Source organism: Rhizobium glycinendophyticum, assembly GCF_006443685.1.
Lineage (GTDB): Bacteria > Pseudomonadota > Alphaproteobacteria > Rhizobiales > Rhizobiaceae > Allorhizobium > Allorhizobium glycinendophyticum.
On record NZ_VFYP01000001.1, the window covers coordinates 1072736 to 1183510 of the forward strand.

The following is a 110775-nucleotide window of genomic DNA, read 5'->3' on the forward strand; positions in this document are numbered from 1 at the left end:
GTCCCATTTTCGTCCCGTTCTGCTGGCCGGCGGCGACAGGGTGCGCGATCGCCGGCGGGTTAGGTTAGCAGGGGCGAAAATATCGACAAGAAATAAAGGAAAGGCTAATTGATTGCCGATCTGTATACCTTTGACGCCGAGATCTTGCATGCCGGCACCCTTCACTTGGCAGATTCGAGGTTTGTCCCTTACGATCACCGCGCCGGGCGTAGGCGGGCCTTCCGGTCGAGAAAGTCCCGCAGAGCATCGAAATGCGGCAGGAACTGCACGCCGTCGATGGCGGGCAGGGCAGCATAGGCGGGGCCACCGGTCACCACCGCTATGTCTTCGGGTAGCGTAGCGCGCAATTGGCGCAGTTCCGCCTCCAGCCTTGCGGGCTTGCCATTCACCCCACTCAGGCAGACGCAGCATACGCCCCTGGCCATTGCCGCTGCCTCCACTTCCTCTGGCGGCAGATTAGGTCCGAGATGCAGACTGTCCCAACCATGCAGGCGCGCGACAAGCGATGCTGCGAGGGCGCCGATCTCGTGTTCCTCCCCGGAGAGGGTGGCGCTCATCATCCGGGGTGCTCCTGCGCGGGGGCGGGGCGCCCCGTCGATCATCGCACCCAGCAGGCGCCTGATCTTGACCGAGGCCAGGTGTTCGGCGGCAATCGAAAGACTGCCTTGCGACCACAAATCGCCGATATCCCGCAGCAGCGGCAGCACAGTCGCATCGAGAAACCCCTCCGGACCCTCGGCATCGGCCCGTGTCAACAGCATGTCGCGGAAATCCTCGCCGTTCATCGCACCGAGGGCCGCGATCAGTGGCGCATTCCGCTGCCGGGCGAGTACCGAGACTTCGAGCCGGCGCAGATCGTCCAGTGGCAGCTCGAAGATGGTCCCGATCCGGTGCCCGGCGTCGCTGCAGACTTTGAGCAGCCTCAGTCGCTCCGCCTGATCGCGGGTATAGAAGCGCCGCCCCGTTTCGCTGCGCTCGGCAGGCTCAATGCCATAGCGCCGTTCCCAGGCATGCAGCACGAGTTTGGTGATGCCGCTGATCGAAAGGACTTCGGCCAGGCTCAATAGAGTCCGATCGTTATCCCTTCCGCTGCCTGTCATCCGCATGCTGTGTCTGGTTCCCCTTCTGCCACAATGAGCGGCGTAAATAAGCGAAAGCGCAAGTAACACTATCGCGATTCCTCGCGGTATTTCAAACGCAAATGGCCCGCCGGGAGGGCGGGCCATCGTGATGAGGAGGATTGGAAAGCTCAGCCTTCGAGATCGTCGAGCAGCTTTCGTGCCGCCGACGTGGTAACCCGACGGCTCTCCACTTCGTCGCGGCGAGCCGAGAGAAGCTCGGTCGCCAGCAGCTGCTCGGCAAGATCCGTCGGCAGCGAGAGGATCACCCGGCCTTCATGGGCGTTCAGTCCGCCGAACTCCGTGCGCTTGGCGGTAATCATGCCGCCGGCCACCGTGTTGTTGGTGTCGGGGTCGATCAGGATGAACGAGCCGGTGCCGCGATTCTGTTCGTAAGGATCGAAGATGGCCGTTTCGTCAAAGGCAAGATGCACCTTGCCAATGCCGTTCATCGGCAGGCTCTCGGCGGAAAGCCACTTGCCCGACTTCAATTCGAGCTGCTGCACCGGCTCCACCTGGACGCGCTGGCGGCGCGATCCAGCCTTCAGCCAGTAGCGCTTGCCCGGCACGATACCATCCGGCTGCAGCGCAACGAGCTGCGCGTCGAAGGCAAGTCCCGTCTGCGGCTGTGCCTCGAGCGAGACGATCATGTCGCCACGCGCCACGTCCACCTGGCGGTCGAGCACCAGCGTGATCGCATCACCCGCGACCGCGGCATTGCGCACCAGGTCAAAGGTGACGATCTGCTTGACGTTGGCAACCTGACCGGAGGGCAGGATGGCGACGCTGTCGCCCGGCTTCACGGCACCGCCGGCAACCGTGCCCTGATAGCCGCGGAAGCTTTCGCCCGGACGCGAGACGCGCTGCACCGGCAGGCGGAAACCGGTCGACTGGCCGGAACGCAGGGTCGCGAGCTCCAGTGTCTCGACCAGCGTCGGCCCGTCATACCAGGGCATGACGGCAGCACCGGAATAGACGACGTTCTCGCCCTTCAGCGCCGACATCGGGATCGCCGTCACCTGGCGCACGCCGAGCGTCAGAGCCAGTTCGCGGAAGTCATGGCTGATCTTTTCGAAGCCGGCGCGGTCATAGCCGGTCAGGTCGATCTTGTTGACCGCCAGCACGAACTGCTTGATACCCATCAGCGAGGCGATGGTGGCATGGCGACGGGTCTGTTCGAGCAGGCCGGCGCGGGCATCAACGAGAAGGACCGCCAGATCGGCATTCGACGCGCCGGTCGCCATATTGCGGGTGTACTGCTCGTGGCCGGGCGTGTCGGCGACGATGAAGGAGCGGCGGTCCGTCGAGAAATAGCGATAGGCGACATCGATGGTGATGCCCTGTTCGCGCTCGGCCTGCAGTCCGTCGAGCAGCAGCGCGAAATCGGGCAGGCCGAGATCGTTCTGGCTGCCGCTGTCGCGGTTCAGCGCTGCGGCCTGGTCTTCCTTCACGGCCTTGGTATCCCAAAGCAGGCGGCCGATCAGCGTCGACTTGCCGTCGTCGACGGAGCCGCAGGTGATCAGACGGAGCGGGCGCGAATCGCGGGTGACCGGAGCGGCTTCAGTGTGGGGCGCCTCGGTGGCGAGGGCGGTATTGGCAACTGCGGTCATCTCAGAAATATCCTTCGCGCTTCTTCTTTTCCATCGATCCGGCCTGGTCGCGGTCAATGGCGCGGCCCTGGCGTTCGGAGACGGTGGCGATTTCGAGTTCGGCGATCACCTCGTCAAGAGTGGTCGCATTGGAGCGGATGCCGCCGGTGAGTGGCCAGCAGCCGAGCGTGCGGAAGCGCAGCATGCCTTCCTGGATCACTTCCCCCGGCAGCGGCTCGAAGCGCGGATCTTCTGCCCACATCAACATGCCGTCGCGTTCGACGTATTTCTGCCTCTTGGCATAGTAGAGCGGCGGCAGTTCGATGTTTTCGGCCTGGATGTAGCGCCAGATGTCGACTTCGGTCCAGTTCGACAGCGGGAAGGCGCGCACGCTCTCGCCGCGGCGGATCATGCCGTTGTAGATGTTCCACAGTTCCGGTCGCTGGTTGCGCGGGTCCCATTTGTGGTCGGGCGTGCGGAAGGAGTAGATGCGTTCCTTCGCGCGGGAGGCCTCTTCGTCGCGGCGCGCACCGCCGAAGGCGGCATCATATTTGCCGGCATCAAGCGCCTGGCGCAGCGCTTCCGTCTTCATCACGTCGGTATGGTAGGCCGAGCCGTGGGTGAACGGGCCGATACCCTCTTCCTTGCCGCGCGGATTGGTGTGCACGATGAGGTCCAGGTCGAACTTCTCGGCTGTGGCATCGCGAAACGCGATCATCTCCGGGAACTTCCAGCCGGTATCGATATGCAGAAGCGGGAAGGGCACGCGGCCGGGGAAAAAGGCCTTGCGCGCGAGATGCAGCAGGACGGACGAATCCTTGCCGATCGAATAGAGCATCACCGGCTTTTCAAACTCGGCCGCCACTTCGCGGAAGATGTAGATCGCTTCGTTCTCGAGCGCCTTCAGATGCGGATCGAGCGGCGCCTTGGTGATCGGATCCTTGGAATGGGGATCGAATTCGGATGTGTGTACGTGCATGGTCTCTGTCTGCCTTGATGGCCATCGACGATGGCATTTCGTGGCACCCCCCTCTGCCTGCCGGCATCTCCCCCACAAGGGGGAGACTGGAACCCGCTTTCCTCGCGCCCAATCCAGGCAGGGGTGGCGGGTGGCTGGCGCCCCGCTCTCCCCTTGGGAGGGAGATGTCACAAAGTGACAGAGGGGGGTGAATTTTCGCTCCAATTCAAGCCGGCGTCGGCACCAGAGACGTCGCCGCCTCCGGCACATGCAACCCGCATTCGCGCTTCTCGTCGTTTTCCCACCACCAGCGACCGGCGCGCTCCGGCTCGCCCGGCTTGATGGCGCGCGTACAGGGCTCGCAACCGATCGAGGGATAGCCCCGCTTGTGCAGCGGATTGGTCGGCACGCTCTCGGCCTCGACATAGGCGTTTACATCATCGATGGACCAGTCGGCCAGTGGGTTCACCTTGATCAGGTCGCGCTCGGCATCATACTCGGCAAAGGGGGTGCTCGCCCGATTGCCCGACTGCGAGCGGCGCAAGCCCGTGACCCAGAAGCGCGCGCCGGACAGCGCTTCCGCCAGCGGCACCAGCTTGCGCACATGACAGCAAGCATGGCGGGCTTCGACGCTTTCGTAGAAACCGTTCAGGCCATACTTTGCCGCATAGGCATCGATGTCGTCGGGCTTGGGATAGAATCGCTTGATGGAAATCCCGAAGCGCTCTTCGGTCTCGGCGATCAGATCGACGGTTTCCTTGAAAAGCCGCCCGGTCTCGAGCGTGGACACCTCGACCGGCAGGCCGTTCCACCCGATCGCCGCGGTGATCACCTGGTCTTCGATCCCGAGCGAGGTGGTGAACACGGCCCGGCCTTCGAGGCCCGCGACCAGTCTGAGACGCGCGCTCAGATCGAGTTCGGCGAGCTGGGCATCCAGAGAAGCTGCAAATGCGGCGGCATTGGAAATGGACATCACATGGGTTCCTGCTGATTGTGCCGGAGTATGCCCGAAAGCGCCGCTGCAAAACAGAAATCGCCTTTCACGGGCTTCGGGCTGAAGAGCATATCTCACTAAGGAGTGCGACATATGCGCGATAAAGTCCCGCGTCACAGCCGGGACGTCACGAGGGAGGGGCGGATTTGCCTCCGCTGAAACCCGTACTCCCCCGATTTGGGAGCACGATCATGCTCTTTGCAGTTTTCGTGGGCGGTGGCATAGTTGCCACGCTAAAAAGGGGGAACTGAAATCATGCCTACTTTGTCGATCTGGTATTTTCGAACCGCTATCCTGTTTCTCATCGCCGGCATCTGTGTCGGTCTCTACATGTCGATCACGCATCAATTCGAAGGCACAGGCGCCCATGCCCATATCAACCTGCTTGGCTGGGTGACCATGTCGATTTTCGGCATCTACTATGCGCTCAACCCGGCCCAGGCCGAGAGCCGCATCGCCAGGATCCAGTACATGGTCTACACGCTCGGCATCCTGGTAATGGGCCCGTCGCTGTTCCTGATGCTGACCGGCACCACCGCGCTCGAGCCCGTGGTGGCGGTGTCGTCGCTGGTGACCTTTGCCGGCGTCTTGCTGTTTGCGGTGATCCTGTTCACGCGGAAGGCTTGAACGAAGGGGCGGCGGCAGTCTGCTGCCACCGCTCCAGCGCATCATGCCCCGCCGCCGTCAACCCGTAGACACCGCGCTCCACCCGCTCGAACCAGCCATAGACATTGCCCTGCAATATCTTGGCCGCCTCGGGAACGGTCGCCCGGATGTCACGAACCTTGAGCGGTCCCGATGCCAGGAGCGATGCACAACCGAGCGCCTGCTGGCGATAGGCGGTCATCAGCGGCGTGCGCGTGCTGCCGCCGACGGCGGGATCGCCTTTGCGCTTCTGGTGTTCGCGCATCAGCCGTGAGCGGCGCTTCGGATTGGTCCGGGGCATCGGCGTCACCGAGCCGACAATGACGCTGACGGCGCCATTGTCGGCGATGCCGAGCATGCCGAAGCCGAGCCGGCGGCAGAGGTCGCGGTACCGCCGGTCGGCCTCGCGCCCCTTGCCCTTCGCCGACACCCGCGCCGCGATCCACACCTCGTCTGCAACGGCGGCGCGGTCGACGGCCTGCAGGATCAGTTCGAGGTTGAAGCTGAGCTTCAGTTCGCAGATGACCACGACGGAGGGGTCGCCCTCGCTCACGCCCACCACGTCGCAGCCACCGACTTCACCCTTGACGGTATAGCCGGCCTTTTCGAGGAAGCCTTTGACCGGCAGATAGAGCGACGTTTCCATGGGCCTCGAATTCGGTTGTGCGGACGGCTGATACCTACAGCGCTTCCTCTGCGCCCGTCATCCGAAAAAGGTGTCGCTGACCCCGGCAAGAAGCGGGTGGCCTTCTATGCCTTGGCCGGTCATCCTCCTGCCTATTGTGTTCTAAGGAGGCCCGCATGAGCACCGATCCGACTGAAAATCTCCGCTGGAAGGCTATCCAGAACCGCGACCGATCGATGGACGGCGTCTTCGTCTACTGCGTCCGCTCCACCGGCATCGTCTGCCGCCCGTCCTGTCCCTCGCGTCCGGCCCGGGCAGAAAACGTCGTCTTCCACGAAACGGTCGAAGCCGCCCGTGAAGGCGGCTTCCGTCCCTGTCTGCGCTGCCGTCCCGATAAGCCGGAGACCTGGGTGAAATCCTGAACGATCTTCTCTCACACCAGAAACACCGAGATGATCGGAAACGCCGTCAAAAGCACGATGCGCAGGAGATCGGCGGTCACGAAGGGCACGATCGCTTTGTAGGTCTCGCGGATCGGGACATCGCGCGCCATGGCCGAGATGATGAAGAGGTTGAGCCCCACCGGCGGCGTGATCATGCCGATCTCGGCCACCATCAGCACCAGAATGCCGAACCAGATGGCGAAATGCTCCGGGCTCATGCCGAAATCCATCGCGGTGACGATCGGGAAGAAGATCGGAATGGTCAAGACGATCATGGAGAGCGAATCCATGATGCAGCCGAAGATGATGTAAAGGATCAGGATGATGATCAGCACGGTCATCGGCGCAAACCCCTGCGCCGTCACCCATTCCGCGCCCACCTGCGGCAGGCGGGAAAAGGCGAGGAAGGAGTTGAACACCGAGGCGCCGAGGATGATGAAGAAGATCATGCCGGTGGAAACCGCCGTCTCCTTGAAGCAGTCGAACAGCGATTTGCGATCGAGCCCGCCATTGACGAAGGCGACGAGCCCGGCGCCTGCCGCCCCGATCGCAGCCGCCTGCGTCGGCGTGAACCAGCCCAGATAGATGCCACCGACCACGAGGAAGAAGATCGCGACGACCGGCCAGACAGCGATCAGCGCCGGTACGCGGTCTTTCCATGGGATGCGCGCCGCCTGACCGGCCGAAGCCGGGTTCAACCGCACATAGATGGCAATGACGGTGAGATAAGACAGTGCTGCGATGATGCCCGGCACGAAGGCGGCCAGGAACAGCTTGGCGATGTTCTGCTCGGCCAAGATCGCATAGATGACCAGCACGACCGAGGGCGGAATAAGAATTCCGAGCGTGCCGCCGGCAGCGAGCGTCGCGGTCGCGAGCCCGCCGGCATAGCCGTTGCGCTTCAGTTCCGGCAGCGCCACCTGCGCCATGGTCGCGGCCGTCGCCAGGGACGAGCCGCAGATCGAGCCGAAGCCGGCACAGGCGCCGACGGCGGCCATGGCGACGCCGCCCTTGCGATGGCCGAGAAAGGCGGCCGCCGCATTGAACAGCGACTGGCTCATGCCGCCACGCGCCGCAAACTGGCCCATCAGCAGGAAGAGCGGGATGATCGATAGCGAATAGTTCGCATTGGTGTTCCAGGCCAGCACCTTCATCTGGGCAAGGATCGGCGTCCATTTGCCGAGCACGAGATAGGTGCCGACAACGCCGGTGCCGAGCATGGCAGCCCCGATCGGCACGCGCAGAAAAATGAGCAGGATGAGAATTGGAAAGGACCAGAGACCGATTTCGATGCTGCTCATCAATGGGCTCCGAGCGATGCGACGATGGTGCGACGATCGCGGATGTCGCGGATGTCGGCGAAAATGATGAAGAGGCAGACGAAGAGATTGGCAATCAGCAGCACAGCACCCACGGCAAAGCCCCACCACACGGGAAAGAGCAGCAGCGGCGTCGTCTCACCATTGCCGAACTTGTCGAGCGTGCCGATGACGTGCCGCCAGGTGACCAGGCCAATCAGCACTGCGATGATCCCGTCGCCGATCAGCTGCGTCCAGTTCATCGCTTTCGGTCCAAAGGCCGAGATCAGGATGTCGACACCGACATGACCACGCTTCAGCTGGCAATAGGGCAGGAAGGCAAAGACCGCGAGCCCGCATAGGATCTCGACCACCTCGATTTCGCCCGGCAACGGCCGGATTGCCAAACCGCCGACAATGGATAGTGCGGTGAGCGCGCTCGCAACGACGAGACAGAGCCCGCCGAAGGCAACGAGCGCTTGGGCAAGGGTATAAGTGGCCCTTTCAAAACGATGAAAGAGGGTGGAGGTGGGCAGGTCCATCAGGTCGTCCTCGACAGTCCGGATAAAAAAGTCCGGGCGCTCCCGACAGGACGCCCGGACGAAGGTGAGGGAACTTACTTGCTGTATTGAGCGATCAGGGCGGTGGCGTCCTTGTAGAGGCCGGTGCCGTCAAGGCCCTTGGCGTCCATATCGGCGATCCACGCCTTGGTGACGGCCTCGCCGGCGGCTTTCCAGCGTGCCGTCTCCGTCTCGTCCAGCACGAAGGTGCTGTTGCCGGCCTTGTCCGCCAGATCCTTGCCGCGTACGTCGCCTGCGTCCATCGCCTTGCCGAAGAGGCGTGCGAGTTCGCGGCCGGAATTGTCGTCGATCACCTTCTTCAAGTCGTCGGGCAGGGCCTCGTAGCTGTCCTTGTTCATCGCAAAGACGAAGGTGCCGGTGTAGAGGCCGGTGCTGCCGGAAAAGGCGGTGTGGTTCGGCGCCAGTTCCGCGATCTTGATCGCCGGCGTCACTTCCCAGGGAACGACCGAGCCGTCGATGACGCTCTTCGACAGGCTTTCCGGCACGGCCGTCACCGGCATGCCGACGGCCGAAGCCCCCATCGCCTCCAGCATCTGGTTGACCACCTTGGATGTGCCGCGCAGCTTCAGCCCCTTCATGTCCTCAAGCGATTTCACCGGCTTGGCGGCAATCGTGTGAATGAGGCCCGGGCCATGCGTGTGCACGGCCAGCACATGATAGTCGGCCAGTTCGTCCTTCAGATGTTTGTCGGCATAGTCCTGGAAGGCAACCGAAGTCGCCTCCGCCGTCGTCACCATGAAGGGAAGCTCGAAGGCCTCGGACTTCGGGAAGCGGCCGGGCGTGTAACCGAACAGTGTCCAGGTGAGATCGACCACGCCGTCCTTGACCTGGTCCACCAGATCCGCCGGCTTTCCGCCGAGCTGCATCGCCGGATAGAGCTCGACCTCGATGCGCCCGCCGGACTCGGCTTTGATCTTGTCTGCCCAGGGCTGCAGAACCTTGGCCGGGATGGTCGCCTGCGGCGGCAGCATCTGGTGCAGCTTCAGCGTGACGTCTGCCGCATTGGCGGTAAAGGCGGTGACGGAAAGGGCAATCCCGGACAGGCCGGCAAGCAGGAAATGGCGCAACATGGTCTCCTCCCAGAAACGATCGAAAGACGGAATGAAATCGCCACATCGGTCATCCGCACCACCGACGACGCTGAAACGTCTTTGCCGGCCGGTGACCTTGTCCGGCTCCTCTCAGCCGACGATTTCTCCCCTGATGGTTATGGTTACAGAACAGCTTGTCCCGCGCAAATAATAATGTGGCGGGAAATCATAACCCACTGGGTATGTTTAAACCCTTCTGCCCAGGTCGTCCCAATGCTGGAACCGTGTGCCCAACCGCTCTTGGCGAATGGCCTCCGCCGCTTTATAGCTCCCCCTCGGCCGTCATGACGATGGCTCGCGCTGCCAGACAGCATGAGGATATACTGCATGAAGCGTCCCCCATCCGCTCTGTATCCGTCGCGCAGGGTTTCACTGCTGGCAGTGTGCCTGATCGCCGGGCAGGTGCTGACGGCTTGTGCCGGTCGTCCGGGACCTGAGACCCTGTCCTCGGTGACCTTGACCGATTTCGAGCCAAAGCGGGTGGAAACGCTCTATTCCGTCACCACGCGGAATCGCAGCGAGCCAGGCAAAAACGTCTTCGGCTTTGACAAGACACTGGAGCCCAATTACGCCCGTTTCGACATTTCCATTCCGCCGAACCACAAGCCGGCCAATATCGAATGGCCGAAGCGCAAGACGGTTGATCCGCGCACCGATTTCGCCGTGTTGTCGCAGGCGGTGCTGCAAAGGGAGGATCTGCTGCAAGCCGTGCGTGCGCCGAAGGCTGCGGTCCCCGTCGTCTTCGTGCATGGCTACAACTACAATTTCCAGGAAGCGCTCTACCGTCTCGCGCAGTTGAATACCGATAGCAGTGTCGACGGTATACCGATCGTCTTCTCCTGGCCGTCCTTCGCCGCCTTGCCCGCCTATGTCGCCGACAAGGAAGCCGCCGCCTATTCCCGCGATGCGCTGGCCCGGCTGATGGCCGACCTCGTCACCGCGCGCAAGGGTGAGGTCGACGTCTTCGCCCACTCCATGGGTGGATGGCTGACCGTCGAGGCCCTGCGCCAGCTGAAGCTCGAAGGCAGAACCGACGTGCTGAACCGGCTGCGGGTGATCATGGCGGCCCCCGATATCGACGCCGACGTCTTCACGGCACAGCTCGATGTCATCGGCCGCATGCACATTCCGATCGTCATCCTCGTGGCCGCCGACGACCGTGCCCTTCAGGTCTCCAGCCTGCTTGGCGCAGGCACCCAGCGTGTCGGTGCTCTGGATGTGCGTGATCCCGACGTGGCCGCAGCGGCAAAGAAGGCCGGCGTGACCATTGTCGACATTTCCTCGCTGGAATCGGCGGACGCGACCAATCACAACCGCTTCTTCGATGTGAAGCAACTCTCCAGTGCCCTGAGCAAACCGGCAGCGAGTGCTTCCCTTGGTGACGCCGGTGCCTTCGTCTTCGATGCGGCAGCGAGAACCATCTCCAGCCCGTTCTCGCTGGCGGCAACGGTCTTGCGCCAGCGCTGATCCCACTCTCGGTGGAAGGCCTGTCGCCTTCCATCGGATTTTGGCTGCGCAACGAGGGGGGCGGAAGCGAAAATCACGTCCGCAATCTCCGATTTGTCCCCTCATAGGGCAATTGAACATGTGCGTTACGAACTCCTTTACCCGCACATGTCAGAAGTCCATTTTATTCGACATATCTAATTCACTGCGCGGAGTGCTCGCGATCATGGCAGCTTTCCCCTTCGGTTCGCCAGAGCCTCGCACCTGCCCTGGCCGCGCCAATCCCACAAGGCTGGAGCAGAGCCACTCACAGCCCGCCTCCTTCGGCGCATTGGGCTTTCTAGTTCTTTTCACCGCCGTTTGCAGCTTGTCAGCATCGGTGCAGGCCGCCTCCGAGGTGCGGTCGAACCTGCCTCAGGACAATATCCTCGTTCCGGACGATGACAGTATGAATGGGGTCGTCTTCGTCCTCTCCGATGCCAATGGCTGGGACGTGATGGAGCAGACCGCGCTGGACGCTGCGGCCTTGAGTGGTGCGATTGCCGTGGGCGTCGATCTGCGCCGTTGGCGGGCAGCACTCTCGCGCGAGACGGAACGAGACTGTCTCTTCCTGCCGGCTGAGATCGAGCATCTGGCCCACCAACTCCGCACCCGGACCAATGCGAGCAGCGACCATCCGCCCCGCATCGTGGGTTTCGGCGAAGGCGCGGCCCTGGCGCTCGCCATTGTGGCCCAGACGCCGAACGGCAGTTTCGCCCAGACGATCGGCGAGACCCTGGCGGTCGATCCGACTGAGGCGGTCGCCCTGCCGAAACGGCTCTGCATGACAGCCTCGCAACAGGAAACCGACCGCGGCTATGTCTATGATCTGAGCTCCGGCGCCTTGCCCAATCCGGTGCGCATCGTCCTCTCCGCCTCGGCCGATCCGCGCGGCCGTGCGCATGCCGAAGCCCTGAAGCGCAGCCACCCGGACATTGTGCTCTCAACCTCTCCCGGCGGGCCGGCCCGCGCCCTCGCTGTCGAGACGACCGCCCTGGCAGCCAGGCTAGGCACGGACTAGGCGGCAGCAGGCGTGACGCAGGTCTAAGCACGCCTGGCGCAGCAGTTCATCGCCTGCATCCCCACCTACCGAGCCCGCGCCTTATCGCGCGCCGATTTTCGGCCAAGATCGGCCAGTGCCAAGCCAAGGAGCCCGGCCATGAACGACACAGTCAAACCCGCCGTCGTCGATGAAGAAGATTTCCACGCCGCCGCCGAAAGTGTGTTGCGCGACGGCGAGACCGTGGCCGATCTGATTGATCGATCGATCGATCGATCGATCGGCGAGGCCGGAGGTGGAATATCGACGCGAACAGGCGGAGTTTATTGCAAGGGGGCTGGCCGCGCGCAAACACATGGCTCGCACTGGCATTTCCTACAAAACCGAAGAAGTGCTTGCCATGATGCGAGAGATCCGCGACGAGGCGAAGGCGAAGGCCGCGAAATCGCGATGAGCCGAAAGCTGCATTATTCCGAAAGCTTCTTTCGCGGCATGCAGCGCTATTATCGGCAACTGGCCGGCATCAATCCATTAGCGGCCGACAAGGCCTACGACGCAGTGCCCCACCACCTCGAAACTCTCGTCGACTTCCCGATGATTGGTCGACGCATCCATTTGATGACGAGACAATCATGGTGCGTGAACTCCTCGTACCTTTTGACAGGCGGGTTACGTCGTCTTGTTCGAAGTCGTGAACGACGAGCCCCTCTCAATCCTCGCCATTCGCCACCAGCGCGAAGACGACTACCGCTAAACTCCTACCGGTCGCTCGTCTCCCAGCGCGGATTGATCCACGGCTCCTGATTGGAGCGGGGCAGGGGCTGCCGGCCGAGAATATGATCCGCCGCCTTTTCCCCCGTCATGATCGAGGGACCGTTGAGGTTGCCATAGGTCACATGCGGGAAGATCGACGAGTCCGCCACCCGCAACCTCTCGACGCCGATGACCTTCGTGGTCGGATCAACGACCGCCATCGGATCATCCGCGCGACCCATCTTGCAGGTGCCGCAGGGGTGATAGGCGCCTTCCAGATGCTCTCGCAGATAGGCATCGATCTCCTCGTCCGACTGCACATTTGGCCCGGGCGCCACCTCGACCTCGCGATAGGGATCGAAGGCCTTCTGGGCGAAGATCTCGCGGGTGACACGCACAGCATGGCGGAACTTCACCCAGTCCTCCGGATCGCTCATATAGTTGAAGCGCAGAACCGGCGTGTCCTTCACATCGGGCGAGCGCAGCGTCACCGAGCCGCGCGACTTCGAGATGTTGTAGCCGACATGCGCCTGGAAACCATGGCCACCGACCGCCGACTTGCCGTCATAGGAGATCGCGATCGGCAGGAAATGATACTGGATGTCGGGCCATTTGACGCCCGCCGCCGAGCGAATGAAGGCCGCCGCCTCGAACTGGTTGGAGGTGCCGAGACCCTTCTTGAAGAACAGCCACTGCGCGCCGACGATCCCCATCCAGAACCAGTTGTTCTTCGAATGCAGCGTGATCGGCAGCTTCGACTTGAACTGGTGGTAATATTCCAGGTGATCCTGCAGGTTCTGCCCGACGCCCGGACGATCCGCCACGACGGGAATGCCCATCTCCTGTAGATGCGCGGCGGGACCGATGCCCGAGAGCATCAGGATCTTCGGCGAGTTGAAGGCCGAGGCCGCAACGATCACCTCGCGGTTCGCCTTCACCACGTCGATCTTGCCGCCGATCTCCACCTCGACGCCGACGGCGCGGGTGCCTTCCATCACGACCTTGCGGGCATAACAGCGGATCAGCGAAACATTCGGCCGTTTCAGGGCGGGCTTGAGATAGGCATTCGCCGTCGACCAGCGCCGCCCCTGCCAGCTCGTCTGCTCCATCAGGCCGAAACCCTCCTGCTGACGGCCGTTATAGTCCTCCGTCACCGGGAACCCGGCCTGCCGCCCGGCCTCGATAAAGGCGCGGTAGAGCGGGTTCTTCACCTCGCCGCGCCGCACATGCAGCGGCCCGTTCGTGCCGCGCCAGCCCTCTTCGCCGCCATGCGAACTTTCCTGCCGCTTGAAATAGGGCAGCACATCCGCATAACCCCAGCCGGTAGCCCCCATCTCCTCCCAGCGGTTGAAATCCTCAGCGTGGCCGCGCACATAGACCATGCCGTTGATCGACGAGGACCCGCCCACGACCTTGCCACGCGGCGCAATCATCCGGCGATTGTTGAGATGCGGCTCGGGCTCGGTCATATAGCCCCAGTTATACCGGTCCATGTTCATCGGATAGGCAAGGGCCGCCGGCATCTGCACGAAGGGACCGATATCGGAGCCGCCGAATTCCAGCACGATGACGGTGTTCTTCCCGTCCTCCGACAGCCGGTAAGCCATGGCGGCACCCGCCGAGCCGGAACCGATGATGACGAAATCTGCGCTTTTCATGCCTATCCCCAAAACAATCTTGCCCTAGTGCGCCGTTCAGCTCTCGTCATAGTCCCCTCAAGAGGAGAGCGGACCGCGCGACGGCGGCGTCTCAACACCCTCCCCTTGAGGGGGAGGGTCGGCACGCAGTGCCGGGGTGGGGTGATCCCTAGGAATGGACAACCTCATAACCGTCACCCCCACCCGCGCGTGCCGCGCGACCTCCCCCCTCAAGGGGGAGGTGAAATCTCAATACGGCGCCTCGCACTTGCCCATGCCGACATAAATCGTCTTCAGCTCGGAATAATGCTCCAGCGCCGCTGCCGAATTTTCGCGGCCAAAGCCGGACTGCTTGGACCCGCCGAATGGAATTTCGACCGGGCAGAGATTGTAGGTGTTGATCCAGAGCGTGCCGGCTTCCAGCTGGTCGACCACGCGGTGGGCGCGGGAGAAATCGGCGGTGAACACACCGGCCGAGAGACCGAATTCCGTCGCGTTTGCCCGCGCGATCACCTCTGCCTCATCCTCGAAATCGAGCACGCACATCACGGGCCCAAAAATCTCTTCGCGGGCGATCGTCATGTCGTCGGTGACATCGGCAAAGACGGTCGGCTGGATGTAGAAACCTTCGCCGGTGACACTGTTCGGAATACCGCCGCCGGTCACAAGCGTCGCGCCCTCCGCCTTGCCCTTGTCGATATAGGACAGGACCTTCTCGCGCTGCGCGAGGGAGACCATCGGCCCCATCTGCGTCGCCTCGTCCTGCGGATCGCCGATCACGATCGCCTCGGTGCGGGCCTTCAGCCGCGACAGGAAGGTCTCCTTGATCGCCTTGTGCACGAAGACGCGCGTGCCGTTCGAGCAGACCTGGCCGGTCGAATAGAAATTGCCGAGCATGGCGCCCGAAATCGCGCTGTCGATATCGGCATCGTCAAAAACGACGATCGGCGATTTGCCGCCGAGTTCCATCGTCACATGCTTGAGCTGGCTAGCAGCCGCCCCCGCCACCTTGCGCCCCGTCGGCACGGAGCCGGTCAGCGACACCTTGGCCACATCGGGATGGCTGACGAGCAGCGGCCCGGTCTCGCGATCGCCCTGGATGACATTGTAAACACCCTTCGGTGCACCGGCCTCGATCAGGATCTCGGCGACTTTCAAGGCGCCGAGCGGCGTCACTTCCGACGGCTTGAACACGATCGCATTGCCGGCGGCGAGCGCCGGTGCGCCCTTCCAGCAGGCGATCTGCTGCGGATAGTTCCAGGCGCCGATGCCGACGACGACGCCGAGCGGCACGCGCTTGGTATAGGCCCAGTCGCCGCCCAGCGGGATCTGGCTGCCGTTCATCGCAGTCGCAATGATGCCGCCGAAGAATTCGAAACTGTCGGCGCCGGACGTCGGGTCGGCAACGATCGTTTCCTGGATCGGCTTGCCGGTGTCGAGCGTCTCGAGCTCGGACAGCTCGCGGTTGCGCTCGCGCATGATCTCGGCTGCCTTCTTCAACACGCGACCCCGTGCGGTTGGGCTCCAGGAGGCCCATTCCTTCTGCGCCCGCTTGGCCGATGCAATCGCCTTTTCGATGATCGCGGGCGTTGCCGCATGTAGCCTGGCGATCACCTCGCCGGTCGCCGGATAGATGCTCTCGATGACGGTGCCGGCGGTATCCTCGACATATGCCCCGTCGATGAAATGCGAGGCTTGCGGTTGAGCTTTCATGTCCTGTCTCCAGACGGGTGGTTTCTCTCCACCTCCCCCTTGAGGGGGGAGGTCGCCGCAAAGCGGCGGGTGGGGGTGATCTTGGTCTCTGGCAATACGGTCGTCGTCACGGCTCACCCCACCCCGTGCCTGCGGTCCGACCCTCCGCCTCAAGGGGAGGGTGGGCGGCGAGCTGCCCCGTCACATAATCCTCGACCAATGCGACAGAGGCCTCGATCGACAGGGGCGCAGCCTTCAGAGACTGCCGGATATAGAGCCCGTCGATCATCGCCGCAGCGCCATCGGCAATCCGCCCCGCGTCGAAAGCCCCGCAGAGCGGCCTCAAGCCGGACATCAGATTGGAATGCAGCCGCCGCGTATAGACGACGAGCAATCGGCGCACCTCTTCCGATCGTTGCGCCTCCGAATAGAAGGCAAGCCAGGCAGCAACGACTTTCGGCGCGAACTGATCGGCCTGGAAGGAGACGCGGATGACGGCGGATATCCGCGCGCGCGGCGTCTCCGCCTGGCTGAGCGCAATGACAGCATCGGCCCTCAGTTGCCTCAGCAAGGTGCGGATGGTCTCGATCAGCAGCTGATCCTTCGAGCCGAAATAGTGATGCGCGAGTGCTGCCGACACACCGGCCTCACGGGCGATCTGGGACATGGTCACGGTCAGCGAGCCGTGATGGCCGATCGTCTTCAGCGCGGCATCGACGAGCGCCTTGCGGCGCACTGGCTCCATTCCGACCTTCGGCATGTCATTCCCCTTTGATTATTGCCAAGATAAGTTTGATTGACTGATCAATCAACAAAAATTCTGCGCCTCGGTGCGCGGCACCGATGAACCGCGCAGCCACAGGGTCCGCGTCTTCTGCATCCTACGTTCCCCAGTCCTGAGTTAACGGTAAATCCTATGAATGGCATCGCCTCCCTGGATGCGCCCGCCTATGGCGGCTTCACCGTTGGCGCCCGGATCGAAGGCACGAAAACCCTTCTGGAGATTGATATTGCGCGCGCTGACGGGGCGCCGCAGATCATCCGCCAACTTGGATATTTCTGCAGTCCCGTCCCGAAACTTTCATCGAACTGTCACATCCGGGAAAGGCTTTCTTGACGATTGCTTGCCACGATCTCGCCATAAAAAACAAAGGTATATTGGAGAAGATCATGGCATTGGGGGCGGTCGAAGAGGGCGCAGTTGTGCGCCGGTTCGCCAACGATCAACTGCTGACACTGGCGAAGCTGGTTGTCGAAAATGCCCTCCAGCCGATAGTCGAAGTCGGCACCGGCGCCGTCTTCGGTTATGAGAGCCTGCTGCGCGGCCATGATCGCCTCGGCTTTCAGAGCCCGCTCGATCTTCTCGATCAGGCCGCCGAAACCGGCCATCTGCTCGCCCTCGAACAGATGGTTGCCAGCCGCGCACTGGCCAAGTTCGCCACCTTGCCGGATCGTGCCGGTGCAACCCTTTTTCTCAATCTTGATGTCCGGCTGATCCCCGAGGGCAATGCGCTCGTCGACACACTGCTCGACCAGCTGCGCAAGGCGCAGATCCCGCCATCCTCTGTCTGCTTCGAACTCTCCGAGCGCTTCGACAACACCCGTGTGCCGGAATTCGCCGCCCTGGTCGAGCGCCTGCGCCGCTCCGGCTTCAAGCTCGCCATCGACGATTTTGGGGTCGGTCATGGCGAGATGAAGCTGCTCTGCGATTTCCCCGTTGATTATGTGAAAGTCGACCGTCACTTCATCTCGGGCCTCGACAGCAATCCGCGCAAGCGCCATCTGGTCAAGAACATCGTCAATTTCTGCCATGTGCTCGGCGTGCGCGTCATTGCCGAGGGCATCGAGACCGAGGGAGAATTCATCGCCTGCCGGGAATTCGGCGTCGATCTTGTCCAGGGCTGGTTCATCGCCCGCCCGACCACGCTGACATCAGAGCTGAAAAGCGCGTTTCCGCATCTTCAGGATGTCGGCAAGGTCCGCCGCTCCACCCAGTCGCTCGACGAGATCCTCATCCGCCGCCAGATCGAAACCCTGCCGACAGTCTACGAACACGAAAACATCGAACATGTCTTCGATCTCTTCCGCCGCAATCCCGGCCAGACCTTCTTCCCCGTCCTGAACGCCAATGGCGAGCCGCGCGGCATCATCAACGAGCGCCATCTGAAGGAATACATCTATCAGCCCTTCGGCCGCGACCTGTTGAAGAACAAGCTCTACGAACGTTCGATCTCGCAATTCGTCGACCGCGCCCCGATCGTCGGTCTCGATGCCGATGCCGAGCGCCTGATGACGATCTTCGCCAATATGGAAGGCTCCGACTGCGTCATCCTGACGGAAAACATGCGTTATGCCGGCATCGTCTCCGCCGCCTCGCTGATCCGCATCATCAACGAGAAGCAACTGAAGACCGCCCAGGACCAGAACCCGCTGACCGGACTTCCGGGTAACCGCGCCATCGGCGATTTCATCCAGGACGCAGCCCGCGACGGTGATGCATCGCGCTTCTTCTGCTATTGCGACTTCGACCACTTCAAGCCGTTCAACGACCACTACGGCTTCCACCACGGCGACCACGCCATTTCGCTCTTTGCCGCCCTCCTGCGTCGCTACTTCTTCTCCGAAGGGGATTTCCTTGGCCATGTCGGCGGCGACGATTTTTTCATCGGCGTGACCGACTGGACCCGAGAGGAACTGACCGAAATTCTCGACCGCCTGCTCTCGGATTTCCATGACGACGTGATCGACCTCTATTCCGAAGCCGACCGCCAGGCCGGCCGCATCAAGGGTCTCGATCGCCAGGGCTTGGTGCGCGATTTCCCATTGATGCGCTGCTCGATCGGCGTCATCGAACTGCCCCCCGGCCTCGTCATCGACGACGTCAACCGCATCAGCGCCGAGATCGCCGAATTGAAGAAGCAGGCGAAGGAAAGCGAGGAGGGGCTGGTGATCGGGGTGTTTGGGGCAGCGTGAGGAGGGGGCGTGCCGGCTAGACCGCCGATAAATGAGCTCACGCGCAGTAATGCATAAAACGCCGTCCGCTAAAACGACCAAAGCCACCCGTGCGGGTGGCTTGGCTTATGAGTCTCCTTTCGGAGAGACGGCGACCTTTCGGCCCCGCATGTCTGATTTTTATACTGCTCGTGCGGTGTTCCGTCAAGCAAGAGGGACCTACGGCCTCATCGAGCCGGCTTCTCCTCTATCCTTATCGTGATCGTGTCCATCGTCTCGGCAAGGGAACCAGACGGTGTCTCCACGGTCCTGGTCGTCTCTACCTCTGTCACAGTCACAATGGGGGCAGACACCCAGCCGGCGATGGTGGCGTGAGCTTTCCGCAGGATAGCCGTCAACTCGTCTCCCTTCACCCTCGGTGGTGTGGTGGACACGTTGTCGAGACGACTGGTCGCGATCGTCGTCAGGTGGTCGCAAATGACCCAAGTACGCTTGTTATCGATCTTGCTTTGCACCTCGGCGCTCAACTCTATCGCGTTGATGTTGGACGCGTTGTCCTCGTCCGTCGTCATCGGAAGAATGGTCACTTTGCCGTGCAGGGTGGCGTTTCGGCTCACCCCGATCACGGGCCTTTTCTTCCAGAACTCGGGGATGTGGATTACCCCTTCGGGATGAAAGTCACACCAGTATATATTGCCGACCTTTGGTGCGGCCTTGATCCGGATCGGATATCTTGTAGCCACGCTTCTGCGCCCCTCAACGTGGCATTCAGCGAGCTGGATATGGCGATTTACTCGCAGTATCCGGGTCTCGTCGTCTGCCCAGCCCCAACGGAAGCTACCGCAACTGACTCAAGGTGGCCATACGTTGGGTGAAAGCTGTGCTCGAAGCATCCTTGGGTTGCTCAATTGCGGTCTTTCTGGAGGCGTTTACCCGGCCTGATTATTGTGGCTGAAGGGGTTTGCACTATAATCGGCTTGCTCGACCCACTGCTTGGCCGGACGTGAAGAAGAAGCTACCGCCAAAGGCCATTCATGCAGATCATCTTCGCCATGGAACCACCCGATCAACCCGCCATCGCGACCCTGCTTGCTCTCTCCGACGCCGTCGCCGCACGTCTCTATCCGGGCGCCTTTCGGCAGCCCCTGAACCCCGCCACCCTATCGCGCCCCGGCATCACCCTCTTCGTCGCCCGTGACACGAAAGGCCGAGCCCTCGGCTGTGCGGCCCTCCTTGATCTTGGCGATGGCACCGCGGAACTCAAGCGCATGATCGTCGACCCTGATCATGCGGGGCAGGGCGTCGGCCGCCATCTCGTCGCCGCCATTCTCCAATCCGCCCGGCAGCGCGCCATCCGCGCCGTGCTCCTCGAAGTCGGTATCCGCAATGTCGAGGCGCGCCGCCTTTACGAACGTGCCGGTTTCCGCAATCGCGGCCCCTTCGGCCGCTACGAACATACCCCAATCGCCACCTTCATGGAATGCACCCTCGCGCCGCAGCCGGACTGATCCCGATCGCCACCATTTGTCGCGGGCGGCAAAGGGCCTCCTTTTCATCGCATTTGAGAGGCTCTATGCCGGACCATCCTGCCTCTGTCATGTCTCCCAGGAGTGCCGATCATGTCCCAGCCCGCGACCTCGTCTCTGCCGTCCACCATGCGTTACGTCGATCTCCCCGCCCATGGCGGCCCGGAGGTGATGCGGCTCGCGACCGGCCCCCTGCCGCAGCCGCGCCCCGGCGAAATCCTGGTCCGGGTCGAGGCGGCGGGCGTCAATCGTCCGGATGTCGCCCAGCGCCAGGGCACCTATCCGCCGCCGAAGGATGCGAGCCCCGTGCTCGGGCTCGAGATTGCAGGCGAAGTGGTGGCTCTCGGCGAAGGCGTCACCGACGTTGAGATCGGCGCCCATATCTGCGCGCTCGCCAATGGCGGCGGTTATGCCGAATATTGCACGGTCCCCGCCACTCAGGCGCTGACCTTCCCCAAGGGCTATGACGCGGTCAAGGCGGCGGCCCTGCCGGAAACCTTCTTCACCGTCTGGGCCAATCTCTTCCAGATGGCAGGCCTGACGGAAGGCGAGACCGTCCTCATCCATGGCGGCTCCTCGGGCATCGGCACCACCGCCATCCAACTGGCCAAGGCTTTCGGCGCAACCGTCTACACCACCGCAGGTTCGGCGGAAAAATGCGCCGCCTGCATGGATCTCGGCGCGGCAAGAGCGATCAATTACAAGGCCGAGGATTTCGTCGAGATCATTAAGGAGGAAACCGGCGGCAAGGGAGTCGATGTCATCCTCGATATGATCGGGGCTTCCTATTTCGACCGCAACCTGCAGATCCTCGCGAAAGACGGCTGCCTCTCGATCATCGCCTTCCTCGGCGGCTCGACCGTCGAAAAGGCCAATCTCGCCCCGATCATGGTCAAGCGCCTGACCGTCACCGGCTCCACCATGCGCCCGCGCACGGCGGAGGAAAAACGCGCCATCCGCGATGAACTGCTGGCTGAAGTCTGGCCGCTGATCGAAAGCGGCGAAGTCGCCCCGGTCATCCACGCGGTCCTGCCCTTCGATCAGGTCGTCGAGGCGCACCGGCTGATGGAAAGCTCTGAACATATCGGCAAGATCGTCTTGAAACTGGGGTGAGGCGGGCGGCGCTGCAGACCGCCGGTCGCTTGACCAGCGCCGTCATGCCGCGGCGAAGAACTTCCCGAGGTTCGCCGTCGCCGGCATTTCGCGGTCGATCCCGCCGCCGTTTCGCTTGGCGCGGTAGGAGGCCTTGTCTGCCGTGACCATCATCTGGTCCAGATCCACAGATCCGCAAAGGGCCATCGTATAACCCAGGCTGATGCCGATGCGGATCTCCGTACCGGCAAGCGGGTAGGGCGCGCCGAGAAGGGCCACGATCCGGCGCGCCAGAGCGTCGGCATGGACGGGGTCGCGCACAGTGGGTTGAAGGATGACGAACTCGTCCCCGCCGATCCGTACCGCGATCTCGGGATGCTCCAGAGTGTCCCGCAGCCGCTCTGCAATCGCCCTCAGCAAGGCATCGCCCACCGCGTGCCCGAAGCGATCATTGATCTCCTTGAAGCCGTCGAGGTCGAAGCAGTGTACGCAGGTGAGCACATCGTCGGCCCTGCCAAGGGCCAGATAGGCCTCGCTCAGCGCCGTGCGGTTCAAAAGCCCTGTCAGCGGATCGTGCCGGGCCTGATGCTCCATCTCAAGAAAGAGGCGGATTTGCCTGACGGTCGTGCGATAGACATGCAGCATGCTCTGCATTGCAGCGACGAGGAAGATCACCGCCAGCAGACCCATGATCCAGTGGGCCGTATCGCCATAAACCAGGATCGCGACAGAGGCCGGCAAAGCGGCAAGCAGGATCGCGGTCGCCGCGATCAACGGCCGAACGGAGATCCTCACCGTCACCCCGGCGCAGTATCCGAAGGTCAGGGCCGCGGCGAGCATGTGGACCGAGAGGTCCCGGTAGGAAAAGGCTATGGTGGCGATGATCCCCACGCAGGCCGCAATGACAAAGATGAAAAGCCCCTGCACCTTTTCCCAGTAGGCCGCATCCGCAACCGTCGAGCGTTTCCTGGCATCCGCGCGTCGATGAGCCAGGGAAACCGCGATCTTGCCAAGGGAGGCGATGGCCCCGCCGATGGTGGCCATCAACAGCGGCGTATTGCCAAGGCTTTGATGGGCGAACAGCCCGACGGCAAGGATCGTGATCCCCATGATCGTCGTCGGGGTCAGCGTCGAGTGCAGCTCCGACACGAGCGTCTTGAACACCTCGTCCGTCTCTCTGTAGCGCACGCCAAAACCCTCACGCGGATGAGTAGGGGTCATCGAGGCCCCGGAACTGAGCGGATAATAGGGCGAGGGAGCTTAAGATTCGGTCAGGCCCAACGACGAAATCTGGTATCTAGATGGACGATGGCGTGTCGCGGGGGAGGCTGGTTTGGTCGGTCGTTCGACCACATGGTGGAGACGCGCCGGCGGATGGAGAATTTGCGGAAGGTTGTGTTGAAGATGGCGGTCGGAACGACGCACCCCCGCTATCCGGACGCGAAATTCTCTATCAGTATGTCACCCCGATCTCATCAGGAGCTGCGCGTGCAAAATTTGACAAATGGCCAGTGGCTGAACAGACCGCCAAGCGTCTCGGTTACGGATGACGAGCTGTGCATCACGACCGGCGCGAACACCGATTTCTGGCGCGAGACACACTATGGATTTGTCCGCGATACCGGGCATTTCTACGCCTTCGGGTCCGCCGATGGCTTCACTGCCCAGGTCCGCGTTCAAGCGCAATTCCAGCACCTCTACGACCAAGCGGGTCTCATGGTGCGGATCGACGAAAGTCGCTGGGTCAAGACGGGGATCGAGTTTTCCGACGGTCATGGACTGCTCGGTAGCGTATTGACCGATGGGGCATCGGACTGGGCAACGGGGCCGTTTGCAGGCGATCCATCGGATTTCTGGGTAAGGGTAACGGTCCAGGGCGGAGTATTAAGAATACAGGCATCTAGCGACGGCAGAGCTTGGCCACTGGTGCGTCTAAGCCCGTTCCCGAAATCGGAAACATATCTCGTCGGTCCGATGTGCTGTACGCCGGAACGGTCCGGTTTGCAGGTGCGGTTTACACAATGGCGCCTTGGCCCGGCCCTGGGAAAAGACCTCCACGATCTAAGTTAGCCCTTCAGGCGCGGCTTGATATCTTTGCGCTCGGACTGCCGTCCCCTCTTGGCAACCTTTCCGCACGTTCATCAGCCTTGATTCCGCCCCCTTCTTAAGCGCTTGTTAACGCTTCTTATCGGCTGGAGGTCTTCATGGCGCTTGGCGCTTCGCATCGTCTGCAGGATGGCGTCTTAGCCGTCGAAACCATGACCCGCTTTGCGCTCGCCGTGCTGGCGCTCGCCTCCGGCGTCTATACCTATCTCGGTGTGCGCAGCATTCTCGACGGTTCGGCCACATCAGTCTTCTTCGCCGCGATCATCTATTCGGTCTCCGTTTCGGTCGCCATCTATGCCTTCTGGTCCTACATGGCGCGCTTTTATCCGCATGTGACGGGCCCGGCGGCGCGTGGCGCGATGCTCGGCGTCATGGCGCTCGGCTGCGCCATGATCATCGCCATGTCGAGCTGGCTGAATGCGGCGGCTCTTGCCGGTTCGGCAGCACTCGAACAGCATCTCGCCGAAACGGTGGAGGATTACACCGCCGACCTTGACCAGGCCCATCAGAACGCGCTCGCCGCGCAAAGCCTGCTGCCCGATATCCAGCGCACCTCCGAACGCTTCGCCCGGCTCGCCGAAGACGAACGCCAGAACGGCGCGTTGACCGGCACCACCGGCTCCGGCAGCGTCGTACAGCTGCTCAGCCAGATGTCCGCCCAGCTGAAGGAGCTGGAAACCGGCATCACCGCCTCGCGCGAACGGGTCACGACCCTCTTCGATCAGGGCCGCGGCCACCTCGAAACCATGCGCAAGCTCGTCTCCGCCCCCGGTGCCATCGCGCCGCGCAGCGACGAGTTTTCAGCAGAAGTCGTGGCGCTCTCGGGCGTCATCACCTCGCTGGAACAGACCTCGATCGCCCCCTCGGTCAAGCGCGCGGCGGAAGACCTCTCGCTCGGCTTCATCGCCCCGGTCGCGGATGGCCAGGCGGCGGATCTCGCGAACCGCCAGGATCAGGTCATGCAGACCATCCGCGCCTCCGTTACCGCCCAGTCGCAGGTCCTGTCGCAGGCGGCAGACGACATTCTGGCACGCGAACCCGTGGCCGAGCGCCGCTTCGTGCCACTGTCATCCGCCGAAGCCGTGTTGCGCTATGCCGCCGATTTCATTCCCGCCTGGGCCGGCGCGATTTCCATCGATCTTCTGCCCGCCGTTCTCGTCTTCATCCTCGCCGTCGTGCATGGCGCGATCCGCCGCCAGGAAGAGCGTTTGCCCTTCGCCCAGCGCATCACCGCCGCCGAGCTTCTGGAAGCGCTCGAAGTCCAGCGCGCGATCAGCAGCCGGGGGATTGATGTCGAGCAGGCTCTCGATGCGGCCGAGGCTGAGGAGGGACGGGAGCGGACGGCGCCCAACATCACCAGCCTCGACATGGCGGCAAAGACGCCGCGCAAGGGGCCGCCCGCGTGAGACCCGCCGCTCTCTTTCCGCGCCTGAGAGACGCCTTTCTCACCGTCGATGACGGCCTCCTGATGCGCGGTGCCTTCTTCGGCCTGCTCGCCGCCGCCGGGGCCTTTCTCTTCGTCGACATCAGGGAAATGAGTCTCGAAAACGCAAGCCTTCCCGGCCATGACCCGATGATCACGGACGCACCCGTGCTGCCCCCGGCGCTGACGGACGGCGTGCCCCAGGCGCCGCCGGTCGAGCCGGAAAGCGCGCCCGAGGTGCTGCGCCAGCCCATGCGCTTCGACCTGCAGCCCGGCGGGCTCTTGAAGGCCGAGGGTTCGATCGATCTCGGCGCTGCCGATCGCTTCGCAGCCGAGATTGCCGCGCGCGGCGAATATGTGAAGGCCGTCTCGCTCAATTCCCCCGGCGGCTCGGTGGAGGATGCGCTCGCCATGTCGAAGCTGATCCGCGAAAAGGGCCTCGACACGCGCGTGGCAACAAAGGCACTCTGTGCCTCCTCCTGCCCGCTGGTCTTCGCCGGCGGCGTCGCCCGCGAGGCGGCGGAAAATGCCATTCTCGGCGTGCATCAGGTGTTCAACGGCAACGGCGATCAGCGACCCTCGCCGGAACAGGCCATGTCGGAGGCCCAGCGCACAACCGCCCGCATTGCCCGCCATCTCGACGAGATGGGCATCGCCGACGGTCTCTGGATCCACGCACTGGAAACGCCGCCCGACCGGCTCTATTACCTGACGCCGCAGGAAATGGCCGATTTCAAGCTGGTGACGACCCCCGTCGCCACAGCCAAGAAGACGGTGAAGAAATGACCGCCGCGCAAGGCGTGCAGCAGCTCACGCCTTCTGAGCGGGCAGGGACCGGGCCGTGAGCTTGTTGCCATCCGGGTCGCGCAGATAGGCGACGAACTGCCCGTTCGGCCTGAGCGTCGGTGGGCTCTCGATCGACCTGCCGCCAGTCTCGACCCCGGCGTCGTGCCAGGCGCGCACGTGTTCGGGGCTATCGGCCAGGATGCCGATCGTCCCGCCATTGGCCGCCGTTGCCGGCTTGCCGTCGATCGGCGTGGTGATCATCAGCCGCCCGCCCTTGTGGCTGTAGATCAGCCGCCCCCGCGCGTCCGTTTCTCCCGGTTCTCCGCCCAGCGCCGCGAAGGTGGCGTCGTAGAAGCGCTTCGACCGCTCAAGGTCGTTGCTGCCAATCATGATATGGGTGAACATGCTGGTCTCCGCGGACAAGGGGGCTCAAAGACAGGATCCGCAACCGCCGCAATGCCGGGCGGCTCGGGTTCATCCCGGACCGTTCCGGGTCGCGATCGATTGACAGGACCGCCGACAGTTCGGGTGTGGCGATAGCTCAGATCCCTGATCCATCCAGTTCCGCCTCGTCCTCGCCCTCCCAGGCCGGCGGGCGGGTCATGGCGTCCGAATCGACGCCCGGCAGGGGCATCCAGCATTTCAGCTCCGGTTCCGCATAGGCGATAATCGCGCCCGGCGTCGAATCCGAAGAGCGCCAGCCGTCGCTGCCATAGCGATCGCCCGCCGACCAGTAGACGAGATCGACGGCACCGGGACCCTGTTCGGACGGCCGGATCGTCACCAGAATACGGCTGCCGTCCCTCGGCGCCGACTGCATGCTCCGCCAGCGGATGGTGTCTTCCATGGTGTTCTCCTCCGTTGCGGGAGGAGTTTCGCCGTCGCACACTGGGTGGTCAACCCAAGAGTGGGAGGGCCTTGGTTGGACAGCATGTACAGTGGGCGCTTTGAAACTTTTCGTATTGGTTGCTTTGTGTTCTACATTTTACCTTTGATGGAAATGGGTCAGCGCCGTTTGGGATAGGGCAGATGAGTCAACGACTGACGACAGCCGTAAGAATGGGCGTTGGTGCCAGGCAGATTCTGAACAAGACGCGGACATTCCCGGACGGGGAGGCCGCGTATCCGTTCGGTCCGAATGGGGCGCATTTCGGTGTTGAGCCGATGCTTCTCGCCCTATCGATGGAATTAGCGCTGAAGGCTTGGTACGTTTTTGACCATGACAAAACAATGAAGCGCTGGACTCACGATCTGGCTGAGCTTTTCGACAGCTTAACCGAAGAAAGTCGGGATAAGCTCGATTCAACGTTCAAGGCTTCCGTTGCGCCGTTTCACCCCAGCGGTCTCTATGTTGACTATGGAATACGACATGTCCTCTTCCAGCATAATGATGCATTCGTCAGGTGGCGCTATCTGCATGAAAGAAGAGAGCCGAGATCCTTCCAGAGAAACGTGTTTGAGGCCACGCTAGAGATGGTCATCGCGGAGTTTGAAAAGCTTTACGGCACGGAGCGGGTGTGGCCGCCGCAACCGCCTCACAGAAGCTAAGTACGGGCCACTCAGTCGAAGCGTGCCCTGTCCCTTAAGTGGAGTCAGAATGTATTGGCTTCAGATTCTCCGGCATAGCCTAGCGCGATAGACCAGACGGCCAAAATCCGCGCGCGAACTATGGTCTCATCCCGCCGCAATGCAACACAATTATCCAAGCAATTTGTTACATAACGTGCCTTGTCGAATCCCGCACTCCACCCTACCTTTCAATCATCGGCAACGTAACGAAAGGAAGGTGATCCAATGTCTAATGAGATTTCGGTCTGCGTGTGTGACTTTGGAAAGGGTGCGGTTTTGACGGGGCAGCCCTCGGCCTGATCCAGCCTTCCTTCGGGCGGTTATCTCGTCCGGGTCCAGACAAAGGACTAAAGCTCATGGGAGCCACCCTCGCGGGTGGCTCTTTTGATTCTGGGGCGTGAAAACGTGCCTTCAGAAACCCACCGTGCCGAACCCCGGCACCTTGACGGCTGGCCGGCCAAGATCGAGCCCGGCCACCAGCCCCAAGAAGTTCACCTCCAGCCCGCTGCGCGCACCCACCGAGAAACCGGCAAGTCCGCCGAGGCTCATATGCAGGTCGCGGCCATCGGCGTCGAGCGCGTAGAACGTGCCGTCGCCGAGGTAATCGCGCCCCACCGCATCCGGGGGCAGGACAGCGCCAAGTTCGGGCACCTGACGCAGCACATGGGCAACGAAGGTGTTCGAGTTCGGCCCCGGATAGATCCGGTAGCCGCCCGGCTGGCGGTAAGGATAGGCTTCGATCGCCGCCTCCACCTTCGGGATCAGCCGCTCGGCTTCGGCTCCCGCAATCTTTACCACCAGGCGCGGCCTGTTCGAATACCACAGCCCGTCGGCCGGGTAATTGTTAACCCGGATCGGCGTACCCCAGCCCACCTTGTCATAGCGGCGATAGGAACCATTCTTCTCCTTGGTGACAATCCAGGCATGGCTTGCGATCGCCCCCTTGAAGCCGCCCGTCATCGCCGAGAAGACATAGATCGCGGCGTCCGGGCTGACTTGCGCCTCGGGCAGCATGCCCGCCGAACTCCAGTCGGCATCCCGCCATCCGCGCGGATGCTCGCGGGTCGCCCAGAGCCCGGCGGAAACAAGCGTCGGCAAAACGAAGACCAGCAGGATGACGAAGACGATACGCAGCAGAAATTTCAAGCCCGACCTCGAACCGATTGGCGATGCATGCTTTAACAGGGATCATACAATCAGGGCAATTTGAGGCAGGTCATGAACAATCCGGTCACGGTCGAAGTCACACGCGGTCAACTCGTCGAGAGCCGTCATCGCGGCCTGGCGGTCGTCGTCGATGCGGAAGGGCAGGTGATTTTCTCCGCTGGCGATATCGATGCCGCCATCTTCCCGCGCTCGGCCTGCAAGGCCATGCAGGCGCTGCCGCTCGTGGAAAGCGGCGCAGCCGACGCTTTTGGTTTCGGCAACCGAGAGCTGGCGCTTGCCTGCGCGTCCCATTCCGGCGAGCCGGAACACGTGGCAGCTGCCGCTGCCATGCTGAAAGCTGCGGGCCGCAGCGAGATTGATCTCGAATGCGGCGCCCACTGGTCCTTCGACCAGGCGACCATCATTGCCCAGGCCCGCAGCCTCGACCAACCGTCGGCACTCCACAACAACTGCTCCGGCAAACATTCCGGCTTCATCTGCACCTGCGTCCATATGGGCGAAGACCCGAAGGGGTATTCGACCTATGACCACCCGCTGCAACAGTCGATCCGGGCCATCATGGAGGATCTGACAGGTGCGGCCCTCGGCCCTGACAATTGCGGCACAGACGGCTGTTCGATCCCGACCTATGCCGTCCCCTTGAAGGGCCTCGCCCATGGCTTTGCCAAACTTGGCATGGGGCAGGGCCTTGCCCCTATCCGCGCCGCAGCCGCCCGTCGCTTGATCGAGGCCTGCATGGCCGAGCCTTTCTATGTGGCCGGCACAAAGCGCTTCTGCACCAAGCTCATGCAGGTCGCACCTGGAAGGATCTTCGCCAAGACCGGCGCCGAAGGCGTCTTCTGCGCGCTCCTGCCGGAAAAAGGCCTGTCCTTCGCCGTCAAGGCCGAGGATGGCGCAACTCGAGCGGCGGAAGCCATGATCGCCGCCCTTCTCGCCCGGCATTTTGAAGCGGACACGGAAGAGCATGCGGCCCTGATGCGGCTGGCCCATCACGGCATGCGCAACTGGAACGGCATCGAGGTCGGCCAGGTGCGGGTGACGGACGTGCTGTTCGGGTAGCGGCAACCATCGCCCTGACCCTCGGATGGATTTGAGCAGCACCGAAAAACCCCAAGGCAGGGATCAGGCTCTGTTATGGTCGCGGTTTATCGCCGGCACACCATTCGCCGTTCATATGGCCGGCATCGTCGGCTCAAGTGCCCAACTCGAAGCCCACCGCCGAGGTTGGCTCGCGCTCCCCGGCCAAGGTTGCCGCCAGCCGGGCGAACGGCGCAAAGGGCGACCGGTCGAAGAAGACCGGCACCTGAGAGGGGTCACTCCACCTCGGTCAGCCGCTTCTCCCACATCGCCTTGAAGGCCGGCCGCGCCTGAACATGGGCAAGCCACGCGGCCGTCTTCGGATGCGCGTCGAACAGCGGTTGATAGGCCTGGGCGTAGCGCACGATTTCCGCCAGATTGATATCGGCCACGGTGAAGCGTCCGCCGACGGCATAGTCGTTGTGCGAGAAATGCTTTTCCAAGACGCCGAAGGGCCGCGCGAGAATGCGGGCCAGAACCTTCGCTTCCTGCTGGCCGGCCTCGGTGGACAATCGGCCCTCATTGTTGGCGGTCGAGATCTTCAGCGCGTCCGTCTCTATGGAGGTTGCCGCAAACAGCGACCATTGCAGCATCTGCGCCTCCTCGTGGAGATCGCGCGGCGCCATCGGTCCGCCCTGTTTCTTCGCCACATACAGCGTCTGCGCCAGTGACTCGTTCAACACCAGCCCGTCATCCTCGATGGTCGGAATGCTGCCCATCGGATTGATGGCCAGGAATTCCGGCGATCGAGTGTTGAGCCGCACGCCCTCAGCCATCGGGTCTTCCAGCTTGTAGGCCTGCAGCACCGGCACCAGCTCGAAAGGCACGCCAAGCTCCTCGGCCAGCCAGAGGATTCGCGTCGCGCGTGACTTGTAGACGCCGTAGATCTTCAGCATGCCGGTCTCCGTGTGATTTGCCAGGTGATGTTTTGCCAGACGCTATCCCGACGCAGCCACCCGGAAAAGCCGTGGCGGGTGATGCGACCGATGAAATTCGCTGATGGAAGCGCTCAGTTGACAGGATCCCCCGTCTGGCCTTATCGGTTGTGACATGGGTCCGCAGTTCACCCAGGCGTCACCGCCCCGACAAGGGGAGCTAAACCTGCCTCTCTTCTTCATCGACGTCAGCTCGTTTCCCCGTGCCCCGTCGGAAGTCGGTGACCACCGGCCTTGATGGCTGCCTTCCAGCGCCAGGGTACGACTTGGAGATGATGAGATGTCAAGGACGACACATGCCTATGCAGCGCCCGATCTGTCGGCGCTGGCCAAATCCCTGAAGCGCGAACTCGAGGCGCGGGCGGACAAGCCCGGCCATGTCGAGCTTTTGAACATGCTGACCCGCGCGGTCGGCTTTCGCAATTACCAGCACTTCAAGGCCAGCCGCGCGGCCGAAGATCGGCTGGCCCGTCCGGTCGTGATCGAGCCCGAACCACCCGTCGATTTCCGCCGCGTGGAGCTTGCCGCCCGCTGCTTTGCCGGCACAAACGTGCTTGTCCGCTGGCCGGGCAAGCTCAACCAGCAGCAGCTGGCGCTCTGGGTCATGTGGTCCTATCTGCCGGCGGGTGTTGATCTCGGCGAAAAGGACGTGAATGCGGTGCTCATGCGCCACAACGGTTTCGGCGACCACGTGCTGCTCCGCCGCGAACTGGTCAACATGGGGCTTCTGAGCCGCACCCGCGACTGCCGGCTCTATCGCCGCGTCGAAAAGCGCCCGCCGCCGGAAGCCCGCGAGCTGATCCGCCTGGTGACGACTGCTGGAAGCCGGAAAAGCCGCGAGTAAGGGATTGGGCGGGGGCGGGGGGGACGTCCGTCGCCGCTCGCCGCGCTCACGGGCGATCAGCCCGCCACAGCCTGGGCGAGGTCTCTCTCGCCCTCCAGCAGGAAGGCGCTCCAGTCGGAGATGTAATCGTCCTTGCGCAGCAGCGCCTCGATCGCGGCGCTGCTCATCGGCCGGGCGAAGAAATAGCCCTGACCGGATGTACAGTCGAGCGACAGCAGTTGCTCTGCCTGACTGCGTTCTTCGATTCCCTCGGCCACGACGATGATCCCGAGCCCGCGGGCGATCTCCAGCAGCCCGCGGACAATCACGGCGCCGGTGCTGGCTTCCGAAAGGCGCTTGACGAAGCATTTGTCGATTTTGATGATGTCGATCGGCACCGTCAGCAAATGGGTGAGCGAGGCAAAGCCGGTGCCGAAGTCGTCAAGGGCCACCTTGATGCCTGCCTCTCGCAGCGCATGGATCTCGTCCGAGACAACGCTGTCTTTCTGGCTCAGATAAACCGATTCCGTTACCTCCGCGACGATCATGCCGGGAGAGAGATTGTGCCGGGCGAATGTCTCGGTGAGCCTCCGCGTCAGTCCGCCGCGGTAAAAATCGGCCGCCGTGAGATTGAAGCCGACACGGGAAAAGCCGAGGCCCATCGCATTCCAGCGGCCGCAGTCGGATGCGATCCGCTCCAGCATGCGGTCGGTGATGTCAAGCCCGACATGGGCATCCTTCATCGCCTCGATGAAACGCGCCGCCGGAAGGATCTCACCCTCGCGGGTCGTCATGCGGCAGAGCGATTCCAGGCCCATGATCCGCCCGGTCGCAAGCTCCACCACCGGCTGGTAATGCGCGCTGATACGATCTTCGCGCAGCGCGAGCCCCACCTCCTGCACCGCCCGGAAGCGCTCGACAATCGACGTGCCGAGCCCTGGGCTATATTGCACGTAGCGCCCGCGTGCCCGTTCCTTGGCGTGATAGAGCGCGTAATCGGCGTTCTGCCGAACCTGATCCGGCCCTTCGCCCGCAACGATCACCGCACCGCCCATGGTGACCGCCGGATAGATCAGGTGCCCGCCGCAATCGGCGGTCTCCTTGATCCGGGCAATCAGCCTTTCCGCGAGATCGGCGGGGCGCAAGGTGTCGATGCAGGGAATGATCACGGCGAATTCGTCGCCGCCGAGGCGGAAGGCCATGCCCTCCGGGGCCGTTTCGGCAATTCGGTGTGCGACTACACGGATCAGGTCGTCGCCGGCGCCGTGACCGAAGGTGTCGTTGACCATCTTGAGATTGTCGAGATCGAGCAGCAACAGGCTCCAGACCTGAGGCCGCTGCGCGACTTCGGCCAGCACGGTGTTGAACCGGCTGCGGTTCGGCAGGCCGGTCAGCCCGTCCGTCTCTGCCATGCGCTTGCGGTCGGCGATGCGCTGGTCGCGCTCCATGGCGATGGCGCAGAGGTGTACACAGGCCTGAACGATGGCCTTTTCGGCGTCGGAAGGGCCACGCGTAACCCGGTAGTAAAAGGCAAACGTGCCGAGCACCTTGCCCGAGGCGACGATCGGCGTCGACCAGCAGGCCTTCAGTCCGAGCGGCAGCGCAAGCCCCTTGTAGGGCTCCCAATAGGGATGGGTTTCGATGTCCTCGACCTGCACCGGCCGCCCGATGAACGCGGCCGTGCCGCAGGACCCCACGCCGGGTCCGATCTGGATGCCGTCGATGGCATCGGTGTATTCGAGTGGCAGCGATGGTCCGGCGAGATGACGAAGGCGGTTGTCCTGGTCGAGCAGGAGTACGGAGCAGACGACGTCACGCGCTTGCGCCTCCACCTCCCGGCAGAGATAGTCGATCGTCTCCGCCAGCGATTGCCCCGTGGCGATCTTCTCAAGGATGGTATTCTGCAATTCCAACAGCATGGCGACCGCACGAGGTTCATCTAGAACCATTAAGACATGGGTCGCTTAATCGTCACTTACGAAAATCCTGCAATTCTAATATTGGTTTGTATCGCCTTAACGACGAAATCGGCTCCTGTGCCGTTCGAAGACAGGACATGCGGCTCTCAGCAGTATCGCCGCCTGTCCGGCTGGCGGTCGGATTAGCTCGAGCGGTTGCCCGAGATCGCCAGATGCGCATACCCGCCAGCATCGGAAATCAGATCGCCAGTGGACCGCTCTGCCCAGCGATAGCCGAGGATCGCGCCGTCCTTGATCTCCTGCAGAATATTGCCCGAGATGACGGCCTGTCCCGCCCCCTCGACCACGCTGACGCGCATGCCGGTGCGCGCCTTGCGCACGATATTGCCGGAGACGACAAGATTGCGCAGATAGGGCCCCCAGCCGAGCTGCATTCCGGCCGTCGCCGCATCTTCGATCACATTGCCCAAGACCACCGTATCGGCCTCGACCGAAATGCCGAAGCCGAAGCCGCCGACCTCCTGGCGGTAGGGGCCCTTGTCGACCAGATGCCGGATGATGTTGCCCGATACCGTGGCAAGGTGGCCGCCCTGGTCGAAGTTGACCACGCAGATGCCGTTGGCTGCCCCGTCGATCACGTTGTCGCCGATCAGCGCGCCTTCGAAGGCAAACTCCGCATAGATGGCCGTCTCGCCCGAGCGAAAACACTGGTTTCCGGTGATCGAGACATTCGAGGCGGAATTGGCGCGGATGGCCGAAAAGGCGCAGTCGGAGATGTGGTTGCCGGCAACAATGACATTGTCGGCGCGAAACAGGTTGATGCCATTGCCGTTCTGCCCGGTGCCGCCTTCGGCCGCCCCGATCCGCGCCACCCGGTTGCCCGAAATCACCGTTCCGTCCTCGCCCTTGGTCCAGCGATGCACCAGGATGCCGCCATTGCCACAGTCGAGGATCTCGTTGTCGCAGATCGCGAAGGCCTTGCCCTCGATGGCCCAGACCGCCGAAAGGGCCGCCCCGCTCACCCGGCAGCGTTCGATCCGCCCGCCGCATTGCGCCAGATGCAGCCCGTATTTCCGGCTGCCGGTCACCGCGCAATCCTCGATCACGACCGAGCCGATATTGCGAAACGACAGCAGCCCCTCGGTATAGTCGGCCAGCCAGCGATTGGCGCCGTCAAAGGTGATGCCGGATAGGCTGACATGCTTGACATCCTGCGCCGCGATCAGATGCCCGTCGCCGCGATAGGACAGCCGCGTCAGCCCCGGAACACCGGTAAGCCGTGTGCCCTCCGGCAATTCCAGATTGGCAACCTCATAGGTGCCGGCCGGCAAAAACACCGGCTGCCCGGCCTTCGCCGCCGCATCAAGAAGCGCCTGAAGCTTGCGGCTCTGGTCGTCCTCGGCGCCGGGAAGGATGCCCGCGTCCGACGCATCGAACCCGCCCCGCAGTTCGGCCATGGCGAGCGTTTGGGCGGTGGCGAGTGACGGTCGCAGCAGGTCAAGGGTCGGCGAAAGCGCAAGGCTTGCGAGTCCCGATAGCACCTGGCGTCTGCTCGACATGGTCATGAAGAAGGCGTCCCTGAGCCTCCGCGCCATCATGGCGGGATCTGCCCAAATTTGGCGGATAGGTTGGGAACGGACAAGCCGGAGCGCATTCCATCCGCATTCATGGTGAATCCGGTTGGGGTAATCTGGAATTGGAATTTCGAAACAATCGCTTAGGGAGTCTGCCTGCCGATCTCGGCCACCTCTGCGAAGCGTGCGGACGCAGAGGACCGCCCAGTTTTGGCCGGATGGACCGGCTGGGATGGGCAGAACTGCATGAGTAGAGGCTGGGTCGGTCGCGTCCTTTCCCGGGTTCCTCGTCATGTCGCATTCGCTCCGTCTCAAGCAGGTCTTCATTCTGCTGCTCCTGTCGCTCGCCGCCTTCGTTTCGGTCATAAGCCTGGCGTCTGCAGCGGATGTGTCGCTCACGTTTCAGGCGGGCGTTGCCGGCCGTCAGGCGTTCAATATTCAGAACAAGCACAGCGATTATGTCACGACCGGACCGGCCTTTAGCGGATCCGTACCGGGATTGGACGTGATCTCGGTCACGCAGAGCGGCCCGCGGCTGGTCGTGATATTGTACGGAACGCCGACGACGCCGGGCACCTATACGGGAACGATACGTCACGACTATAGGGAACTCTTCGTGGACGTCGATGGCAGCGAATACTGGACCACTGGCGGCACCGACTCCTGGACCTGGGAAGTCACCGTGCTTCCGGCTCCGCCGGCCGTGTCGAGCTTCAGTGTCACCTATGAAGCCGACAGCAGCGGAAATGTTGCCAACCCGCAAGTGGAAAGTGGCGCGACGCTGGCCGTGGCGACCCAGCCCACCCATGGAACGGTCACCGTTGAGGGGGACTACTTTGCCTACACGCCCACCGCGGGCTATACTGGCACGGACAGCTTCACCTACACGGCGACGAAGAATGGCAGCACATCGGCGGCGGCCACCGTCAGCATCACCGTGCGGCCGCCGATCCCCGGAGCGGGAACCTATTCGACCCGTGTCCCGGGAAATTCGACGAATTATGCCCTTACGCTCATTGGCTCTCCATCCTTGACAGGCGCCAATATCGTGAGGGGGCCTCAACACGGCACAGCGACGATATCCGGCCTCACCGTCTATTACACCCCGACTGCGGACTACTACGGCACAGACACGATCGACTACGTCGTCTACAACGACTATGGTACCTCCGATATCGCACAGATCACCATCACTGTGACGCCACCTGCTCCGGATCTCTCGGATTCCACCGCCACTGTCGCCGCCAATGGCAGTGGTGTCGTACTCGATCTCTCCGACTCCGGACCTATCGACCAGATCATGCTGCTCGACGAACCCGCGCACGGCACGGTGTCCGTCTCGGACACCTCGATCACCTATACCCCGGCGGCCGGCTATTCCGGCACGGACAGGCTTTCTTACCGCGCCTTCAACGGCGGGGGCTACGACGAGGCGAGCGTCTCGATCACGGTCACCGCCCCGACGCTGGCCATCGCGCCTTCGACGCTGCCTGCGGCCCAAGTCGGCTCGTCCTACAGCGAAACCTTTTCCGCCACACTCGGCACCGCGCCCTACACCTTCGCTGCCACGGGTCTGCCGGACGGCCTGACCCTGTCCGAAGACGGCACGCTCTCCGGCATCCCTGAGGAAGCGGGTGACTTCACCGTCAGCGTCACCGCGACCGATTCCCTCGGCGCCACGGGCGAGGCGAGCCTTTCCTTGACGGTGCTGCCGGATGAGCCGGTTGCCGAAGACGTCTCCGCGACCGTCGCTGAGGGAACCAGCGATAACGCCATCACACTCTCCTTGAGCGGCGGGGCAGCCGCAAGCGTGACGGTGGCGAGCGCCCCCGCGCACGGCACGGCTACAGCCTCCGGCACGTCCATCCTCTACACCCCGACGTCGGGCTATATCGGCACCGACAGCTTCACCTACACCGCCACCAATGCCGCCGGCACCTCCCAACCCGCCACGGTCTCGATCACCATAACCTCGACAGCCGAGGCCATCACCCTCACGCCGGACGGCGGCGCGCTGGATGAGGCCATGGCCGGTGAAGCCTACAGTGCGTCGATCTCCGCCTCCGGCGGCACCGGCAGCCTCGTCTTCAGCCTGACCTCCGGTAGCCTGCCGGAGGGCGTAACGCTCAACGTCTCGACCGGCGCGCTTAACGGTCCGCTCTCGGAAGACGCGACCGTCGGCGACTACGCCTTCACGCTCACTGCGACCGACAGCCGGGGCGAAACTGGCTCCGCCGATTTTAGCCTTTCCGTCGTCGAGCGTGCCGTCACCATCACCGATACCACCGTCACCGTGGCCGAAGGCGCAAGCCCACCTGATCTTTACCTCAACAACAAGGCGACTGGCGGTCCCTTCACCAGTGCCGCAGTCGTCGCGGTCTCCCCGTCCAATGCCGGCACGGCAGAAATCGTCAGCGGCGAACTCGCCTCGACCTCGTCCTCAACCCCTGTCGGCTACTACCTGCGCTTCACGCCCAGCGTCTACTTCACCGGCAATGCCCGTGTGGTCTACAAGCTGTCGAGCGCTATCGGCGTTGCCAACGGCACGGTGACCTACACGCTCACTGCCGACGATCAGCAGGTCGCCAACGCCGTCGACAGCGCCGTGCGCGATTTCGTCGGTGAGCGCCAGAACCTGCTCTCCAACCAGATCCATGTGCCGAGCCTGAAGGATCGCCGCCGCATGGCACAGGCGACGGAACCGGTCACGGTCACCGCCAATGGCTCCGATGCCACCGGTGCCGCCACCTTCGGCTTTGCCACCAGCCTCGCCGCAGTCGAATCGGCCCGTCGCATCGCCGCAGGCGAAGACCGTGCCACGGCCGGCCTCGGCGATGATTTCAACCTGTGGCTCGACGGCAGCGTTCAGCTCTATCGCGATGACGGCACCGGCGACTGGGGCACCTTCGGCCTCTTCAATCTCGGCGCCGATTACCTGATTTCCGACCACCTGCTCGTCGGTCTGTCGCTGCATCTCGACCGCATGTCCGATCCGACCGACGAAGACGAACGTTTGACCGGCCTCGGCTGGCTCGCCGGTCCCTATGCCTCGATGGAGATCGCCCGCGACATCTTCCTGGACACCAGCCTGCGTTATGGCGGCTCCGCCAATGATATCGAAGCGGGCGACTGGACTGGCGATTTCGACACGCGCCGCTGGATGGCTGACATCGCGCTCAGCGGCGAATGGCAGGTGGCACCGGATACGATGCTGACGCCAACCATGCGTCTGGTCTATTTCGACGAAAACGTGGACGCCTACGAGATCTCTGACGGAGCCGGCAGTATTCTCGGCATCGACGGTTTCAACGAACGCCAGCTGCGCGCCAATCTCGGCCTCGACCTCGCCCACGAGATCGAGCTGTCCAATGGCCTGCAAATCACCCCTTCCGCGGGCGTCAAGCTCGGTTATGCAGCCCTCGACGGTAACGGCCTCTTCGGCTCCATGTCCGCCGGTCTCGGCCTGTCCGATGGGTCAGGCTGGAATGTCGATGCCAAACTCCTCTATTCCGTCGAAAGCGGCGGAAGCCAGTCGCTCGGTGCCAATCTCGGTCTGCGCGTTCGGTTCTGACAAACCGTGAGGCATGAAGGAAGGCGGGTCAGCTCTGGCCCGCCCTTCATCGTCATCGAGCCCCCCTTCACCTTTTGTCTAATCCCGCAACTGTCGCGATTTGCGCCAGATCAAGGAAGTTGGTGACGAGAGCGCTATTGTCGTCTTCGAAGGGTTCCGGAGGGCAATGTTTGCACCGGAACACCGACGTGACAGTTCGGAGGTCGGGTCATGCTACGTCTTGCTGCGGTTCTTTACATCCTCGTTGCCAGCGCTGTTGCGGGCGCGGCGGTCATCGCGGTGCTGACGCTCGACATGCGGCAAGGTTGGCAGATTGCATCGGCTTTCGGCGCGGGTCTCATAATCGCTCTGCCGATCGCCGCCGTGCTGGCGCGCCACATCTATAAAGCCCTTGAAGGGCCAAAGCCGGTTTGACCGGCAGCCTGCTTCGGCACGGGGTGTAACCGGTCCTGTCCTGGCGGAACGGGATCGGCGGTGAAAACCAGCCTCGTGACGACCGGCCGGCATTTTCTCGGGGGAGGAGATGCCGGCCGGGTCGTTTTTGCATTTCGCTCAATCGGCGACGATTGCCCGCAGCCGCATTTCAAGCCTCGTCCTGTTCGAACCTGTCGAACTGTGCCTCGAGCCCTGCCGTGAAGCGGGCGTAGAGCCGGGCGAAGCTGTCGATCTCCTCCTCCGTCCAGCCGGCGGTGGCCTCGATGATCGTCTCGTGCTTGATCGCCTCGATCTGGGCCAGCACGCCCCGTCCCGCATCCGTGATGCGCACCAGGCTGCGCCGCCCGTCTTCCTGCGAGGCCGCCCGTTCCAGCATTCCCTGGCGCACGAGATCGGCAACGATCCTGCTGCCGCGCGACGGGTCGATCCGCATCTGCTCGGCAATGGCCCCGACCGTTACCTCCTGCTGATTGCCGATCCGCTTGATCACGCCGATCGCATCGATGTCGGAGAGTTCGAGCCCCGTTCCCATGCGCTTTAACGCAATGCGGCCGATGAAGCGCCGGCCGATCAGGAGCCGCATGCGCGTCATCGCCTGGCCGACAAGGGCAAGGCCGGTGCTGGCTGCATCGGTCGGAGTGGCGGTTGAAGGCGTGTCGATGTCGCCGGGCAAGGGGTCATTGCTGTGCATGGCATCACTTTAGCAGCTTCGGACATCGCCACAAGCGAAAATGCATGCTAAACGCAAATATGTGCTATTGACATATAAATGCGAGAGGCACATTTTGGCGCCACACAGGAGCCCCCGATCCCATGGACAACCGCCTCGATCCCTCAGATAACCCTGCCGGCTCAGGCCCGGCCCCCCGCCTGGAGCCGCATCCGGCCACCGTCTCTCCGCCAGCGGCGAGCCCGCCGGTCACCGGCAATGCAGCGTCCGCCCGTCCCGCTGCAGCCGGGGAGGGACCGCTGGTCACCGACCCGCGCCTGCGCCTCTTCGTTTATCTGCTTCTGATGTCGGCCATGTTCATGGCCACCCTCGACAACCAGATCGTCTCGACGGCACTTCCCACCATCGTCGGCGAATTCGGGGATCTGGAGCGTTTCGGCTGGGTCGGCTCCGCCTATCTGCTCACCACCTCGGCGGTCATGCCGCTCTATGGCAAGCTGGGCGATCTCTTCGGCCGCAAATACGTCATCATGGCCGCCATCTCCATCTTCACCCTGGGGTCGCTGGTCTGCGGCCTGGCGGTCTCGATGAACACGCTGATTGCCGCCCGCGTCTTGCAGGCGCTCGGCGGCGGCGGCATCATGGTGTCGATCTTCTCGATCAATGCCGATCTCTTCGAACCGCGAGAACGCGCCCGCTACCAGAGCTATTCCAGCCTCGTGTTGATGGCGTCCGGTGCGCTGGGTCCGGTTCTCGGCGGCACGCTGTCCGATCTCTTCGGCTGGCGCTCGATCTTCCTCGTCAACCTGCCGATCGGCATCGCCGTCCTGACGGGGCTCGCCATCCTCTTGCCCTATCGCAAGCCGCATCGCAAACCGACGATCGACTATGCCGGTGCCCTGCTGCTCGCCGGGGCCGTCGCCTCCATCGTCTTTTGGGCCGACAGCGCCCAGATCTTCGGCTCGCTGCTCGCGCTGCAAAGCCTCGGCGTCGTCGCGTTCGGCGTGCTCTGTGCCATAGGCTGGGTCCTTATCGAGCGCCGGGCACCCGAACCCGTCGTGCCGCTCTCGCTCTTTTCCAAGCCGACCATCAACCTGCTGCTGATCCTCTCCATCGTCTCGGGCGGCATCGGCATCGGCTCGGTCAACTACGTCGCGCTCTTCCTGCAGACCACGACCGGCCTCTCGCCCTCCATGGCCGGCCTGCTCTTCATCGCGACAACCGGCGGCATCGCCATCGGCTCGTTGACCTCGGGCCGCCTGATCGCCAGGTCCGGCCGCTACAAGCCCTTCAGCATCGCCTCGGCCGCATTGGGCGTCATCAGCTTCGCCGTCTTCTCCTTCGTCCATGCCGGAACGCCCGTGCTGCTGATCGGCCTTGTCATGCTCCTGCAGGGTTTCGGCGTCGGCATCGGCCAGCAGGTGCCGGTGATCGGCGTCCAGAACGCCGCCTCCAAGGCCGATGTCGGGGCCGCCACCGGTACCGTCACGCTCACCCGCATGGGCGGCGCCGCCATCGCCATCTCGATCTACGGCGCGATCATCGGCACCGGCCTGTCGCATGTCGCAATCCCTCTGCCGGGTGGACAGGACTTCCGCAACCTCACCCCGGAAATCCTCTCGACCTTGCCAGACGCCACCCGCGCTTTGGTCGCCAACGCCTACGCGGATGCCTTCGTGCCGCTCTTCATGACGGCTTCCGGCATGATGGTCATCGGCCTGATCGCCGCACTGCTCCTGCCGAATATTCGGTTGCCGACGGCGGTTGAGAGAAAGCCCTGACAGGCCGAGCCTTAGAACGTCTCGGACATGAAGAAGGCCCCGCTCATGCCGTGAGAGGGGCCTTCGGGCTTTTGAGAATTAAGGTGAAGCGCTCACGCCGCGCGGCGCGTCGCCATGCCGGCCTTGTGCACCTTGAAGCGCGAGATCAGCGCCTTCAGATGCGCAGTCTCGTCGGCCAGACGGTTGGTGCTGGCGGCAGCTTCTTCCACCATGGCGGCGTTCTGCTGCGTCATCTGGTCCATCTGGTTCACCGCCGTGTTGATCTCGTGCAACCCGGTCGACTGTTCCTGGGCAGCCGTCGCAATCGAGGTCACCTGGCTGGCAATGCCGATGACCCGTGTCTGGATCTCCCGCAGCGCATCACCCGTGGTAGTGACCAGGCGGACGCCGGTCTGCACTTCTTCGCCCGACTTGTTGATCAGCGCCTTGATGTCCTTGGCCGCCGTCGCAGAGCGTTGGGCGAGTTCGCGCACTTCCTGCGCGACGACCGCGAAACCCTTGCCGGCTTCACCGGCACGCGCTGCCTCGACGCCGGCATTCAGCGCCAGGAGGTTGGTCTGGAAGGCGATCTCGTCGATCACGTTGATGATCTGCGTGATCTCGTTCGAGGCCTGCTCGATCCGGCTCATGGCGGCGGTTGCGTCTTCCACCACGCCCGAGGAGCGTTCGGCGAACTGGCGGGCATCGGCGACCATGCGGCTCGATTCCTGCGCCCGTTCGGTCGAGGTCTTCACTGCGACCGTGATTTCCTCGAGCGCCGAGGAGGTTTCCTCCAGCGAGGCGGCCTGGGTTTCGGTGCGCTTGGAGAGATCGTTCGAGGCGTCGCGGATTTCGTCCGCCCCGCCATTGATCGCATCCGACGACTGGCGCACCTCTTCCATCAGGCGGCGCAGGCTGGTCATGGTCTCGTTCACGTTGCTCTGCAACTCAGCGAACACGCCCTGATACTGGCCTTCCATGCTTTCGGTCAGATCGCCCTGCGACAGCGCCGAGATTACCCGGCCGGTTTCGGCAATGCCCTTGTCGACCGACTCGACGAGAGTGTTGACGTTGGTCGCGAAGGCGTCGAGATCCGGATTGTCGTAGCGCTTGGTGATCCGGCGCGAGAAGTCGCCGGCCACGGCCGCGTTGACGACGGTCGCGATGTTCGACTGCAGGTCGGCGTTCTTTTCCTGCAGCGCCGCTTCCTGCGCCGCCAGCTGACGGATCTTGATGGCATTCTGCTTGAAGATGTCGACCGCCTTCGCCATCAGGCCGATTTCGCTCCGGTGGTCGAGGCCGGGGATCTCGGTGTCGAGTTTGTTGTCGGCAAGCGCGCCCATGGCCTGGGTGATCGCGCCGATCGGGCGGGTGATGCCACGGGCAATGACGAAGGCGATTGTGCCGGCGAGCAGGATGCCGATTGCACCAAGTGCCATGCCGGTAATCACGCCGTTCTCCATGGTCGACTGGATATGCGGGCCGAGCGTGTCCTGGGTCTTCTTGAACTCCGCCTTCATCTGCTCCAGCGTGCCGGAAAGCGATTCGCCGGCCGGGTTCATCGTGTTGTCGATCAGGTCGTTGCGCGCAAATATGACGTCGTCGATCTTTTCCAGCGCGGCTTCATAGTCGGTATAGTCGCCGAGGACTTCGTCGATCGCCTTGCGATCGTCGTCGCTCTTCACCACCTGCTTGGCCTGCTGCAGGCTGACGACGGCGGCCTTGGCGGCTTCGATCGCCTTGTCATGCGAGGCCTGCTCGTTCTTGAGCAGGAACTTGTTGGCTCCGAGCCGCATGTTCGCGACGGCATATTTTGCGTCCTCGATGATCGCAGCCGAAGCGAGGTCCCCGCCGTCTTTCAGCCGCTTGGCAATTGCGCCGAGTTCGTCCGACATTTCAGGTCCGAGCACGTTGAAGACGTTTTCCACGAGGCTGTCGCGCTGGCTCTGCAGTTCGACCACCTGTTCGAAGCCCTTGCCATAGGTGTCCACCAGGGGCGTCAGACTTTCGATCTGCGTCTTGATCGCGGGATCCGTGGTCAGCGCTATCAATGCGTCGATATCGGTTTTCGTTTGGGTCAGTCCCTTCACCACCAGTTGCTGCGCTTCGACCTTCGGCTCGGCGCGATATTTGCGGAAGTTCAGCCGTGTCTGCAGCATGCTGGTCTGGACGACGCTCGCGCCGTTGGTCTGCTTGGCAGCGCTGCGATAGTCTCCGAACATGGATTTGTTGGAAATGTTGGCAAAAATGCCGCTTCCGGCAATGCCACAAAGTACCAGAAGCACCAGGCCGAAGCCCAGATAGATCTTCTGACCGATCTTCATATTGTTGAGCATGGATGGGAACCCCTAACGGTTGAATCAGCGAACCCATGTTTAAGCGTTAACTTTAAGAAAGGTTGAACTCACACTGCGGCCTGAAGAGCTTATTCGACTTTTTTTGTTCACCTGTCGGTTGAGTAAGACCTTAGTCATATGGCGGCCTGACTTTTGCGAAGAACACGCGCGTCCGCCGGCGCCGAAGCAAAAGACCGCGCCCGCGGCGCTCCTAAACGTCGATCGCAGCAGGATGAGCTGCCGGACCGAGGGGGAGGTGTCACGTTTGACATAAGCTTCGCGCCAGCCGCGCCTGACAGGGTGCCGCAAACGACGTTAGTGATCAGGTGCAGCATGTCCAAGGTTTCGAGCTCTTCAACGGCAAGGCCGCAGTCCTCGCTTGTCGGCCGCGCGCTGGCGCTCGGTCTCGGCACGGCGCTGACCGCATCGCTTTCCGGCTGCATCCTCGTCCAGGACACCAGCCGTATGAACATCGACGTCTTCCAGGACGAAGTCGCGCCCGTCTGGTATGACCCGGCCCGCACGCCGCCTGCCGCCGATCAGACGGCCCCGCGCAAGCGCGACCTCTACCAGACCCAGTTCCACCAGACCTATGGCCTGCCGGTCTACAATCCGCTGCACAAGGCCATGTATGGCGTGATGTCGGATGATGGTCACACGCTGCCGGCCATTCCGGTCGACCGGGTTGATTCGAGCCTTCTGCGCAACGAGGTCTCCTACGAGACGGCGGAAGCCCCCGGCACCATCGTCGTCGATACCAAGGCGCATTACCTCTATTTCATCAAGCCGGGCGGCAAGGCCATCCGTTACGGCGTCGGCCTCGGCAAGGATGGGTTTGCCTGGTCGGGCAGGGGCGTCATCCAGCGCAAGGCAAAATGGCCGCACTGGACCCCGTCCGACGATATGGTTGATCGCCAGCCGGGCCTGAAGATGGTTTCGGCCGAACGCGGCGGCCTCGTCGCAGGCCTCAACAACCCGCTCGGCGCCCGCGCGCTCTACATCTACCAGAATGGCAAGGACACACTTTACCGCGTCCACGGAACGCCCGACTGGCAGTCCGTCGGCAAGGCGACGTCATCCGGTTGCGTGCGCATGTTCAACCAGGATGTCATCGATCTCTTCGATCGCGTGCCCGATCGCACGCCGATTGTTGTCATTTAGCGACACTCATTTGCGACGTGCCCCTCTCTCCAAAACGTGAAGGGGGCAAGTGGTTGCGTTAACCGCTCCTTTCCTGTTTGCATCGCACCATTGCGGAACAAAGCGCCGCCTCCGGCGTCTTATTTCCGCCGCTTTGCCACAGGAAATCGTTGATCATATGTCCCCCGCACATCCACTGACGCGCCGCTCTCTGCTGTCTCTGACCGGACTCGGCGCCGCAAGCCTGCTTGCCAGTTGCTCCACCTCGCGGCCGCTGCCTCCGGGGCTTCGCCTTGACGGCCCGGTCCTGCCGGCGGCTCCTGCCGGCCGCACGCCCGAACTCGACGCCATGTATGGCGAGATCTATGACGGCGGCTTTGTCATCCCGGCCGTCCCCTATTGGAAGATCCCGTCGCGCTTCTACCGCCAGCAGGTCATAGACCCGACCGGCGAAGCCCCCGGCACCGTCGTCGTCGACACCCCCGGCCGCTTCCTCTATCTCGTCGAACCCGGCGGCACGGCCATGCGTTACGGCGTCGGCATTGGCCGTGAAGGCTTTGCCTGGAGCGGCGCCGGCGTCATCCAGTGGCGGCAGAAATGGCCGAAATGGACGCCGCCAGACGAAATGATCGCCCGCCAGCCGGAACTGGAGCAGTATTCGTCGCGCAACGGCGGCATGCAGCCGGGCCTGATGAACCCGCTCGGTGCACGTGCTCTCTACATCTTCAAGAATGGCCAGGACACGCTTTACCGCCTGCATGGCAATCCGGAATGGAACTCGATCGGCAAGGCGGTCTCGTCCGGCTGCGTGCGCCTGCTCAACCACGACATCATCGATCTCTACGAGCGTGTGCCGACCAAGGCCAAGATCGTCGTCCGGCAGTAGTCCGAGCCGTTCCCGGCACCGCTCTTGCTCAGTTGATCTTGAGACCAGAAGACCCCGTCATCACCGGCGGGGTCTTGTCGTTTGAGGGGGGGAGCGGCACGCATGCTCGAGTGTCTCGAGAGCGGACAGGGACTAGCGCGCGGAAAACGCAGCGAAGTCTGTGAGGAACCTCGACACGGTCTGCCGGTTCGCCGGTTCGTGAAGCTTGTGCTGAATGTCTTCGGGCGGCATTTTCATCAGAGGGAACCTCAGAAACAGGTCCTGGCAAAAGCGCGCGCTCACCGTCGACAAAACGATCCGGAGTTGATCGAGCATGTCGTCGCCGCGATGGGACGCATGCATCAAGGCGATCGGCTTGTTGATGATCTCGTCACGCGATACCAGCCAGTCGATCGCATTCTTCAACCCGCCTGGGATCGACCTGACATATTCGGGACTCGCTATGATCAGGCCGTCGTTTTGGCTGATCATGTCGACGAATGCCTGAACCGGGTCCGGAAGCTGCGCGGTTTCGAGATCGGGCGAAAATACGGGAAGAGCTGCAAGACCGGAAAACACGGTCACGTCATGCGCGGGCCGCCCGATCTCTGCCACAGCACGCAGCATCGCAGTATTGGTTGAGCTGCCGCGCGCACTGCCGGAGATGGCGAGAATGTTCATGAGCCACGACTAGCCCACTGCCCGTCACCGGGCAAGGGCGAGTTGGCGGGGTAACCGCAGCCGTCAAGGCCGTCTGCTATGCCGGTTCGGCACTTTCGCGCGACGGTCGAAGGGGGGCAGCCGGATTGGCGCGGCGATGGGTATCCGAAATCCGGCTCCGCGCCGCCTCGACCTGCGTACGGATCTCGTCGCGATCCATCGGGATGCAGGCGCAGTCTTCTCCCGCCTGAGCCAGCGCCTCGATCTGCGCTGCCAGCGCCGCGCGCTCCGCGTCCAGCATGTCGGCCCCACCCAGATCGGCGAGCCGGATCGCCATCCGCGTCAGGATCGCCGGATGATCGGCCCCCGCCTGACGGATCGGTCGAAAGCCGGCATCCATCAGCCGCCTGAGATCCGTCCGGCTGACGATCAGCCGCAGATCGTCCTCCTCGTCCCGATATTCCGTCGGCTGGGCGGCGCGTTCGATCTGGACTTCGATGATGGCGCTGATCCGGTCGATGACGGCAAGCGCGGTGAACGGGTCGTTGATGCCCGGTGAAAGCGCGCGCACGGCAATTTCGGTGAGCTGCCGAATGCCGAATTCCAGATCTTGCGCCGGCGTGCGTTCGGATCCCATGGTGAAGGCAGCCCGGATGGCAGACAGCACGCGCTCCTCAGGCGCTTCGCTCGAGAAGACGGTCACGTGATCGCCCTTCGCCAGCAGATATTGCCCCGCCCGGACATGAACCGCGATGCGAATGTCCTCGCGAACCGCCAGATCGAGCAGCATGGCATAATCGACCACCTGCACATGCCCGACCGTCCCGAGTGCCAGCGAATGGCCGGGGCCGGCAAAGCGGACGCCCAGCGGTTCGTGCTTCGGCGTGTCCTTCGGCGGCAGGACACTGTCCATTGTCCCCAGCATGTCCGAATAGAGCGCCTGAACCATATTGTCGGCGATGATCGAGCGGGCAACCTTGTGCACGTAGAACAACAGCGCCAACAGGCAAAGCACGGTGAGCGCGCTGCCGGTGGTGATCGCCAGATGTGGCACACCCTCTTCACCCAGCGCATCGGTCACGCTCCGCAGCACCAGGATCAGATAGAGGATCGTGCCGATGAACAGGCCAAGCACCGTCTGGATCTGCCGGTCGGCCATGAAACGCGAAATCAGCCGCGGTCCCAGCTGATTGGCCGCCAGCGTCAGGATGACGAAAGTAACCGAGATGACCAGCGAGGTCATGGTCATCAGGCCGGAGAGAAGGCTGCTCAGCAATTGCCGCCCGGTTTCGGCATCCCCGCTATAGAGCCACCACAGGTTCCCGTCCTCGGAACTGACGAAGTGGTTGCCATAGAGGATGAGCATGACCGCCACGACCGCCGAACCGAGCGTCAGGATGAGCGGCAGCAGCCAGAGCTTGCCTTTGATCAGGGCGAGAAAATTGCGCGTCTTGTCCATTGTTCCAAAACGCGCCAGCCTCTCATTCGGTCCGGCAGCGGCAGGAGAGATGGCCGCTCGCCGTTAGTCCGTCACGACCGGCAGCGAAACGGGCTGAACGAACTGGCCGCCCCCGCATTCATGGTGGCGATCGTCAGCCCGTTGGCGATCTCGATGTCCTTGTCGGTCTGCGGGCAGGCATCGACAGCGGCGAGGCAGCCGCTAGCGATGTATTCGTTGTTGCGCTCCAGGAACGATGCCGACACGCCGTCGCGCCCCACATGAGCGAGGATCTCGGTCAGCGCCTTCCGGTAGACCTCGCACTTCTCGATCTGCCAGGGTGAACGCGTGCTCTCCGTTTCACCGGCCTCGTCTTCCGCGCGGGCCTCGGCGCAAAGGGTGAAGCTACAGGCCAGCGCCAGCAGACGCAGAGCGCTGACGGCGCGCGCCGGTATCCGATTCATCGCATCACCTCGGCCGCGATCACACGTCCGATCTCGGCAATGGCCGCATCTCGCGTGGCCATCGAAGCCTCCGTCTCCGTAAGATAGATCGCCGCCACCACCGGCAGGCGTCCCGGCGGCCACATCACCGCGACAATGCCGCGCGTCCCGTGGCCACCGGCGCCGGTGCGATCGGCGATCCGCCAATCCTTCGGCACGCCGGCGCGCAACAGCCCGTCCGCCACGGCATTGGCTTCCATCCAGCCTGTGAGCCGGCCTCGCGCATCGGCGGTCAGCGTGTCGCCCAGCAAAAGGTCGCCGATCGTCGTGGCCATCGCCTGCGGCGTCGTGGTGTCACGCGGGTCGCCCGGTTTCGCCTCGTTGAGTGCGGGTTCCCTCCGGTCCAGACGCGTGACCATGTCGCCGGCAGATCGCAGGAAGGCGGTCACGCGCTTCGGTCCGCCCAGTGCCTTGAGCACCAGATTGGCGGCGGTGTTGTCGCTGGTGGCAAGCGTGACGGCGCAGAGTTCCGCCGCCGTCATGGCCGATCCCACCTTCTTGCTCGTCACAGGCGAATAGGTCTGCAGATCCTTTGCCTCGATCGTCATCGAGCGCCCCTGCACGGCCTCTCCGGCATCGAGTAGGGCGGCACAGGCCAGCGCCTTGAAGGTGCTGGCCATGGCAAAGCGCTCGTCGGCGCGGTAGCCCCATCGCCGATCGGTTTCTATGTCCACCACCATCAGCCCCAGCCGCCCGCCGAGTTGTCGCTCCAGATGGCGCGCCGCAGCCGAAATCGGGTCGTCGGCGGAGGATGCTGCAGGCGGCCGTACCAGAAGGGCCGGCATGGCGATGGCAAGAGCAATGGACAGGGCAAGGCTTAGGCGTAGGGGTAGCTTCATCGGCAATCTCCACAGCAGTGACCTTCGCCTGTGCAGGCCAAAGCCGACCGCGAGCGGGCAAGATTGTGGCTTTCCACAGTCTCCTATGGCCACGCACCGGAAATCAGGGGGCGTCGGTCACCTCGAGCTGTGTCTTCAGCCGCTTCAGGCTGTCGCGCAGGGTCTCTATCTCGGAGATGTCGCAGCCGGTCTGGCCGCCGATGGCGCGCAGCACGCCAACGGCCCGCGCCTTCAGCGCACGGCCCTCCTCGGTGAGCGTGATGAACACCTGCCGCTCGTCTGCCACGTCGCGGCGGCGCGAAACATAGCCCACCTGCTCCAGACGTTTCAAAAGCGGCGACAGCGTACCTGAATCCAGTCCTACCTTTTCGCCCAGCCCCTTGACCGGAAGGTCATCTTCCTCCCACAGCGCCATCATCACGATATACTGCGGATAGGTCAGCCCGAGCGGCGAGAGCAGCGGCTTGTAGGCGCGCGTAAACGCATGCGCCGCCCCGTAAAGGGCAAAGCACAATTGCTTGTCGAGCTTCAGCTCTTTTTCTAGGTCGAGATCGCTGTTCATCTCACAGGAACCTCCAGAGGGGCAGAATGGTTTCACCATGGCGAAAAGCCTTTCGAGATGCAATGTGCAAAAATCAATTGCGCGCAACTCAATTGTGCACTATGTAGGATCCATCGAAACCCAGACCAGGAGAACACCCATGGCAATACTCTACACAGCACATGCCCATGCAACCGGCGGCCGCTCCGGCCACGGCGTCACCGACAACGGCGTTCTCGATGTCACGCTGACGACGCCGAAGGAACTCGGTGGCGACGGCGCGACCGGCACCAATCCCGAGCAGCTCTTTGCCGTCGGTTACTCCGCCTGCTTCCTCGGCGCGCTGAAGTTCGTCGCCAGCAAGGAAAAGGTGAAGATCCCTGAGGACGCCAAGGTATATGCGGATGTCGGCATCGGCCCGCGCGAAGACGGCGGCGGCTTCGGGATCGAAGTGAAGCTCACCGTCGAAGTTCCCGGCCTCGATCGCGAACTCGTCGAGCGCCTGGCTGCCGCCGCACACATTGTCTGCCCCTACAGCCACGCCATGCGGACCTCGACCGAAGTACCTGTTTCGGTTCGCTGAGAAGACCGTCGACGGAACAGACGATCCACCGCGAAAGGCCGGCACCCCGCCGGCCTTTTTGCGTGGAGGCAGGGGGCGGCCGGCGGGTAGCAACACGGTCATCTTCTCCGGCGCCTCAATACATCGACGCCTGATAGTCCTGCTCCAGACCCTCGTCGAGCTTGCGCATCTCGTCCGCATCCTTGGGCGCACTGTCGATGTCGTCCAGAATGAACTTCATCAGCGACGGCATCTCGCCGCGCTCCTGCCGTGCAGCCGGATCCCACAATTGCGAACGGCGGAAGGCCTTGGCGCAATGCAGGAACACCTCGTCGACATGAACCACGATCGCAAGCTTGGGCAGCCTCCCATTCACCGACATGCGGCTGAGCAAGGCAGGATCGGTGCTGAGCCTCGCCCGGCCGTTCAGCCGAAGCGTATCGTCGAAACCGGGAATGATGAAGAGAAGTCCGACTGCCGGATTGGCGATGATGTTGGACAGTGTGTCGAGCCGGTTGTTGCCCGGCCGGTCAGGAATGGCAATGGTCTGCGCGTCGAGGATTTCGACGAAGCCCGGCGGATCTCCGCGCGGGCTGACATCCGCCTGGCCCCCAGGCGTTTGCGTGCCGATGCACAGGAACGGCGAGCGCCGGATAAAGGTCTGTGCGTGCACGCCCAGCTGGCTCTGACATTTCCTTAAGGCCAGGTCATGCGTCGGCTCGAACAGAGCCCTAAGCTGTGCCTCTTCCGTAATCTCGTGACCCGGCTCGATGTGACAACCGTCCGCCATGCGATATCTCCTCCCTCTGTCGGTTTCTGAGGTACGTACCTCATCCTTGGTTTTATCACGGTCGCGCTGCTGCTTCAATCCGCCGGAAGGCCGATCGTCAAAAGGCGCAGGGCAGGGGGCCAAGGTCCACGCGGCAAGACCGCAGCCACGCAACGTTGGTAGAAACGGGACATGCGCTGGAGCCTTTTGATCGCTCTGCCCCTATCTCCTGCCACCACCCCCTGCTTCCGTTCCCAGCCTCGCCTGCGCCATACAGTTGTGCCACTGCATGCTGGCCTTTCAGCTCTTGCGATATCCACCGTCTTGGCAGATAGTTGCGCGATGCAACGAAAGGTGCACATCATGGCATCTCTCCCGCCGAACGGTCTTGCCCTGGTGGAGGACATCCGGGCCCAGTCGCGAAAACTCGTCCGCGCGCTCGGCTTCATGGGCGGCGCCTTTGCCGGCACCGAACTGCCGCCATCCTCCGTTCATGCCCTGATCGAAATCGATGCGCAGCCCGGCATCAGCGCCGCTGCTCTGTGCGATCTCTTGCGCCTCGACAAGTCCAGCGTCAGTCGTCTGCTGCGCAAGCTCGTAGCCATGGGTGATGTCAGCGAAATGCCGGATTCGGCGGATGCCCGCATCAAGCGCTTGACCCTGACGGAGAAGGGCCGGCGCCGTGTCGCGCTGATCCACGATTACGCCCGGTCACAGGTCGCGGGTGCGCTTGAGCGGCTGGACCCGCAGGACCACCGCGCCGTGCTCGACGGTCTCACGCTGTATGCCGAGGCCTTGGCGCCGGCGCCGGGCAAAACCGCCGCCCCCTCCGAGATTCTACCGGGATACCGCCCGGGCCTGATCGCCGGGATCACCCGCATGCACATCGATTACTACACCCGCACCGCAGGCTTCGGTCGGGCCTTCGAAGCGGTCGTGGCCGGTGGTCTCGCCGACTTCTGCGCCCGCTTGGATCATCCGGACAATGAAATTTGGACCGTCCTGTGCGGCGGTCGCATTGTCGGGTCGATTGCCATCGACGGCCAGGATCTCGGGCCGGGAATGGCCCATCTCCGCTGGTTCATTCTCGACGACAGCCTGCGCGGCCTGGGCTTCGGCCGCCGCCTGATGGCGCAGGCCTTGGCCTTCGTCGACAGCCGCCGCTTCGAAGAGACGCACCTCTGGACCTTCGACGGCCTGCACGCCGCCCGCCATCTCTACGAGGCGCATGGTTTCCGATTGACCGAGCAGCGCCCGGGCGCTCAATGGGGAAGCGAGGTCCTGGAGCAGAGGTTCGTGCGTCGAAACGCGAGAGCCGTCCCTCATGCCTAGGCATGTCGGGACCATTGTCAGACGGCGTCCATGTTGGCCTCTCGATTGTCCTCTCATACGCGAGGCGACGGCGGTCGCTCGGGTGCCCCCTCAGTGCCGATCTGCAGCGGCGAAATGCGCCATCTGGTCTGCATGCGCCTTCTGGAAAGCGGGTCTCGCCACGGCACGGGCGACATAAGCGCGGCAGGCGGGATGATCGACGAGGCCGCCGAGACGTTCCACCAGCCGCAGCACGTCCGCCATGGCGATGTCCGCGACGGAAAACGGCCCAGCCAGCCAGTCGCCGTGCGCGAGGACCGTCTCCATGCGCGAAAGCCGCGCGGTCAGAAATCCGGCGATGGAGGAGGGCATGCCGCCCTCTGGTGGGGAGAATGTGAGGATCGACCAGGGGAGGCTCGCCGCCTCGACGGAATTGAGCGCCGCAAACAACCAGGCGGTCGCCTTGGCGCGCTCAACCGGGTCGCTCGGCATCAGCCGGTCGCTCTTCGTACCGAGATGATGGAGGATCGCGCCGCTCTCGAAGATCGAAACGTCGCCATCCGTCAGCCAGGGGACCTGTGCAAAGGGCTGATGCGCGAGATGGTCCGCATCGCGTTCATGAAAAGAGGTGCTGGCCACACGATAGGTCAGTCCAGCCTCCTCCAGCGCCCAGCGGATCCTGAGGTCACGCACGTAACCGCGCGGCAGGTCCGGGACCCAGTCGTAAGTGGTCAGCGTCATCGTTGTCATGATGTCTTTCCGCGGTGCGCAAATTTCTGGGTCGTCGGATCCCTGCTGATGTCGAGGGGCAGCGGGCCGGTCACGCGCTCACCTCCAGCAATCCCTGCCTGAGCAGGTCCGCATCGCTCGCCATTCCTGCCTCGATCTCGCCATGCACCTCTTTCCAGATCGGCACGGCACTGGCGAGCGCCGCCGCCCCCGTCGCCGTCAGCTTCAGCCGCTTGCCGCGTCTGTCCTTCGGATCCGGCTCGATTGACACCCAGCCGCGCGCCGAAAGCGGCTTCAGCGCTGCCGTTAAAGTGGTGCGGTCCATGGCCAGAAGCCTGGCAACAGGTCCCATGGGCGGAGGCTCCGGCCGGTTCAGCGCCATCATCAGGGAAAACTGCTGGTTGGTCAGTCCGGAAGGTTTCAGGGCGAGATCGAATCGACGCGCCAGTGAACGCGCCGCGCGCTGCGCATGCAGGCAAAGGCAGGTGTCGCGGACGTGCAGCGTGGTGGAATAGGGAATCAAGGGCATGTTTGACATAGCTCAAATATGTTGATATCAACGCAAATGTCAAGTGGAGGATGAGGAAAATGGAATATATTGCTAAGCAGGAGCAGAAAGGCGGGGCAGGCTCCCGCGTGGTATCGCGCGAAGAGTGGCTGGAGGCGCGCAAGGCGCTGCTTCAGCAGGAAAAGGAACTGACCCGCCAGCGTGACAGGGTGAATGCCGCGCGTCTGGCGCTCCCCTGGGTGAGGGTAGACAAGGATTACCGCTTCCAGACGTCTTCGGGCCAGAAGTCGCTCGCCGATCTCTTCGAGGGGCGCAGTCAGCTGATGATCAACCATTTCATGTTTGGTCCCGATTGGGATGCCGGCTGCCCGGGCTGCTCCTTCTTCGCCGATCATATCGACGGCATGCTGCCGCATCTCAACAACCACGACGTCACCTTCATGACCGTCTCCCGGGCCCCCCTGGACAAGATCGAGGCCTACAAGCGCCGCATGAACTGGCACTTCCCCTGGGTGTCGTCCTACGGCAGCGATTTCAACTTCGACTTCCACGTCTCCTTCACCAAGGAGCAGCTCGCCTCCGGCTCGGTCACCTACAATTTCCGCCAGACGCCGAGCGAGCAGGCGCATGACGAGCTTCCCGGCCTCTCGGCCTTCTACAAGGATGAGCAGGGTCAGATCTTCCACACCTATTCGCAATATGCCCGCGGCGGCGAAGAGGCGCTCGGCACGCTGATGATCCTCGACCACGCGCCCCTCGGCCGCAACGAGACGGGCACGCTGAGCTTCGTCAAGCGCAAGGACGAATATGTTCAGAAGCCGGCTGCGAACGCCGGCTGCTGCCATTGAGGAGGACGCGGAATGGAGTTTGCCAAACCCACGGAGCATCACAAGATGCTCGAGCGCCTCGTCGGCGACTGGCTTTACGTCACATCGACCGGGATGGAAGGATATGATCCCGAGGATCCCATGAAGCGCTGGACCGAAAAGGTTCGCTCCATCGGCGGCTTTTGGGTCGTCGCCGAGGGCGAGGGTGCCATGGGCGATGGTGACGCCCGCGGCACAATGATCATCACCCTCGGCTACGATCCCCGCAAGGGCCAATACGTCGGCAGCTGGATCGGTTCGATGATGGACACGTTCTGGGTCTACAAGGGTTGGCTCGAGGATGATGGCCAGACCCTTGTACTTGAAGCTGAAGGCCCGAGCATGGAAGACCCGTCGCGAACCGAACTTTATCGCGATGTCATCCACTTCATCGATGATGACACGAGGACCTTTTCCGGCAGTGTTCGCCAGCCGGACGGCACGTTCAAGACATTCATGACCAGCGAAGCAAAACGCGTCGGCTGAAACCGACCTTCAGAGAGAGGGGACTGCGCATGCATGGCACGTTCATCTGGCACGAACTGATGACCCCGGATCCCGCCGCAGCCAAGGCCTTTTACGGCCCGTTGCTCGGCTGGCAGCCGACCGATATGCAGATGGAAGGCTTCACCTATACGACCTTCGCCATCCCGGGCTTTCCCATGGGGGTGGCGGGCATGATGGCATTGAGCGATGAGATGACGGGGCAGGGCATCCCGCCGAACTGGACGGGTTACGTGCATGTCGACGACGTCGATGCCACCGCCGCCGATTACGCTGCCAATGGCGGCACGATCTGCCGTCCCCCCGAGGACATCCCCGGTATCGGTCGTTTTGCCGTTGTCGCCGACCCGCAGGGCGCTACCCTCTGCATCATGACGCCGAAAATGCCCGAAGGCGGTACCGGTGACTGGCCCGCCCCCGGCAATCCGGGGACCGTCGGCTGGAACGAATTGATGGCCGGCGATGGACAAAAAGCCTGGGACTTCTACGCCGCCCGCTTCGGCTGGCAAAAGGACATGGCCGTCGATATGGATGCGCTCGGCATCTACCAGACCTTCAAGCTCGGTGATCGAGCCATCGGCGGCATGATGACCAAGCGGCCGGAGATGCCGGTGCCCTATTGGGGCTTCTACTTCATCGTTCCCGCGATCGATGCCGCCATCGACAAGGTGAAGCATCTCGGCGGTCAGTTGCTGATGGGACCGCATCAGGTGCCCGGCGGCTCCTGGATTGCAGCCTGTCAGGATCCGCAGGGTGCCTATTTCAACTTGACGGCCGCAGGCCGGTGAAACGCAAAGGGCCGGGGCGGCACGAGGCGGCTCCGGCTTCTCTCGAAAACTGATCGGATGGCGCGCGCAGGCGGTCAGCCGCGCTTGACGGCGGCCTTCTTGACGGCGCGCTTCTTCGGGGCGGGTGCCTTCTCGGCCTCCAGCGCCTCGCGCTCCAGACGCAGGGCCTTCAGAGCCTCGGTCTTTTTCTCGCGCGCCACGGCTTCGGCCTCGATCAACGAGCGTGCGACGCTGTCGGTGGTCGCGGCCTTGTCCTGCGGCGAAACCTTTTCAGGCTTGAAAAACGTGTCTTTGGTGGCAGTCATGTCCGGTCCTTCCTGCAACGATGTGCGTGTCGACCACGGAAACGCCAGGCGGTCGACGATGTGCCCCGACGGGACAGAGTGGGGACGGAATGCGGGGGCGGGCGATCCGCGCGCCCCAGGGGCGCACGGATAGATTGGGCAGTCTTTAGCGAGCAGCGCCGCCGCGAACGGCAGCCTTCTTCGGAGCCGGCAGCAGGCCTTCGCGCTGCATCTTCTTGCGCGCCAGCTTGCGCTGACGGCGAACGGCTTCAGCCTTTTCGCGAACGCGCTTTTCCGACGGCTTTTCGAATGCGCTGCGCGCCTTCATTTCGCGGAACAGGCCTTCGCGCTGCATCTTCTTCTTCAGCACGCGGAGTGCCTGGTCGACATTGTTGTCACGAACGAGAACTTGCACGATCGTTTCCTTTCCGGGCTTGGGGCCCGATGGTCTCGAGTTTCGAATGAGGTGTGCGTGAGAGAACGCGCCAATCCCCGGCGAAGATCCCGAAAAGATCGGGACAATTGGGCTGCCGTATAACCTGCGGACGGGTCATAGACAAAACAAAAAAGGCCGGGCAACACCCGACCTTTCCTCGTCACTCTACCCGCAAGCCGACAAAACGACGGAAAGCGGGGCGAGCGACAAATTATTAAGCGGCGCGCAGGTTGTCGGCCGAGCTCTTGCCCGAACGCTTGTCCTGGACCAGATCGTAAGAGATCTTCTGGCCTTCGACGAGGTCGCGCATGCCGGCGCGCTGAACTGCGGAGATGTGGACGAACACGTCGGCAGAGCCTTCATCCGGCTGGATGAAACCAAAACCCTTGGTGCTGTTGAACCACTTTACGGTACCTGTGTTCATAACGATTTCCTTTCAATCGTTGGGCTTGCCGGAGAGACATTCGACCGGCGGTATATCGACGTTGAAGGAAATCTGGCGTGCGCTTGAGGCGCGTAGACAAAGTCACTCGCAATCTTCGATGGCGACAATATAAGGGCTGAAGCCCTGCGTGACAAGCAAAAATCCGATTTTCCTGGCCGCCGCACATGGCGCGCAGTCTTTCAAGGCGCCCGAATGCCTGAGGCATAGGGCATTCCGCCGGACGCGTCGACAGAAATTGCCCTGTATGGCGGTATCATCCGCTCGCGCAGTTCGCGGCGATTTTGCCTCTCCTTCGCGCCAAACGCGTGCATTATCAGCCGTTCCCGGAGCCGATCGCCGTGTCACGCGGGTACGAGTCTCTTCCAAAAAGAGTACAACGATTCTTCACCGACACCTGCTATGAAACCCGTCGCGCTTAAAGCAGACGGCCTTGGCCGCAGGCGATCCGCGCAGGACCATCTCTCACCAACGGACACATCCGATGAACAAGTTCCTTGCCACCGCGGCAATCCTCCTTCTCACTGCCGGTACCTCGCTCGCCGGCGCCTTCAACTTCCCCTCTGATGATCCGGTCGCGACCGTCGAGATCCCTGACAGCTGGAAGCCAAGCGAAACGGACTATGGTTACGAGGCCACCTCGCCGGATGGCGGCACCTATATCTCCTTCGATGCCGCTGGCGCCGAAGACACCGAAGAAGTGATCAAGGGCGTCTTCACCTTCCTGGAGGAAAACGGCGTGACCGCAGATCCGGCCAGCCAGACCGAAAGCAAGGGCGACCAGAACGGCATGCCCTATCAGACGCTGTCCTGGAAGGGCACCGACAAGGATGGTCCGGTCACCATCGGCGTCGGCATTGTCGGTATTTCCGAAGAGAGCCTCGCCATCGTCACCTATTGGGCATCGACGGAAACCGAGGAAAAGAACAACCCGGACGTCAACAAGATGCTCGAGTCGATCAAGCCCGCCGAGTGATCTGAGCCGGCCGTCGATCGCGACAGGGTGCCGCAGCCACAGTTTTGTGTGCTGCGGCGCAAAATCTTCGATTTCGAGGATATTCAGGCCTGCAGAGACGTTCTCAGACTCATTGTCGCGACGATCCGCGCCAGATTGGCCTCGAATGGGCCAAGAGGGGCCGTCCCCTGCGAGAATAGTGAGCTTTCTTTAGTCTCACCGCCGTCCCCGTTACCGCCCGGCCGCCGCCGCCTGCAGAGTTCCGTGGCGACAAGCCATGTCAGACCTGATAGGGGAACGCATCCGTCGGTGAACCGCTCGCCGTCGGGCACTCTTGTCCATGATGAAAGCCACTCGACCATGACCATTGCTACGGGCCTCTCCTCGGGAAGCCCTATGCCCCCTGCCGAAGGCCAGGGCGCATCCATTGCCCCCACCGCCAAGGCGACCGCAGCTTCGGAGGGTCGCTCATGAGCGCCGCCTTCGACTATTCCAAAGACCAGCCGCCGGAACCCGATGCTCCCGATGCCAAGATGTGGCTGAAGATCGTCAATGCGTATCGCAAGCCCCGTCTTGCGCGCAGCTATTTCGAACTCGCCATCACCCTCGTGCCCTTTGCCCTTCTCTGGGTTGGCGCGCTCGTCAGCTATCACTATGCCTTCTGGCCCGGCCTCGTGCTCGTCGTGCCGGCTGCCGCCTTCCTGCTGCGCCTCTTCATCATCCAGCATGATTGCGGCCACGGCGCCTTTTTTGCCCGCCGCAGCGTCGATGACTGGACCGGCCGCGTTCTCGGCGTGCTGACCTTCACCCCTTACGACTACTGGCGCCGGGCGCATGCCGAGCACCACGCCACTGCCGGCAACCTCGACGAACGCGGCGTCGGCGACATCACCACGCTGACGGTCGCCGAATACAAGGCGCTCTCGCCCCTTGGTCGCTTCGGCTACCGCCTCTATCGCCACCCGATCATCCTCTTCGGCGTCGGCCCGGCCTGGGTCTTCCTGTTGAAGCAGCGCCTGCCGATCGGCATGATGAAGGACGGCGCGCTGCCCTGGATCTCCACCATGGCCACCAATCTCGGCATGGCGCTCTTCGCCGCCCTGATGATCTGGGCCGTCGGCCTCTGGCCCTTCCTCGTCGTGCATCTGCCGATCGTGCTCTTGGCCGGTGCCGCCGGCATCTGGCTCTTCTATGTCCAGCACCAGTTCGAAGACACCCACTGGTCCGCGCCGCCGGAATGGCAGTTCCAGCATGCAGCCCTGCACGGCGCCTCGCATTACGACCTGCCCTGGGGCCTGCGCTGGCTGACCGGCCATATCGGCGTGCACCATGTGCATCACCTGTCGAGCAAGATCCCCTTCTACCGTCTGCCCGAGGTTCTCCGTGACCATCCGGAGCTCAAGACCATCAGCCGCATCACGCTGAAGGAAAGCCTCGCCTGCGTAAAGCTCGTCCTCTGGGACGAAAAGCTCGGCCGGCTCGTGTCCTTCCGGGAGGCAAACCGGCTGGCAGTCGTCGGCTGATAGGAGATCGCGTAGGGGCAGTCCGCAAGCTGCCCGACCGAACCGGAGAAACAAGCCTGCTGCCCGGACCGGTGCAGCAGGCTTTTTCGTGACAGTCAGGCGGACGCCGTAACGGGTGCACCTGCAGTCTGCCAGCCCTCTACCCAGAGCCGCCGCAGCGCCTCGCCCTCACCACGGAAATCACGGCCGGTCGCACTGCACGCGCTCACCCGGTCTATCCGGAAATTGCGGACTGCCTCCCGCAGCTCACACCAGCCGACGACAACCGCAGCCTCTGAGTAGTATATCAGCGCGATCGGCCGGATCACCCGCTCTGTCACGCGGCCCTGCTCGTCGCGATAGTCGATCGCCAGCTTCTCCTCGTCGCGGATTGCCCGGCGCACCTGTCCGAGATCGACGGCGTCGGCTGTCGGGATGGCGCCGCCCCAGGCATGCAGCGCACGCGACGACAAGGCCTGGCGCAAGGGTGCGGGAACGGCTGCCGCGATCTTCTCCAGCACGCGAGTCGATGCCTCCCCGAGATCCCGGTCGCCGGTTCGCGTGTTGAGCGCCATGCCGAGCACGATCGCTTCGGTCTCTTCGGCTGAAAACATCAGCGGCGGCAAATGGAAGCCCGGACGCAGAATATAGCCGATGCCGCGCTCGCCCTCGATCGGCACCCGCATCGCCTGCAGGGCCGCGATGTCGCGATAGATCGAGCGCTCGCTCACCTCCAGCCGCTCGGCCATCTGCTGCGCGGTTATCGGGTGGCTTGAGAGCCTCAGGATCTGGATGATCTCGAACAGCCGGGAGGCCTTGCGCATGCGGTCACCTCGTCACTCCTGACACAACTCTGTCAGTTGGCCTCCTCTATAGCACGGCCCAACACGCTGAAAAACCGGCGCGAGCCGCGATTGATCACCCATCACACACGACAGGCAACTGACATGACCTATGCCGAGAACCTCTGGCTCTTCACCCTGCTTCTCACCGGCATCATCATCGTGCCTGGCATGGATATGCTCTTCGTGCTCGCAAATGCGCTGACCGGCGGCAGGCGGGCGGGCTTGGCCGCCACATCAGGCATGATGGCCGGCGGCGTCTGCCACACGGTCTTCGGCACGGTCGCGGTGGCCGCCTTGAGCACGCTGATTCCGACGCTAAGCCCGGCCATGGTGATCCTCGGCGCCGCCTATATGATCTGGATCGGCCTCAGCCTTGCCCGCAGCAGCATCACCGTGGATCACGTGGAAGGGGAGGCGCGGCGCGCCACGGCAAAAATCTTCGGGCAGGGGCTCGTCACCTGCCTGCTCAACCCGAAAGCCTGGGCCTTCATCCTCGCCGTCTATCCGCAATTCATGAAGCCGGTCTACGGGCCATTCTGGTCCCAGGCGCTGATCATGGGCACACTCACCATGGCCATCCAGTTAATCGTCTACGGCGGCCTTGCCCTCGCCGCCGCCCGTGGCCGCGAAGCCCTGATTTCAAACCCCGCCCTCACCATCGCCATCGGCCGCGCCGCCGGCTGGCTTCTGGTCGCGGTCGCCGCCTATATGCTGGTCAGGAGCTGGCAGGGCTGGTGATGGTGAAGGGGAAGGGGAAGGGGAATCGCGCCGGCTGACAGTCCTCGTCGCTTCTACAGCCCGACAGCCTTGCGCAGCGCCTCGTTCATCCGCGATTGCCAGCCGTCGCCGGTCGCCTTGAACCGCTCGATCACCTCCGCATCGAGCCTGAGGCTGATCGCCTTCTTCGGATTGTCCGCCCTGGGCCGCCCGAGCTTGCGATCGATCGAGGCGGCGAGATCCGGAAACACCTCGCGGAACGGGCGCAATTCCCTGAGTTCCGCCTCGGTCATTTCAGGGTTGTCGCTCACCTCGTCCCAGTCCGCGCGGGTATAACCGCGTCCTTCGACGAAACCATCGGTCTTCGGCTTTCGCACGGTCATCGCAGCCACGTCCTTTCCTTGGCATGGGCCGTTCGCATCGAGATGATCGACAGGCCCTGCGTGCCGAGATGAATGAAGATCAGGGCAATAACGCCGTTCTCCAGCCGTCCGATCGCCTGCAAGCGTCCGCGTGTGGCGGGGCGGATCAGGGCGCGGTTGAAGAATTCGAGCGACAGGTCGGCAAAGTCCAGACCATGCTTCTCGACATTGGCAAGCCGCTTCGGTTCATCCCAGACGATGATCAAAGTTTATGTATATACGGAAATTCCGCAAGCCGGCATCCTGCCTCTTAGGGCTTTCTGAGGCCTGAACCCCTTACCCCCGCTGCGGGAGCAGGATCAAAGCCGCGCCCACAAGGCAGATTGCCGCCCCCGCCAGGTCGAAGCGATCCGGCCTCTGCCCCTCCACCAGCCAGAGCCAGACAAGCGAAGCGGCGATATAGACTCCGCCATAGGCGGCATAGGCACGGCCCGCCGCCTCCGATGGCACGAGTGTCAAAAGCCAGGCGAAGAGGGCAAGCGAGGCAAGGCCGGGTGCCAGCCAGAGAGGAGAGCGGTCGAGCTTCAGCCAGGCCCAGAAGGCAAAACAGCCGGCGATTTCGGCAAGGGCTGCGAGCAGATAGATCAGCAAGGTCATGGCGCGACCCTGCCACGCCGGCGGCTCCGGTGAAAGTCCCTGTCAGTCCTCAGGCCGAGCGGCCCTGCAGATTGAGGATCTGGCAGACGCGCGGCACCATCTCTGCTTCCTTGGGGAAGCAGACGAAGAAACCCTGCACGCTGTCGAAGCCGAGCTGCACGGCGGTCTCCATCTGCGCCTCGCTCTCGACGCCGGCGGCCGTCACGATCAGGCCGAGATCATGGCCGAGCGAAATCACGTTTCTGACGATGGCCTTGTCGATCGGATTGGTCAGCGCACTGCGCATCAGGCCGTGATCGATCTTCAACCGCCGGAACGGATGCTGCCGAAGGGCCGCAAGCCCGGCATGGGTCGCGCCGAAATTGTCTAGGGCCAGCGAGAAGCCGCAATAATGCAGCGCTTCGAGCGCAAGCCCCACCTGCTTTGCCTGCGGGCCGTAGAAGGCCGGTTCCGGCACCTCGATTTCCAGCATGTCCGGCGTCAGGCGATGCGCATCCATCATCTCCGACAGCCAGAGCGCGAAATCGCCGGAGCAAAGGTCAAACGCCGTGGTATTGACGGCGATGCGCCCGAAATCATGCCCCTCGGCACGCCATTGCGCCGCCTGCGACAGGGTCTTTTCCAGAACGAAATCGCGGATCGACAAGGACAGCGCCGGATCGCGGAAGATGGCGCGAAATTCCTGCGCCGCCGCCAGCATGTTGGGTCGGGTGCGCCAGCGCAACAGCGTCTCCAGGCTGTCCACCTCGCGATGGTCCACCGAATAGACCGGCTGATAGATCAATTCGAAGTGGCCACGATCCAGCGCCCGCTTCGCATTGTTCACCAGAACGAGTTGATCCAGACTGCTGTCCACGCCCCACCTCACGCTGCACCGACGACAACCGGTGCAATCTCATCCACCGAGATTACCGCAAGAAGAGTTGCCCGGAGGTGAACAAAATTGAAAACATGAGGATGAGCTTTCATCTTTCACTTTTTGGCGCCCGGCCTTCCGCTGTGCCGGGATGGCACAACTACCCACGGATCCCAGCCCTCAGCGCCGAAGGCTCCCCAAAATCCCGCGCACCAGCGCCCGGCCGACAGAGGTTGCGACGGACCGCGCCGCACTCTTCATCGCCGCCTCGATCACCGTCTCGCGCTGATAACCGCCGGCGCGTTTCGTCGTCGTGCGCTCTCCGCTGTCCTTCGCCTCGTCACCAAAGCCGGGAAGTGTCCAGCGGCCGGCCGCGCTGTCGTCGGCCGTGGCGCCCGTTTCGGCCTCTCGTTTGGCAGCCTCGGCTTCCGCCGCCTTCTTCGCCCGGGCCGTCAGGATCTCATAGGCCGATTCCGCATCCAGATCGGCATCATATTGCCCGGCAACCGGCGAGAGGTTCATCACCTTCTGCCGCTCGGCATCGCTGACCGGGCCGACCCGGCCCGACGGCGGGCGGATCAGCGTGCGCTCGACCATCGAGGGGATGCCCTTGGCCTCCAGCGTCGAGACCAGCGCCTCGCCAATGCCGAGCTGCGTGATGGCCGTTGCGCAGTCAAAAGCCGGGTTTGGCCGGAAGGTGTCGGCCGCCGTCTTCACCGCCTTCTGCTCACGCGGGGTATAGGCGCGCAGCGCATGCTGCACACGGTTGCCGAGTTGGGCGAGCACCGTTTCCGGCACATCGAGCGGATTTTGCGTGACGAAATAGACGCCGACCCCCTTGGAGCGGATCAGCCGCACCACCTGCTCGACCCGCTCGATCAGCACCTTCGGCGCGTCATTGAACAGGAGATGGGCCTCGTCAAAAAAGAAGACCAGCTTCGGCTTGTCGAGATCGCCCACCTCCGGCAGTTCCTCGAACAGCTCCGAAAGCAGCCAGAGCAGGAAGGTCGCGTAGAGGCGCGGGTTCATCATCAGCCGGTCGGCAGCGAGGATAGAGATCGCGCCGCGTCCGTCATTCGTCGTGCGCATGATGTCGGTGACCTTCAGCGCCGGTTCGCCGAAGAAATTCTCCGCACCCTGCTGCTCGAGAATGAGCAACCCGCGCTGCAGCGTCGCGATCGACGCCTTCGAGATCAGGCCGAACTGGCTCGAAAGCTCGGTGGCATGGTCCGCCATATAGGTCAAAAGCGCCTGCAGATCCTTCATGTCGAGCAGCGGCAAGCCACCCTCGTCGGCAATCTTGAAGGCGATGTTGAGCGCACCTTCCTGGGCCTCGGTCGCATTCATCAGCCGCGACAGGAGAAGCGGCCCCATCTCCGCGACGGTGGTGCGCACGCGGTGGCCTTTCTCGCCATAGAGATCCCAGAAAATGACCGGAAACTCGGACGGGCCATAATCGGTGAAGCCGATCTGCTGAACGCGCTGGGTGATCCAGTCCTTCGGCTCGCCCATGGTGGCGATGCCGGAGAGATCGCCCTTGATGTCGGAGGCAAAGACCGGAACGCCGGCCTCCGAAAAGCTCTCCGCCAGCACCTGCAGCGTCACCGTCTTGCCGGTGCCCGTCGCCCCGGTGATGATACCGTGACGGTTGCCGTATTTCAGCGCCAGATATTCCGCCTTGTTCAGGCTGTCGTCCGGATTGCGGCTGGTGCCGAGATAAAGCGAACCCTCTTGCAGCATGCGCATGCTCTCCCGTGTCAGGTGCCGGCATTCGCGGCACTCTCGCGCTTGCTCTTATAAGGATTGTGTGGAACATCGACAACGGTAAGACGTCCCATCGCGGCACGGGAATTCGTTCGCAGGAACGCAGGTCCGGGGCTGATGAAGGGTGGCGGCCGCTGTTGAGCGACCGGCTGGTCGTGCCGCTGGTTCAAGGTGGTCATCGGCAGCCCCGATCACGCAGCGGTCCGCAGGTCGGCATGTACTGTGCGGCAAGGCGGCTCGCGCCCAGAGCTTGCCTCCGCCAAAGGAGGGGCCAGGGCCAATGCCTGTGAAAGGGTGAAAGGGCAGGGGATTACGTCCCCGTCATTTTTGCTCCCCCGGTCTTGCAGCGCTTGAGTTCGGCAAAAACTTCTATTACGTTGACGTTAACGTCAAATTTCCCGCAGGAGGATACCCCATGAGCGAACTCGTCACCCGCATCGCCGACAATGTCGGCATTTCCCCGGAAAGGGCTGAAACGGCGCTGGGCATGATGCTCGGCTTCCTGCAGCGCGAAGCAGCCGACGGCCCGGTCGCCCGCATGATCGAAGCCATCCCGGGTGCAGCCGAACTCGTTGCCAAGCACAATGGCGAAGGTGCAGGCGGCGGCGGTCTGCTCGGCGGCCTGATGAGCGCCATAGGCGGCGGCGGCATCATGGGTCTCGGCCAGCAGCTGATGTCGCAAGGCCTCGGCATGGGCGAAATTTCGACGCTCGCCAAGGAGACCATGGCGGTTGCCCGCGAATATGCGGGTGCCGACGTGGTCGACGAAGTCGTGGCTTCGGTCCCGGGTCTCAGCCAGTTCGTCTGAGCCGAGCAGCAGGTTTGAAGTGACAAAAGCCGTCGGGGCAACCCGGCGGCTTTTCCACTTCTCACTCATAGGTCAGGGACAAGGGCAACTGTTCAGATACTGGAGGAGGGCGATGACGCCCTGGACGCAGGCGCCGAGCCCACCGAGAAACGCGGCTAGCCCGACGATTCCCGCCAGAAGGCTCTGGAATTTGCTGAGCGCGAGCCTGGCGTCGGTGATGATCGGCTCTCCACGCCAGTAGAGCCGGCCTTTTTCATCCAGTTCGAGGTCATCGAGATTGTCCGGCGTGATCTTCTGCCGTGCCATGGCCCTAATCCGCCGAGGCGGAGCCACCCTGGAGCGAAGTCACGATCGCCTGCAGCAGGGCGTTGGTTTTAGCGCTGCTATCCTTCATCTCGCGCCGCAGCGAGCCGATCTCGTTTTCCAGTGCCTGTGTGTGGGCAATGGTCAGCCGGTACTGGTCGTCCATGCGCCGCCCGATGTCGGACAGTTCATGGCCGTGCTCGTCGAGCATTGTCTTGACCTCCGAAAGACCAGCAGCGACCGTCTCCGACTGCATCTTCAATGCATCGAATTGCGGTGCGAGACGCTTTGCCATTTCTTGGACGAAATGGCCCTGTTCTGATTTCTCTGCCATTCGATCTCGTCTTTCAGCCAGATTTCGCTTCTTGCCGTCAGGCTCAACGGCACCGAGGCCACCCGGTTCCCCCAGCGCCTGGGCCTCAAACACCCCGCCCGCTATGTTGGGCTTGGCACCGACGACGTCAAGACTGCCGGCGGACATCGCCTGAGTGTACACCACTTGGTGTTGAAAAAGTGTTAGATCGGCCTGTTGCTTGGAGCGTTCAACGGCGACGAGCTTTCGCCTGACGACGCTGATGATCCTCTCGATGTATCCCGGTTCTTGTTCCGCGGATGGATTGATCGCGGTAGCGCCAACGATCGGGGCAGCAAGCGGCGCGTTTTCCGGTCTCAGATAGGCTGGAAGAGCGGCGGTCGAAATCGATGGACCGGGTCCCGCCCTGTCACCAGCGCGGGCGTCTTTCATGAACTCCCGCCGTGCCGATGGGCCGACCTGAGATTGAGCATTCGGATCAGAAGACATTGCCAGCCCCGCTCTCACCACGGCGACAGATTATGCGCCTTCAACCGGCTGTCAAGTTGCGCTGCGCGAGATTGCCACCACTGGTCGCATTAGAAACTATATCCGCATGGCGCTGGCGCGAGACGAGCCGCAATGCTGGAGGACGTAGGACTCGGGTTCTCCTCCCACATCGATCAACCGCCGGATGCACGTCCGGCGGCTGTTCGGATCCCGCCGGATCTCATCCATCATCCGCCCCGCAGCATGGCCAGCCTCACACGCGGCATATCAAAACCGCCTCCCAAAGAATGAGGTGTCCGCCTCGACCGGAATGGCAGCGCTTCCCTATTTCTCGCCTGACGTGCGCAATTCTGCTTAAAAGCGCCTCGAAATTTAGCTGTAATTAACAAAACGCAGGTTTGATGGGCATGGTTACACGCTGGAGGCGAACATGCTCTCGAACTATCTCAATGCGAATAAGCTTGCCGACGACATGAGGGCGATCTCCAACGCGCAGGCGATGATTTCCTTTTCTCCGGATGGCACGATCCTCCACGCCAACGAAAATTTCCTGACTACCCTCGGCTACACGCTAGACGAGATCGTCGGCAAACATCACCGCATCTTCTGCGAAGACGCGATCCGCCAATCGCCCGATTACCAGCGCTTCTGGTCCGAACTCGCCGCCGGCAAATTTCAGAGTGGCCAGTTCCGCCGCCAGAGCAAGAATGGTGACGATGTCTGGATCGAGGCCACCTACAATCCGGTCTTCAGCGGCGGCCGCGTGGTGCGCATTCTCAAGATTGCGTCCGACATTACGGCATCCAAGGTCGCATCGCTGCACGACGGCAACCGCCTGCGCGCCATCGACCAGTCCCAGGCGATCATCGAATTCGAGATCGACGGCACCATCGTCCAGGCCAACGACAATTTCCTGAAGGCGATGGGATATGGCCATGACGAGATCATCGGCCAGCACCATCGCATGTTCTGCGATCCGGCTTACGTCCGGACGGCGGAATATGCACAATTCTGGGAGCGCCTGCGCGGCGGCGAGTTCATCTCCTCCAATTTCGTCCGCTACGGCAAGGGTGGGCGCGAGGTCTGGATCCAGGCGGCCTACACGCCGGTCTTCAATTCGCGCGGCAAAGTCTACAAGGTGATCAAGGTCGCCGCAGACATCAGCCCGCGCATGCGCGCGGTCAAGATCATCGGCCAGGCCATCAAACGCCTGGCGGACGGAGACCTCACGGTCCGCTTGACCGAACCGCTCGATGCCGTACTCGAAAACACCCGGCTCGACGTCAACACGGCCGCTGAGGCCCTCGACCAGACCATGACCGGTATCGTGCGTGCCGCTCAGGCCCTGTCTGAAAATGCCGCCGTCATCAGCGATGTCTCGAACAGCATTGCCGCCAATGGCGAGCGCCAGGCCGCCACGGTCGAGGAGACGGCAGCAGCGCTCGAGCAGATCAACACCACCGTCAAGGATACGACGACCCGTACCCTGGCCACGACGCAACTCGTCAGCCAGACCCGCTCCAATGCGGAAGCCTCGGGTGCGGTGGTCACCCAGGCGACGGCCGCCATGGACGAGATCGCCGGCTCGTCGCGCGAAATCGAAAACATCATCGGCGTGATCGACGAGATCGCCTTCCAGACCAATCTGCTCGCCCTGAATGCCGGCGTGGAAGCCGCCAGGGCAGGGGAGGCCGGCAAGGGTTTCGCCGTCGTCGCCCAGGAAGTGCGTGAACTTGCCCAGCGCTCCGCGAGCGCCGCCAAGGACATCAAGGGCCTCATCGCGAGATCGGCGGACGCCGTGCGCCATGGCGTCGAGCTGGTCGACAAGACCGGCCATTCTCTGCAGTCGATCGTCGATCAGGTGCAGGAAATCGACGGCAATGTCGACGCGATTTCCGGCGCCGCCCGCGAGCAGGCGCAAGGCATCGGCGAGATCAACGCCTCGATCAACATGCTCGACAAGGTCACCCAGCAGAGTGCTGCGACCGTCGAAGAGGCGAGTGCCGCCGCCGCGTCGCTCGCCGAAGGCGCACGCGATCTCTACGGCCTCGTCTCGCGCTTCCAGACCTCGGTGCTGAGAGGCGGCCATCCTGCCTTCTCCCCGAACAAGGCCGCCTGACCAGGCAGCGCGCGGAGAAACGTCCGGGGCGTCCATCGGCGGCTCGTGTCGGCGCCTTTCTTTAGGGACACGAGATGGATCGCAGGCCGTGTGGCAGAGGCAATATCCGGCTTTCTGGGTAATGACGAGCGCCCGCTACAGCGCGAACCGGATCACATAACGTGTGCCGCTTTCGACGGTGCGGCTGATTTCGCCACCCACCTGCTGCACGAAGGCGTCGACGAGGCCGGTGCCGGAGCGGCGTGTCGTCTCGACGGCCATGCCAACCCCGTCATCCGAAATGGTGATCTCGCCCTCTTCCTCCCCAACGGCTTTCAGCGTGAGGTGGATAGTACCGCTGTCGCGCTCGACAAAGGCATGTTTGACGGCATTGGTGACGAGCTCCAGCACGGCGAGCGCCAGCGGCGAGGCGCGGTCCGCCGCCAACAAGATCCCCTCGGGCAGCACATAGTCGAAGCGGATGCCGCGCTCTTCCGGCATCAGCGTGCCCGGATCGCAGGCGCGCCGCAGAAGAATGCCGAGGTCAATCTTTTCGCCTTGGCTCGATCGGTACAGCAGGTCGTGCACCTCCGCCAGCGCCCGCACGCGCATCTGCAGGTCCTGCGCGTCCACCTTGCCCTTTTGCCGCTGATGCAGGTTGATCAGGCTGCTGACCATGGCGAGATTGTTTTTCACCCGGTGGTTCATCTCGCGCACCAGTTCGGAGCGCTGATGGGCCCGGGTTTCGGCCTCTGCCAGTCTGAGCGCCCGCACCTCCGCATCGATCTGGGCGAGAATGCTGCGCCGCGCCAAGCCACTCGCCACCAGCGTGAAGGCGCTGATCGCCAGCATCAGCAGCCAGACCGGCAGCGAGGTTTGAAATGTCGCCTGGAAGATCTGGTCGGTCGGCACCCCGAAATTGGCCACCAGCGACAGGTTTTCCAGGCGGCTGAAGGCATAGATGCGTTTGATGCCGTCGGAAACCGCCAGCGCCTCGTAGACGCCTTCATTGACACCCTTGATGCTCGTCAAAGCCGGCGAGTCCGGGGGCAGCCACAGGGGTTCGGCGGGGATCTGCCGCACCAGTAGCTTGCCGTCCTCGCGCAGCAGCGAGGCCGCTTCCCCGTCGGAGGCGGCGATGGTGCGCAGGAAGGTCCGGCTGCTCTCCGCCGGCATGGACGAGACGATCGCGCCGCGAAAGCCGGGGATGATGAAGGCGCTGGCCACGACCATTGCGTCCCGGTCGCCCGGTTCCAGCTTGATCCGGTCGATGAACAGCCCGGCGCCGTCGCGCACCGCGTCGAGATAGTCCCGCTGGCCGAAGCGTACATTGACGGGGAAGCTGCGGCTTGAGGCGATCACCTCGCCGTCGAGTGCGATGACGGCGAGGCCGTAAGATAGGGCCCGGTCGGAATCCAGGGCAGTGAGAAAGCGGTGAAACGGCTCAGAGCGCAAAAACTGCGTGTTCTCACCCTCGACCCGGCTCAGCGCCGCCCTGTGCTTGATCAACTGTGTTTCGACGAGACGTTGCGAATATTGCCGCACCAGGCCGACGGTATCGACCGCATGTTCGGTCGCCGCGTTCCACTGTGCTCTGAACGACAGCGAGGTCCAGATGAGGCAACCGATCAGGGGCAGCAAGACGCCGCCGATCTGAATTGCCCGGAACCAGCGCAAGACGAGGTTTGGACCCAAGGTCAATGACGTTTCTCTCCGAATGCCGACCCACCCTTGCCTGCTTCGCTTTAGAGCATGCCGAAACACGTTTCGCAATAAGTCCATGGACCTGCCGACATCTGTCTGCCGGGCCGCGCAAAATGCCGGGCGGCGGAACGAAGCAGCCTTCGCCTCGTTGAAGAAACAAGACCATAACCACCAACGGAGGAAGACCCATGAGCGATCACGAGACGAACGACACCGCGATGAACCATCGTGAAAACGGCATCCGCAAGCTGGCCGATCCGGTCGGCGAGAGCGGTCACGAAGCCGGCGCCGGCGAGGAGGGCTATCGAGAAGCCCATGCCAAGCGGCCCGATGGCAATGCCGACCTGCTCGGCGGGCAAGGCGACGAAAACCTGTCGGTACTCGGCGAAGACCCTGAAAGGGCCGAAGAAGGGCTGGATGCCCAGATCGACATGACCAATCATGATGCCGTTCGTGAAGCCGCGCGCCTTGGTGGCACCGATACCTATCTCGTCGATGCCGACATGGAAGACATCGATCAGCGCCAGGGCGAAGATGGCGAAGATGGCCGACCGTCCCCCATGGCCAATGCCGATAATCCCGAACGCTGAACCCCGGGGTTCGGAAACCCCTCCGCCCGGCATAGCCCGGCGGGGGCGGTCCGCTTGCGGTTGAAACCGCACTGGGCAACGCCATCACACATACGCGCCCATCAGACAGGGCAGCGCTCGTCCCGCATGGCCACAAGCGCAGCCTCGACCTTCCGTTTTCCCTCGCTCCAGCGCTGCTGCACGCTATCGGCGCGAAAATCCAGCATCTTCAGTCCCGCCTCCACGCCGTCCTCAGCATGATAGGGCAGGTAGAGCACCCGGCTGTCGGGGGCTTCTTCATTCCCCACGCGCCATCCGGCCAGCCGCTCATGAACGCTGGCCAGAGCCCGGCGGCTTTGGCCGGCAAACAGGATGTCCTGTGCCCGCAGCAATGCCTCGTCGATGCTTGATGGCACCGGTCCCTGTGGTGTGGCGGTGTCGAGCGCCAGACAGGTGACGGCGGCCGTCGGCTTCTCCGCAAATAGGGGCTCCAGCGGCAGATTGCAGACGAGACCCGAATCGGCGAAATGGCGTCCCTCGATTTCCACCGGCGGAAAGGCGATCGGAAAGGCACTGCTTGCCATCAGGTGATCGACCGTAATCGGCGCCTGCCGCGTGTCGAAAACCGCAAGCTCCCCGCTTTCCACATCCACGGCCGTCACCACGAAGCGGATCGGACCGTGGTTCAGACGGTCGAAGTCGATGAACCGCTCCAGCTGCCGGCGCTGCGGTGCGGTATCGAACAGGCTTGGTCGTCTGGAAAAGCCCAGGAGAGAGCTGGCAAGCGGCAGGGGGAAGTGCGGGTGAAACAGCCCCGGCCGCCCCGCCATCAGCGTCTGCAGGCCGCTGCCGATCTGTGCCGCCTTCGACTGAGGCAGGAAAGACGACTGCTGCGCCAGCGCCCAGAACTCCTTCATCCGCGTCATGCGCTGCTCGAGCGCATTGCCGGCAAAGATCGCGCCGATCAGCGCACCCGCCGACGCTCCGCCGATGACCGTGGGCTCCACGCCGGCCATGGCGAGCGCCTCGCACCCGCCGGCATGAAATGCGCCCAGCGCATTGCCGCCTGACAGACAGATCCAGGTCTCCTCATTGAAAGGCATGGCGTTCTCCTTGGTCGGGAACTGCATCTGCAGGCCCCCATACCGGGGCAACGCGTGCGGCTGTCACCCGTTCCCGATGGGACAAGGCGCGGTTCCCGCCTCCAGCAGCAAGACGGTTCTATTTCACGCAGCAGGAGGGTACCGATTTAGGAAGCATTAATCGGCGTGTGCTCATATAACCGCAAATATGCTCCGAGGAAAATCCATGTTTACCGACTATTTGCACGCCTCCCGCGTTGCCGATGACATGCGCGCGCTCTCCAATTCCCAAGCCATGATCTGGTTCAAGCCAGATGGGACAATCCTCGATGCCAACGATAATTTCTGCAAGGCACTGGGCTACGAACTGAACGAGATCGTCGGCAAGCATCATCGTATCTTCTGCGAAGATGCAATCCGGACATCTCCGGATTACCAGCGCTTCTGGACCGATCTTGCTGCGGGCCGCTTCCAGAGCGGCCAGTTCCGCCGGCAGAGCAAGACGGGCCAGGATGTGTGGATCGAAGCCACCTACAACCCCGTCTTCCACAATGGCCGTGTCGTGCGTGTCATGAAACTTGCTTCCGACATCACCGGGACCAAGATGGCCTCCCTGCACGAAGGCAATCGTCTGCGTGCCATCAACCAGTCTCAGGCGATCATCGAATTCGAGGTCGACGGCACCATCGTCGACGCCAACGAGAATTTCCTGAGCACGATGGGGTATGCGAGCCAGGAGATCGTCGGCCAGCACCATCGCATGTTCTGCGAACCCGCCTACGCGGCGACAGCCGACTATGCCCAATTCTGGGAGCGCTTGCGGGCTGGCGAGTTCATATCCTCCAACTTCGTCCGCTATGGCAAGGGTGGTCGCGAGGTCTGGATTCAGGCCGCTTATTCGCCGGTCTTCAACTCGCGCGGCAAGGTCTACAAGGTCATCAAGGTCGCGACCGACATCACCCCGCGCATGAAGGCGGTCAAGATCATCGGAGCCGCCATCAAGCGGCTGGCCGAAGGCGATCTGACCGTCAGGATCAGCGAGCCGCTGGATGTGGTGCTCGAAACGACCCGTCTCGACGTCAACACCGCGGCCGAGGCCCTCGACCAGACCGTGGCGGCGATCGTCCAGTCCGCCCAGTCGGTTGCCGACAACGCCACAGTGATCCAGGACGTGTCCAACGGCATCGCGAACAATGGGGAACGTCAGGCCGCGACAGTCGAACAGACGGCGGCAGCGCTGGAGGAGATCAACTCCACCGTCAAGGATACCAGCAACCGCACGGTCGCGACCACCCGCCTCGTCGGCGAGACGCGCTCCAATGCCGAAGCCTCCGGCACCGTCGTCAAACAGGCGACGGCGGCCATGGACGACATCGCCAATGCATCAAAGGAAATCGAGAACATCATCGGCGTGATCGATGAAATCGCTTTCCAGACGAACCTCCTGGCGCTGAACGCCGGCGTCGAAGCCGCGCGTGCCGGGGAAGCCGGCAAGGGCTTTGCAGTGGTCGCTCAGGAAGTCCGCGAACTGGCCCAGCGCTCGGCGAGCGCCGCCAAGGACATCAAGGGCCTGATCGCGAAATCCGCCGAGGCCGTGCGCCAGGGCGTGACCCTTGTCGACAAGACGGGCAACGCACTGGAGTCGATCGTGGAGCAGGTCCAGGAAATCGACGCCAATGTCGAGGCAATCTCGGTGGCGGCCCGCGAACAGGCGACGGGCATCGGGGAGATCAATGCCTCGATCAACATGCTGGACAAGGTCACCCAGCAGAGTGCCGCCACGGTCGAGGAAGCCAGCGCGGCCGCCACGTCGCTCGCCCAAGGCGCAGAGACGCTTTATGGTCTGATCGCCCGCTTCAAGACCTCACCGGCGACCGGTAACAGTTCGGCACATTCTGTGCATCGCGCCGCCTAATTAAAGTCTTGGGCCGGGCGGAGGCAGAGGCCTCCGCCCGGCCGTCCCTACCGACGCGGGCACCTTTTTCGCCCTCGCGCATTATGTCCTCGACCCCGCCGACGACGCTCCGCGCCGCGCGCAAACCGAGGAGATATCCCGATGACCAGCCCCCTTGACCTTTCCGGCATGTCCGAGACCGAACTGACCGACCTCATCGAGGCGGCCAACATGGAGCGCAACCGGCGCCGCGTCGAAAGCGCACGGGAGCGCATGCCGGATGAAAACGGCAGCATGGGCCAGGATGTGAACGACCCTAATCATGGTGCGATCACCACCCCCACACCCCATGCCGTGCGCGATCATGCGCCCGATGACGAGGCCGACCAGGGTTACCGCGACGGCGAACGTGCCGGCGAGAGCGTCGAAGACGCCGCACGCCGGGTCGTCTGATAAAAGGCAGGCCCGCCCGCAGTGGGCGGGCCGCTCATCTCTCCTGCCGCTGCCACCAGCAGTCTTTTTGTCCCCGGCTATCTTTCGCACGTGATTGTGAGCGAAGGTCATCGAAACTATTTTGATGCCGTCGTCGTCGCTGTGATCGTGACAATCATACCAAAGCCTGATGACAAGAGCCTATGGGATAGGTTCGTCTGGTCAGGGTTTGGTGTAAGAGGCGACATGGACCGCTGTGAGGTCACCGTGATGAGCAAGGCCACCGCATCAAGCTTTTTCCTTACCATTCCTGCCTTCGAGAAGTTCGAAGGCGTGATCGATGACGGCAACTACCATCCGCTGCCCGATGGCTGGATGCTCGCCGTCGCCGATATCGTCGATTCCACCGCAGCCATCGCGGCCGGCCGCTACAAGTCGGTCAATCTCGCCGGCGTCGCCGTCATCTCCGCAATCCTCAACGGCACGGGCGAGCACGATCTGCCCTTCATCTTCGGCGGCGACGGAGCGCTGGTGGCTGTTCCCCCGGAAGATGGCGAGACGGCGCGCACGGCACTTGCCGCCGTGCGCCGCTGGGTTGAGGAGGAGTATGGCCTCGATATGCGGACAGCTCTGGTGCCGGTTGCGGATATCAGGGCCCATGGCCAGGATGTCCGCCTGGCGCGCTTCGCCGTCAGCGAAGGCGTGACCTATGCCATGTTTTCCGGCGGCGGCAGCCATTGGGCCGAGGCGGAGATGAAGGCCGGCCGCTATCTGGTCGATCCGGCGCCGCCCGGAACCCAGCCGAACCTCTCCGGTCTCTCCTGCCGCTGGCAGCCGATCGCTGCCCGCAACGGCGCCATCGCCTCGATCATCGCTCAGCCGGCGGCAGCCGACCGCGACCGGGAGTTCCGCCGCCTCGTCGGCGAGATCGTCACCATTGCCTCCGCCGACGCGCAAATGGGCCATCCTGTTGCCGACGGCGGCCCGACCCTCGGCCTGACGCTGGAAGCGCTCAACCTCGAAGCCCGCGCCACGGCGCCGCCGGGGCGGCGCCTGCAGCGCAAGCTCTATATTCTCCTGCAATATTACCTGACCGCTTTTCTCCACCGCACCCGTCTCAAGTTCGGCCGGTTCGATGCCCATGATTATGTGCGCGACGTGCGCATGAACACGGATTTTCGCAAGTTCGACGACGGGCTGAAGATGACGGTCGACACCGATCCCGCACGGCTCGCGCGCATCCGCGACCTCCTGGAGACGGCCGCTGCCGCCGGGATCTGTCGCTACGGCTTGCATCTGCAGGAATCGGCCCTGATGACCTGCTTCGTGCCGACGCCGCTGGAACGCGGTCACATGCATTTCATCGATGGCGCTGCCGGCGGTTATGCTGTCGCCGCCAGCCGGTTGAAACTGTCCGTGTCCGGCGATCCCCTGGGCGCCGATCCGTCCCCTGCCAGAATGGCATGAGGCTTCTTGAAGGCCGAGATCGGGGGCGAAGCCTGTATCGGAGCCTGTCTCATCGCGAGCTTGCGACATTGCCACCACTCACCGCCCAGGCTAGACAGCCTGCGTGTTGATCGATCTTGCCAGCTATCTCGGCCTGTTTTCCGCAGCCTTCCTCGCCGCGACGCTTGTGCCGGCGCAGTCGGAGGCGCTGCTTGTCGGCCTGATCGTCACCGAACGCCATCCGCTGACCGCCCTTCTGCTGGTGGCGACGGTCGGCAATGTGGCGGGCTCCCTGGTCAACTACATCCTCGGCCGTTTCATCGAACGCTTCCGGAAAAAACGCTGGTTCCCCGTCTCTCCGGCTTCGCTTGACAGGGCTTCCGGCTGGTATCGCCGCTTCGGCCTATGGTCGCTGCTTTTGTCCTGGATGCCCGTGATCGGAGATCCCATCACCCTCGTCGCCGGTGTGCTGCGCGCGCCCCTTGTGCCTTTCCTGGTGCTGGTGACGCTCGCCAAGTTCGGCCGCTATGCAGTCCTCGCCGCCGTCACGCTGCGGGTCATGGGCTGAGCCTCGTCTGCCTTCGCGCAGGAATCAAAGAATCTGCTAAAATTCGAATGGATCTCTTGACGCGATGCTCACGTCTGCCTGCGACAGTTGACCCTGACGACGGCCTGATGCCAGCGCCCATCTGATACGCCCGGAGGACCACCATGAAGACCCAGCATATCGCCATTCTGGCCACGCTCACGCTTGCCCTGACGACGGCGCCTGTCGTGCCCTTCTCCGGTGATGGCGGCCTTGCCGTTTCCACCGCCTTCGCCAAGGGCGGCAATGGCGGAGGGAATGGCGGCGGCAACGGAGGAGGCAATGGTGGCGGCAACGGCGGAGGCAATGGCGGCAGCAAGGATCGCGGCTCCGAAACCCGCGACGCCAAAAGCACGGATCACGGTCAATCCGCCAGCAGCCAGGGCGCGAGCCGCAAGAGCAATATCCTGACCGACGCGCTGGACACCCTGACGGGCAAGAGCCAGAAGGCGGCAAAGAGCCAGAAGGCCTCAACGAGGACCCAGCTCACGGAAAAGCGCGGCAAGCGCCCGACATCAGCTCCGCCTGCCGAAGAGCCGGTCGAGGCCGTCACAACGCTCGCCTCCGTTCCGCAGGTCAAACCCGAGCTTGGCCCTGCCAAGGCCGATCTTGCCGGCCTCAACTCGCTGAACCGCAACTACCACGCCTATATGAACTCGTCCGACCCGCGCATGGCCGCGATCCGCGATTACGCCACGGCCTATGCCGCCGCTGAACTGGCAGGCGGCGCCGATACGGTGCCGACGGATGTCACGCTCGATGACGAAGCCCTGCGCGCTGCATTGCAGGCGGCAGCCAAGCCCGGAACGGTGATCGACGATGCAACGCTTGCCTGGGCCAAGGACCTGCTCGGTGTAGGTCCGGCGGTCGGCAAGATCGACCAGATCCGCGAAGAACTCGCCGCCACGACCGTCGATCCGGGGACCGATCCCGACACGGTTACGGATCCTGACACGGGGACCGATCCGGGCACGGTCACGGATCCGGACACGGGGACCGATCCGGGCACCGATGTCGGAACCGAAACGGGCACCGATGGCGTCACGGACACGAGCACTGACGTGGTGATCGACCCGACCTTGCCACCCGAAGGCACAACAGGTGACACCACCGACGAGGCAACCCTGCTGCCGCCGGAGCAGCCCGCCGAGACCACCCTCACTCCGTAAACTTCGGGCAGGAAAGGTCAGCCGCGAGCATCGGGTCCGGCCCAATCTTCGAAGTCTTTGGCGGAGGCGAGAGACTGTTGTCTTTGCGAAGCAAAACCGCCCTCAGGCGGTGATCTTCACCCCCGCTTCGAGGGCGGCCGCGATCAGCGCCTTGCGGCCGTCTTCTTCCTTCGCCTTGCCTTGGGCAACGGCGCCAAGCACCAAAAGCGCCTTGTCCAGCGCCTCGCCATCCTCTTCAGGCCAGTCCTCGATCAGTGCCCAGGACGCCCCGAGCGAATTCTCGACCACGACGTCCTCGCCGTCTTCGCCGATCGCATGCAGGATCACGGGTTTGCTCCAGGTGGCGCGCATCGGTCGTCTCTCTCGTCTTCGCCGGCATCCGGCAGGGCAGGGGCACCGACACCCGGACCAGCGGGCGTCGGACCGGAAGGCGCGCGGCGGGGCATTTTGGGCCACCACCGGCACCTGCGCCGGGTTCGTCCTTCTATACGGCCTTGCAGTCCGCCCCGCCACTCCTCCCGCGCCTCCATCCGCAGGAGAAACGCCGTTCTCGCCACGCGCTTGACGAAACGGTCCCCCTCAATCTAGATAATCGCCATCGCGAAAAGCGACCGCTTACCTTGATCCGCCAGTGATATGACCATGGCGCGAGTAAGCAGGTGGACGAATAGACGTCCATGCGGTCAAGCACACATCGAACCACGATCCGTGGTCCGATCAGCGACTCCCTGAAACCGATCCCGAGGCATCTCGGGCCTGAACGACGTTTTGACCGCACGCCTGTGCGTGGCCGTCCGACGTCCGGAGCCAACGCTATGACCAGACCCTTTACCCTTATTCTGATGACAGTCGTACTCGATGCCATCGGCATCGGACTGATCTTTCCGATCCTGCCCGCGCTGCTGAGAGACGTGACCCATGTCGGCGACGTCACGCCCTATATCGGCATCATGATGGCACTTTATGCCGCCATGCAGTTCCTGTTTGCCCCGTTGCTGGGCGCGCTCAGCGACAGCTTCGGCCGGCGCCCCGTGCTGCTGATCTCGCTCGCCGGTTCCATGCTCAACTATTTTTTCCTGGCCCTTGCACCCAGCCTGTGGCTGCTGCTTCTCGGCCGGGCTCTGGCCGGCCTCACCAGCGCCAACACCTCCGTGGCGGCCGCCTATATCACCGACCTGACCGCGCAAGACCAGCGCGCCCGCCGCTTCGGCCTGATGAATGCCATGTTCGGCATCGGCTTCATCATCGGCCCCGTGCTCGGCGGACTGCTTGGCGATCACTGGGTCAGGCTTCCCTTCCTGGCCGCAGCCGTTCTGACCGGTGCAAACCTCCTGTTTTGCCTCTTTGTCCTGCCGGAAACCCGCACGCAAGGGCACCAGGTAACGGATATTGGCGCCCTTAACCCGCTCCGCCCCTTTCGTTGGCTCTTCACGATGAAGGGTGTCCTGCCACTGGTGCTGATCTTCTTTCTGTTCAGCGGTCTTGGCGAAGCCTATGGCACCTGCTGGGCGCTGTGGGGCAACGACGTCTTCCACTGGAACGGTCTGTGGCTCGGGCTTTCGCTTGGCGCATACGGCACCTGCCAGACGCTCGCTCAGGCCTTTCTTCCAGGCCCTGCAACCCAGCGCCTCGGCGAACGACCAGCGATCCTTGTCGGCATCGCCAGCGCCTGTGCGGCTCTTGGCCTCTTCGCCGTCGCATCAGAGGGCTGGTTGGTGTTTGCGGCCATGCCCATCCTGGCGCTCGGAGGAATTGGCGTGCCGGCGCTGCAATCGCTCGCCACCCGCCAGGTGAGCGAGGCCGATCAAGGCAAGTTCCAGGGCCTCCTGCAATCGACCGTGAGCCTCGCCTCGGTCGTTGCCCCGCTCGGCTTTTCCAATCTCTATCTGCTGGCAAGACCGGTCTGGCCCGGCGCCATCTGGCTCTCCGTCGCCACGCTCTACGGCGTGGGCGCGCTCCTGATCCTGCGGCTTCGGTTCGATGAGCCGCAGGCGGAGATCTGAAGGTCAAAGGCGACGCGTTCCTTCGGCGTCATTGCACGGCGCCGAAGGGGCGTTTCCGTCCCGCCTCAGTCCGTCTGCCGCCTTGCCTCCAGCCGGCGCCGGTCGCGCTCCACCGTGTCGGAACCGAGCTTGGTCAGCCGAAACTGCCGCTTCTGGAATTCGCCACGGATCTCGATGAACCCTTGCGCCTGCGCCTCGAACAGCGTCTTCAGGCTGCTGCCCTTGGGCGGCGCCTGCCAGTCCCGACCTTGCGCCGCATGCAAAAGGACCATGATCTTGATCACGGGAAGTCTCCGGAATGTTGCCGGGCGAACCGGAGCTAAGACAATGATGCCGGTCTCTGCCATTTTTCGACGCAAGGTGACAAGGGCGAGACTTACCGCGGACGCGACCGGGTGTGAGGGGCGAGTGCAACCGTGCCATCTGCGGGTCCGCAAACACGCCGCCACCGGAGGCCTTCGCACCCGCGGCAAGCCGCTGCTCGCGCTTGACTTTCCAGCCGCACAGGCTCATCTATCCCTCTGTGAGGCGGTCCCAAAACCCGCCAGACAAGAGGACAGAAAGATGAACCCCGACAGTCGAAGTTCGACGTCACATATCCGGCCGATGGCCCGTCTTTAGTCCTTGGAAGTGCAGGGGCTGAGGTGGCCTGATCGGTCACCGAAGGAGAAGCCCATGCTGCGCTCGTTTTCCCGCGAAGCCGATCACCTCGTGCCCTTCGATCCGGCACCCGTCGAGGCTCCCGTCGTCGTCAGCGACGTGCCGTCGGATGTGCTGACGCTCGAAACCCCGGCCGTCAAGGCCAGGGCCCCGGTCTGGTTCGACCTCGTCAATCCGGAATATGGCGAGACCCGACAAGTCGAGGCGAGCCTTGCCATCGCCGTTCCGACCCGTGACGAGATGGAGGAGATCGAACTCTCGGCCCGGCTCTACCAGGAAGACGGCGCCGAATTCATGACCATGACGGCACTGGCCGGTCTCGATGGCGATGACCCGGTCAAGACTCCTGTTACTTTCATCCTGAAGGGCGACACGCTGGTCACCGTGCGGTATGCCGATCCCAAACCCTTTGCCGCTTTCCTTGCCCGGGCAAAACGCGGCAACGGCCTCGTCTGCTCGACCGGCGAAACGGTCATGCTCGGCCTGCTCGAAGCCATCATCGACCGCATGGCCGATGTGCTGGAGCGCTGCGGCAACGAGATCGACGCCGTCTCTCGCGAAGTGTTTCGCACCCGCAAGGCCAACGGCAAGACAGCGGAGAACCAGGGTGACAAGCAAAAGTCATCGCGTGACCTCGAAGGCCTGATCGAGCAGATCGGCCGCAAGGGCGATCTGTTGACTGCGACCCGTGAAAGCCTGGTCTCGATCTCCCGCCTCGTCGCTTATCACGCAGCCCTTGAAGTGCCCGGCCGAAAGGCCGCCAAGGACACCCGCCAGCGCATCAAGCTCCTGCAGCGTGATGCGACTTCGCTCGGCGATCACGCCCAATTCCTCCAGGGCAAGATCAACTTCCTGCTCGATGCGACGCTCGGCCTGATCAATCTGGAGCAGAACCAGATCATCAAGATCTTCACCGTCGCCTCGGTCGCCTTCCTGCCGCCGACGCTGGTCGCCTCGATCTACGGCATGAACTTTCAGTCCATGCCCGAACTCAGCTGGGAAATCGGCTATCCGATGGCGCTCGCCTTCATGGTGCTCTCGGCACTCCTGCCGTTCCTCTATTTCCGCCGGCGCGGCTGGCTGTGAGGGTCGCTACGTTCTGTCGGAAAAGACCCCTCCCAAACCCTCCCCACAAGGGGAAGGGCTTAACCAGGCCGTAGCCTCTGATGCAGGAACCGAGCGCTTGCCACGAGTCCTCTCCCCCCTTGTGGGGGAGATGCCCGGCAGGGAAGAGGGGGTCTTTTTTCAGACGCGATCGGTCCTGCCTATCCCTTAACTGCCACCAAGAACAACCGTGGAAACGCTAGCAATCGCCGCCCGTCCGCCATCGGCGGATAGGCGACGTCGATTCGTTTCAGATAGGCCGCGCGAAACGCATCCCGCTGTTCCGGCGCGACTGCCGCCAGATAGGGCCGAAGCCCCGTGCCTTCGACCCAGGCGACGATCGCCTCGGCATCCGCCATTGGATGGTAATAGACCGTGTGCCAGACCTCGACCGATGCCGAGATGGGCTGCAGCCTCTGCAGATAGTTCGCCGGGGAGGGCAGCCGCGCGCGGCGGATTCGACCGCCGGCAAAGGCGGCCGACCACGGCCCGTCCCCCCCGGTCTCCTCCATCGCCACATGGCTCGCTTCACCCAGGTTGTCCGGCATCTGCACGGCCAGTACGCCGCGGGGCGACAGGTGCTCCATCAGCGCCGCCAGAATGTCGAGATGGTTTGGCAGCCACTGGAACACGGCATTGGCATAGAGAAGATCGACCGCTCTGTGCGGCCGCCACGTCGCAAGATCGCCCTTGAGGAATGTGACATCCGGCAGCCGTGCCCGCGCCTTCGCCAGCATGTCGTCATCGCTGTCGAGCCCGCTCACCGCATCGCGTCCGTAACGCTCCACCAGAAGCTCCGTCGAATTGCCCGGCCCGCAGCCGAGATCGATGACGCGAGCCGCCTGCTCAAGTGGCACACGGGCGAGAAGATCCCGGGCCGGCTGCGTCCGCTCGTCCTCGAACTTGAGATATTGCTGCGCCGACCACTGCAACTGCGTCATGCCAAGAGCCCTTCCAGCGTTGAGAACACGCCGTCAGGCGCAAGCTCGGGATATTCGTCGGGCGCGCCTGCGCGATTGATCCAATGGCAGGTGAAGCCAAAGGCCTTCGCACCGGCAATATCCCAGCGATTGGAGGATTGAAAGGCAATGTCCCGCGCCTCAAGCCCCAGCGATTGGGTCGCAAGGGCATAAGCAGCCGGTGCCGTTTTGTAGATCTTCAGCGTATCGACGGAAAACACCTCGTCGATCAGTGTGCCGATTCCGGCCGCAGCCACTGCCTCATCGAGCATGGCCGGCGTCCCGTTCGACAGGATCGCGATACGCGCCCCTTGCTGCCTGAGCGTCGATAGCACGACCGGCACTTCGCTAAAACAATCAAGCCGCCGATAGGCCTCGAGAAGATCGGCCCTGAGGCTCCGATCGATCTCAGGAAAGCGCGCGAAGCAGACATCCAGCGCCTCTTCCGTCAGCGTCGCAAAATCACGGTAACGCCCGGCAAGGCTCCTGACCCAGGTATATTCCAGTTGTTTGGCGCGCCAGAGATCGGAAAAGGCCTGGTAGTCTGGGCCGAGCGCCTGCTGATGACGCCGGACGGCGGAATGCACGTCGAACAGCGTGCCATAGGCATCGAAAACATAGGCGGCATAACCCGCCCCGTGGCGGGCGTCTCGATCAGCGGCAGCGTTCATGGTGATCTCCTCTATGACCGAGGGTAGGGTGCACCAACTCTGCAATCAAGCCGGACGTCTTTTGCTGCCATTCGCCTCGGCAAAGGCGCGCCGCGCGCGCTCGATCTCGTCGCGGTGTTTCTCCGCCCAGACCCACACCCCGCAAAAGGCCTCCGAAAGGCTGTGGCCGATCGGTGTCAGCTCATAATCGACATGCGGCGGGATGACCGGATGCACGGTGCGCTTCACCAGCCCGTCCTCCTCCATGCGCCGCACCGTCTGGGTCAGCATCTTCTGGCTGATGCCGGAAACGATCCGGCCGATCTGGGTGAAGCGCAGCGTCCCATGCTCTTCCAGCGCTTCCAGGATGAGCATGGTCCAGCGGTCCGCCACCTTGCCGATGATGTCCTGTACCAGCGCTTCCACCGCCGGATCGATGCTCTCAGGCACCGTCCCTGCCGCATGTCCGACACTGTTTGCCTGCGCTGATCCCTTTGTCACCAGACACTCTCCTTCGGGTATGTATAAATCTTTTCAGTGCCTACTTCGTAATGGAGAGTATGGGGCCTAGTTACGAGATGCACAACAGCGAAGAGGATTTCCCCCATGCAGATGACAGACAACACCATCCTCATCACCGGCGGCGGCTCCGGCATCGGCGCGGCCCTCGCCCATCGTTTCCACGATCTCGGCAACACCGTCATCATCGCCGGGCGCCGGCTCGACGCCCTCCAAGCGACCATTGGCGACCGGCCGAACATGCACGCGCTCGCCCTCGACATCGAAGACCCGGCCGCGATCATCGCCTTTGCCGAAACCCTGGTCAGCCGTTTCCCCGATATCAATGTCCTGATCAATAATGCCGGCATCATGCGGTTTGAGACGCTCGACCGGTCGCGCGATCTGACGGACGCCGAAGCGACCGTCACCACCAACCTGCTCGGCCCCATCCGGCTCATCGACGCGCTGGTTGAACACTTGGCCGCCCGCCCGAATGCCGCCATCGTCAACGTCTCCTCAGGCCTCGCCTTCGTGCCGCTGGTCGCGACCCCGACCTATTCGGCGACCAAAGCCGCGATCCATAGCTACACCCAGAGCCTGCGCGACGCGCTCTCCGGCAAAATTGAGGTGATCGAGCTCGCCCCGCCGGCGGTGCAGACGGAACTCACGCCCGGCCAGTCCAGCCGCGAGGGATACCTGCCACTCAAGGATTTCATCGACGAAGTGATGGCGCTCTTCGCCAAGCACCCGACGCCAGCCGAAATCCTCGTCCAGCGCGTGCGTTTCCAACGTGATGCCGAGGCCGAAAACCGCTTCGAGCAAACTTTTGCGGCGATCAACGAATTCGCCCGCAAGGCGCGTGAAGGGAAGTAGAAAACAGGAAGGGCATGGCGCAGAAGGATGGGGCACTTGTCCCCATAACCATTACGCCTCCGTTCGGTAGACCGCCAGCATGGCCGTGGCGACAAACGCCACGGCAACCGCCGTGATCGAATGCGGGAAGCCGTAGCGGGCAATGCAGACGATGGCGAAGAAGCCGCCGATCCGCGCCGCGCCGATGACGAGATCCCGCGGCGCATGCGATGCCTCCCAGTCGAAGATGGCACGCGCGGCGACCAGCCCGCCGCTGACAGGGTAAAGCGTCCAGGGCAGGGTCAGTGCCAGATCCGCCTCCTCGTTCTTCAGCCAGCCAATGACGAGCGCCAGTCCCAGCGCGATCAGCACGAGGCGCGCGAGGGCCAGGATGAAGTTCACTTGCGCCCTCCGGCCATCATCAACATCAGCGAGGCAAAGCCGGACAGCGCCAGCCACAACCCACCCAGAAAAAGCGTCTTCAAGGCTGTCCACCCGTCCCAGGCGATCCACGTGACGATGCTGGTCACAAACAGCACGGTTGTCATGAGCAGCGTCACCATGGTCCAGATGAACCCGTTTGCGCCGGAGACCTGCTGCTTCAGGCCCTGATATTCCATGGCACCGGCAATGAGGTGCAAGACCGCGGCCACGGCCATGTAGATGTAAAGCAGGATCAACGTCGGCTCCTGAAGGGCGAAGGATGCGTCGGACGACGCTAAGGATGGAACACCGGGATAACGCTGGGCCCGTCGAGGATCAAGGGGCGACGGTGTCGTTCATTTCCTCATTTCCAGCCATTCCCTCAAAGCCGAATTGATGCGTGATTGCCAACCAGGCCCATCCCTGCGAAAGGCGTCGATGACATCCTCATCGAGTCGGATAGTCGTCGAAACCTTTGTTTTCTGGCTTTTGGGACGCCCGCTACGCACGGGTGCTGCGCTAAACCGTTCTAGCCATGGGCTCTCGGAAAGGTCGGGAGCTTCGTCGTCAATGTCCGACAAGTCGGGAGCCATAGATGGCTTGTTCACGGTCATTTGCCTTCCTCATGCTGATCATACGCACGTCGTCGCCGCGTTCGGTCCAAACCATCACGACCATGCGTCCGTCGAGCAGGCCGATCGTAATGTATCGCTTCTCGCCATAATCGCGTCGAGTATCCGCAACGGTCACATGCCTTTGCGCGAACACCTCGTCGGCGCGCAAGAAGTCCAGCCCCCGTTCATCGAGAGCCTTTCTGCGCTTCTCAGGATCGAACAAAATGCTCATTATTGTTACTACAAATATCTGGAGAACGCCAGCCGCTAATGAGCTCTATGCTACCATGAGGTGTAGTAACCCGAAATGCCGTCCCGTTCATCCCCCCAGCACCATGTCGATCTCGCTTAGCGACCGATCCACATGACCCTCGAACACCAGCGTTTCCTCTTCGGTGATGATCAGGATGTCGGGAGCGCCGCGCACCCGCACATGCTGGGACTGCGCCAGCCCTTCGTCGAGCCCGCGGGTGAGCAGGTCCATGAAGCGCGTGCCCGGACCGGTGATGGCGATCGGCATCGTCTCTTCGGCCAGACTCAGCATGCGCGAAAGTCCCTGACCGAGCGCCAGCCCGGCCTGGCGGAAGGCGTATTCGGAGGCGCGGTGGCCCTGGCGGGCGCGGCTTGCGATCTTCTCCATCTCCGAAAGCGGCACGAAACTCGCCGGGATCGTGTCCGGCGGCACTTCGAAGGCAGTGCGCAGGATGCCGTAGAAGCCGGCCGAGGCCTCGATGCAGCCATAGGCGCCGCAGCGACAGCGCTTGCCGTCGTCGGAATGCAGCATATGGCCGAAGTTCGGCGCCCGAACCTCCAGATGGCCTTGGTGGTCGCGCAGCGCCACCCCGAGCCCGATGGAGTGGCCGAGCGACAGGGTGGCGAGCGACTGCACCGGCTGCTGGCGTGATTTTTCCAGCCTGAGCACCAGGGCATGGGTCACAAGCAGGCTCTCGTTGAAGAGGTGGATGCGGGCCGTGCCGAAATCTGAAAGCGCGGCCTCGAAATCGAGCGCTTCATAGCCGAAGATCGGAGACCACAGGAGTTTTGCTCCCTCCCGGTCGGCCAGGCCCTTGCTGCTGATCGAGATGCTGGCGATATCGGTGATCGCGAGCCGAGATCGGCTGACCAGCCGTTCGAGGGCGGCCCGGAAGGCGGCGAGAAAGGCGGAGGGGGACTGTGTCCCCTGGTCGCGCGCCTCTTCGAATCGGTCGATCATCGTGCCGCGATAGTCGGCGAGGGAATATTGTACGGCGTGGGAAGAGATCCGCACGGCAATGACGTGGGCTGCCGCTCGACGCCGGGCAAACAGCACCCGGGGGCGGCCGCGATGGCCGGCCGTCGGCAGTTCGCGGCGCTCGATCAGGGTCTGCTTTTCAAGCTCGGCGGTGATCGCCGAGACGGTCGCCGACGACAGGCCGGTCGCAGTCGAGAGATCGGTATGAGCAAGCGGCCCCTCGCGCCTCAGCACCTGCAAAACAAGGCCACTGTTCTGCTGACGCACGGCTTCCGTGCTGGCCCTCGGGCTCGGCCTCTGGCCGTCTTTCATGGGCACTGTGCCCGGTTTCGTTTGGTCCACCGCATGCTCCTCCCAAAGCATTTGGTCACTGTGTTGGCAAGCCTCCTCCGGCCCGTGTTGACAGCGTGAGAATCTTCTGCCAGTTATTTTCTCGACTGTCGAGAAAAACCATTGGACGGGGGTCCATGGGGTAAGGGCAGTTTTTCAGCGGGTCGTTCGGTGGGGAGGTCTTCCGTCGGTCCGCTATCACCTCGGGAGGTTTAAAAATGAAATCCGTTTATAAGCTGATGGCAGCCACTGCCGTCATCGTGAGCCTGCATTCCGTCGCCAGCGCCGAAGGCCTGACGGTCGGCGTCTCCTGGTCGAACTTCCAGGAAGAGCGTTGGAAGACCGACGAAGCCGCGATCAAGGCTGCGCTTGAAGCCGCCGGCAACAAGTACATCTCGGCCGACGCCCAGACGTCTGCTGCCAAGCAGCTCACCGATATCGAAAGCCTGATCGCCCAGGGCGCAAACGCTCTGATCGTTTTGGCCCAGGATTCGGAAGCCATCGGCCCGGCCATCGAAAAGGCAACCGCTGAAGGTATCCCGGTCGTCGGTTACGACCGCCTGATCGAAAACCCGGACGCCTACTACATCACCTTCGACAACAAGGAAGTGGGCCGTATGCAGGCTCGCGAAGTGTTCAAGGTGAAGCCGGAAGGCAACTACGTCTTCATCAAGGGCGCCTCGACTGACCCGAACTCCGACTTCCTCTACTCCGGTCAGATGGAAGTGCTGAAGGAAGCCATCGACGGCGGCAAGATCAAGAACGTCGGTGAAGCCTACACGGACGGCTGGAAGCCGGAAGCTGCCCAGAAGAACATGGAGCAGTTCCTGACCGCCAACAACAACAAGGTCGATGCAGTCGTATCGTCCAACGACGGCATGGCCGGCGGTGTTGTGGCAGCGCTCGAAGCCCAGGGTCTCGCCGGTTCCGTTCCGGTCTCCGGCCAGGACGGCGACAAGGCTGCTCTGAACCGCGTGGCGCTCGGCACCCAGACCGTGTCTGTCTGGAAGGACAGCCGCGAACTCGGCAAGAAGGCCGGCGAAATCGCCAACGAACTGGCCGCTGGCAAGTCGATGGACGAAATCGAAGGCACGGTAAAGTTCGCCGGCGGCCCGAAGGGCGTCGAAATGAACTCCTACTTCATCGCTCCGCTGCCGATCACCAAGGAAAACCTGAACACCGTCATCGACGCTGGCTGGATCTCCAAGGAAGAAGCATGCCAGGGCGTTGCCGCTGGTTCGGTTGCTGCCTGCAACTGATCCAAACGTGACTGACCACAGAGCTTGAGCCGGGACGCCGCAGCCTTTGCGCTGCGGCGTTTCGACTGGTCGGGAGCATCGCGCGACGACGGGGACTGCAGCTTTAAGGGGTCGCCTTTCCCGCCGCATTTCGCCAAAGAACACAAGATGCCTCGATCCGCATGGCGGGCCTGATCGTCCGCTGCCAGAACGCTGGTGCGTCCGGCAAAATCGCAAGCCGAAAAACGACTGGGGAGATACTTGTATGGCGGATCAAAGCCTTGCCACGCCTGCGCCCGTAGCCCGGGCATCCAACATGTCAGCGGTAAAACGCTTCTTTAACGCCACCGAGATCGACACCCGCCTGCTCGGCATGGTGATCGCGCTCGCCATCATCTGGATCGGCTTCGACTTCCTGTCGAACGGCCTGTTCCTGACGCAGCGCAACCTTTGGAACCTCTCGGTCCAGGCAGCCTCCGTCTCGGTCATGGCGACCGGCATGGTTCTTGTCATTGTCACCCGCAATATCGATCTCTCGGTCGGCTCCATTCTCGGCTTCGTCGGTATGATCATGGGCGTGCTGCAGGCTCGTATCCTGCCGCCGATCATCGGTTTCGAACATCCGCTGATGTGGGTGATCGCGCTTGGCGCCGGCATCGCAGTCGGTACCGCCATCGGCGCCTTCCAGGGGGCCATCATCGCCTTCCTCGGCGTTCCCGCCTTCATCGTCACGCTCGGCGGTCTGCTCGTCTGGCGTGGTTGCGCCTGGCTCGTCACCTCGGGTGCGACCGTAGCACCAATGGACACGACCTACCGCCTGATGGGTGGTGGTGCGGATGGTTCGATCGGCGTCACCGCCAGCTGGATCGTCGGCCTGGTCGCCTGCCTGCTGATCGTCCTGTCGATCCTCAACACCCGCCGCCAGCGCCGTCGTTTCGGTTTCCCGCTGCGTCCGATCTGGGCCGAAGTTTTTCTCGTCTTCGCCGGCTGCATTGCCATTCTCGGCGCCGTCTGGGTTGCCAACACCTATTATATGCCGGTTAACCTGGCGAAGAAATATGCGGCCGCCAACGGCATCGACTGGCCGGAAGGCGGATTGCAGATTGGTCTCGGCATCGCCATCCCGGTTCTGATCGCCATCGGCATCGCCATGGTCATGGCCTTCATCACCAACCGCACGCGTTTCGGCCGTTACGTCTTCGCCATCGGCGGAAACCCGGAAGCTGCCGAACTTGCCGGCATCAAGGTGAAGTGGGTCACCGTCAAGATGTTCGCGCTGATGGGTGCTCTCTGCGCTATCGCCGCCGCCATCTCCACCGCCCGCCTGAACGCCGCAACCAATGCGCAAGGCACGTTGGATGAACTCTACACCATCGCCGCGGCCGTCATCGGCGGCACCTCGCTTGCCGGCGGCGTCGGTACGATCGCGGGCGCCATGCTCGGCGCCATCGTCATGCAATCACTGAATTCGGGCATGGTTCTGCTCGGTCTCGACACGCCGCTGCAGGCCATTGTCATCGGCATCGTGCTCGTGATCGCAGTCTGGCTCGATACCGTCTACCGCGCCCGTGCGAAGTAAGGGGAGTTGAAACTCATGTCGGAAAACCGCACCCCACTCGTGGAAATGCGCAACATTTCCATTTCCTTCGGCGGCATCCATGCCGTGGATGACGCCTCGGTCGACCTCTTCCCCGGAGAAGTCGTGGCCTTGCTCGGCCACAACGGCGCCGGCAAGTCGACGCTGATCAAGATCTTGTCGGGCGCCTACAAGCGTGACAACGGCGACATCCTGGTCCGTGGCGAATTCGCCGACATCGGCAATCCGCGCGATGCCAAGAAGTATGGCATCGAGACGATCTACCAGACGCTCGCCGTCGCCGACAATGTCGACGCCGCCGCCAATCTCTATCTCGGCCGCGAATTGCGCACCCCTTGGGGCACGCTCGACGACGTCGCAATGGAAGCCAAGGCGCGCGAAGTCATGGGGCGCCTTAACCCCAACTTCCAGCGCTTCAAGGAGCCCGTCAAAGCCCTCTCTGGTGGTCAGCGTCAGTCGGTGGCCATTGCGCGCGCCATCCTCTTCGACGCCCAGATCCTGATCATGGACGAACCGACGGCCGCCTTGGGCCCGCAGGAAACCGCCCAGGTTGGCGAACTGATCCAGCAGCTGAAGAAGGACGGCATCGGCATCTTCCTGATCAGCCACGACATCCACGACGTCTTCGACCTCGCCGACCGCGTCTTCGTCATGAAGAACGGCCGCGTCGTGGGCCATGCCCGCACCGAGGATGTCACCAAGGACGAAGTCTTGGGCATGATCATCCTCGGCAAATGCCCTCCGGGGGCAGTGCCGGGGCCTGGGGCCATGCAGACGGCGTGAGCCGGAAGGCAGTGAAGTGAGACAGGCGAGGGGGCTTTAAGCTCCCTCGTTTGCGTTTGGGGGAGTTGATTAGACCTGCGTTCGGCTGAGAAGCATGGGTCTTTGTTTGCGCCCCAAAAAGTCTTCCTTTTGCCAAAATGCACGTCAGTGGTGTGGTTACCATCCGGTTTGATCTGTTGGGCTATGCGAAGGCGGGGGCGACGATGCGGCGTGAAATTTTCTGGCTCGGCGTGTCTCTCCTCGTCGCCCAGCCGGTCGCTGCCTGCATCATCCATCGGCCCGTTGACCCTGAGAATGTAGAGTTTGCGGATCGGGTCGTCTCGGCACGCGTTACCTTTTTCGAGATGGTGCGTGATGAGGAGGCGCACCGTCGTGCAACCCAGACGCTGGCCAGTCTGGTTCCTGAAAGTGCACCTGCCACAGGCGTCAGGTTGTTGACGGATTACGCCCGGTTAACGCTTGTCGTAGAAGAAACCCTGAAGGGGGAAGCCGCCAGAGAGATTCAGGCCATTTGGGCAAACCCACCCCACGACGAACGGTTTCCCTTTGTTCCCGGACGCTATTTGTTCGCGCTCAGAAAGCCGACTTCGCCGATCGGGACCGGTTCTGGTGCCTTCATTCCTGCATCACCGCAACCGGCTGCCATTCAGATACTTGAGATACCCTGCGCCCCCTCATTTGTGCTCCCCGAGGGCAGCAAGGAAGCCCTCGCCATTCGCGCACGTCTGGGGGCGGATACCAACTGACGACTTTGCAACAAGTGACTCTACTGCCCCCTGCGCCATCTCCAGCGCCGTTCCGATATGCGCCATCGGTCGCATCGAGCGGAACGGATCGTCGCGCGACGGCAGATAGCTGCGCCTCCTCATCGATGGCATTGACAAACAGCGTCCGAGGTTCCGCCAACCCATGGAACAATCCTTCCACCTGCATTGTTCGCCTCCCATCCGCCGCGCAGGCCGCGAACCTGCCCGCAGCCGAACCTCTAGCCCGGAGGCGCCCATGTCCTACACCCGTTTCGCTGCAATGATCGCCACCTCCACCGTCGTCATGTTCGGCCTGATGTATCTCAACACCTATGCCCTTGATCACGTCACCTACAGCCAGACGCGCACCTGGATGGCGCTGCTGATGGGGGCCGTCATGGCGATGATCATGATGGGTTTCATGGCCTCGATGTATCGGAACCAGCGTGTCAACGCGGCCATCATCGCCGGCAGCGTCGTCGTCTTCGCCGGGGCGCTCTGGCTGGTGCGCAGCCAGGAGACTGTGTCCGATGTCAGCTACATGAAGGCGATGATCCCGCACCATTCGATCGCCATCATGACCAGCGAACGCGCTCATATCCATGACCCGCGCGTGCGAAAACTGGCTGATGGCATCATCGAGGCGCAGGCGCGCGAGATCGGCGAGATGAAGTCGCTGATTGCCGAACTGGAATTCAATCCGCCGGCCAATGATGCCCCCGATCTGCCCGCCAGGATGCCAGCCGAAACAACCGCCACGCCTTGATTGGAAGCAGAAGTCCGGGCCCCGAAATGCAAGAGACCGAGGCAGTGTCTGCCCCGGCCTCTCTCTTTGGATCGCGTGTCCGGAAAGTCTCAGAACTCTTCCCAGCTCTCGGCCACCTGGGCGCTTCCGCCCATGCCGACCGCACTGGCGACCTTTGCCATCATCCGTCGAGCGGGCGATGCCACCGGCTTCTGCTCTGCCCGCACCGGCTGCGGTCGGCTCGCGGCCACGGCGCCGGTCGTCGAACCCAGGCGGAACCCGGCAATGATCTCCCGCATCCGGGTGACTTCGCTGGCGAGCGAAGCGCTGGCGGCGGTGGATTCCTCCACCATCGCGGCATTCTGCTGAGTCACCTGGTCCATCTGGTTGACGGCCGTGTTGACTTCGGCCAAGCCCACTGACTGCTCCTTGGCGGACGTGGCGATTGCATCCAGCTGGGCATTGATCGTCACCACCTGGGTCTCGATCACCTTCAGCGCCTCGCCGGTCTCCTGCACCAGCTTCACGCCGGTAGAAACTTCGTCGGTCGAGTTGCGGATCAGGTCCTTGATCTCCTTCGCCGCCTGGGCCGAACGCTGGGCAAGCTCGCGCACTTCCTGGGCGACGACGGCAAAACCCTTGCCCGCTTCACCGGCACGCGCCGCTTCGACACCGGCATTGAGCGCCAGGAGGTTGGTCTGGAAGGCGATCTCGTCGATCACGCCGATGATGTTGGAGATCTGGCTCGACGACTGCTCGATCCTTTGCATCGCGTTGACCGCATTCGACACCACTTCACCGGATCGGCGGGCCGACTGGTTGGCCTCGATTGCCACATTGCGCGCCTCTTCCGTGCGCTTGGAGGAGTTCGCGACATTGGTGGTGATCTGGTCGAGTGCCGCGGCGGTTTCCTCAAGCGACGCGGCCTGCTGCTCGGTGCGCTTGGAAAGGTCGCTGGCGCTCTGGCTGATCTCGCGGGCGCCGTCATCGATCGAGCCGGTCGCCTGCGAAACCGAGCGAAGGCTGTCGCCGAGCTGTGTGACGGCGGCGTTGAAGTCGGCACGCAGGCTTTCGAAGTCGCTGGCGAAAGGCTGGTTCAGCTGGAAGGTCAGATCCCCATGCGAGAGATGCTTCAAGCCCTCGGCGAGACCCATCGTCGCCTGCGCCATCTGCTCGGCACGAACCCGTTCGGCTTCCGCCGCCCGAGCCTGTTCGGCTTCGCTTGCCGAACGGTTGGCGATTGCCTCCTGCTCCAGCGCGCGGGTTTTCAGGCCATTATCCTTGAAGATCTGCACGGCCTTGGCCATGCCGCCGATCTCGTCGCGCCGGTCGGTGCCGTCTACGGTCGCGCTAAGGTCGCCATTGGCCAGCACGGTCATCGTCTGCGACATCGCCCGGATCGGCCGCACCAGCCAGGCGCGGATAGCGAGGAAGCCGAGCGCCAGCACCACCAGAAGACCGCCGATTACGACCACAAGTGCGGTGGTGACCGCCGTATTCGTCGTGACGGAAAGGTCGTCGCTGGCCTTGTCGGCGCTCTCCATGATCTCCGACGAAACCGCAACCAGCTTCGGCGAAACGGCAACGAGGGCTGGCTGGCAGTTTTTCAGAAAGAGCTCTTGGGAGGCGAGGTTGTCCTGCGGCGTGCTCGAGTTGCGTGCTGCCTCGATGCTCGTGCTGCATCCGGCCAAGGCCGCCAGGGTTTCGCTCTTCAGGGCGTCAAGCGCTGCGCGGCGGGCCGGAAGAGCGGTCATGACTTTATCCATGAATTCTGAGAAGTTCTTCTCGGACTCGTCGATCGCCTTTTGCGACTCCTGATTGTCCTCCATGGACTCCGCCATCATCAGTTCGCCGATGGATGCGCGCATGGTCTGCAGGCTGCGGTTGGCGCGCGCCATGTAGAGAGCTGCGGTCGATTCCCCGTCCAGCAGGGCGCTATAGCTGGCGTCGATCCTCGACATCGTCTGGCCGGAATAGATCGCCGTGCCGAGAGAGAAGAGGCCGAAGCCGGCCATGATGGTCAGGAATTTTCCTGTAATGGAAATATGTTTCACGGGCATGCCCCTGTCCGAATGATAAGCGTGGAGGAGGCCAGGAGCAGATCATCTGCTCGGGGTCGGGTACGGACTGCGATAGAGAGATCATCGCGACGCCGTCTCGACACGCGTGCATCCGATGCGCGAGCCGGCGTCCCGGTTTCGTTCACCGGTTTCACAGGCGCACCTTAGGACCCGCTACATAAAAGAAAGTTAATCAAACGACTTCAAATTCTATAATTTTTACAACAACTTATTTCTATATGAAGATAAAAGAAGTTAACGCGGACCCCGATCGTAGAGCGCTCGCGCCGCCCTCGCACAAAAGCGAAGATGCCGCCGGGGCGGCCTCGAACTTGAAAACTCTGATCGCCCGGAGGCGGGGAGGGGGCATGCCACCGGCAGCGGCGCGGGGGTCGGCCGGGGCGCGAAAACCGCCCCGGCCGGGCGTTGATCAAGCCGCGCGGCGCAGCGAGGGCGGCGTCTGGCTCGTCTGCCCGCCGATCTCGAAGCGGCCGATCAGCTGGAACAGTGCTTCCGCCTCCTTGGCCAGAGAATGGCTGGCGGCAGTCGATTCCTCCACCATGGCAGCGTTCTGCTGGGTGCTCTGGTCCATGATGTTGACGGCGGTGTTGATTTCCTTGAGGCCGGTCGCCTGTTCGCGGGAACCTTCCGCAATGGAGGTGACGTTGACCCCAACAGCCTGAACGCTCTCCACGATGGTCTGTAGCGCCTGGCCGGTTTCGGTCACGAGCGTGACCCCGTTCTTCACCTGATCGCCGGATTTGCCGATCAGAGAGCGGATTTCCTTGGCAGCGCTCCCCGAGCGCTGAGCCAATTCCCGGACTTCCTGGGCAACCACGGCGAAACCCTTGCCCGCTTCCCCGGCCCGGGCCGCCTCGACGCCGGCATTGAGCGCCAGAAGATTGGTCTGGAAGGCGATCTCGTCGATCACGCTGATGATGCTGGTGATCTCCTGCGAGGAGTTTTCGATCTCCTGCATGGCATCGACGGCCCGTGCGACGATCGTGCCGGACTGCTCGGCGGCCCGGCGCATCTCCTGCACCTGGCGTCCGGCCTCCGCCGCAAGCCGGCTGGAATCGGTGACCGTGGTGGTGATCTGCTCGAGTGAAGCAGCCGTTTCCTCGACGGAAGCCGCCTGGCGCTCGGTGCGCCTGGCCAGATCGTCGGCTGCCGCGCGGATCTGGTTGGAACCGGCAGCAATCGCCTGGGCGTTCTGCCCGACGCGCCGCATCGCCTCTTCCAGTTTTTCCACCGCATCGTTGAAGTCGAGGCGCACCTGGTCCAGCCGTTCGGCGAAGCGCTCGGTGATGCGGAAATTCAGCTTGCCATCCGACAGCTGGCCCAGCGCATGGCCGATGTTCTCGACCGCGAAGCGCACCTCGGCGGCTTCCTGCGCCTGCTGGCGTTCCCGCTCCAGCCGCTCACGTTCCGACAGCGAACGGTTGGCATCGGCCTCCTGCTCCAGCCGCACGCGCTCGCGGGCATTGTCGCGGAACACGGCCACGGTCGATGCCATCGCGCCGATCTCGTCGCGACGGGCCTCGCCGTAGATGTCGACATCGAGATCGCCACCGGCGAGCCTGTCCATGGCGCGCGTAATCGCATTAATCGGACGGATGACGCCGGCGACGACCGTAAAGGTCGAGAAGGCGGCGACGGCGGCTGCGACCGTTGACAGCGCGATCATCAGGATGGTCAGCACCTGCTTCAACTGGTTGCCTGCAGCGAGATCGGACTTCGCGACGCGGATCTGCAGGTCGATCAGCTTGGCGATATCGGTGCCGAGCGGGTCGATGGTCGGATAGAGCTTCTTCTCGGCAAACGTCACCAGGGCGGCCGCATCCTTGGCGTCTAGGATGGCGAGGAGTTCGTTCACGCCCTCGTTGGCGTCCTGCCGCAATTGGTCGAAATGGGCGGCTATCTGCGCCTCTTCATCGGTCAGGGTCGTGGACATGTAGTCCTTCCACTTGCCGTCGATCTCGGTGAGTGCGCGACGAACGTTCGCTGCCCCTTCCCCCGGGGTCAAGGCGCCGGCGCGCACCTTATGGGCGGTGTCGACGATATCGACGGCATATCCGTCGGCAATCACCTTCAACTGCTCCATCGGCTGGACGCGGTCGACAACGATCCCGTTTGCGAGCCGGGATTCCTCCGTCATTGCATAGAAGGAGAAGGCAGAGATGACGAGAAGGGCAGTGGCCAGCAGAGTTATGCAGGTGAGCAGCTTGACACGAATGGTCATGATAGCCTCGGGCAGGATGGTTAATTTCCTTGGGCCGCCAGGCGTCTCGGCGATGGGTCGGACCCTATCTGATGGTGAGGGAGGCGCCATAGGAGGGGCCGGCCCGCTACCCAAATCCTGCGCGGTCCGTACCCCTGAAATTTAGGGCATATTCGTTTAAGGATCGGTAAGTTTTTGCTTCAAAAGCATACACTCAGTGAGTTTCTGCTTTATTTCGCATCAATTGCTCACGCTGTGGCGCCTTTTTCGGCATCAGGCGCCCTTCATAAGCGCGCCGACCGTGCCGCCGATGAGCAGCACGATCCCGATCACAAAGGTCAAAGCCGCTCCCGGACCGCGCTTCTTCGCATCGGCATAATATTCCGCCGCATAAAGCGCCCGCGCCGCCGTCCAGCCGAGGCCGAGCAGTCCGGCGAGCACGTCCGAAACGTAAAACCCGAAGATCCACAGCGATGGCAGGAAAAGTACCAGCTGCTCGACCGTGTTTTGCTGGACGCGGAAGATCCGCTCGAAGTCGGCATTGCCCGTCGTCTTCGGTGCCTCGACGCCGAAGGTCCTGCGGGCCTGCCCCACCTTCAGCAGGAACCAGCAATAGGTGGTGAGGGCGGCAAAGGTCGCGATGATCGTGAAGCGCATGATTTTCCAGAAGCCGGAGGGTGGCGTTAAGGATGGATTGGTAGGCGGCGTGTGACCATAAGGCAAGCAAGCAAGATTACCGGCATGGTGCTTTCGTGAACCCCGGCCACCTTGTCGCCCGCAGCCTTTTCCGCCATCATTCCAGAATATGCTTCGCCATCACCGGAAAGCAAAGACGAGACATAGAGACGTTATGAACACCGAGAATTTCAAGTTTGGCCGCGCCTACGACCTGCATGAGCTGGTTGCCGACGGGATCATCCATGGCATCGGTGTCGTCTTCGCGCTTGTCGGCGCAACCGCGCTGATCTTCTACGCCACCGTCTATTCCGATTATGCCAATATTGCCGCGAGCTGGATCTACGGCCTCGGCCTGATCATCGCACTCGGCGTCTCCTTCACCTACAACATGTGGCCGCATTCGAAGGTGAAATGGTGGCTGCGCCGCTTTGACCATTCGGCGATCTTCATCCTGATCGCCTCCACCTACACGCCCTTCCTGGTCCAGGGCGCCGATCGTCCGCTGATCCTGGCCCTTCTTCTCGGCATCTGGGCAACCGCGATCACCGGCATCTGGCTGAAATTCCGCTATCCCGGCCGCTACGACAAACTCGCCATCCTGCTTTATCTCGCCATGGGCTGGAGCGGCGCACTCGCCATGGGCCCGCTGTCAGAAATCATCCCCGGCGTGACGCTCACGCTGATCATCATCGGCGGCTGCATCTATTCCGCCGGCGTCGTCTTCCACGTCTGGGAGCGCCTGCGCTTCCAGAACGCCATCTGGCACGCCTTCGTCGTCACCGCCGCCATCGTGCATTATTCGGCGGTGTTCACGGCGATCAGCCTGGGGTGAGGCCGCATCCGCAAGGTCAGACGCCGTCATCCTCGGCCCTCGTGCCGAGGATCTGCCAGGATCGCCCCGACCTCGGTGCCTCCGCTCTCGTCACACCCGTTGCAACGACGGTAGATGCTCGGGACGAGCCCGGGCATGACGAACGGGAGAGGCGAAGGCGCGGCGCCGCCGCCCGTCATCCCTTTATTCCAGGCGCGAACCGAAATAGGCACACTCTGCTAAACCAGGGGCATTTCATCAGCCTCTGGTGGTCAACCTTGGCGCTTCTTTTTCTCGGCATTCAGAAGAACCTTGGAAAAAGAGCGCATCGACCAGGATATGCCGACCAGGCTCAGGAGATATCCGAAGATCATCGCTGGAACCAGTATGGCGGGATCCGCCTTCGACAGGATCGCCAGGTTTTTGTCAGGTACATCCAGAAGCATCACAAGGCCGATTTGCAGTCCATCAGTGGCAGCCTGAATGAGCGCCAGCACGGCGCCGATGGGCCATGCTTCTGCCCATTCTGCGGGACGCCCCGTCTGGCGATGAAAATAGTATCCCGCCCAATATCCTGCGGCCAAGATCAGCACGACGGACGTACCGCTGCGGGAAAGAACGTCTACATAGCCATAGAAGGCAAGAATGCCGACCACGACGTGGATCGCGACCACGATGCCGAGGTTGATGAAAAAGAAGCGAATTGCCATCGGCACGATGAAATTGGGCATTGATTGAGACTCCCCCTGCAAAATCTTTGGCCATCAAAACACGGCGACACTGTAGGCCGCCCTTTTCTCTCGGCACAACCCGCCCTATAGCTTTTCGCAGACGAAACAGCCGCTTGCCCGGCTTTCACGCCACGAGCCCCCATGACCGACCTCATCCTTCGCGACGCCACCGAAGCCGACCTTCCGGCGCTGCTTGCCATCTACAATCACGCGGTGGCCGAAACGACCGCGATCTGGAACGAAACCCTGGTCGATCTCGCCAACCGCAAGGCGTGGTTCGACCTCCGCCAGGCGAGAGGCTTCCCGATCCTCGTCGCCGAAGCCGAAGGGCGGATTGCCGGTTATGCCTCCTATGGCGATTGGCGCCCCTTCGACGGCTTCCGCCAGTCGGTTGAACATTCCGTCTATGTCGAGAAGGATTTTCATGGCCGCGGCATCGGCAAGGCGCTGATGACCGCGCTCATCGCACGGGCGAGGGCAGGGGATATCCACGTCATGGTCGCCGCCATCGAAGCCGGTAACCAGGGCTCGATCGCCCTCCACCAAAGCCTCGGCTTTCGTCTCGTCGGCACCCACCACGAGGTCGGCAAGAAGTTCGGCCGCTGGCTCGACCTGACGATGATGGAGCTGAAGATCGGGGCCTGACACCACTTCCCCCCGAGGGGGGAGGTCGCCGCGAAGCGGCGGGTGGGGGTGATCACGGCGAAGAGTTACACCGTTTTGATGAATGCTGACGTCTCTCACCTCAACCCACCCGGGAGCTGCGCTCCGACCCTCCCCCCCAAGGGGAGGGTGGACGGTCACCAAAACCGAAAACCCTCTTTACAACAGTCCGTCCCTGAGGATTGATCCTGTTCTTTGGCAGGAGATCCCCATGACCCTTGAAACCTGGCTTGCCTTCACCGCCGCCTCGGCGGTTCTGCTGATCATCCCCGGCCCGACGATCCTTCTCGTCGTGTCCTATGCGCTCGGTCAGGGCTGGCGGAGCGCCTGGCCGGTCTCGATCGGCGTGGCATTGGGCGATTTCACCGCCATGACGTTGTCGATGCTCGGCGTCGGCGCAATCCTCGCGGCATCCGCCACCGTCTTCACGGCGTTAAAACTCCTGGGCGCCGCCTATCTCGTCTATCTCGGCATCAAGCTCTTCCGCTCGGGCGGCACGATGGATGTCGCTCCGCGCACGGATGCAGTGTCCACCACCAAGATGATCGGCCACGCCTGGGTGGTGACCGCGCTCAACCCGAAGAGCATCACCTTCTTCGTCGCCTTCCTGCCGCAGTTCCTCGACAAGCACGGCGACTTCGTCAGCCAAATGGCGATCTTCGAGACGACCTTCCTCGTTCTGGCCTTCGCCAATGCGGCAGGTTATGCGCTGGTCGCCTCGCGCGCCCGCGGCATGGTCCGCAGCCCGCGCGCCATCAGCCTGTTCAACAAGGTCGGCGGAACCATGCTGATCGGTGCGGGCATCGCCACCGCCTCCATGCGGTCGGCCGGCTGAGCGGAGGCTAGGCGGGCGAGCCCTGAAGAGGCCCGCCCGTCGGATCGATCACGTCAGAGCAACGCCAGCAGCGCCTTCGCGGCGGCCTCCGACGAAGCCGGGTTCTGTCCCGTCACCAGCTTGCCGTCGGTCACCACATGCACGCCCCAGTCGGGACCCTTCTCGTAAAGACCGCCATGGGCCGTCAGCATGTCCTCGACCAGGAACGGCACGACCTCGGTCAGGCCAACGGCCTCTTCCTCGGAATTGGTGAAACCGGTCACCTTGCGGCCGGCGACCAGCAGACGTCCCTCGGAATTCTTCACATGGCGCAACACGCCCGGCGCGTGGCAGACGGCGGCAACGGGCAAGCCCTTTTCGGCAAAGGCTTCGATCAGGCGGATGCTGTCGGCGTCCTCGGCGAGATCCCAGAGCGGGCCATGGCCGCCCGGATAGAAGACGGCGTCGTATCCCGCCGGATCGATCTGCGAGAGCGGCGTCGTGGAGGCGAGGAGCTGCTGCGCCGTTTGGTCGGCCTTGAAGCGTTCGGTCGCTTCCGTCTGCGCATCCGGCTCGTCGCTCTTCGGGTCGAGCGGCGGCTGGCCACCCTTGGGCGAGGCAAGCGTGACCTCGGCCCCTGCATCCGTCAGCACGTAATAGGGAGCGGCGAATTCCTCCAGCCAGAAGCCGGTCTTCTTGCCGGTATCTCCCAGCTGGTCGTGCGAGGTGAGAACCATGAGGATCTTCATGAGGTTGGCGTCCTTTCTTCAATGTTCAGAAACTGGTTGAGTATCAGGCATCCGGGCCGACGCGGATGACCCGCTTGCCGAAGCCCTCGCCGCGCAACAGGCCGATAAAGGCACGCGGCGCCTCTTCGAGCCCGTCGATCATCTCCTCGCGATACTTGATCCTGCCGGCTTCGACCCAGCCGCCCATCTCCTTGGCAAACTCCGGATAGAGGTGGCCGAAGTCGTCAAAGACGATGAAGCCACGCACGCTGATGCGCTTCTTCAGGAACATGCCCATCAGCCAGCCGAGCCTGTCAGGTCCATCGGGAAGCGAGGTCGCGTTGTATTGCGAGATCAGCCCACAGAGCGGAATGCGTGCCCGTGTGTTGAGCCGCGGCGCGACCGCATCGAACACCTTGCCGCCGACATTTTCGAAGTAGATGTCGATGCCTTCGGGTGTGGCGAGCGCCAGCTGTCCGGCAAAGCCGTCAGACTTGTAATCGACGCAGGCATCGAAGCCGAGCACGTCAACCGCATGGCTGCACTTCTCCACGCCGCCGGCAATGCCGACTACCCGAAGGCCGAGGATCTTGCCGATCTGCCCGACGGTCGCGCCAACAGGCCCGGTCGCACCACCCACCACCAGCGTTTCACCCGCCTTCGGCTTGCCGATCTGTGTCAGCCCCGCCCAGGCGGTGAGCCCCGGCATGCCCATGACACCCAGCGCCCAGGACGGATGCACCGGATCGGCTCCAAGCGGCGTCACGCCCTTTCCATCCGACACGGCATAATCCTGCCAGCCGGAGAAACCGACGACCCAGTCGCCCTCGTTAAAACCTGGAAGCGTCGAACGGACCACCCGCGACACGGTGCCGCCGACCATGGTCTGGCCAATCTCCACGGGTGCTGCGTAAGACGGCGCATCGCTCATCCGCCCGCGCATATAGGGGTCGAGCGACAGGAAGACGGTGCGAAGCAGCATCTGCCCATCGCCCACGTCCGGCACCGCATCCGTCTCCAGCCGCAGCGTCCCCTCGGTGGGCTCCCCTTGTGGGCGCTCGGCCAGAACGAAACGGCGATTGATCGAGGTCGTTTGCGGCATGAATGTCTCCTGAAACTAAGGCTGATCCGCCAGAGGGTGCCCGGAATTGCAGAGGTCCCGCTGCGCGGCGTCTGCAGCGAATGCAGGTTTGGGCAGTTGGCATGCCGATACCCGGCACGCTCTTGCGACAACAACAGATCACACTGGCAGAAGTTCCATCGGTCCATTGGCTTATGACGATGAAGCCGGGGGAGGGACAGGGCTGCGGCAGGATACACAATCGGACAGCGGCCTTCGCCCCTCATCCGCCCCTTCGGGGCACCTTCTTCCCGCAAGCGGGGAGAAGGCCGGGACGCCGCTGTTTGCACACCCTCTCCCCGCCTGCGGGGAGAGGGCAGGGTGAGGGGCAAACCAAACACCCTAGCGCTTCCCCGTCACCGGATCGTCGCATGCACCATCTCCCCCCGGATCGTGATCGAAGGCTGAGCGCCCGGCGTATTGGCAAGCGCGCTGTCGACATAGGAGGCAACCGCCTCGACGCCGTAGGATATCGCGGTCGGCACCAGGAAGCGGATGGAGGCGTCGAGCATCTTGCCGGACACCAGTACCGCTTCGTTGCGCAACACCTTCTCGAAGGTCAGCCGTGCCCTGAGCGCCGCCCCTTGAACGGCGATCCGCGTTGCGTGGCCGGCCAGCGCAAAGTCGCCGGCATCGCTGTCGACCTCGATGACAGAAAAATCCCCGTCCAGCCGCATGCGGGCCGCGTTCTGCCGGATCGACACCATGGCTTCGGGCGCAAGCGTGGCGTTGAGCGTCAGCGTGCAGTCATCCCAGTCGTTCCAACCGAAGAAGCCGCCGCGATCGCCCATGTCGACGCTCAGCGTATCGCCGTCCCGCGTCATCCGGGCCTGGCCGGCGCAATCCCCGGCAAACCAGCCGGAACGCCAGATCGCGCCCCAGCCGTGTCGGGTGCCTGACAGCACCGCCTCGCGCGCGCCGTTGCCCCGGGTCGAGATCGAAATGTCGCTCGCCGCTCCCGTTACTGTAAGCCGGGTGACGCCGGTGAGGTCAACCGGACCGGAAATCGCGTCGCTCGCCCGGATCAACTGCACACTGCCGTCAATGATGGCGAGCCCGACGAGGCCGCCGAGGATGGAGAGGATGATGGTTCTCTTGCGCATGGGAAGGCTCCTGTTGCTGGGGGCGCCTGTCGGCAGACCCGTTTTCGATGCCCCATCTGCCGCCCTCCGCGGTTCATCTGCGACCTCGATCACGATCCGGGTCGACCGCGATCGCGCTTTCGGTCATGGTCTCGACAAGACCAATGTCCCCGATGCCGAAACAACCGCATGCTCTTCGTACCGCTCTCTTTTCTCGTCGCCCTGTTCCTCGCCGTCTTCCTTGTGCGCCTGTTGCGCGAGGGGCGTGACGCCTGGGGCACGCAAGGCCTCTTCCTCGCCTTGATCGTCCTGCACATCGTCCAGAGCCTGCTGGTCGGGCTGCGCTGGGGCTATGGCCTCCTGCAGGTCCTAGTCGTCCTGCCGGTCATGGCGAGCCTAATTCCGGCCCTCTCCTACCTCGCCTTCCGCGATCTCGCCCGGGAACGGCAGGGTATTGCGCGGAGCGACTGGCCGCATCTTCTGCCGACGCTCCTGGTCGCCGCGATCCTGATCATGGCACGCCTGCCGGCCGGTCTCGGGATTCCCCCTGCCTTGCGCATCCCCGTCGATCTCGTGCTCATCGCCAGCTTTCTCGGTTACGGTCTGGCGCTTTTCTGGCTCGCCCGGCTTGGGCCTGATGGCCTCGTCGCCTCCCGCCTTGACGGCACGCTGCGCTCCTATCGCGCCCTGCAACTGACGGGCCTCGCGCTGATCACCTCGGCTCTCACCGACATCGGGATCAGCCTTGACATGCTCTGGTCCGGCGGCCGCTATTCACCGATGGTCGTCTCGGCGGCAACGACGCTGATCCTGTTCCTGCTCGGCCTCGGCGCGGTCACCGCCGGCGAGGAAGAGGCGGGCGAGGGGGGCACCGAGGAGGAACGCGGCGAAAGGTCAGGCGGCGGCGCACAGGACCGTGACGGAAGAGGAGAGGCGGGCCAAAGAGGAGAGCGTCCGGCCGGGCGCGCGACGCTGGAGATGGCAACAGTCTCGGAGGCGACCGCCCTGTCCGATGCCAATCCCGCGCCAGGCGCCGCCAAACCGTCCAGCGACGATCACCGCCGCATTGCCGCCGATCTCGATTGCCTGATGACCGAACGACGCTTCTGGGCCAATCCGGATCTCAACCTCGCCCGTCTCTCCCGCCGCCTCGGTTTGCCCGCCCGCGCCGTGTCGGAAGCCGTCAACCGCGTGCACGGCGTCAGCGTCTCGCATTACGTCAACAATTTCCGCGTCGCCGAAACCTGCCGGCTGCTTTCGACAACGGAGATGCCGATCACCCGCATCCTCTTCGAGGCGGGCTTTCTCACCAAATCGAACTTCAACCGGGAATTCCTGCGTGTGACCGGCCTCAGCCCGACAGACTGGCGCCGGCGCAACCGAGCGGAGACGGCCGCTGCGTGAGCCGCCGGGCGGCCTCTGTCAGACGGCCGGCATCGCGCGCCAGGCGACATCCGTGATGATGAAGCCCTCCTTCGGGCCCGTGGGCACGGTCAGCAGCGACACCGACAAGTCCTGCTCCGGCACGCTGTAGGTAATCGTCCCAGTCAGCAGCCGCACGGCTTCCTTCATGATCTCCACCGTCGCCATCTCGCCGGGGCAGCGATGTCCGCGGCTGGCAGATCCCGCCCCTTGCGGAATGAAGCTGTAGTCCGTCTCGTGATGCCTGAGCCCCCGCGTCGGGCGAAAGGCATCCGGCTCGCGAAACACCGCCTCGTCATGACAATTGCCGTAGAGATCGAGCAGCAGCCATTGGCCGCGCCTGATCCTGTGTCCGTTCCAGGTAAACGGTGCACGGGCCACGGCCCCGACAAACGGGAAGAAAGGCGAGATCCGCCGCACTTCCTCGACAAAACCGGACAGCCGCTCCGGATCCGGCTCGGCCAGGATCTCGCGCCATTGCGGATGCCGCTCCAGGCGAAGGGCGGCAAACACGATATAGCGCCCGATCGCAACGATCGGCCGGAGCAGGTTGATCAGTTCGACCGCCGCCACCCGCGGTGACAGCAGCTCTCCATGCGCATCGCGATAGCCTGCGAGCATCGCGAGCGGCGAATCCGGCATCGGTACCAGCCGGCCCCGGCGGATGTCGCGAAATTTTGCCCTCAGCCGCCGTTCCAGAGCCGAGCGCCGCATCAGCGTGCCGAGAGTGCGTGGCCGTACATGGCCGGCATTCTCCACCATGTCGGCCATCAGCGTGGCATCGGCCTCCACCTCGTCAGCGTCGAGTGGCGCCTGGGTCCAGGCAAGGGCCGTGCGAAAGAGAATAATGTCCATTTCCGCGCCCAGCTGCACCGCGCCCCAGCGCATCCACTCCGGCACGCGCTCCAGAAAACAGCGGCGGAAGATCGCAACGAGCCGTTCCAGCCCGCCCTTGTCCTCCATCAGCATGCGCACGAACATCGCCTTGCGATGCCGGTGCGCCGGCCCGTCCAGTTGCTGCACGCTGCCCTTGTCCTGCAACAGGCGAAGCACGGTCTGCGGCATGGCGCCGACGCGTGTCAGGCGCGCGTCGTCATAAACCAGCTTCGCCGCCGCCGGGCCGGTCATACAGATGACGTCCCGCAGCATCAGCCGCGTGCGAAAGATCGGTGTATCGAGATCGGCGAAACGCCGGGGCAGAAAGCCGTAACCTTCACGCAGCAGGGAAAGCGTTTCATCGAAGGCGGGGCTTCGCGGAATAGCGCCCGCCGCTGGCGTCTGCTCGAGCGCCTGCGCCTCACGCGCCCGGTTCCTGCTCTGCACGTTCATATCCCGTCTCCCCACCGCCGAAGCCCCACACTTCGCCTTAAGATCGGTGAAACCCAGGAAGCAGGGTTTTGTTCCTCCGGTTCCGCGAGAATATTAACCTGCCGGTTCGGACGCTGCCCACCGGCGCTGCGTCCGAACCCTCATCTGTTGTGGAAAGGGCTCGGGATTTATCACCGCCGGAACGATTTCCGGGCAACCCGGTTGGCCCTGTGACGGCCAATCCCGGCCGTGACCAAATTGAAAGGGAGACCCGTCATGGGTAGTGGAAGAGGAGACGGCAAACACATCGGCAAAGGCAGCCAGGGAAAGGGTGACGGTTCGGGTGCCATGACCGATCTGCAGGACGGCATGCTCGAAGAAAATCAGGTCCTGTCCAACCGCGACAAGGCCCAGCACTCGCAAGTCCGTGGACTGGATGGAAAACACGTGCAGACCGAACAATATCAGGACCATGCGGCCAATCGGCGACCACGCTGACGGAAGCGTACTGGTCTGCCCGTCACCGTTCCCTGCGGAACGACGCTCAATCCGCCTCCCTCCCCACGGGGAGGCGTCGCCCGTGGCCTAACGCCCGAAGGTCGGCGATCACCGCGAATAGGCCGTGATCACCTCGAGAAACGCATCGCCATAGCGTTCCAGCTTTGACTGGCCGATGCCGGAAATGCCGAGCATTTCGTCCTCGTCCATCGGCCGTTCGGTAGCGAGCGCAATCAGCGTCGTGTCGGGAAAGACCACGTAAGGCGGCACGCCCTGGTCTTTGGCGATCTCCATGCGTTTGGCGCGCAACGCCTCGAACAGCTCCTGATCGGCCTGATCGAGTCCCGCCTTGGCATGGGCCGTGCGCGATGCGCTGGCTCCCCGCGCGGCCTTGCCCGTCGTCGGCCGGTCCTTGCGGAAGCGCACGTCGACCTCGCGCTTGAACACGGCCCGCGCCGTCTCCTCAAGCTTCAGCGCTCCGAAAGCCGTGTGATCGACCCGGATGTAGCCGGCCGCGAGCAACTGCCGGAACACCGATTGCCAGGTCTTCGAGGACAAGTCCTTGCCCGCCCCGAAGACCGGCATGTCGGTGTGGCCGAAACGGATGGTCTTGTCGTTTTCGGTGCCCATGAGCACATCGATCAGATGACCGGTGCCGAAGCGCTCGCCGGTGCGATAGATCGCCGCCAGCGCCTTGATCGCGGCATCGAGCCCGTCCCAGGTCTCGACCGGCTTCAGGCAGGTGTCGCAATTGCCGCAGCCCCCGGCGTGGCTCTCGCCGAAATGTTTGAGGATCGCCTGACGCCGGCAGCCCGGCGTCTCGCAGATCGCGAGCAGCGCATTGAGCTTGGCCCGCTCCACCCGCTTCACCTCGTCGGCAGCCCCACCCTCGTCGATCATCCGCCCGCGCTGGATGACATCGGCCATGCCATAGGCCATCCACACCTCGGACGGCAGACCGTCGCGCCCCGCGCGGCCGGTCTCCTGGTAATAGGCCTCCACAGATCCGGGCAGGTCGAGATGCGCGACATAACGCACATTCGGCTTGTCGATCCCCATCCCGAAGGCGACCGTGGCGACGAGGCAGAGCTCTTCTTCCTTCAGAAACGCATCCTGGTTGGCGTCGCGGATCGCCCGGTCCATGCCGGCGTGATAAGGGAGCGCCCGGATGCCCTGATCGTCCAACCAGTTGGCGATCTCCTCCACCTTGGCTCGCGACAGGCAATAGACGATGCCACTCGATCCCTTGTGGCGGGAGAGAAAACGCAGGAGCTGCTGACGCGGCTGGTCGCGCTCGACGATCTCATAGGCGATGTTCGGTCGATCGAAGGAGGTGGTGAAGACGGCCGCATCCTGAAGCCCCAGTCGCTCGATGATATCGTCCCGCGTATGCGGATCGGCAGTCGCCGTCAGCGCCAGACGTGGCACGCCGGGAAAGAGATCGGCGAGCTTGCCGAGTTCGCGATATTCCGGCCGGAAATCATGCCCCCATTGCGACACACAATGCGCTTCATCAATCGCAAACAGTGCAATCTGGACGCCCTGCATCATCTCGACGAACCCAGGTGTCGCGGTCCGCTCGGGCGTCACATAGAGAAAGTCGAGTTCACCCCGGTCGAGCGCCCGGCGCATCTCGACATACTCCTCCCTAGACAATGTCGAATTGAGCGCCGCTGCCCTGACCCCCAGACCTTTGAGCGCCTGCACCTGATCGCGCATCAGGGCGATCAGCGGCGAAACCACGACGCCGACCCCCGGCCGGCAGAGCGCCGGCACCTGGAAACACAGCGATTTCCCGGCCCCCGTCGGAAACAGCACCACGGCGTCGCCACCGGACACGACATGGTTGACCACCTCCGCCTGCCGCCCGCGAAAGGCCGGATAGCCATAGACGCGCTTCAAGACGGCAAGAGGGCCCTCGCGGCCCTCGCGGTCACTGGGGGAGAAGAGGGGATCGGTAACGGGCTGAGTCGACATGGGCAAGGTGTAGCCGAAGGGGAGGGGGCTGGCCACCGCGCAAATCTGGTGACTTGCGAGAGCTGTCGCCAGCCAGCTTAGGCAGTGGGGATCGGGAGGAAGGTAACTCTCCTCCGAGTGCCCTCAGCCGGCTCGCCTCGCTGGGAGGGGCTTCAAGGTGCAAGGCCCCGCATGATCTGGCCAATTCCAACCTATTATGCCCGCTTGAGCACCCGTGCCTCCTCGGGGTACCGATCCAGCAGGCGAAAGAGATTGATCACCGCAGGAGAGGGGATCACCTTGCCGGTTTCATACCGGGAAAACGCATTGTGCCCACCGCCGGTCAGCGCCGAAGCCTGGGCCTGGTTTAGGCCGAGCTTTTTCCTGATACGCCGCAATTCCTCACCGACGCTGCGTCTCGCCTGCAGCACGAGCGCGTCGCCCGCGGCGGCATATCGCAAGGCACTATCGGCGTCGAATTCGATCTCGCCGCAGCTCTCGCAGCGCCATCCAGACAGGCCTTCGACCGTCGTCTTCAAATCGCGGAACACCACATCATGCGCCTCGTTTTCGAAGCGGGCCATGCCTCCGACAGAACCACAGCTGCTGCAATCGGCAACCATTTCTACAACTCCTTGAACTGAATGACGGGCGCGCCATCCGTGCGCATCGTCACCTTCACATAGGCTTTCCCGACCGGCGTGTCGGCATGGTAGACGTCCTGCCACACGCGACTGTCGGCATACGTCGTCATCGACTTGAAGAAGTGCCGTGGCGTGAGCGCACAGACGGCATCGATCATCTCTGCCACGGTCAGTCCCATCTGCCGCCCACCATCGATCGCGGTCTTGGTGAAAGCCGCAGCCTTGCGCGCCCGCACCAACAGGATGACAGCGGTCAGATCATGATGCGCGATCCGTTTCTCCATGACCTAAATTACCCTTAAGGGGTAAAAATTCAAGGCCTGCGCTTGCTGCACCTAGATCTCTTCACTTTTATGGTCCGCAATCCCTGTGCACCGCAACAATCCTCTCTTGCCTTGCTGCCCGCCGGCTGCTCCTCATCGGCGTCCTCCCCAGCCTCAAAGGATCGCCTTCCGCATGCCCACCGCCCTGAAACTCTACCTCGCCGGCCCCGAAGTCTTCCTCCCCGACGCCCGCGCCATCCTCGACGCCAAGGCAGCGCTCACCCGCGCTCACGGCTTCGAGGCCATCTGCCCCGGCGACCTCGCCATCCCGCCGGCCCCGACCAAACATCAGTTCGGCCTCAACATCTCCGAGGTCGACGAGGGCTTCATGAACCGCGCCGATGGCGTCATCGCCAATCTCACTCCGTTCCGCGGCATCGCCGCCGATCCCGGCACGGTCTTCGAACTCGGCTATATGTGCGGCGCCGGCAAACTCGTCGCCTGCTACACCAATGTGGCAGACAGCCACTTCAAGCGCAGCGCCGACTTCTATGCGGGCGACATTCACATCGCCGAAGACGGCCGCAAACGCGCATCCGACGGCACCATGCTGGAAGACTTTGAGATGATCGAAAACCTGATGCTGCATGGCGGCGTCGAACGCCGCGGCGGCCCGGTGGCCGTGCATGCAGCGGAAGCCGACCGCCTCTGGACCGATCTCACCGCCTTCGAGCAATGCTTGAAGACGCTGGCGGAAAGGCGCTGAAATCAGCGCTTTGGCGTGGAAAGCTCAAATCCCGCGCCCGAGGCCTATCACCCTGCACTCCTGCAGCATCAATCCTTTCAAAACCGGGGGCTTGTGGACCGCAGCCGACAATGCTTCATGGTGGAAGGAGAAGTCGATCATGCATGATATCGTCGCCGACCGGCCCGCCCTCGGTTCCCGTTTCCACCGCCTTCTGCTCTCGAGTGGCCTTGCCAATCTCGCCGATGGCATCGGTGTGGTCGCCTGGCCCTGGCTCGCCTCGCTGATCACCCGCGATCCCCTGGCGATCGCGCTCGTCGGCGTCGCGCAAAAGCTGCCCTGGTTCCTCTTCGCGCTTCCCTCGGGCGTGATCACCGACCGCTTCGACCGCCGCCGTCTGGTCATCGCGATGGACGTCTTGCGCTTCGTCACCCTGATCACGCTCTCGGCGGTCATGCTGCTGCCCGGCATGCTGCCCGTCATTCCCGTTGAGGATTTCCCGCGCGACCTGCTTTATGCCCTGTTGCTGCTCTCGGCGCTTATCGTCGGCTTTGCCGAAGTCCTGCGCGACAATTCCGCCGTCACGCTGCTGCCGGCCATCGTGCCCCATGCGCGGCTCGAAACCGCCAATGGCCGCATGGGCAGCCTCGAAACCGTGATGAACATGATGATCGGCCCGCCGCTCGCCGGCCTCGTCATCGCCCTCGCGCTGCCGCTCGCCTTCGGGCTCTACGGCCTTGCTTTTGCCTTTGCCGGACTGCTGATCCTCTCGATCCCGGGAGAGTTCCGCACGGAGCGGCCGGAACCCCGCCATTGGGTCGCGGAAATCCGCGAAGGCACCGCCTATCTCTTCGCCCGTCCGCTGCTGCGCGATCTGGCGTTGGGTCTCGGCGTGCTGAACGCCATCGAGGTCATGCTGCTGATGGGGCTGGTGCTCTACGCCCAGGAGGTCATGGGCCTGAACTCTGCCGAATACGGCCTGCTGCTGACGGGGCTTGCCGTCGGCGGCGTCATCGGCGGCCTGCTCGGCGAGCCGATCCTCCGCCGCTTCGGTGCCTCCGCCTGCCTGCGCGCCACGATCGCCTGTTGCCTCATCTGGGCGCTGGTCGTGCTCCTGGTCCCCGTGCCCGTTCTGGTCTGGGCAGCACTCGCCCTCTCGGCCGTGACCGGCATGGTCTGGAACATCATCACGGTCTCGCTGCGCCAGCGCATGATCCCGCCACATCTGC

At 63.1% G+C, this 110775-nt stretch carries 116 protein-coding genes (2 of these 116 only partly in view); 51 read left to right on the forward strand and 65 right to left on the reverse strand.

Annotated features, from left to right (window positions below):
* The 5 genes from FJQ55_RS05165 to FJQ55_RS05185 all read right to left on the reverse strand — a co-directional run.
* On the reverse strand, nt 1-7 hold the beginning of the coding sequence (locus tag FJQ55_RS05165) for a methyl-accepting chemotaxis protein (protein WP_140826610.1). The gene continues 1700 nt to the left of window position 1, outside the view; 7 of the gene's 1707 nt are visible here — the first part of the coding sequence; the start codon lies at nt 5-7; the stop codon falls past the left edge of the window.
* 187 nt (nt 8-194) lie between these two features.
* On the reverse strand, nt 195-1064 hold the full coding sequence (locus FJQ55_RS05170) for a MerR family transcriptional regulator (RefSeq protein ID WP_161596945.1): 870 nt from the start codon (nt 1062-1064) through the stop codon (nt 195-197).
* Nucleotides 1065-1249: 185 nt separating this feature from the next.
* The gene (gene cysN, locus FJQ55_RS05175) at nt 1250-2728 is read right to left on the reverse strand and encodes a sulfate adenylyltransferase subunit CysN (RefSeq protein WP_140826612.1); all 1479 of its coding nucleotides are present in this window, start codon (nt 2726-2728) and stop codon (nt 1250-1252) included.
* A 1-nt stretch (nt 2729) separates the two neighbouring features.
* Complete coding sequence (cysD, locus tag FJQ55_RS05180; RefSeq protein ID WP_140826613.1) at nt 2730-3686, reverse strand: sulfate adenylyltransferase subunit CysD; 957 nt, start codon at nt 3684-3686, stop codon at nt 2730-2732.
* Nucleotides 3687-3891: 205 nt separating this feature from the next.
* Nucleotides 3892-4638 (reverse strand): phosphoadenylyl-sulfate reductase, encoded by a 747-nt coding sequence (locus FJQ55_RS05185; RefSeq protein ID WP_140826614.1) that lies wholly within the window; start codon nt 4636-4638, stop codon nt 3892-3894.
* A gap of 276 nt (nt 4639-4914) precedes the next feature.
* Between FJQ55_RS05185 and FJQ55_RS05190 the strand changes: the two genes are divergently transcribed.
* Complete coding sequence (locus FJQ55_RS05190) at nt 4915-5286, forward strand: hypothetical protein (protein ID WP_140826615.1); 372 nt, start codon at nt 4915-4917, stop codon at nt 5284-5286.
* Here the strand turns inward: FJQ55_RS05190 and FJQ55_RS05195 are convergent.
* Complete coding sequence (locus FJQ55_RS05195) at nt 5270-5950, reverse strand: DUF2161 domain-containing phosphodiesterase (protein WP_140826616.1); 681 nt, start codon at nt 5948-5950, stop codon at nt 5270-5272. The genes FJQ55_RS05190 and FJQ55_RS05195 overlap by 17 nt on opposite strands.
* A 155-nt stretch (nt 5951-6105) precedes the next feature.
* Between FJQ55_RS05195 and FJQ55_RS05200 the strand changes: the two genes are divergently transcribed.
* Nucleotides 6106-6351, forward strand: coding sequence for an Ada metal-binding domain-containing protein (locus FJQ55_RS05200; RefSeq protein ID WP_140826617.1), 246 nt, complete (start codon nt 6106-6108; stop codon nt 6349-6351).
* 11 nt (nt 6352-6362) lie between these two features.
* Here the strand turns inward: FJQ55_RS05200 and FJQ55_RS05205 are convergent, their stop codons facing one another.
* The 3 genes from FJQ55_RS05205 to FJQ55_RS05215 form a co-directional block, all read right to left on the reverse strand.
* Nucleotides 6363-7673: a TRAP transporter large permease gene (locus FJQ55_RS05205; protein ID WP_140826618.1), complete on the reverse strand. Its 1311-nt coding sequence runs from the start codon at nt 7671-7673 to the stop codon at nt 6363-6365.
* A complete protein-coding gene (locus FJQ55_RS05210) occupies nt 7673-8212 on the reverse strand; it encodes a TRAP transporter small permease (protein ID WP_140826619.1) in 540 nt (179 codons plus the stop codon). Before FJQ55_RS05210 ends, FJQ55_RS05205 begins: the two co-directional genes overlap by 1 nt.
* 74 nt (nt 8213-8286) lie before the next feature.
* Complete coding sequence (locus tag FJQ55_RS05215) at nt 8287-9321, reverse strand: TRAP transporter substrate-binding protein (protein ID WP_140826620.1); 1035 nt, start codon at nt 9319-9321, stop codon at nt 8287-8289.
* Nucleotides 9322-9669: 348 nt separating this feature from the next.
* Between FJQ55_RS05215 and FJQ55_RS05220 the strand changes: the two genes are divergently transcribed.
* The 3 genes from FJQ55_RS05220 to FJQ55_RS23635 all read left to right on the forward strand — a co-directional run bounded on the left by FJQ55_RS05220 (nt 9670) and on the right by FJQ55_RS23635 (nt 12631).
* Nucleotides 9670-10809 (forward strand): alpha/beta hydrolase, encoded by a 1140-nt coding sequence (locus FJQ55_RS05220; RefSeq protein WP_140826621.1) that lies wholly within the window; start codon nt 9670-9672, stop codon nt 10807-10809.
* Between the two features lie 205 nt (nt 10810-11014).
* Nucleotides 11015-11848, forward strand: a complete 834-nt coding sequence (locus FJQ55_RS05225; protein WP_140826622.1) for a hypothetical protein — start codon at nt 11015-11017, stop codon at nt 11846-11848.
* A gap of 138 nt (nt 11849-11986) precedes the next feature.
* A complete protein-coding gene (locus FJQ55_RS23635; RefSeq protein ID WP_246085025.1) occupies nt 11987-12631 on the forward strand; it encodes a hypothetical protein in 645 nt (214 codons plus the stop codon).
* Here the strand turns inward: FJQ55_RS23635 and betA are convergent.
* From betA to betI, 3 genes are all read right to left on the reverse strand, one after another.
* On the reverse strand, nt 12586-14238 hold the full coding sequence (betA, locus tag FJQ55_RS05235; protein WP_140826623.1) for a choline dehydrogenase: 1653 nt from the start codon (nt 14236-14238) through the stop codon (nt 12586-12588). The two genes, FJQ55_RS23635 and betA, sit on opposite strands and share 46 nt — an antisense overlap.
* A gap of 228 nt (nt 14239-14466) precedes the next feature.
* The gene (gene betB, locus FJQ55_RS05240) at nt 14467-15930 is read right to left on the reverse strand and encodes a betaine-aldehyde dehydrogenase (RefSeq protein ID WP_140826624.1); all 1464 of its coding nucleotides are present in this window, start codon (nt 15928-15930) and stop codon (nt 14467-14469) included.
* Between the two features lie 106 nt (nt 15931-16036).
* Nucleotides 16037-16669 (reverse strand): transcriptional regulator BetI, encoded by a 633-nt coding sequence (betI, locus tag FJQ55_RS05245; RefSeq protein WP_140826625.1) that lies wholly within the window; start codon nt 16667-16669, stop codon nt 16037-16039.
* A 114-nt stretch (nt 16670-16783) separates the two neighbouring features.
* Between betI and FJQ55_RS23945 the strand changes: the two genes are divergently transcribed.
* Both FJQ55_RS23945 and FJQ55_RS05250 read left to right on the forward strand, forming a co-directional pair.
* Nucleotides 16784-17026: a pYEATS domain-containing protein gene (locus tag FJQ55_RS23945; RefSeq protein WP_425467526.1), complete on the forward strand. Its 243-nt coding sequence runs from the start codon at nt 16784-16786 to the stop codon at nt 17024-17026.
* Nucleotides 17027-17079: 53 nt separating this feature from the next.
* Nucleotides 17080-18882: a bifunctional diguanylate cyclase/phosphodiesterase gene (locus FJQ55_RS05250; protein WP_140826626.1), complete on the forward strand. Its 1803-nt coding sequence runs from the start codon at nt 17080-17082 to the stop codon at nt 18880-18882.
* 206 nt (nt 18883-19088) lie between these two features.
* Here the strand turns inward: FJQ55_RS05250 and FJQ55_RS05255 are convergent, their stop codons facing one another.
* Nucleotides 19089-19604: a type II toxin-antitoxin system PemK/MazF family toxin gene (locus FJQ55_RS05255; protein WP_161596946.1), complete on the reverse strand. Its 516-nt coding sequence runs from the start codon at nt 19602-19604 to the stop codon at nt 19089-19091.
* Nucleotides 19605-19895: 291 nt separating this feature from the next.
* Here FJQ55_RS05255 and FJQ55_RS05260 point away from each other — a divergent pair, with 291 nt between their 5' ends.
* Together FJQ55_RS05260 and FJQ55_RS05265 are read left to right on the forward strand one after the other, a co-directional pair.
* A complete protein-coding gene (locus FJQ55_RS05260) occupies nt 19896-20369 on the forward strand; it encodes a GNAT family N-acetyltransferase (RefSeq protein ID WP_140826628.1) in 474 nt (157 codons plus the stop codon).
* A gap of 111 nt (nt 20370-20480) precedes the next feature.
* Entirely contained in the window at nt 20481-21500 is a 1020-nt protein-coding gene (locus tag FJQ55_RS05265) for an NAD(P)H-quinone oxidoreductase (protein ID WP_167507687.1), read from the forward strand.
* A 42-nt stretch (nt 21501-21542) separates the two neighbouring features.
* Here FJQ55_RS05265 and FJQ55_RS05270 read toward each other — a convergent pair whose 3' ends face one another.
* Complete coding sequence (locus tag FJQ55_RS05270; protein WP_140826629.1) at nt 21543-22700, reverse strand: GGDEF domain-containing protein; 1158 nt, start codon at nt 22698-22700, stop codon at nt 21543-21545.
* Nucleotides 22701-22937: 237 nt separating this feature from the next.
* Here FJQ55_RS05270 and FJQ55_RS05275 point away from each other — a divergent pair, with 237 nt between their 5' ends.
* The 3 genes from FJQ55_RS05275 (at nt 22938) to FJQ55_RS05285 (ending at nt 25794) form a co-directional block, all read left to right on the forward strand.
* Nucleotides 22938-23549, forward strand: coding sequence for a DUF1349 domain-containing protein (locus tag FJQ55_RS05275; protein WP_208758203.1), 612 nt, complete (start codon nt 22938-22940; stop codon nt 23547-23549).
* 134 nt (nt 23550-23683) lie between these two features.
* Nucleotides 23684-24991 (forward strand): hypothetical protein, encoded by a 1308-nt coding sequence (locus tag FJQ55_RS05280; RefSeq protein ID WP_140826630.1) that lies wholly within the window; start codon nt 23684-23686, stop codon nt 24989-24991.
* A gap of 62 nt (nt 24992-25053) precedes the next feature.
* Nucleotides 25054-25794 carry a COG3904 family protein gene (locus tag FJQ55_RS05285; RefSeq protein WP_140829099.1) on the forward strand — a complete coding sequence of 247 codons (741 nt, stop codon included), beginning with the start codon at nt 25054-25056 and terminating at the stop codon, nt 25792-25794.
* Nucleotides 25795-25818: 24 nt separating this feature from the next.
* On the opposite strand, the gene FJQ55_RS05290 is transcribed toward FJQ55_RS05285, so the two are convergent.
* Nucleotides 25819-26199: a VOC family protein gene (locus tag FJQ55_RS05290; protein WP_140826631.1), complete on the reverse strand. Its 381-nt coding sequence runs from the start codon at nt 26197-26199 to the stop codon at nt 25819-25821.
* 136 nt (nt 26200-26335) lie between these two features.
* The gene (locus tag FJQ55_RS05295; protein WP_140826632.1) at nt 26336-26641 is read right to left on the reverse strand and encodes a hypothetical protein; all 306 of its coding nucleotides are present in this window, start codon (nt 26639-26641) and stop codon (nt 26336-26338) included.
* A gap of 182 nt (nt 26642-26823) precedes the next feature.
* Here FJQ55_RS05295 and FJQ55_RS05300 point away from each other — a divergent pair, with 182 nt between their 5' ends.
* Nucleotides 26824-27342, forward strand: a complete 519-nt coding sequence (locus tag FJQ55_RS05300) for a hypothetical protein (protein ID WP_140826633.1) — start codon at nt 26824-26826, stop codon at nt 27340-27342.
* A gap of 432 nt (nt 27343-27774) precedes the next feature.
* Here FJQ55_RS05300 and FJQ55_RS05305 read toward each other — a convergent pair whose 3' ends face one another.
* Nucleotides 27775-28509: a DUF3750 domain-containing protein gene (locus tag FJQ55_RS05305; RefSeq protein WP_140826634.1), complete on the reverse strand. Its 735-nt coding sequence runs from the start codon at nt 28507-28509 to the stop codon at nt 27775-27777.
* Nucleotides 28510-28581: 72 nt separating this feature from the next.
* On the opposite strand from FJQ55_RS05305, the gene FJQ55_RS05310 reads away from it, so the two are divergent.
* Nucleotides 28582-29589, forward strand: coding sequence for an asparaginase (locus FJQ55_RS05310; protein WP_140826635.1), 1008 nt, complete (start codon nt 28582-28584; stop codon nt 29587-29589).
* A 254-nt stretch (nt 29590-29843) separates the two neighbouring features.
* Here the strand turns inward: FJQ55_RS05310 and FJQ55_RS05315 are convergent, their stop codons facing one another.
* Nucleotides 29844-30503 carry a glutathione S-transferase family protein gene (locus FJQ55_RS05315; protein WP_140826636.1) on the reverse strand — a complete coding sequence of 220 codons (660 nt, stop codon included), beginning with the start codon at nt 30501-30503 and terminating at the stop codon, nt 29844-29846.
* A gap of 319 nt (nt 30504-30822) precedes the next feature.
* Between FJQ55_RS05315 and FJQ55_RS05320 the strand changes: the two genes are divergently transcribed.
* Entirely contained in the window at nt 30823-31386 is a 564-nt protein-coding gene (locus FJQ55_RS05320; protein WP_140826637.1) for a DUF2087 domain-containing protein, read from the forward strand.
* Between the two features lie 56 nt (nt 31387-31442).
* Here the strand turns inward: FJQ55_RS05320 and FJQ55_RS05325 are convergent, their stop codons facing one another.
* Both FJQ55_RS05325 and FJQ55_RS05330 read right to left on the reverse strand, forming a co-directional pair.
* On the reverse strand, nt 31443-33284 hold the full coding sequence (locus FJQ55_RS05325) for a putative bifunctional diguanylate cyclase/phosphodiesterase (protein ID WP_140826638.1): 1842 nt from the start codon (nt 33282-33284) through the stop codon (nt 31443-31445).
* 182 nt (nt 33285-33466) lie between these two features.
* The gene (locus tag FJQ55_RS05330; RefSeq protein WP_140829101.1) at nt 33467-34843 is read right to left on the reverse strand and encodes a TIGR03808 family TAT-translocated repetitive protein; all 1377 of its coding nucleotides are present in this window, start codon (nt 34841-34843) and stop codon (nt 33467-33469) included.
* Nucleotides 34844-35150: 307 nt separating this feature from the next.
* On the opposite strand from FJQ55_RS05330, the gene FJQ55_RS05335 reads away from it, so the two are divergent.
* Both FJQ55_RS05335 and FJQ55_RS05340 read left to right on the forward strand, forming a co-directional pair.
* Nucleotides 35151-38429 (forward strand): Ig-like domain-containing protein, encoded by a 3279-nt coding sequence (locus FJQ55_RS05335; RefSeq protein ID WP_140826639.1) that lies wholly within the window; start codon nt 35151-35153, stop codon nt 38427-38429.
* Between the two features lie 210 nt (nt 38430-38639).
* Nucleotides 38640-38843 (forward strand): hypothetical protein, encoded by a 204-nt coding sequence (locus FJQ55_RS05340; RefSeq protein WP_140826640.1) that lies wholly within the window; start codon nt 38640-38642, stop codon nt 38841-38843.
* 169 nt (nt 38844-39012) lie between these two features.
* Here the strand turns inward: FJQ55_RS05340 and FJQ55_RS05345 are convergent, their stop codons facing one another.
* Entirely contained in the window at nt 39013-39555 is a 543-nt protein-coding gene (locus FJQ55_RS05345; protein WP_140826641.1) for a MarR family winged helix-turn-helix transcriptional regulator, read from the reverse strand.
* Nucleotides 39556-39677: 122 nt separating this feature from the next.
* Here FJQ55_RS05345 and FJQ55_RS05350 point away from each other — a divergent pair, with 122 nt between their 5' ends.
* On the forward strand, nt 39678-41315 hold the full coding sequence (locus FJQ55_RS05350; protein WP_140826642.1) for an MDR family MFS transporter: 1638 nt from the start codon (nt 39678-39680) through the stop codon (nt 41313-41315).
* Nucleotides 41316-41407: 92 nt separating this feature from the next.
* On the opposite strand, the gene FJQ55_RS05355 is transcribed toward FJQ55_RS05350, so the two are convergent.
* A complete protein-coding gene (locus tag FJQ55_RS05355) occupies nt 41408-43630 on the reverse strand; it encodes a methyl-accepting chemotaxis protein (protein WP_140826643.1) in 2223 nt (740 codons plus the stop codon).
* Nucleotides 43631-43963: 333 nt separating this feature from the next.
* Here FJQ55_RS05355 and FJQ55_RS05360 point away from each other — a divergent pair, with 333 nt between their 5' ends.
* Both FJQ55_RS05360 and FJQ55_RS05365 read left to right on the forward strand, forming a co-directional pair.
* On the forward strand, nt 43964-44791 hold the full coding sequence (locus FJQ55_RS05360) for a L,D-transpeptidase (protein ID WP_140826644.1): 828 nt from the start codon (nt 43964-43966) through the stop codon (nt 44789-44791).
* A gap of 157 nt (nt 44792-44948) precedes the next feature.
* Nucleotides 44949-45656, forward strand: a complete 708-nt coding sequence (locus tag FJQ55_RS05365) for a L,D-transpeptidase (RefSeq protein WP_140826645.1) — start codon at nt 44949-44951, stop codon at nt 45654-45656.
* Nucleotides 45657-45788: 132 nt separating this feature from the next.
* Here FJQ55_RS05365 and FJQ55_RS05370 read toward each other — a convergent pair whose 3' ends face one another.
* From FJQ55_RS05370 to FJQ55_RS05390, 5 genes are all read right to left on the reverse strand, one after another.
* Nucleotides 45789-46316: an NADPH-dependent FMN reductase gene (locus FJQ55_RS05370; protein ID WP_140826646.1), complete on the reverse strand. Its 528-nt coding sequence runs from the start codon at nt 46314-46316 to the stop codon at nt 45789-45791.
* A 76-nt stretch (nt 46317-46392) separates the two neighbouring features.
* Nucleotides 46393-47754, reverse strand: a complete 1362-nt coding sequence (locus tag FJQ55_RS05375) for a DUF2254 domain-containing protein (RefSeq protein ID WP_140826647.1) — start codon at nt 47752-47754, stop codon at nt 46393-46395.
* A gap of 71 nt (nt 47755-47825) precedes the next feature.
* Nucleotides 47826-48197, reverse strand: coding sequence for a hypothetical protein (locus tag FJQ55_RS05380; RefSeq protein WP_140826648.1), 372 nt, complete (start codon nt 48195-48197; stop codon nt 47826-47828).
* Entirely contained in the window at nt 48194-49075 is an 882-nt protein-coding gene (gene bla / locus FJQ55_RS05385; RefSeq protein WP_140826649.1) for a class A beta-lactamase, read from the reverse strand. The genes FJQ55_RS05380 and bla overlap by 4 nt, the downstream gene beginning before the upstream one ends.
* Before the next feature lie 103 nt (nt 49076-49178).
* Nucleotides 49179-49637, reverse strand: a complete 459-nt coding sequence (locus FJQ55_RS05390) for a MarR family winged helix-turn-helix transcriptional regulator (protein ID WP_140826650.1) — start codon at nt 49635-49637, stop codon at nt 49179-49181.
* Between the two features lie 139 nt (nt 49638-49776).
* On the opposite strand from FJQ55_RS05390, the gene FJQ55_RS05395 reads away from it, so the two are divergent.
* On the forward strand, nt 49777-50199 hold the full coding sequence (locus FJQ55_RS05395) for an organic hydroperoxide resistance protein (RefSeq protein ID WP_140826651.1): 423 nt from the start codon (nt 49777-49779) through the stop codon (nt 50197-50199).
* Nucleotides 50200-50314: 115 nt separating this feature from the next.
* Here FJQ55_RS05395 and FJQ55_RS05400 read toward each other — a convergent pair whose 3' ends face one another.
* Entirely contained in the window at nt 50315-50968 is a 654-nt protein-coding gene (locus FJQ55_RS05400) for a pyridoxamine 5'-phosphate oxidase family protein (RefSeq protein WP_140826652.1), read from the reverse strand.
* Between the two features lie 342 nt (nt 50969-51310).
* On the opposite strand from FJQ55_RS05400, the gene FJQ55_RS05405 reads away from it, so the two are divergent.
* Complete coding sequence (locus FJQ55_RS05405; RefSeq protein WP_140826653.1) at nt 51311-52279, forward strand: bifunctional helix-turn-helix transcriptional regulator/GNAT family N-acetyltransferase; 969 nt, start codon at nt 51311-51313, stop codon at nt 52277-52279.
* A gap of 90 nt (nt 52280-52369) precedes the next feature.
* Here the strand turns inward: FJQ55_RS05405 and FJQ55_RS05410 are convergent, their stop codons facing one another.
* Entirely contained in the window at nt 52370-53008 is a 639-nt protein-coding gene (locus tag FJQ55_RS05410) for a glutathione S-transferase family protein (protein WP_140826654.1), read from the reverse strand.
* A 70-nt stretch (nt 53009-53078) separates the two neighbouring features.
* Nucleotides 53079-53525, reverse strand: coding sequence for a MarR family winged helix-turn-helix transcriptional regulator (locus FJQ55_RS05415; protein WP_140826655.1), 447 nt, complete (start codon nt 53523-53525; stop codon nt 53079-53081).
* A 50-nt stretch (nt 53526-53575) separates the two neighbouring features.
* Between FJQ55_RS05415 and FJQ55_RS05420 the strand changes: the two genes are divergently transcribed.
* From FJQ55_RS05420 to FJQ55_RS05430, 3 genes are read left to right on the forward strand one after another with little or no spacing between them, the layout of a single operon-like run.
* The gene (locus FJQ55_RS05420; RefSeq protein ID WP_140826656.1) at nt 53576-54343 is read left to right on the forward strand and encodes a DUF899 domain-containing protein; all 768 of its coding nucleotides are present in this window, start codon (nt 53576-53578) and stop codon (nt 54341-54343) included.
* Between the two features lie 12 nt (nt 54344-54355).
* Nucleotides 54356-54847: a DUF1579 domain-containing protein gene (locus FJQ55_RS05425; RefSeq protein ID WP_140826657.1), complete on the forward strand. Its 492-nt coding sequence runs from the start codon at nt 54356-54358 to the stop codon at nt 54845-54847.
* A 29-nt stretch (nt 54848-54876) separates the two neighbouring features.
* On the forward strand, nt 54877-55653 hold the full coding sequence (locus FJQ55_RS05430; RefSeq protein ID WP_140826658.1) for a VOC family protein: 777 nt from the start codon (nt 54877-54879) through the stop codon (nt 55651-55653).
* A 74-nt stretch (nt 55654-55727) separates the two neighbouring features.
* Here the strand turns inward: FJQ55_RS05430 and FJQ55_RS05435 are convergent, their stop codons facing one another.
* The 3 genes from FJQ55_RS05435 to FJQ55_RS05445 all read right to left on the reverse strand — a co-directional run bounded on the left by FJQ55_RS05435 (nt 55728) and on the right by FJQ55_RS05445 (nt 56797).
* Nucleotides 55728-55958 (reverse strand): hypothetical protein, encoded by a 231-nt coding sequence (locus tag FJQ55_RS05435; protein ID WP_140826659.1) that lies wholly within the window; start codon nt 55956-55958, stop codon nt 55728-55730.
* Between the two features lie 145 nt (nt 55959-56103).
* A complete protein-coding gene (gene rpsU, locus FJQ55_RS05440) occupies nt 56104-56352 on the reverse strand; it encodes a 30S ribosomal protein S21 (protein ID WP_140826660.1) in 249 nt (82 codons plus the stop codon).
* A gap of 235 nt (nt 56353-56587) precedes the next feature.
* Nucleotides 56588-56797 carry a cold-shock protein gene (locus FJQ55_RS05445; RefSeq protein WP_062275478.1) on the reverse strand — a complete coding sequence of 70 codons (210 nt, stop codon included), beginning with the start codon at nt 56795-56797 and terminating at the stop codon, nt 56588-56590.
* A gap of 502 nt (nt 56798-57299) precedes the next feature.
* On the opposite strand from FJQ55_RS05445, the gene FJQ55_RS05450 reads away from it, so the two are divergent.
* Together FJQ55_RS05450 and FJQ55_RS05455 are read left to right on the forward strand one after the other, a co-directional pair.
* Nucleotides 57300-57791 carry a histidine kinase gene (locus tag FJQ55_RS05450; protein ID WP_140826661.1) on the forward strand — a complete coding sequence of 164 codons (492 nt, stop codon included), beginning with the start codon at nt 57300-57302 and terminating at the stop codon, nt 57789-57791.
* A gap of 449 nt (nt 57792-58240) precedes the next feature.
* Nucleotides 58241-59293, forward strand: coding sequence for a fatty acid desaturase (locus tag FJQ55_RS05455; protein WP_140826662.1), 1053 nt, complete (start codon nt 58241-58243; stop codon nt 59291-59293).
* 95 nt (nt 59294-59388) lie between these two features.
* Here FJQ55_RS05455 and FJQ55_RS05460 read toward each other — a convergent pair whose 3' ends face one another.
* Nucleotides 59389-60096, reverse strand: coding sequence for a helix-turn-helix transcriptional regulator (locus FJQ55_RS05460; RefSeq protein WP_140826663.1), 708 nt, complete (start codon nt 60094-60096; stop codon nt 59389-59391).
* A gap of 123 nt (nt 60097-60219) precedes the next feature.
* On the opposite strand from FJQ55_RS05460, the gene FJQ55_RS05465 reads away from it, so the two are divergent.
* Nucleotides 60220-60855 carry a LysE family translocator gene (locus tag FJQ55_RS05465; RefSeq protein WP_140826664.1) on the forward strand — a complete coding sequence of 212 codons (636 nt, stop codon included), beginning with the start codon at nt 60220-60222 and terminating at the stop codon, nt 60853-60855.
* A 53-nt stretch (nt 60856-60908) separates the two neighbouring features.
* On the opposite strand, the gene FJQ55_RS05470 is transcribed toward FJQ55_RS05465, so the two are convergent.
* The 6 genes from FJQ55_RS05470 to FJQ55_RS05495 form a co-directional block, all read right to left on the reverse strand.
* On the reverse strand, nt 60909-61217 hold the full coding sequence (locus FJQ55_RS05470; protein WP_140829102.1) for a BrnA antitoxin family protein: 309 nt from the start codon (nt 61215-61217) through the stop codon (nt 60909-60911).
* On the reverse strand, nt 61214-61462 hold the full coding sequence (locus FJQ55_RS05475; protein WP_140826665.1) for a BrnT family toxin: 249 nt from the start codon (nt 61460-61462) through the stop codon (nt 61214-61216). Before FJQ55_RS05475 ends, FJQ55_RS05470 begins: the two co-directional genes overlap by 4 nt.
* A gap of 70 nt (nt 61463-61532) precedes the next feature.
* A complete protein-coding gene (locus FJQ55_RS05480; RefSeq protein ID WP_140826666.1) occupies nt 61533-61853 on the reverse strand; it encodes a YnfA family protein in 321 nt (106 codons plus the stop codon).
* Nucleotides 61854-61902: 49 nt separating this feature from the next.
* Nucleotides 61903-62709, reverse strand: a complete 807-nt coding sequence (locus FJQ55_RS05485) for an EAL domain-containing protein (protein ID WP_246085026.1) — start codon at nt 62707-62709, stop codon at nt 61903-61905.
* A gap of 180 nt (nt 62710-62889) precedes the next feature.
* Entirely contained in the window at nt 62890-64449 is a 1560-nt protein-coding gene (locus FJQ55_RS05490; protein ID WP_140826668.1) for a helicase HerA-like C-terminal domain-containing protein, read from the reverse strand.
* A 17-nt stretch (nt 64450-64466) separates the two neighbouring features.
* Nucleotides 64467-64652: a hypothetical protein gene (locus FJQ55_RS05495; protein WP_140826669.1), complete on the reverse strand. Its 186-nt coding sequence runs from the start codon at nt 64650-64652 to the stop codon at nt 64467-64469.
* 236 nt (nt 64653-64888) lie between these two features.
* Between FJQ55_RS05495 and FJQ55_RS05500 the strand changes: the two genes are divergently transcribed.
* The gene (locus tag FJQ55_RS05500) at nt 64889-65281 is read left to right on the forward strand and encodes a DUF2780 domain-containing protein (RefSeq protein ID WP_140826670.1); all 393 of its coding nucleotides are present in this window, start codon (nt 64889-64891) and stop codon (nt 65279-65281) included.
* 72 nt (nt 65282-65353) lie between these two features.
* On the opposite strand, the gene FJQ55_RS05505 is transcribed toward FJQ55_RS05500, so the two are convergent.
* Together FJQ55_RS05505 and FJQ55_RS05510 are read right to left on the reverse strand one after the other, a co-directional pair.
* Nucleotides 65354-65587: a hypothetical protein gene (locus FJQ55_RS05505; RefSeq protein ID WP_140826671.1), complete on the reverse strand. Its 234-nt coding sequence runs from the start codon at nt 65585-65587 to the stop codon at nt 65354-65356.
* Between the two features lie 4 nt (nt 65588-65591).
* On the reverse strand, nt 65592-66329 hold the full coding sequence (locus FJQ55_RS05510; protein ID WP_140826672.1) for a hypothetical protein: 738 nt from the start codon (nt 66327-66329) through the stop codon (nt 65592-65594).
* Between the two features lie 487 nt (nt 66330-66816).
* Between FJQ55_RS05510 and FJQ55_RS05515 the strand changes: the two genes are divergently transcribed.
* A complete protein-coding gene (locus FJQ55_RS05515) occupies nt 66817-68505 on the forward strand; it encodes a methyl-accepting chemotaxis protein (protein ID WP_140826673.1) in 1689 nt (562 codons plus the stop codon).
* Between the two features lie 135 nt (nt 68506-68640).
* Here FJQ55_RS05515 and FJQ55_RS05520 read toward each other — a convergent pair whose 3' ends face one another.
* Complete coding sequence (locus FJQ55_RS05520) at nt 68641-70185, reverse strand: sensor histidine kinase (RefSeq protein ID WP_161596947.1); 1545 nt, start codon at nt 70183-70185, stop codon at nt 68641-68643.
* Between the two features lie 191 nt (nt 70186-70376).
* On the opposite strand from FJQ55_RS05520, the gene FJQ55_RS23305 reads away from it, so the two are divergent.
* Nucleotides 70377-70778 carry a hypothetical protein gene (locus FJQ55_RS23305; protein ID WP_161596948.1) on the forward strand — a complete coding sequence of 134 codons (402 nt, stop codon included), beginning with the start codon at nt 70377-70379 and terminating at the stop codon, nt 70776-70778.
* A 101-nt stretch (nt 70779-70879) separates the two neighbouring features.
* Here the strand turns inward: FJQ55_RS23305 and FJQ55_RS05525 are convergent, their stop codons facing one another.
* Nucleotides 70880-71860, reverse strand: a complete 981-nt coding sequence (locus FJQ55_RS05525) for a patatin-like phospholipase family protein (protein ID WP_161596949.1) — start codon at nt 71858-71860, stop codon at nt 70880-70882.
* Nucleotides 71861-72065: 205 nt separating this feature from the next.
* Here FJQ55_RS05525 and FJQ55_RS05530 point away from each other — a divergent pair, with 205 nt between their 5' ends.
* The 5 genes from FJQ55_RS05530 (at nt 72066) to FJQ55_RS23520 (ending at nt 77366) form a co-directional block, all read left to right on the forward strand.
* Nucleotides 72066-73754: a methyl-accepting chemotaxis protein gene (locus FJQ55_RS05530; RefSeq protein ID WP_140826676.1), complete on the forward strand. Its 1689-nt coding sequence runs from the start codon at nt 72066-72068 to the stop codon at nt 73752-73754.
* Between the two features lie 141 nt (nt 73755-73895).
* On the forward strand, nt 73896-74186 hold the full coding sequence (locus FJQ55_RS05535; protein WP_208758181.1) for a hypothetical protein: 291 nt from the start codon (nt 73896-73898) through the stop codon (nt 74184-74186).
* 249 nt (nt 74187-74435) lie between these two features.
* Nucleotides 74436-75632, forward strand: a complete 1197-nt coding sequence (locus FJQ55_RS05540) for a DUF3095 domain-containing protein (protein WP_140829103.1) — start codon at nt 74436-74438, stop codon at nt 75630-75632.
* A gap of 106 nt (nt 75633-75738) precedes the next feature.
* Complete coding sequence (locus FJQ55_RS05545) at nt 75739-76179, forward strand: YqaA family protein (protein WP_140829105.1); 441 nt, start codon at nt 75739-75741, stop codon at nt 76177-76179.
* Nucleotides 76180-76322: 143 nt separating this feature from the next.
* Complete coding sequence (locus FJQ55_RS23520) at nt 76323-77366, forward strand: hypothetical protein (protein WP_208758182.1); 1044 nt, start codon at nt 76323-76325, stop codon at nt 77364-77366.
* A 102-nt stretch (nt 77367-77468) separates the two neighbouring features.
* Here FJQ55_RS23520 and FJQ55_RS05565 read toward each other — a convergent pair whose 3' ends face one another.
* Nucleotides 77469-77717, reverse strand: a complete 249-nt coding sequence (locus FJQ55_RS05565; protein ID WP_062275446.1) for a DUF982 domain-containing protein — start codon at nt 77715-77717, stop codon at nt 77469-77471.
* Between the two features lie 464 nt (nt 77718-78181).
* Here FJQ55_RS05565 and FJQ55_RS05570 point away from each other — a divergent pair, with 464 nt between their 5' ends.
* Nucleotides 78182-79369 carry a TCR/Tet family MFS transporter gene (locus FJQ55_RS05570; RefSeq protein WP_140826680.1) on the forward strand — a complete coding sequence of 396 codons (1188 nt, stop codon included), beginning with the start codon at nt 78182-78184 and terminating at the stop codon, nt 79367-79369.
* A 65-nt stretch (nt 79370-79434) separates the two neighbouring features.
* Here the strand turns inward: FJQ55_RS05570 and FJQ55_RS05575 are convergent, their stop codons facing one another.
* Entirely contained in the window at nt 79435-79641 is a 207-nt protein-coding gene (locus FJQ55_RS05575; RefSeq protein WP_140829108.1) for a hypothetical protein, read from the reverse strand.
* Nucleotides 79642-80044: 403 nt separating this feature from the next.
* On the opposite strand from FJQ55_RS05575, the gene FJQ55_RS05580 reads away from it, so the two are divergent.
* Entirely contained in the window at nt 80045-81115 is a 1071-nt protein-coding gene (locus FJQ55_RS05580; protein ID WP_140826681.1) for a magnesium transporter CorA family protein, read from the forward strand.
* A 179-nt stretch (nt 81116-81294) separates the two neighbouring features.
* Here the strand turns inward: FJQ55_RS05580 and tam are convergent, their stop codons facing one another.
* From tam to FJQ55_RS05595, 3 genes are read right to left on the reverse strand one after another with little or no spacing between them, the layout of a single operon-like run.
* Nucleotides 81295-82065 (reverse strand): trans-aconitate 2-methyltransferase, encoded by a 771-nt coding sequence (gene tam / locus FJQ55_RS05585; RefSeq protein WP_140829110.1) that lies wholly within the window; start codon nt 82063-82065, stop codon nt 81295-81297.
* 5 nt (nt 82066-82070) lie between these two features.
* The gene (locus tag FJQ55_RS05590) at nt 82071-82763 is read right to left on the reverse strand and encodes a haloacid dehalogenase type II (RefSeq protein WP_140826682.1); all 693 of its coding nucleotides are present in this window, start codon (nt 82761-82763) and stop codon (nt 82071-82073) included.
* A 45-nt stretch (nt 82764-82808) separates the two neighbouring features.
* Entirely contained in the window at nt 82809-83192 is a 384-nt protein-coding gene (locus FJQ55_RS05595) for a winged helix-turn-helix transcriptional regulator (protein ID WP_246085123.1), read from the reverse strand.
* A 156-nt stretch (nt 83193-83348) separates the two neighbouring features.
* Between FJQ55_RS05595 and FJQ55_RS05600 the strand changes: the two genes are divergently transcribed.
* Nucleotides 83349-84116, forward strand: a complete 768-nt coding sequence (locus FJQ55_RS05600) for an SDR family oxidoreductase (RefSeq protein WP_140826683.1) — start codon at nt 83349-83351, stop codon at nt 84114-84116.
* Between the two features lie 51 nt (nt 84117-84167).
* Here FJQ55_RS05600 and FJQ55_RS05605 read toward each other — a convergent pair whose 3' ends face one another.
* The 5 genes from FJQ55_RS05605 to FJQ55_RS05625 all read right to left on the reverse strand — a co-directional run bounded on the left by FJQ55_RS05605 (nt 84168) and on the right by FJQ55_RS05625 (nt 86675).
* Complete coding sequence (locus tag FJQ55_RS05605; protein WP_140826684.1) at nt 84168-84497, reverse strand: hypothetical protein; 330 nt, start codon at nt 84495-84497, stop codon at nt 84168-84170.
* Entirely contained in the window at nt 84494-84775 is a 282-nt protein-coding gene (locus FJQ55_RS05610; RefSeq protein ID WP_140826685.1) for a hypothetical protein, read from the reverse strand. Before FJQ55_RS05610 ends, FJQ55_RS05605 begins: the two co-directional genes overlap by 4 nt.
* A gap of 99 nt (nt 84776-84874) precedes the next feature.
* A complete protein-coding gene (locus FJQ55_RS05615; RefSeq protein WP_140826686.1) occupies nt 84875-85132 on the reverse strand; it encodes a BrnA antitoxin family protein in 258 nt (85 codons plus the stop codon).
* The gene (locus tag FJQ55_RS05620) at nt 85086-85364 is read right to left on the reverse strand and encodes a BrnT family toxin (RefSeq protein WP_140826687.1); all 279 of its coding nucleotides are present in this window, start codon (nt 85362-85364) and stop codon (nt 85086-85088) included. The genes FJQ55_RS05615 and FJQ55_RS05620 overlap by 47 nt, the downstream gene beginning before the upstream one ends.
* A gap of 87 nt (nt 85365-85451) precedes the next feature.
* Nucleotides 85452-86675 (reverse strand): ROK family transcriptional regulator, encoded by a 1224-nt coding sequence (locus FJQ55_RS05625; protein WP_246085124.1) that lies wholly within the window; start codon nt 86673-86675, stop codon nt 85452-85454.
* A gap of 236 nt (nt 86676-86911) precedes the next feature.
* Between FJQ55_RS05625 and xylF the strand changes: the two genes are divergently transcribed.
* The 5 genes from xylF (at nt 86912) to FJQ55_RS05650 (ending at nt 91823) form a co-directional block, all read left to right on the forward strand.
* Nucleotides 86912-87952 (forward strand): D-xylose ABC transporter substrate-binding protein, encoded by a 1041-nt coding sequence (gene xylF / locus FJQ55_RS05630; protein WP_140826689.1) that lies wholly within the window; start codon nt 86912-86914, stop codon nt 87950-87952.
* 244 nt (nt 87953-88196) lie between these two features.
* On the forward strand, nt 88197-89510 hold the full coding sequence (locus FJQ55_RS05635) for a sugar ABC transporter permease (protein WP_140826690.1): 1314 nt from the start codon (nt 88197-88199) through the stop codon (nt 89508-89510).
* Between the two features lie 15 nt (nt 89511-89525).
* A complete protein-coding gene (locus FJQ55_RS05640; RefSeq protein ID WP_140826691.1) occupies nt 89526-90311 on the forward strand; it encodes an ATP-binding cassette domain-containing protein in 786 nt (261 codons plus the stop codon).
* A gap of 203 nt (nt 90312-90514) precedes the next feature.
* A complete protein-coding gene (locus tag FJQ55_RS05645; RefSeq protein WP_140826692.1) occupies nt 90515-91057 on the forward strand; it encodes a hypothetical protein in 543 nt (180 codons plus the stop codon).
* 256 nt (nt 91058-91313) lie between these two features.
* Nucleotides 91314-91823, forward strand: coding sequence for a DUF305 domain-containing protein (locus FJQ55_RS05650; RefSeq protein WP_140826693.1), 510 nt, complete (start codon nt 91314-91316; stop codon nt 91821-91823).
* Between the two features lie 89 nt (nt 91824-91912).
* Here FJQ55_RS05650 and FJQ55_RS05655 read toward each other — a convergent pair whose 3' ends face one another.
* The 3 genes from FJQ55_RS05655 to FJQ55_RS05665 all read right to left on the reverse strand — a co-directional run bounded on the left by FJQ55_RS05655 (nt 91913) and on the right by FJQ55_RS05665 (nt 96740).
* Nucleotides 91913-93856, reverse strand: a complete 1944-nt coding sequence (locus FJQ55_RS05655; protein WP_140829114.1) for a methyl-accepting chemotaxis protein — start codon at nt 93854-93856, stop codon at nt 91913-91915.
* 436 nt (nt 93857-94292) lie between these two features.
* Nucleotides 94293-96104: a HAMP domain-containing methyl-accepting chemotaxis protein gene (locus FJQ55_RS05660; protein WP_161596950.1), complete on the reverse strand. Its 1812-nt coding sequence runs from the start codon at nt 96102-96104 to the stop codon at nt 94293-94295.
* 252 nt (nt 96105-96356) lie between these two features.
* Nucleotides 96357-96740 (reverse strand): MAPEG family protein, encoded by a 384-nt coding sequence (locus FJQ55_RS05665; RefSeq protein WP_140826695.1) that lies wholly within the window; start codon nt 96738-96740, stop codon nt 96357-96359.
* A gap of 193 nt (nt 96741-96933) precedes the next feature.
* Here FJQ55_RS05665 and trhA point away from each other — a divergent pair, with 193 nt between their 5' ends.
* Nucleotides 96934-97593 (forward strand): PAQR family membrane homeostasis protein TrhA, encoded by a 660-nt coding sequence (trhA, locus tag FJQ55_RS05670; RefSeq protein ID WP_062275406.1) that lies wholly within the window; start codon nt 96934-96936, stop codon nt 97591-97593.
* A 251-nt stretch (nt 97594-97844) separates the two neighbouring features.
* Here trhA and FJQ55_RS05675 read toward each other — a convergent pair whose 3' ends face one another.
* Nucleotides 97845-98303, reverse strand: coding sequence for an ABZJ_00895 family protein (locus FJQ55_RS05675; protein WP_140826696.1), 459 nt, complete (start codon nt 98301-98303; stop codon nt 97845-97847).
* Nucleotides 98304-98444: 141 nt separating this feature from the next.
* Between FJQ55_RS05675 and FJQ55_RS05680 the strand changes: the two genes are divergently transcribed.
* Both FJQ55_RS05680 and FJQ55_RS05685 read left to right on the forward strand, forming a co-directional pair.
* A complete protein-coding gene (locus tag FJQ55_RS05680; protein ID WP_140826697.1) occupies nt 98445-98948 on the forward strand; it encodes a GNAT family N-acetyltransferase in 504 nt (167 codons plus the stop codon).
* A 229-nt stretch (nt 98949-99177) separates the two neighbouring features.
* Nucleotides 99178-99801 (forward strand): LysE family translocator, encoded by a 624-nt coding sequence (locus FJQ55_RS05685; RefSeq protein WP_140826698.1) that lies wholly within the window; start codon nt 99178-99180, stop codon nt 99799-99801.
* A gap of 53 nt (nt 99802-99854) precedes the next feature.
* Here the strand turns inward: FJQ55_RS05685 and FJQ55_RS05690 are convergent, their stop codons facing one another.
* The 3 genes from FJQ55_RS05690 to FJQ55_RS05700 form a co-directional block, all read right to left on the reverse strand.
* The gene (locus FJQ55_RS05690; RefSeq protein WP_140826699.1) at nt 99855-100529 is read right to left on the reverse strand and encodes a type 1 glutamine amidotransferase domain-containing protein; all 675 of its coding nucleotides are present in this window, start codon (nt 100527-100529) and stop codon (nt 99855-99857) included.
* A gap of 43 nt (nt 100530-100572) precedes the next feature.
* Nucleotides 100573-101610 (reverse strand): NADP-dependent oxidoreductase, encoded by a 1038-nt coding sequence (locus FJQ55_RS05695; protein ID WP_140826700.1) that lies wholly within the window; start codon nt 101608-101610, stop codon nt 100573-100575.
* 374 nt (nt 101611-101984) lie between these two features.
* Nucleotides 101985-102731 carry a hypothetical protein gene (locus FJQ55_RS05700; protein WP_140826701.1) on the reverse strand — a complete coding sequence of 249 codons (747 nt, stop codon included), beginning with the start codon at nt 102729-102731 and terminating at the stop codon, nt 101985-101987.
* A 168-nt stretch (nt 102732-102899) separates the two neighbouring features.
* Here FJQ55_RS05700 and FJQ55_RS05705 point away from each other — a divergent pair, with 168 nt between their 5' ends.
* Nucleotides 102900-104114 (forward strand): helix-turn-helix domain-containing protein, encoded by a 1215-nt coding sequence (locus tag FJQ55_RS05705; RefSeq protein WP_140826702.1) that lies wholly within the window; start codon nt 102900-102902, stop codon nt 104112-104114.
* A gap of 18 nt (nt 104115-104132) precedes the next feature.
* Here FJQ55_RS05705 and FJQ55_RS05710 read toward each other — a convergent pair whose 3' ends face one another.
* On the reverse strand, nt 104133-105461 hold the full coding sequence (locus FJQ55_RS05710) for a cytochrome P450 (RefSeq protein ID WP_140826703.1): 1329 nt from the start codon (nt 105459-105461) through the stop codon (nt 104133-104135).
* 255 nt (nt 105462-105716) lie between these two features.
* On the opposite strand from FJQ55_RS05710, the gene FJQ55_RS05715 reads away from it, so the two are divergent.
* Complete coding sequence (locus tag FJQ55_RS05715; protein WP_140826704.1) at nt 105717-105938, forward strand: hypothetical protein; 222 nt, start codon at nt 105717-105719, stop codon at nt 105936-105938.
* Between the two features lie 108 nt (nt 105939-106046).
* Here FJQ55_RS05715 and recQ read toward each other — a convergent pair whose 3' ends face one another.
* The 3 genes from recQ to FJQ55_RS05730 form a co-directional block, all read right to left on the reverse strand.
* Nucleotides 106047-107915 carry a DNA helicase RecQ gene (gene recQ, locus FJQ55_RS05720; RefSeq protein WP_140829117.1) on the reverse strand — a complete coding sequence of 623 codons (1869 nt, stop codon included), beginning with the start codon at nt 107913-107915 and terminating at the stop codon, nt 106047-106049.
* A gap of 194 nt (nt 107916-108109) precedes the next feature.
* On the reverse strand, nt 108110-108517 hold the full coding sequence (locus FJQ55_RS05725) for a type II toxin-antitoxin system MqsA family antitoxin (protein ID WP_140826705.1): 408 nt from the start codon (nt 108515-108517) through the stop codon (nt 108110-108112).
* A 2-nt stretch (nt 108518-108519) separates the two neighbouring features.
* Entirely contained in the window at nt 108520-108822 is a 303-nt protein-coding gene (locus FJQ55_RS05730; protein WP_140826706.1) for a type II toxin-antitoxin system MqsR family toxin, read from the reverse strand.
* Between the two features lie 172 nt (nt 108823-108994).
* Between FJQ55_RS05730 and FJQ55_RS05735 the strand changes: the two genes are divergently transcribed.
* Both FJQ55_RS05735 and FJQ55_RS05740 read left to right on the forward strand, forming a co-directional pair.
* Entirely contained in the window at nt 108995-109567 is a 573-nt protein-coding gene (locus FJQ55_RS05735) for a nucleoside 2-deoxyribosyltransferase (RefSeq protein WP_140826707.1), read from the forward strand.
* Nucleotides 109568-109706: 139 nt separating this feature from the next.
* Nucleotides 109707-110775, forward strand: the 5' portion of a protein-coding gene (locus tag FJQ55_RS05740) for an MFS transporter (RefSeq protein ID WP_140826708.1). Its footprint extends 221 nt past the window's final position; the window shows 1069 of its 1290 coding nt (coding positions 1-1069); it begins with the start codon at nt 109707-109709; its stop codon lies beyond the right edge, outside the window.

Bases quoted from the DNA above. Each gene is read 5' to 3' on its own strand.
- cysN (WP_140826612.1), bottom strand. From the start codon at position 2,728: ATGACCGCAGTTGCCAATACCGCCCTCGCCACCGAGGCGCCCCACACT.
- cysD (WP_140826613.1), bottom strand. From the start codon at position 3,686: ATGCACGTACACACATCCGAATTCGATCCCCATTCCAAGGATCCGATC.
- FJQ55_RS05185 (WP_140826614.1), bottom strand. From the start codon at position 4,638: ATGTCCATTTCCAATGCCGCCGCATTTGCAGCTTCTCTGGATGCCCAG.
- FJQ55_RS05190 (WP_140826615.1), top strand. From the start codon at position 4,915: ATGCCTACTTTGTCGATCTGGTATTTTCGAACCGCTATCCTGTTTCTC.
- FJQ55_RS05195 (WP_140826616.1), bottom strand. From the start codon at position 5,950: ATGGAAACGTCGCTCTATCTGCCGGTCAAAGGCTTCCTCGAAAAGGCC.
- FJQ55_RS05200 (WP_140826617.1), top strand. From the start codon at position 6,106: ATGAGCACCGATCCGACTGAAAATCTCCGCTGGAAGGCTATCCAGAAC.
- FJQ55_RS05205 (WP_140826618.1), bottom strand. From the start codon at position 7,673: ATGAGCAGCATCGAAATCGGTCTCTGGTCCTTTCCAATTCTCATCCTG.
- FJQ55_RS05210 (WP_140826619.1), bottom strand. From the start codon at position 8,212: ATGGACCTGCCCACCTCCACCCTCTTTCATCGTTTTGAAAGGGCCACT.
- FJQ55_RS05215 (WP_140826620.1), bottom strand. From the start codon at position 9,321: ATGTTGCGCCATTTCCTGCTTGCCGGCCTGTCCGGGATTGCCCTTTCC.
- FJQ55_RS05220 (WP_140826621.1), top strand. From the start codon at position 9,670: ATGAAGCGTCCCCCATCCGCTCTGTATCCGTCGCGCAGGGTTTCACTG.
- FJQ55_RS05225 (WP_140826622.1), top strand. From the start codon at position 11,015: ATGGCAGCTTTCCCCTTCGGTTCGCCAGAGCCTCGCACCTGCCCTGGC.
- FJQ55_RS23635 (WP_246085025.1), top strand. From the start codon at position 11,987: ATGAACGACACAGTCAAACCCGCCGTCGTCGATGAAGAAGATTTCCAC.
- betA (WP_140826623.1), bottom strand. From the start codon at position 14,238: ATGAAAAGCGCAGATTTCGTCATCATCGGTTCCGGCTCGGCGGGTGCC.
- betB (WP_140826624.1), bottom strand. From the start codon at position 15,930: ATGAAAGCTCAACCGCAAGCCTCGCATTTCATCGACGGGGCATATGTC.
- betI (WP_140826625.1), bottom strand. From the start codon at position 16,669: ATGCCGAAGGTCGGAATGGAGCCAGTGCGCCGCAAGGCGCTCGTCGAT.
- FJQ55_RS05250 (WP_140826626.1), top strand. From the start codon at position 17,080: ATGGCATTGGGGGCGGTCGAAGAGGGCGCAGTTGTGCGCCGGTTCGCC.
- FJQ55_RS05260 (WP_140826628.1), top strand. From the start codon at position 19,896: ATGCAGATCATCTTCGCCATGGAACCACCCGATCAACCCGCCATCGCG.
- FJQ55_RS05265 (WP_167507687.1), top strand. From the start codon at position 20,481: ATGTCCCAGCCCGCGACCTCGTCTCTGCCGTCCACCATGCGTTACGTC.
- FJQ55_RS05270 (WP_140826629.1), bottom strand. From the start codon at position 22,700: ATGACCCCTACTCATCCGCGTGAGGGTTTTGGCGTGCGCTACAGAGAG.
- FJQ55_RS05275 (WP_208758203.1), top strand. From the start codon at position 22,938: ATGTCACCCCGATCTCATCAGGAGCTGCGCGTGCAAAATTTGACAAAT.
- FJQ55_RS05280 (WP_140826630.1), top strand. From the start codon at position 23,684: ATGGCGCTTGGCGCTTCGCATCGTCTGCAGGATGGCGTCTTAGCCGTC.
- FJQ55_RS05285 (WP_140829099.1), top strand. From the start codon at position 25,054: ATGCGCGGTGCCTTCTTCGGCCTGCTCGCCGCCGCCGGGGCCTTTCTC.
- FJQ55_RS05290 (WP_140826631.1), bottom strand. From the start codon at position 26,199: ATGTTCACCCATATCATGATTGGCAGCAACGACCTTGAGCGGTCGAAG.
- FJQ55_RS05295 (WP_140826632.1), bottom strand. From the start codon at position 26,641: ATGGAAGACACCATCCGCTGGCGGAGCATGCAGTCGGCGCCGAGGGAC.
- FJQ55_RS05300 (WP_140826633.1), top strand. From the start codon at position 26,824: ATGAGTCAACGACTGACGACAGCCGTAAGAATGGGCGTTGGTGCCAGG.
- FJQ55_RS05310 (WP_140826635.1), top strand. From the start codon at position 28,582: ATGAACAATCCGGTCACGGTCGAAGTCACACGCGGTCAACTCGTCGAG.
- FJQ55_RS05315 (WP_140826636.1), bottom strand. From the start codon at position 30,503: ATGCTGAAGATCTACGGCGTCTACAAGTCACGCGCGACGCGAATCCTC.
- FJQ55_RS05320 (WP_140826637.1), top strand. From the start codon at position 30,823: ATGTCAAGGACGACACATGCCTATGCAGCGCCCGATCTGTCGGCGCTG.
- FJQ55_RS05325 (WP_140826638.1), bottom strand. From the start codon at position 33,284: ATGCTGTTGGAATTGCAGAATACCATCCTTGAGAAGATCGCCACGGGG.
- FJQ55_RS05330 (WP_140829101.1), bottom strand. From the start codon at position 34,843: ATGTCGAGCAGACGCCAGGTGCTATCGGGACTCGCAAGCCTTGCGCTT.
- FJQ55_RS05335 (WP_140826639.1), top strand. From the start codon at position 35,151: ATGTCGCATTCGCTCCGTCTCAAGCAGGTCTTCATTCTGCTGCTCCTG.
- FJQ55_RS05340 (WP_140826640.1), top strand. From the start codon at position 38,640: ATGCTACGTCTTGCTGCGGTTCTTTACATCCTCGTTGCCAGCGCTGTT.
- FJQ55_RS05345 (WP_140826641.1), bottom strand. From the start codon at position 39,555: ATGCACAGCAATGACCCCTTGCCCGGCGACATCGACACGCCTTCAACC.
- FJQ55_RS05350 (WP_140826642.1), top strand. From the start codon at position 39,678: ATGGACAACCGCCTCGATCCCTCAGATAACCCTGCCGGCTCAGGCCCG.
- FJQ55_RS05355 (WP_140826643.1), bottom strand. From the start codon at position 43,630: ATGCTCAACAATATGAAGATCGGTCAGAAGATCTATCTGGGCTTCGGC.
- FJQ55_RS05360 (WP_140826644.1), top strand. From the start codon at position 43,964: ATGTCCAAGGTTTCGAGCTCTTCAACGGCAAGGCCGCAGTCCTCGCTT.
- FJQ55_RS05365 (WP_140826645.1), top strand. From the start codon at position 44,949: ATGTCCCCCGCACATCCACTGACGCGCCGCTCTCTGCTGTCTCTGACC.
- FJQ55_RS05370 (WP_140826646.1), bottom strand. From the start codon at position 46,316: ATGAACATTCTCGCCATCTCCGGCAGTGCGCGCGGCAGCTCAACCAAT.
- FJQ55_RS05375 (WP_140826647.1), bottom strand. From the start codon at position 47,754: ATGGACAAGACGCGCAATTTTCTCGCCCTGATCAAAGGCAAGCTCTGG.
- FJQ55_RS05380 (WP_140826648.1), bottom strand. From the start codon at position 48,197: ATGAATCGGATACCGGCGCGCGCCGTCAGCGCTCTGCGTCTGCTGGCG.
- bla (WP_140826649.1), bottom strand. From the start codon at position 49,075: ATGAAGCTACCCCTACGCCTAAGCCTTGCCCTGTCCATTGCTCTTGCC.
- FJQ55_RS05390 (WP_140826650.1), bottom strand. From the start codon at position 49,637: ATGAACAGCGATCTCGACCTAGAAAAAGAGCTGAAGCTCGACAAGCAA.
- FJQ55_RS05395 (WP_140826651.1), top strand. From the start codon at position 49,777: ATGGCAATACTCTACACAGCACATGCCCATGCAACCGGCGGCCGCTCC.
- FJQ55_RS05400 (WP_140826652.1), bottom strand. From the start codon at position 50,968: ATGGCGGACGGTTGTCACATCGAGCCGGGTCACGAGATTACGGAAGAG.
- FJQ55_RS05405 (WP_140826653.1), top strand. From the start codon at position 51,311: ATGGCATCTCTCCCGCCGAACGGTCTTGCCCTGGTGGAGGACATCCGG.
- FJQ55_RS05410 (WP_140826654.1), bottom strand. From the start codon at position 53,008: ATGACAACGATGACGCTGACCACTTACGACTGGGTCCCGGACCTGCCG.
- FJQ55_RS05415 (WP_140826655.1), bottom strand. From the start codon at position 53,525: ATGTCAAACATGCCCTTGATTCCCTATTCCACCACGCTGCACGTCCGC.
- FJQ55_RS05420 (WP_140826656.1), top strand. From the start codon at position 53,576: ATGGAATATATTGCTAAGCAGGAGCAGAAAGGCGGGGCAGGCTCCCGC.
- FJQ55_RS05425 (WP_140826657.1), top strand. From the start codon at position 54,356: ATGGAGTTTGCCAAACCCACGGAGCATCACAAGATGCTCGAGCGCCTC.
- FJQ55_RS05430 (WP_140826658.1), top strand. From the start codon at position 54,877: ATGCATGGCACGTTCATCTGGCACGAACTGATGACCCCGGATCCCGCC.
- FJQ55_RS05435 (WP_140826659.1), bottom strand. From the start codon at position 55,958: ATGACTGCCACCAAAGACACGTTTTTCAAGCCTGAAAAGGTTTCGCCG.
- FJQ55_RS05445 (WP_062275478.1), bottom strand. From the start codon at position 56,797: ATGAACACAGGTACCGTAAAGTGGTTCAACAGCACCAAGGGTTTTGGT.
- FJQ55_RS05450 (WP_140826661.1), top strand. From the start codon at position 57,300: ATGAACAAGTTCCTTGCCACCGCGGCAATCCTCCTTCTCACTGCCGGT.
- FJQ55_RS05455 (WP_140826662.1), top strand. From the start codon at position 58,241: ATGAGCGCCGCCTTCGACTATTCCAAAGACCAGCCGCCGGAACCCGAT.
- FJQ55_RS05460 (WP_140826663.1), bottom strand. From the start codon at position 60,096: ATGCGCAAGGCCTCCCGGCTGTTCGAGATCATCCAGATCCTGAGGCTC.
- FJQ55_RS05465 (WP_140826664.1), top strand. From the start codon at position 60,220: ATGACCTATGCCGAGAACCTCTGGCTCTTCACCCTGCTTCTCACCGGC.
- FJQ55_RS05470 (WP_140829102.1), bottom strand. From the start codon at position 61,217: ATGACCGTGCGAAAGCCGAAGACCGATGGTTTCGTCGAAGGACGCGGT.
- FJQ55_RS05480 (WP_140826666.1), bottom strand. From the start codon at position 61,853: ATGACCTTGCTGATCTATCTGCTCGCAGCCCTTGCCGAAATCGCCGGC.
- FJQ55_RS05490 (WP_140826668.1), bottom strand. From the start codon at position 64,449: ATGCTGCAAGAGGGTTCGCTTTATCTCGGCACCAGCCGCAATCCGGAC.
- FJQ55_RS05495 (WP_140826669.1), bottom strand. From the start codon at position 64,652: ATGACCACCTTGAACCAGCGGCACGACCAGCCGGTCGCTCAACAGCGG.
- FJQ55_RS05500 (WP_140826670.1), top strand. From the start codon at position 64,889: ATGAGCGAACTCGTCACCCGCATCGCCGACAATGTCGGCATTTCCCCG.
- FJQ55_RS05505 (WP_140826671.1), bottom strand. From the start codon at position 65,587: ATGGCACGGCAGAAGATCACGCCGGACAATCTCGATGACCTCGAACTG.
- FJQ55_RS05510 (WP_140826672.1), bottom strand. From the start codon at position 66,329: ATGAAAGACGCCCGCGCTGGTGACAGGGCGGGACCCGGTCCATCGATT.
- FJQ55_RS05515 (WP_140826673.1), top strand. From the start codon at position 66,817: ATGCTCTCGAACTATCTCAATGCGAATAAGCTTGCCGACGACATGAGG.
- FJQ55_RS23305 (WP_161596948.1), top strand. From the start codon at position 70,377: ATGAGCGATCACGAGACGAACGACACCGCGATGAACCATCGTGAAAAC.
- FJQ55_RS05525 (WP_161596949.1), bottom strand. From the start codon at position 71,860: ATGCCTTTCAATGAGGAGACCTGGATCTGTCTGTCAGGCGGCAATGCG.
- FJQ55_RS05530 (WP_140826676.1), top strand. From the start codon at position 72,066: ATGTTTACCGACTATTTGCACGCCTCCCGCGTTGCCGATGACATGCGC.
- FJQ55_RS05535 (WP_208758181.1), top strand. From the start codon at position 73,896: ATGACCAGCCCCCTTGACCTTTCCGGCATGTCCGAGACCGAACTGACC.
- FJQ55_RS05540 (WP_140829103.1), top strand. From the start codon at position 74,436: ATGAGCAAGGCCACCGCATCAAGCTTTTTCCTTACCATTCCTGCCTTC.
- FJQ55_RS23520 (WP_208758182.1), top strand. From the start codon at position 76,323: ATGAAGACCCAGCATATCGCCATTCTGGCCACGCTCACGCTTGCCCTG.
- FJQ55_RS05565 (WP_062275446.1), bottom strand. From the start codon at position 77,717: ATGCGCGCCACCTGGAGCAAACCCGTGATCCTGCATGCGATCGGCGAA.
- FJQ55_RS05570 (WP_140826680.1), top strand. From the start codon at position 78,182: ATGACCAGACCCTTTACCCTTATTCTGATGACAGTCGTACTCGATGCC.
- FJQ55_RS05575 (WP_140829108.1), bottom strand. From the start codon at position 79,641: ATGGTCCTTTTGCATGCGGCGCAAGGTCGGGACTGGCAGGCGCCGCCC.
- FJQ55_RS05580 (WP_140826681.1), top strand. From the start codon at position 80,045: ATGCTGCGCTCGTTTTCCCGCGAAGCCGATCACCTCGTGCCCTTCGAT.
- FJQ55_RS05590 (WP_140826682.1), bottom strand. From the start codon at position 82,763: ATGAACGCTGCCGCTGATCGAGACGCCCGCCACGGGGCGGGTTATGCC.
- FJQ55_RS05600 (WP_140826683.1), top strand. From the start codon at position 83,349: ATGCAGATGACAGACAACACCATCCTCATCACCGGCGGCGGCTCCGGC.
- FJQ55_RS05615 (WP_140826686.1), bottom strand. From the start codon at position 85,132: ATGACCGTGAACAAGCCATCTATGGCTCCCGACTTGTCGGACATTGAC.
- FJQ55_RS05620 (WP_140826687.1), bottom strand. From the start codon at position 85,364: ATGAGCATTTTGTTCGATCCTGAGAAGCGCAGAAAGGCTCTCGATGAA.
- FJQ55_RS05625 (WP_246085124.1), bottom strand. From the start codon at position 86,675: ATGAAAGACGGCCAGAGGCCGAGCCCGAGGGCCAGCACGGAAGCCGTG.
- xylF (WP_140826689.1), top strand. From the start codon at position 86,912: ATGAAATCCGTTTATAAGCTGATGGCAGCCACTGCCGTCATCGTGAGC.
- FJQ55_RS05635 (WP_140826690.1), top strand. From the start codon at position 88,197: ATGGCGGATCAAAGCCTTGCCACGCCTGCGCCCGTAGCCCGGGCATCC.
- FJQ55_RS05640 (WP_140826691.1), top strand. From the start codon at position 89,526: ATGTCGGAAAACCGCACCCCACTCGTGGAAATGCGCAACATTTCCATT.
- FJQ55_RS05645 (WP_140826692.1), top strand. From the start codon at position 90,515: ATGCGGCGTGAAATTTTCTGGCTCGGCGTGTCTCTCCTCGTCGCCCAG.
- FJQ55_RS05650 (WP_140826693.1), top strand. From the start codon at position 91,314: ATGTCCTACACCCGTTTCGCTGCAATGATCGCCACCTCCACCGTCGTC.
- FJQ55_RS05660 (WP_161596950.1), bottom strand. From the start codon at position 96,104: ATGACCATTCGTGTCAAGCTGCTCACCTGCATAACTCTGCTGGCCACT.
- FJQ55_RS05665 (WP_140826695.1), bottom strand. From the start codon at position 96,740: ATGCGCTTCACGATCATCGCGACCTTTGCCGCCCTCACCACCTATTGC.
- trhA (WP_062275406.1), top strand. From the start codon at position 96,934: ATGAACACCGAGAATTTCAAGTTTGGCCGCGCCTACGACCTGCATGAG.
- FJQ55_RS05675 (WP_140826696.1), bottom strand. From the start codon at position 98,303: ATGCCCAATTTCATCGTGCCGATGGCAATTCGCTTCTTTTTCATCAAC.
- FJQ55_RS05680 (WP_140826697.1), top strand. From the start codon at position 98,445: ATGACCGACCTCATCCTTCGCGACGCCACCGAAGCCGACCTTCCGGCG.
- FJQ55_RS05685 (WP_140826698.1), top strand. From the start codon at position 99,178: ATGACCCTTGAAACCTGGCTTGCCTTCACCGCCGCCTCGGCGGTTCTG.
- FJQ55_RS05690 (WP_140826699.1), bottom strand. From the start codon at position 100,529: ATGAAGATCCTCATGGTTCTCACCTCGCACGACCAGCTGGGAGATACC.
- FJQ55_RS05695 (WP_140826700.1), bottom strand. From the start codon at position 101,610: ATGCCGCAAACGACCTCGATCAATCGCCGTTTCGTTCTGGCCGAGCGC.
- FJQ55_RS05700 (WP_140826701.1), bottom strand. From the start codon at position 102,731: ATGCGCAAGAGAACCATCATCCTCTCCATCCTCGGCGGCCTCGTCGGG.
- FJQ55_RS05705 (WP_140826702.1), top strand. From the start codon at position 102,900: ATGCTCTTCGTACCGCTCTCTTTTCTCGTCGCCCTGTTCCTCGCCGTC.
- FJQ55_RS05710 (WP_140826703.1), bottom strand. From the start codon at position 105,461: ATGAACGTGCAGAGCAGGAACCGGGCGCGTGAGGCGCAGGCGCTCGAG.
- FJQ55_RS05715 (WP_140826704.1), top strand. From the start codon at position 105,717: ATGGGTAGTGGAAGAGGAGACGGCAAACACATCGGCAAAGGCAGCCAG.
- recQ (WP_140829117.1), bottom strand. From the start codon at position 107,915: ATGTCGACTCAGCCCGTTACCGATCCCCTCTTCTCCCCCAGTGACCGC.
- FJQ55_RS05725 (WP_140826705.1), bottom strand. From the start codon at position 108,517: ATGGTTGCCGATTGCAGCAGCTGTGGTTCTGTCGGAGGCATGGCCCGC.
- FJQ55_RS05730 (WP_140826706.1), bottom strand. From the start codon at position 108,822: ATGGAGAAACGGATCGCGCATCATGATCTGACCGCTGTCATCCTGTTG.
- FJQ55_RS05735 (WP_140826707.1), top strand. From the start codon at position 108,995: ATGCCCACCGCCCTGAAACTCTACCTCGCCGGCCCCGAAGTCTTCCTC.